The 115,343-nt window shown below is 68.1% G+C and carries 99 protein-coding genes, 8 tRNA genes and 1 pseudogene (2 of these 108 only partly in view); 20 read left to right on the top strand and 88 right to left on the bottom strand.

All coding sequences use genetic code 11. The features are described from left to right. The 7 genes from uvrC to polA form a co-directional block, all read right to left on the bottom strand. A protein-coding gene (gene uvrC, locus K2F54_RS00265) for an excinuclease ABC subunit UvrC (protein WP_220603854.1) crosses the window boundary here: on the bottom strand, positions 1-313 show its 5' end (the start). The gene continues 1,664 nt to the left of window position 1, outside the view; 313 of the gene's 1,977 nt are visible here — the first part of the coding sequence; its start codon is at positions 311-313; its stop codon lies beyond the left edge, outside the window. A 13-nt stretch (positions 314-326) separates the two neighbouring features. After that, the gene (gene uvrA, locus K2F54_RS00270; protein ID WP_308287430.1) at positions 327-3,194 is read right to left on the bottom strand and encodes an excinuclease ABC subunit UvrA; all 2,868 of its coding nucleotides are present in this window, start codon (positions 3,192-3,194) and stop codon (positions 327-329) included. 87 nt (positions 3,195-3,281) lie between these two features. Continuing rightward, entirely contained in the window at positions 3,282-5,345 is a 2,064-nt protein-coding gene (uvrB, locus tag K2F54_RS00275) for an excinuclease ABC subunit UvrB (protein ID WP_220603856.1), read from the bottom strand. 9 nt (positions 5,346-5,354) lie between these two features. Continuing rightward, positions 5,355-5,948: a dephospho-CoA kinase gene (gene coaE, locus K2F54_RS00280; protein ID WP_374107213.1), complete on the bottom strand. Its 594-nt coding sequence runs from the start codon at positions 5,946-5,948 to the stop codon at positions 5,355-5,357. A 151-nt stretch (positions 5,949-6,099) separates the two neighbouring features. Then, positions 6,100-7,557 carry a 30S ribosomal protein S1 gene (gene rpsA, locus K2F54_RS00285; RefSeq protein WP_220603858.1) on the bottom strand — a complete coding sequence of 486 codons (1,458 nt, stop codon included), beginning with the start codon at positions 7,555-7,557 and terminating at the stop codon, positions 6,100-6,102. A gap of 112 nt (positions 7,558-7,669) precedes the next feature. Beyond that, entirely contained in the window at positions 7,670-9,379 is a 1,710-nt protein-coding gene (locus K2F54_RS00290) for a DUF885 domain-containing protein (RefSeq protein WP_220603859.1), read from the bottom strand. 32 nt (positions 9,380-9,411) lie between these two features. Further along, a complete protein-coding gene (polA, locus tag K2F54_RS00295; RefSeq protein WP_220603860.1) occupies positions 9,412-12,099 on the bottom strand; it encodes a DNA polymerase I in 2,688 nt (895 codons plus the stop codon). 52 nt (positions 12,100-12,151) lie between these two features. On the opposite strand from polA, the gene K2F54_RS00300 reads away from it, so the two are divergent. Then, on the top strand, positions 12,152-12,592 hold the full coding sequence (locus K2F54_RS00300) for a hotdog fold thioesterase (protein ID WP_220604129.1): 441 nt from the start codon (positions 12,152-12,154) through the stop codon (positions 12,590-12,592). An 81-nt stretch (positions 12,593-12,673) separates the two neighbouring features. Here K2F54_RS00300 and K2F54_RS00305 read toward each other — a convergent pair whose 3' ends face one another. Further along, positions 12,674-13,279, bottom strand: coding sequence for an ANTAR domain-containing response regulator (locus K2F54_RS00305; RefSeq protein WP_110127353.1), 606 nt, complete (start codon positions 13,277-13,279; stop codon positions 12,674-12,676). 38 nt (positions 13,280-13,317) lie between these two features. Between K2F54_RS00305 and K2F54_RS00310 the strand changes: the two genes are divergently transcribed. Further along, a tRNA-Leu gene (locus K2F54_RS00310) sits at positions 13,318-13,403 on the top strand. A 237-nt stretch (positions 13,404-13,640) separates the two neighbouring features. Here the strand turns inward: K2F54_RS00310 and pyk are convergent. From pyk to pyrR, 29 genes are all read right to left on the bottom strand, one after another. Further along, a complete protein-coding gene (pyk, locus tag K2F54_RS00315) occupies positions 13,641-15,089 on the bottom strand; it encodes a pyruvate kinase (protein ID WP_220603861.1) in 1,449 nt (482 codons plus the stop codon). Positions 15,090-15,179: 90 nt separating this feature from the next. Beyond that, positions 15,180-16,637, bottom strand: coding sequence for a glutamate synthase subunit beta (locus tag K2F54_RS00320; protein ID WP_220603862.1), 1,458 nt, complete (start codon positions 16,635-16,637; stop codon positions 15,180-15,182). Continuing rightward, on the bottom strand, positions 16,630-21,207 hold the full coding sequence (gene gltB / locus K2F54_RS00325; protein WP_220603863.1) for a glutamate synthase large subunit: 4,578 nt from the start codon (positions 21,205-21,207) through the stop codon (positions 16,630-16,632). The genes K2F54_RS00320 and gltB overlap by 8 nt, the downstream gene beginning before the upstream one ends. Positions 21,208-21,317: 110 nt before the next feature. Then, complete coding sequence (gene lgt, locus K2F54_RS00330; protein ID WP_374107214.1) at positions 21,318-22,289, bottom strand: prolipoprotein diacylglyceryl transferase; 972 nt, start codon at positions 22,287-22,289, stop codon at positions 21,318-21,320. Positions 22,290-22,392: 103 nt separating this feature from the next. After that, positions 22,393-23,208 (bottom strand): tryptophan synthase subunit alpha, encoded by an 816-nt coding sequence (gene trpA / locus K2F54_RS00335; RefSeq protein ID WP_220603865.1) that lies wholly within the window; start codon positions 23,206-23,208, stop codon positions 22,393-22,395. After that, positions 23,205-24,425 (bottom strand): tryptophan synthase subunit beta, encoded by a 1,221-nt coding sequence (trpB, locus tag K2F54_RS00340; protein ID WP_220604130.1) that lies wholly within the window; start codon positions 24,423-24,425, stop codon positions 23,205-23,207. The genes trpA and trpB overlap by 4 nt, the downstream gene beginning before the upstream one ends. Positions 24,426-24,474: 49 nt before the next feature. Beyond that, entirely contained in the window at positions 24,475-25,245 is a 771-nt protein-coding gene (trpC, locus tag K2F54_RS00345) for an indole-3-glycerol phosphate synthase TrpC (protein WP_220604131.1), read from the bottom strand. A gap of 17 nt (positions 25,246-25,262) precedes the next feature. Next, entirely contained in the window at positions 25,263-25,484 is a 222-nt protein-coding gene (locus K2F54_RS00350; RefSeq protein WP_220603866.1) for a DUF6704 family protein, read from the bottom strand. An 84-nt stretch (positions 25,485-25,568) separates the two neighbouring features. Then, positions 25,569-26,192, bottom strand: a complete 624-nt coding sequence (locus K2F54_RS00355) for a Trp biosynthesis-associated membrane protein (protein WP_220603867.1) — start codon at positions 26,190-26,192, stop codon at positions 25,569-25,571. Further along, complete coding sequence (locus tag K2F54_RS00360) at positions 26,193-27,716, bottom strand: anthranilate synthase component I (RefSeq protein WP_220603868.1); 1,524 nt, start codon at positions 27,714-27,716, stop codon at positions 26,193-26,195. Then, positions 27,713-28,075: a phosphoribosyl-AMP cyclohydrolase gene (gene hisI, locus K2F54_RS00365; RefSeq protein WP_220603869.1), complete on the bottom strand. Its 363-nt coding sequence runs from the start codon at positions 28,073-28,075 to the stop codon at positions 27,713-27,715. The genes K2F54_RS00360 and hisI overlap by 4 nt, the downstream gene beginning before the upstream one ends. Then, positions 28,072-28,836: an imidazole glycerol phosphate synthase subunit HisF gene (gene hisF / locus K2F54_RS00370; RefSeq protein WP_220603870.1), complete on the bottom strand. Its 765-nt coding sequence runs from the start codon at positions 28,834-28,836 to the stop codon at positions 28,072-28,074. Before hisF ends, hisI begins: the two co-directional genes overlap by 4 nt. 2 nt (positions 28,837-28,838) lie before the next feature. Continuing rightward, positions 28,839-29,678 carry an ATP phosphoribosyltransferase gene (gene hisG, locus K2F54_RS00375; RefSeq protein WP_220603871.1) on the bottom strand — a complete coding sequence of 280 codons (840 nt, stop codon included), beginning with the start codon at positions 29,676-29,678 and terminating at the stop codon, positions 28,839-28,841. A gap of 75 nt (positions 29,679-29,753) precedes the next feature. Beyond that, positions 29,754-30,017 carry a phosphoribosyl-ATP diphosphatase gene (locus K2F54_RS00380; RefSeq protein ID WP_220603872.1) on the bottom strand — a complete coding sequence of 88 codons (264 nt, stop codon included), beginning with the start codon at positions 30,015-30,017 and terminating at the stop codon, positions 29,754-29,756. Between the two features lie 45 nt (positions 30,018-30,062). Then, entirely contained in the window at positions 30,063-30,728 is a 666-nt protein-coding gene (rpe, locus tag K2F54_RS00385; RefSeq protein WP_220603873.1) for a ribulose-phosphate 3-epimerase, read from the bottom strand. Between the two features lie 42 nt (positions 30,729-30,770). Continuing rightward, complete coding sequence (locus tag K2F54_RS00390) at positions 30,771-32,225, bottom strand: RsmB/NOP family class I SAM-dependent RNA methyltransferase (RefSeq protein ID WP_220603874.1); 1,455 nt, start codon at positions 32,223-32,225, stop codon at positions 30,771-30,773. Then, on the bottom strand, positions 32,222-33,139 hold the full coding sequence (fmt, locus tag K2F54_RS00395; protein ID WP_220603875.1) for a methionyl-tRNA formyltransferase: 918 nt from the start codon (positions 33,137-33,139) through the stop codon (positions 32,222-32,224). The genes K2F54_RS00390 and fmt overlap by 4 nt, the downstream gene beginning before the upstream one ends. Then, a complete protein-coding gene (locus tag K2F54_RS00400; protein WP_220603876.1) occupies positions 33,140-35,287 on the bottom strand; it encodes a primosomal protein N' family DNA-binding protein in 2,148 nt (715 codons plus the stop codon). Between the two features lie 61 nt (positions 35,288-35,348). After that, positions 35,349-36,542 (bottom strand): methionine adenosyltransferase, encoded by a 1,194-nt coding sequence (gene metK, locus K2F54_RS00405; protein ID WP_220603877.1) that lies wholly within the window; start codon positions 36,540-36,542, stop codon positions 35,349-35,351. 92 nt (positions 36,543-36,634) lie between these two features. Beyond that, a complete protein-coding gene (gene coaBC / locus K2F54_RS00410; RefSeq protein WP_220603878.1) occupies positions 36,635-37,927 on the bottom strand; it encodes a bifunctional phosphopantothenoylcysteine decarboxylase/phosphopantothenate--cysteine ligase CoaBC in 1,293 nt (430 codons plus the stop codon). A gap of 26 nt (positions 37,928-37,953) precedes the next feature. After that, positions 37,954-38,229 carry a DNA-directed RNA polymerase subunit omega gene (gene rpoZ / locus K2F54_RS00415; RefSeq protein WP_174776231.1) on the bottom strand — a complete coding sequence of 92 codons (276 nt, stop codon included), beginning with the start codon at positions 38,227-38,229 and terminating at the stop codon, positions 37,954-37,956. A gap of 120 nt (positions 38,230-38,349) precedes the next feature. Next, positions 38,350-39,270, bottom strand: a complete 921-nt coding sequence (gmk, locus tag K2F54_RS00420) for a guanylate kinase (protein ID WP_220603879.1) — start codon at positions 39,268-39,270, stop codon at positions 38,350-38,352. After that, entirely contained in the window at positions 39,263-40,198 is a 936-nt protein-coding gene (gene pyrF, locus K2F54_RS00425; protein WP_220603880.1) for an orotidine-5'-phosphate decarboxylase, read from the bottom strand. The genes gmk and pyrF overlap by 8 nt, the downstream gene beginning before the upstream one ends. Then, a complete protein-coding gene (gene carB / locus K2F54_RS00430; RefSeq protein ID WP_220603881.1) occupies positions 40,195-43,482 on the bottom strand; it encodes a carbamoyl-phosphate synthase large subunit in 3,288 nt (1,095 codons plus the stop codon). The genes pyrF and carB overlap by 4 nt, the downstream gene beginning before the upstream one ends. Beyond that, the gene (carA, locus tag K2F54_RS00435) at positions 43,482-44,651 is read right to left on the bottom strand and encodes a glutamine-hydrolyzing carbamoyl-phosphate synthase small subunit (RefSeq protein WP_308287433.1); all 1,170 of its coding nucleotides are present in this window, start codon (positions 44,649-44,651) and stop codon (positions 43,482-43,484) included. Before carA ends, carB begins: the two co-directional genes overlap by 1 nt. A 3-nt stretch (positions 44,652-44,654) precedes the next feature. Then, positions 44,655-45,248, bottom strand: coding sequence for a PH-like domain-containing protein (locus tag K2F54_RS00440; protein ID WP_220603882.1), 594 nt, complete (start codon positions 45,246-45,248; stop codon positions 44,655-44,657). Then, positions 45,241-46,578: a dihydroorotase gene (locus K2F54_RS00445; protein ID WP_220603883.1), complete on the bottom strand. Its 1,338-nt coding sequence runs from the start codon at positions 46,576-46,578 to the stop codon at positions 45,241-45,243. Before K2F54_RS00445 ends, K2F54_RS00440 begins: the two co-directional genes overlap by 8 nt. Further along, positions 46,579-47,529 carry an aspartate carbamoyltransferase catalytic subunit gene (locus tag K2F54_RS00450; protein ID WP_220603884.1) on the bottom strand — a complete coding sequence of 317 codons (951 nt, stop codon included), beginning with the start codon at positions 47,527-47,529 and terminating at the stop codon, positions 46,579-46,581. Continuing rightward, on the bottom strand, positions 47,526-48,071 hold the full coding sequence (pyrR, locus tag K2F54_RS00455; protein WP_220603885.1) for a bifunctional pyr operon transcriptional regulator/uracil phosphoribosyltransferase PyrR: 546 nt from the start codon (positions 48,069-48,071) through the stop codon (positions 47,526-47,528). Before pyrR ends, K2F54_RS00450 begins: the two co-directional genes overlap by 4 nt. Positions 48,072-48,464: 393 nt before the next feature. Between pyrR and K2F54_RS00460 the strand changes: the two genes are divergently transcribed. Both K2F54_RS00460 and K2F54_RS18970 read left to right on the top strand, forming a co-directional pair. After that, positions 48,465-49,931, top strand: coding sequence for an HNH endonuclease signature motif containing protein (locus K2F54_RS00460; protein ID WP_220603886.1), 1,467 nt, complete (start codon positions 48,465-48,467; stop codon positions 49,929-49,931). A 123-nt stretch (positions 49,932-50,054) separates the two neighbouring features. After that, the gene (locus tag K2F54_RS18970; RefSeq protein ID WP_255576538.1) at positions 50,055-50,180 is read left to right on the top strand and encodes a hypothetical protein; all 126 of its coding nucleotides are present in this window, start codon (positions 50,055-50,057) and stop codon (positions 50,178-50,180) included. Between the two features lie 221 nt (positions 50,181-50,401). Here the strand turns inward: K2F54_RS18970 and K2F54_RS00465 are convergent, their stop codons facing one another. From K2F54_RS00465 to aroQ, 4 genes are all read right to left on the bottom strand, one after another. Beyond that, entirely contained in the window at positions 50,402-51,334 is a 933-nt protein-coding gene (locus K2F54_RS00465) for a DUF4190 domain-containing protein (RefSeq protein ID WP_220603887.1), read from the bottom strand. A gap of 77 nt (positions 51,335-51,411) precedes the next feature. Further along, on the bottom strand, positions 51,412-51,831 hold the full coding sequence (gene nusB, locus K2F54_RS00470; protein WP_220603888.1) for a transcription antitermination factor NusB: 420 nt from the start codon (positions 51,829-51,831) through the stop codon (positions 51,412-51,414). Then, positions 51,831-52,391: an elongation factor P gene (efp, locus tag K2F54_RS00475; RefSeq protein WP_220603889.1), complete on the bottom strand. Its 561-nt coding sequence runs from the start codon at positions 52,389-52,391 to the stop codon at positions 51,831-51,833. Before efp ends, nusB begins: the two co-directional genes overlap by 1 nt. Positions 52,392-52,514: 123 nt before the next feature. After that, positions 52,515-52,952 carry a type II 3-dehydroquinate dehydratase gene (gene aroQ / locus K2F54_RS00480; protein ID WP_220603890.1) on the bottom strand — a complete coding sequence of 146 codons (438 nt, stop codon included), beginning with the start codon at positions 52,950-52,952 and terminating at the stop codon, positions 52,515-52,517. Between the two features lie 329 nt (positions 52,953-53,281). Between aroQ and K2F54_RS00485 the strand changes: the two genes are divergently transcribed. Beyond that, positions 53,282-53,779 carry a hypothetical protein gene (locus K2F54_RS00485; protein ID WP_220603891.1) on the top strand — a complete coding sequence of 166 codons (498 nt, stop codon included), beginning with the start codon at positions 53,282-53,284 and terminating at the stop codon, positions 53,777-53,779. 94 nt (positions 53,780-53,873) lie between these two features. On the opposite strand, the gene K2F54_RS00490 is transcribed toward K2F54_RS00485, so the two are convergent. From K2F54_RS00490 to exaC, 3 genes are all read right to left on the bottom strand, one after another. Then, positions 53,874-54,203, bottom strand: coding sequence for a hypothetical protein (locus tag K2F54_RS00490; RefSeq protein ID WP_220603892.1), 330 nt, complete (start codon positions 54,201-54,203; stop codon positions 53,874-53,876). A 99-nt stretch (positions 54,204-54,302) separates the two neighbouring features. Further along, complete coding sequence (locus K2F54_RS00495) at positions 54,303-54,746, bottom strand: DUF779 domain-containing protein (protein WP_220603893.1); 444 nt, start codon at positions 54,744-54,746, stop codon at positions 54,303-54,305. Between the two features lie 96 nt (positions 54,747-54,842). Next, positions 54,843-56,366, bottom strand: a complete 1,524-nt coding sequence (exaC, locus tag K2F54_RS00500; protein WP_220603894.1) for an acetaldehyde dehydrogenase ExaC — start codon at positions 56,364-56,366, stop codon at positions 54,843-54,845. Between the two features lie 196 nt (positions 56,367-56,562). On the opposite strand from exaC, the gene K2F54_RS00505 reads away from it, so the two are divergent. Beyond that, positions 56,563-57,237: a DUF6518 family protein gene (locus tag K2F54_RS00505; protein ID WP_220603895.1), complete on the top strand. Its 675-nt coding sequence runs from the start codon at positions 56,563-56,565 to the stop codon at positions 57,235-57,237. Positions 57,238-57,285: 48 nt separating this feature from the next. Here K2F54_RS00505 and K2F54_RS00510 read toward each other — a convergent pair whose 3' ends face one another. The 12 genes from K2F54_RS00510 to K2F54_RS00565 all read right to left on the bottom strand — a co-directional run bounded on the left by K2F54_RS00510 (position 57,286) and on the right by K2F54_RS00565 (position 70,375). Further along, positions 57,286-58,647 (bottom strand): sigma-54-dependent transcriptional regulator family protein, encoded by a 1,362-nt coding sequence (locus tag K2F54_RS00510; protein WP_220603896.1) that lies wholly within the window; start codon positions 58,645-58,647, stop codon positions 57,286-57,288. A gap of 90 nt (positions 58,648-58,737) precedes the next feature. Next, the gene (aroB, locus tag K2F54_RS00515; RefSeq protein ID WP_220604133.1) at positions 58,738-59,826 is read right to left on the bottom strand and encodes a 3-dehydroquinate synthase; all 1,089 of its coding nucleotides are present in this window, start codon (positions 59,824-59,826) and stop codon (positions 58,738-58,740) included. A gap of 5 nt (positions 59,827-59,831) precedes the next feature. Continuing rightward, a complete protein-coding gene (locus K2F54_RS00520) occupies positions 59,832-60,365 on the bottom strand; it encodes a shikimate kinase (protein ID WP_308287434.1) in 534 nt (177 codons plus the stop codon). A gap of 124 nt (positions 60,366-60,489) precedes the next feature. After that, on the bottom strand, positions 60,490-61,698 hold the full coding sequence (gene aroC / locus K2F54_RS00525) for a chorismate synthase (RefSeq protein ID WP_220603897.1): 1,209 nt from the start codon (positions 61,696-61,698) through the stop codon (positions 60,490-60,492). 5 nt (positions 61,699-61,703) lie between these two features. Continuing rightward, positions 61,704-62,612: a shikimate dehydrogenase gene (locus tag K2F54_RS00530; RefSeq protein WP_220603898.1), complete on the bottom strand. Its 909-nt coding sequence runs from the start codon at positions 62,610-62,612 to the stop codon at positions 61,704-61,706. Beyond that, positions 62,605-63,999 carry an endolytic transglycosylase MltG gene (gene mltG, locus K2F54_RS00535; RefSeq protein WP_255576539.1) on the bottom strand — a complete coding sequence of 465 codons (1,395 nt, stop codon included), beginning with the start codon at positions 63,997-63,999 and terminating at the stop codon, positions 62,605-62,607. Before mltG ends, K2F54_RS00530 begins: the two co-directional genes overlap by 8 nt. Positions 64,000-64,064: 65 nt before the next feature. Then, a complete protein-coding gene (gene ruvX, locus K2F54_RS00540) occupies positions 64,065-64,586 on the bottom strand; it encodes a Holliday junction resolvase RuvX (protein WP_220603900.1) in 522 nt (173 codons plus the stop codon). 3 nt (positions 64,587-64,589) lie between these two features. Next, positions 64,590-67,244, bottom strand: a complete 2,655-nt coding sequence (alaS, locus tag K2F54_RS00545; protein WP_220603901.1) for an alanine--tRNA ligase — start codon at positions 67,242-67,244, stop codon at positions 64,590-64,592. A gap of 92 nt (positions 67,245-67,336) precedes the next feature. Continuing rightward, the gene (locus K2F54_RS00550; RefSeq protein WP_220603902.1) at positions 67,337-67,558 is read right to left on the bottom strand and encodes a hypothetical protein; all 222 of its coding nucleotides are present in this window, start codon (positions 67,556-67,558) and stop codon (positions 67,337-67,339) included. Positions 67,559-67,670: 112 nt separating this feature from the next. Further along, positions 67,671-68,036 carry a DUF948 domain-containing protein gene (locus tag K2F54_RS00555; RefSeq protein ID WP_220603903.1) on the bottom strand — a complete coding sequence of 122 codons (366 nt, stop codon included), beginning with the start codon at positions 68,034-68,036 and terminating at the stop codon, positions 67,671-67,673. Positions 68,037-68,158: 122 nt separating this feature from the next. Then, positions 68,159-68,788: a 30S ribosomal protein S4 gene (rpsD, locus tag K2F54_RS00560; RefSeq protein ID WP_088456307.1), complete on the bottom strand. Its 630-nt coding sequence runs from the start codon at positions 68,786-68,788 to the stop codon at positions 68,159-68,161. A gap of 249 nt (positions 68,789-69,037) precedes the next feature. Then, entirely contained in the window at positions 69,038-70,375 is a 1,338-nt protein-coding gene (locus K2F54_RS00565) for a replication-associated recombination protein A (RefSeq protein ID WP_220603904.1), read from the bottom strand. Between the two features lie 188 nt (positions 70,376-70,563). Here K2F54_RS00565 and K2F54_RS00570 point away from each other — a divergent pair, with 188 nt between their 5' ends. The 3 genes from K2F54_RS00570 to K2F54_RS00580 all read left to right on the top strand — a co-directional run bounded on the left by K2F54_RS00570 (position 70,564) and on the right by K2F54_RS00580 (position 73,466). Beyond that, positions 70,564-71,361, top strand: a complete 798-nt coding sequence (locus K2F54_RS00570) for a peptidylprolyl isomerase (protein ID WP_220603905.1) — start codon at positions 70,564-70,566, stop codon at positions 71,359-71,361. Positions 71,362-71,560: 199 nt separating this feature from the next. Beyond that, entirely contained in the window at positions 71,561-72,793 is a 1,233-nt protein-coding gene (locus K2F54_RS00575) for a DUF349 domain-containing protein (protein WP_220603906.1), read from the top strand. Between the two features lie 115 nt (positions 72,794-72,908). Further along, a complete protein-coding gene (locus K2F54_RS00580) occupies positions 72,909-73,466 on the top strand; it encodes a hypothetical protein (protein ID WP_220603907.1) in 558 nt (185 codons plus the stop codon). On the opposite strand, the gene K2F54_RS00585 is transcribed toward K2F54_RS00580, so the two are convergent. From K2F54_RS00585 to K2F54_RS00685, 21 genes are all read right to left on the bottom strand, one after another. After that, the gene (locus tag K2F54_RS00585) at positions 73,463-75,715 is read right to left on the bottom strand and encodes a RelA/SpoT family protein (RefSeq protein WP_220603908.1); all 2,253 of its coding nucleotides are present in this window, start codon (positions 75,713-75,715) and stop codon (positions 73,463-73,465) included. The genes K2F54_RS00580 and K2F54_RS00585 overlap by 4 nt on opposite strands. Before the next feature lie 95 nt (positions 75,716-75,810). Next, positions 75,811-76,839, bottom strand: a complete 1,029-nt coding sequence (secF, locus tag K2F54_RS00590) for a protein translocase subunit SecF (protein WP_220603909.1) — start codon at positions 76,837-76,839, stop codon at positions 75,811-75,813. After that, positions 76,839-78,605 (bottom strand): protein translocase subunit SecD, encoded by a 1,767-nt coding sequence (secD, locus tag K2F54_RS00595; RefSeq protein WP_220603910.1) that lies wholly within the window; start codon positions 78,603-78,605, stop codon positions 76,839-76,841. Before secD ends, secF begins: the two co-directional genes overlap by 1 nt. 64 nt (positions 78,606-78,669) lie before the next feature. Beyond that, entirely contained in the window at positions 78,670-79,086 is a 417-nt protein-coding gene (gene yajC / locus K2F54_RS00600) for a preprotein translocase subunit YajC (RefSeq protein ID WP_220603911.1), read from the bottom strand. A gap of 102 nt (positions 79,087-79,188) precedes the next feature. After that, on the bottom strand, positions 79,189-80,223 hold the full coding sequence (gene ruvB / locus K2F54_RS00605; RefSeq protein ID WP_220603912.1) for a Holliday junction branch migration DNA helicase RuvB: 1,035 nt from the start codon (positions 80,221-80,223) through the stop codon (positions 79,189-79,191). Beyond that, entirely contained in the window at positions 80,220-80,873 is a 654-nt protein-coding gene (gene ruvA, locus K2F54_RS00610; RefSeq protein ID WP_220603913.1) for a Holliday junction branch migration protein RuvA, read from the bottom strand. Before ruvA ends, ruvB begins: the two co-directional genes overlap by 4 nt. Then, a complete protein-coding gene (gene ruvC, locus K2F54_RS00615; RefSeq protein ID WP_220603914.1) occupies positions 80,870-81,538 on the bottom strand; it encodes a crossover junction endodeoxyribonuclease RuvC in 669 nt (222 codons plus the stop codon). The genes ruvA and ruvC overlap by 4 nt, the downstream gene beginning before the upstream one ends. Positions 81,539-81,545: 7 nt before the next feature. Then, positions 81,546-82,310 carry a YebC/PmpR family DNA-binding transcriptional regulator gene (locus K2F54_RS00620; protein WP_220603915.1) on the bottom strand — a complete coding sequence of 255 codons (765 nt, stop codon included), beginning with the start codon at positions 82,308-82,310 and terminating at the stop codon, positions 81,546-81,548. Positions 82,311-82,452: 142 nt separating this feature from the next. After that, positions 82,453-82,986: a DUF1697 domain-containing protein gene (locus tag K2F54_RS00625; protein ID WP_220603916.1), complete on the bottom strand. Its 534-nt coding sequence runs from the start codon at positions 82,984-82,986 to the stop codon at positions 82,453-82,455. A gap of 23 nt (positions 82,987-83,009) precedes the next feature. Further along, complete coding sequence (pdxT, locus tag K2F54_RS00630) at positions 83,010-83,603, bottom strand: pyridoxal 5'-phosphate synthase glutaminase subunit PdxT (protein ID WP_220603917.1); 594 nt, start codon at positions 83,601-83,603, stop codon at positions 83,010-83,012. Positions 83,604-83,613: 10 nt separating this feature from the next. After that, positions 83,614-84,516 (bottom strand): pyridoxal 5'-phosphate synthase lyase subunit PdxS, encoded by a 903-nt coding sequence (gene pdxS / locus K2F54_RS00635; protein ID WP_220603918.1) that lies wholly within the window; start codon positions 84,514-84,516, stop codon positions 83,614-83,616. 85 nt (positions 84,517-84,601) lie between these two features. Next, complete coding sequence (locus K2F54_RS00640) at positions 84,602-85,246, bottom strand: HIT family protein (RefSeq protein WP_220603919.1); 645 nt, start codon at positions 85,244-85,246, stop codon at positions 84,602-84,604. Positions 85,247-85,248: 2 nt separating this feature from the next. Beyond that, a complete protein-coding gene (gene thrS, locus K2F54_RS00645) occupies positions 85,249-87,279 on the bottom strand; it encodes a threonine--tRNA ligase (RefSeq protein ID WP_374107215.1) in 2,031 nt (676 codons plus the stop codon). A gap of 70 nt (positions 87,280-87,349) precedes the next feature. Next, a complete protein-coding gene (locus K2F54_RS00650; protein ID WP_220603920.1) occupies positions 87,350-87,982 on the bottom strand; it encodes a hypothetical protein in 633 nt (210 codons plus the stop codon). Next, positions 87,969-88,673 carry an RNA polymerase sigma factor gene (locus tag K2F54_RS00655; RefSeq protein ID WP_220603921.1) on the bottom strand — a complete coding sequence of 235 codons (705 nt, stop codon included), beginning with the start codon at positions 88,671-88,673 and terminating at the stop codon, positions 87,969-87,971. Before K2F54_RS00655 ends, K2F54_RS00650 begins: the two co-directional genes overlap by 14 nt. A 148-nt stretch (positions 88,674-88,821) precedes the next feature. Continuing rightward, positions 88,822-88,893 (bottom strand) — tRNA-Val (locus K2F54_RS00660). A 25-nt stretch (positions 88,894-88,918) separates the two neighbouring features. Beyond that, positions 88,919-88,992 (bottom strand) — tRNA-Cys (locus K2F54_RS00665). 57 nt (positions 88,993-89,049) lie between these two features. Then, positions 89,050-89,121 (bottom strand) — tRNA-Gly (locus tag K2F54_RS00670). A gap of 182 nt (positions 89,122-89,303) precedes the next feature. Beyond that, positions 89,304-89,375 (bottom strand) — tRNA-Val (locus K2F54_RS00675). 39 nt (positions 89,376-89,414) lie between these two features. Beyond that, positions 89,415-89,488, bottom strand: a tRNA-Cys gene (locus tag K2F54_RS00680). A gap of 98 nt (positions 89,489-89,586) precedes the next feature. Next, positions 89,587-89,658 (bottom strand) — tRNA-Gly (locus tag K2F54_RS00685). 159 nt (positions 89,659-89,817) lie between these two features. Between K2F54_RS00685 and K2F54_RS00690 the strand changes: the two genes are divergently transcribed. Further along, positions 89,818-89,890, top strand: a tRNA-Val gene (locus K2F54_RS00690). 72 nt (positions 89,891-89,962) lie between these two features. Here the strand turns inward: K2F54_RS00690 and glpX are convergent. Further along, on the bottom strand, positions 89,963-90,865 hold the full coding sequence (gene glpX / locus K2F54_RS00695; protein WP_220603922.1) for a class II fructose-bisphosphatase: 903 nt from the start codon (positions 90,863-90,865) through the stop codon (positions 89,963-89,965). A gap of 54 nt (positions 90,866-90,919) precedes the next feature. On the opposite strand from glpX, the gene K2F54_RS00700 reads away from it, so the two are divergent. The 3 genes from K2F54_RS00700 to K2F54_RS00710 all read left to right on the top strand — a co-directional run bounded on the left by K2F54_RS00700 (position 90,920) and on the right by K2F54_RS00710 (position 94,082). Further along, the gene (locus K2F54_RS00700; RefSeq protein ID WP_220603923.1) at positions 90,920-91,210 is read left to right on the top strand and encodes an antibiotic biosynthesis monooxygenase family protein; all 291 of its coding nucleotides are present in this window, start codon (positions 90,920-90,922) and stop codon (positions 91,208-91,210) included. Positions 91,211-91,309: 99 nt separating this feature from the next. Continuing rightward, positions 91,310-92,815 (top strand): HNH endonuclease signature motif containing protein, encoded by a 1,506-nt coding sequence (locus K2F54_RS00705; protein ID WP_220603924.1) that lies wholly within the window; start codon positions 91,310-91,312, stop codon positions 92,813-92,815. A 97-nt stretch (positions 92,816-92,912) separates the two neighbouring features. Next, positions 92,913-94,082: an NAD(P)/FAD-dependent oxidoreductase gene (locus K2F54_RS00710; RefSeq protein ID WP_220603925.1), complete on the top strand. Its 1,170-nt coding sequence runs from the start codon at positions 92,913-92,915 to the stop codon at positions 94,080-94,082. Here the strand turns inward: K2F54_RS00710 and K2F54_RS00715 are convergent. The 7 genes from K2F54_RS00715 to zapE form a co-directional block, all read right to left on the bottom strand. After that, positions 94,079-94,807: a YqjF family protein gene (locus K2F54_RS00715; protein WP_220603926.1), complete on the bottom strand. Its 729-nt coding sequence runs from the start codon at positions 94,805-94,807 to the stop codon at positions 94,079-94,081. The two genes, K2F54_RS00710 and K2F54_RS00715, sit on opposite strands and share 4 nt — an antisense overlap. Before the next feature lie 7 nt (positions 94,808-94,814). Continuing rightward, on the bottom strand, positions 94,815-96,296 hold the full coding sequence (locus tag K2F54_RS00720; RefSeq protein ID WP_220603927.1) for a flotillin family protein: 1,482 nt from the start codon (positions 96,294-96,296) through the stop codon (positions 94,815-94,817). Positions 96,297-96,418: 122 nt separating this feature from the next. Continuing rightward, the gene (locus K2F54_RS00725) at positions 96,419-96,742 is read right to left on the bottom strand and encodes an SHOCT domain-containing protein (protein WP_255576540.1); all 324 of its coding nucleotides are present in this window, start codon (positions 96,740-96,742) and stop codon (positions 96,419-96,421) included. Positions 96,743-96,814: 72 nt separating this feature from the next. Next, positions 96,815-97,237: a DUF6325 family protein gene (locus tag K2F54_RS00730; protein ID WP_220603928.1), complete on the bottom strand. Its 423-nt coding sequence runs from the start codon at positions 97,235-97,237 to the stop codon at positions 96,815-96,817. A 144-nt stretch (positions 97,238-97,381) separates the two neighbouring features. Next, complete coding sequence (locus K2F54_RS00735) at positions 97,382-100,138, bottom strand: winged helix-turn-helix domain-containing protein (protein WP_220603929.1); 2,757 nt, start codon at positions 100,136-100,138, stop codon at positions 97,382-97,384. A gap of 147 nt (positions 100,139-100,285) precedes the next feature. Beyond that, a complete protein-coding gene (locus tag K2F54_RS00740; protein WP_220603930.1) occupies positions 100,286-100,849 on the bottom strand; it encodes a type II toxin-antitoxin system PemK/MazF family toxin in 564 nt (187 codons plus the stop codon). A 48-nt stretch (positions 100,850-100,897) separates the two neighbouring features. Continuing rightward, the gene (gene zapE / locus K2F54_RS00745) at positions 100,898-101,944 is read right to left on the bottom strand and encodes a cell division protein ZapE (protein ID WP_220604137.1); all 1,047 of its coding nucleotides are present in this window, start codon (positions 101,942-101,944) and stop codon (positions 100,898-100,900) included. 159 nt (positions 101,945-102,103) lie between these two features. Here zapE and K2F54_RS00750 point away from each other — a divergent pair, with 159 nt between their 5' ends. After that, positions 102,104-103,006 (top strand): sulfurtransferase, encoded by a 903-nt coding sequence (locus K2F54_RS00750; RefSeq protein WP_220603931.1) that lies wholly within the window; start codon positions 102,104-102,106, stop codon positions 103,004-103,006. A gap of 42 nt (positions 103,007-103,048) precedes the next feature. After that, the gene (locus K2F54_RS00755; protein ID WP_220603932.1) at positions 103,049-103,495 is read left to right on the top strand and encodes a SufE family protein; all 447 of its coding nucleotides are present in this window, start codon (positions 103,049-103,051) and stop codon (positions 103,493-103,495) included. 15 nt (positions 103,496-103,510) lie between these two features. Here the strand turns inward: K2F54_RS00755 and K2F54_RS00760 are convergent, their stop codons facing one another. Continuing rightward, positions 103,511-104,731: an alpha/beta hydrolase family protein gene (locus K2F54_RS00760; RefSeq protein WP_220603933.1), complete on the bottom strand. Its 1,221-nt coding sequence runs from the start codon at positions 104,729-104,731 to the stop codon at positions 103,511-103,513. A 64-nt stretch (positions 104,732-104,795) separates the two neighbouring features. Between K2F54_RS00760 and K2F54_RS18975 the strand changes: the two are divergent. The 5 genes and pseudogenes from K2F54_RS18975 to K2F54_RS00785 all read left to right on the top strand — a co-directional run. After that, positions 104,796-105,350: pseudogene (locus K2F54_RS18975) on the top strand (DUF3000 domain-containing protein); the annotation flags it as partial. A 571-nt stretch (positions 105,351-105,921) separates the two neighbouring features. Continuing rightward, positions 105,922-107,103, top strand: a complete 1,182-nt coding sequence (locus K2F54_RS00770; RefSeq protein WP_308287457.1) for an HRDC domain-containing protein — start codon at positions 105,922-105,924, stop codon at positions 107,101-107,103. Positions 107,104-107,180: 77 nt separating this feature from the next. Next, positions 107,181-108,386 carry a thiolase family protein gene (locus K2F54_RS00775; RefSeq protein ID WP_220603936.1) on the top strand — a complete coding sequence of 402 codons (1,206 nt, stop codon included), beginning with the start codon at positions 107,181-107,183 and terminating at the stop codon, positions 108,384-108,386. Further along, positions 108,383-110,548, top strand: a complete 2,166-nt coding sequence (locus K2F54_RS00780) for a 3-hydroxyacyl-CoA dehydrogenase NAD-binding domain-containing protein (RefSeq protein ID WP_220603937.1) — start codon at positions 108,383-108,385, stop codon at positions 110,546-110,548. The genes K2F54_RS00775 and K2F54_RS00780 overlap by 4 nt, the downstream gene beginning before the upstream one ends. A gap of 92 nt (positions 110,549-110,640) precedes the next feature. Then, positions 110,641-111,813: an IS30 family transposase gene (locus K2F54_RS00785; RefSeq protein ID WP_255576542.1), complete on the top strand. Its 1,173-nt coding sequence runs from the start codon at positions 110,641-110,643 to the stop codon at positions 111,811-111,813. A gap of 51 nt (positions 111,814-111,864) precedes the next feature. On the opposite strand, the gene dxs is transcribed toward K2F54_RS00785, so the two are convergent. Both dxs and acnA read right to left on the bottom strand, forming a co-directional pair. Then, positions 111,865-113,832 (bottom strand): 1-deoxy-D-xylulose-5-phosphate synthase, encoded by a 1,968-nt coding sequence (dxs, locus tag K2F54_RS00790; RefSeq protein ID WP_220603938.1) that lies wholly within the window; start codon positions 113,830-113,832, stop codon positions 111,865-111,867. A gap of 114 nt (positions 113,833-113,946) precedes the next feature. Next, positions 113,947-115,343: the final stretch of an aconitate hydratase AcnA gene (gene acnA, locus K2F54_RS00795; protein WP_308287436.1), read on the bottom strand. Its footprint extends 1,423 nt past the window's final position; only the last 1,397 of its 2,820 coding nucleotides appear in the window; its start codon lies beyond the right edge, outside the window; it ends in the stop codon at positions 113,947-113,949.

Here is a 115,343-nt window from a genome sequence, read left to right on the forward strand (position 1 = left end):
ACGGGTAGGACTTGTCGTCCTTGAACTGCACGTTGAACGGCGGATCGAACTCGTTGATCCAGGTCCACTCCAGCTGCAGAGCCTCGACCTCGGTGCCCACGGTCGTCCACTCGACGCTCGTCGCGGTGGTCACCATCCGTCTGGTGCGTTCGTGCAGGCTGCTCAGCGGGGCGAAGTAGTTGCTCAGCCGGGCACGGAGGTTCTTGGCCTTGCCTACGTACAGCACCCGGCCGGAGGGGTCCCTGAACCGGTAGACGCCGGGTTCGGTGGGGATCTCCCCCGCCTTCGGGCGGTAGCTCAACGCATCAGACATGTTCTTCCCCTGCCTAACCCGCGGCGAGGACCTCCTTCAGGAACATACCGGTGTGGCTCTTCTTGACGCTGGCAACGTGCTCGGGGGTGCCGGTGGCGAGTACCTTGCCGCCGCCGGAGCCGCCCTCTGGGCCGAGGTCGATGACCCAGTCTGCGGACTTGATCACGTCGAGGTTGTGCTCAATCACGATCACGGTGTTGCCCTTGTCGACGAGGCTGTTCAGCACCAGCAGAAGCTTCCGCACGTCCTCGAAGTGCAGACCGGTTGTCGGTTCGTCGAGAACGTAGACGCTGCGGCCGTTGGACCGGCGCTGCAGCTCGGTGGCGAGCTTGACCCGCTGAGCCTCACCGCCGGAGAGCGTGGTGGCGCTCTGACCCAGGCGCACATAGCCCAGGCCCACCTCGACGAGGGTCTTGAGGAACCGGTGGATCGACGAGATCGGTTCGAAGAACTCGGCCGCCTCGCTGATCGGCATGTCCAGGACCTCGGCGATGTTCTTGCCCTTGTAGTGCACGGTGAGGGTGTCGCGGTTGTACCGCGCTCCCCCGCAGACCTCGCAGGCCACGTACACATCGGGCAGGAAGTTCATCTCGATCTTGATCGTGCCGTCGCCGGAGCAGGCCTCACAACGCCCGCCCTTGACGTTGAAGCTGAACCGGCCGGGCAGGTAGCCGCGGGCCTTGGCTTCCATGGTTTCCGCGAACAGGGTGCGGATCTTGTCGAACACGCCGGTGTAGGTGGCCGGGTTGGACCGCGGGGTGCGCCCGATCGGGGCCTGGTCGACGTGGATGACCTTGTCCAGCTGGTCGAGGCCGGTGACCTTGGTGTGCCGGCCGGGCAGTTTGCGGGCGCCGTTGAGCCGGTTGGCGAGCACCCGGTAGAGCACGTCGTTGACCAGGGAGGACTTGCCGGATCCGCTGACGCCGGTGACGGCGGTGAAGACGCCGAGCGGGAACTTGACGGTGACCTTCTTGAGGTTGTTCGCCTCGGCCCCGACCACGGTGATTTCCCGTTCGGGGTCGAGGGCGCGCCGATCCGTCGGGGTCGCGATCGATTTGCGCCCCGACAGGTAGTCGCTGGTGAGCGAGTCGGTGTTGGTGAGCAGGTCGGCGTAGGACCCGGAGTGCACAACGTGCCCACCGTTGACGCCGGCGCCCGGTCCAATGTCGACCACCCAGTCGGCTGTCTTGATGGTGTCCTCGTCGTGTTCGACGACGATCAGGGTGTTGCCGAGGTCGCGGAGCGCCACCAGCGTCTGGATCAGGCGCCTGTTGTCACGCTGGTGCAGGCCGATGCTGGGCTCGTCGAGCACGTAGAGCACACCCGTCAGCCCTGAACCGATCTGGGTGGCCAGGCGGATGCGCTGCGCCTCACCGCCGGACAGGGTGCCCGCCGCCCTGGCCAGGCTGAGGTAGTTCAGGCCGACCTGGAGCAGGAAGTCCAGGCGCACCTTGATCTCGCGCAGCACCTGGGCGGCGATGGTCTTCTCGCGGTCGGTCAGCTCGAGCTTGTCCATGAACTGGCGCGCATCGGTGAGGCTGAGCCGGCAGATGTCGGCGATGCTCTTCTCGTGTACCAGAACGGCGAGCACCTCGGGCTTCAGCCGGGTGCCGTCGCAGACGGGGCAGTCCACCTCACGCAGGTATTCACCCCAGCGCTGACGCTGGGTGTCGGTCTCCGCCTGCAGGAACTGGCGCTCGATATATGGCACCACGCCCTCGAAGCCGGAGGTGTAGCTCATCTCCCGGCCGTACCGGTTCTTCCACTTGACCTTGACCTCGAAGTTGTCCCCGCGCATGACGGCCGTGCGCACCTCGTCGCTGAGCTTCTTCCACGGTGTGGTGAGCTTGAACTTGAGGTCGCGGGCGAGCCCGTCGAGCAGCTTCTCGTAGTACTGGAAGAGGCCCTTGCCCTGGGTGGTCCAGGGCAGCACGACACCCTCGGCGATGCTGAGGTCGGGGTCGCCGAGCAGCAGGTCTTCATCGACCGACATGCGGGTGCCGAGACCGGAGCACTCCGGGCAGGCGCCGAACGGGGCGTTGAACGAGAAGGTGCGCGGTTCGATCTCGGTCAGCTGCACCGGGTGGTTGTTCGGGCAGGAGAGCTTCTCGGAGTAGCTCTGCCAGGCCTCGTCGCCCTCGAGGTCGACGTAGTTGACCAGCACCAGCCCGTCGGTGAGCTTCAGCGCCGTCTCGAGCGAGTCGGTGAGGCGGCTGAGCAGGTCGGGGCCCGCCACGAGGCGGTCCACGACGACGGAGATGTCGTGCTTGACCTGCTTCTTGAGCGTGGGCGGTTCATTCAGCTGAATCTGGGTGCCATCGACCATGGCGCGGGAGTAGCCGGACGCGGCCAGTTCCTTGAACAGGTCGACGAACTCGCCCTTCTTCTGCGAGACGATCGGGCTGAGAATCTGGTACCGGACCCCGTCCTCCATCTCCATCAGCTGGTCGGCGATCTGCTGCACGGTCTGCGACTGGATGATCTCACCGCAGATGGCGCAGTGCGGCACGCCGATGCGGGCCCAGAGCAGGCGCATGTAGTCGTAGATCTCGGTGATGGTGCCCACCGTGGACCGCGGGTTGCGGTTGGTGGATTTCTGGTCGATCGAGACCGCGGGGCTGAGACCCTCGATGAAGTCGACGTCGGGTCGGTCGACCTGGCCGAGGAACTGCCGTGCGTACGCCGAGAGCGACTCGACGTAACGCCGCTGGCCCTCGGCGAAGATGGTATCGAAGGCGAGCGACGATTTTCCCGACCCGGACAAACCGGTGAACACCACGAGCGAATCGCGTGGGATGTCGAGGTTGACGTTGTGAAGATTGTGGACGCGAGCGCCGCGGACGCTGAGTTGAGAGCCGTGCTCTACCTCTGAAATTGACACCATTCGAGTCTATGCAGTGCCACCGACACTCCCGTGCCACCGACGTGCCCCTGACGGTCGCTGACAGCGAACGCCGGGGGCACGGCGCTAGTTCAGGTGGCCGGCCTTCTCCATCTGCCGCAGTTCCCGCTTGAGCTCGGCGACCTCGTCGCGCAGCCGCCCGGCCAGCTCGAACTTGAGTTCACCGGCGGCCTCGAGCATCTGGGCGTTGAGGTCGGCGATGATCGACTCGAGGTCATTCGCGCCGTTCGCCGCTAGGCCCTTGCGCACCGACGGGGTGGGGCTGCGCCGCCTGGCGTCCCGGCCGGCGAGCAGCTCGGCCGTGTCGGCCTCCTCGCGGGAGAGCGCGTCGGTGATGTCGGCGATGCGCTTGCGCAACGGGGTGGGGTCGATGCCGTGCAGGGTGTTGTACTCCACCTGCTTCTCCCGCCGCCGGTCGGTCTCATCGATGGCCCTGGCCATCGAGTCGGTGATCCGGTCGGCATACATGTGCACCTCACCGGACACGTTACGGGCGGCTCGACCAATGGTCTGGATGAGCGAGGTGGAGGAGCGCAGGAACCCTTCCTTGTCGGCGTCGAGGATGGCCACCAGGGACACCTCGGGCAGGTCGAGGCCCTCCCGGAGCAGGTTGATCCCCACCAGCACGTCGTACAGCCCCTGGCGCAGTTCGGTGAGCAGCTCCACCCGGCGCAGGGTGTCGACGTCGGAGTGCAGATAGCGCACCCGCACGCCGGCTTCGGTGAGGAAGTCGGTGAGCTCTTCCGCCATCTTCTTGGTGAGGGTGGTGACCAGCACCCGCTCGTTGCGCTCCACGCGCAGGCGGATCTGCTCGAGCAGGTCGTCGATCTGACCGGCAGACGGCTTGATGATGATCTGCGGGTCGACCAGACCGGTCGGGCGGATGATCTGCTCGACGATGCCGTCGGCGATTCCCATCTCGTACTTGCCCGGCGTGGCGGACAGGTAGACGGTCTGGCCGACCCTGCCCTTGAACTCGTTCCACTTCAGCGGACGGTTGTCCAGGGCGCTGGGCAGTCGGAAGCCGTGCTCGACCAGGGTGCGCTTGCGGGACGAGTCGCCCTCGAACATGGCGCCGATCTGGGGCACGGTCACGTGCGACTCGTCGATGACGACGAGGAAGTCGTCGGGGAAATAGTCCAGCAGGCAGTGCCCGGGCTCCCCGGCGCTGCGTCCGTCGATGTGCCGGGAGTAGTTCTCGATGCCGGAGCAGAAGCCGATCTGTTCCATCATCTCCAGGTCGAAGTTGGTGCGCATCCGCAGACGCTGGGCTTCGAGCAGTTTGCCCTCGCGTTCGAGCTGGCCGAGGCGCTCGGCGAGTTCTTCCTGGATGGTGACCATCGCCCGTTGCATGACGTCGGTGGAGGCCACGTAGTGCGAGCCGGGGAACACCGAGACGGCGTCGAGCTTCTTCACCACGTCGCCGGTGAGCGGATGCAGGCTGTACAGCGCCTCGATCTCGTCGCCGAACATCTCGATCCGGATGGCGAGTTCCTCGTACATCGGAATGATCTCGATGGTGTCCCCGCGCACCCTGAAGTGCCCGCGGGAGAAGTCGATGTCGTTGCGCTGGTACTGCATGGCCACGAATCGGCGGATCAGGGCGTCCCTGTCGACCTTCTGGCCGACCTGCAGCGCCACCATCGCCTCGAGGTAGCCCTCGGGGGTGCCGAGGCCGTAGATGCACGACACCGTGGAGACGACGATGACGTCCCGGCGACTGAGCAGCGAGTTCGTGGTGGAGTGCCGCAGCCGCTCCACCTCCTCGTTGATCGAGGAGTCCTTCTCGATGAAGGTGTCGGTCTGGGGTACGTACGCTTCAGGCTGGTAGTAGTCGTAGTAGGAGACGAAATACTCGACCGCGTTGTGCGGCATCAGTTCGCGGAACTCATTGACGAGCTGCGCGGCCAGGGTCTTGTTGTGGGCGAGCACCAGGGTGGGCCGCTGGACCTGCTCGATCAGCCAGGCCGTGGTGGCCGATTTACCGGTGCCGGTGGCACCGAGCAGCACGATGTCGGTCTCGCCGGCGTTGATACGGCCGGTGAGCTCGGCGATCGCGGCCGGCTGGTCACCGCTGGGGGTGTACTCGCTCACGACCTCGAAGGGGTGAACGGCGCGGGTGGGTTCCATGCTTCCAGTCTAAGGAGCGCCACCGACACCGGCGTCGGAGTGCGTGCTCCGCAGCCCCCGCAGGCGTTCATCCCAGAGCCGGTCGACCTGGTCGATGGTGTGCTCGAGGGAGCCCATCGAGTCGATCACGACGTCCGCGACCGCGAGCCGGTCCACATCGGCCGCCTGGGCGTTGATCCGGCTGCGGGCGTCCGCCTCGGCCATCCCGCGGAGTTCGATCATGCGCTGCACCCGCGTGTCCGCGTCGGCGTGCACGACAACGATCAGGTCGAACGGGTGCCCCACGGAGGCCTCCACCAGCAGCGGCACGTCGTAGACGATGACCACGTCGGGGTCGGCCCGTTCGGCGTCGGCGATCGCCGCGGTGGAGAGCAGCCGCACGGCGGGGTGGACGACCTTGTTGAGCACGCTGAGGGCCGCCGGGTTGTCGAAGACGATGGCGCCCAGGCGCGCCCGGTTGAGGCTGCCGTCCTCGGCGATGACCTCGGGGCCGAAGATGTCCGCGATGTGCGCCAGAGCATCAGTGCCAGGCGCGACCGCGGCCCTGGCCAGCTGATCGGCATCGATGATCACGGCCCCGTGCTCGGCGAATCTCTTCGCCACGGTGCTCTTTCCCGATGCGATCCCGCCGGTCAACCCAATCAAGTACACCGCCCCATGCTAACGGAGGGGCGTTGGTGAACCGGAACAGGCCGGACCCCGAAGGGTCCGGCCTGTGGGCACCGGCCGAAGCCGGTGCGGGATGGTGCTCGTACTAGTTGGAGCTGCTGAGCTTCTCGCGCAGTGCGGCAAGCGCCTCGTCGTCGGCGAGGGTGCCGGCTCCGGCAGCCTCACTGGTGAACGAGTTGCCCGCTGCGGACGCGACATCGCCGGGGGCGATGATCTCGTCGTTCGCGGATGCGACCTGCTTCTTGTGTGCTTCCCAGCGAGCCTGGGCTGCAGCGTAGTCCTGCTCCCACTTCTCGCGCTGGGTCTCGAAGCCTTCGCGCCACTCGTTGGTCTCCGGGTCGAAGCCCTCGGGGTACTTGTAGTTGCCCTGGTCGTCGTACTCGGTGAGCATTCCGTAGAGTGCCGGGTCGAACTCGGTGCCCTCGGGGTCGACACCGTCGTTGGCCTGCTTGAGGCTCAGCGAGATGCGGCGACGCTCCAGGTCGATGTCGATGACCTTGACGAACACCTCGTCGCCGACCGAGACAACCTGCTCGGCGAGTTCGACGTGCTTGCCGGAGAGCTCGGAGATGTGCACCAGGCCCTCGATGCCCTCTGCGACGCGAACGAACGCGCCGAAGGGGACGAGCTTGGTGACCTTACCCGGTGCAACCTGGCCGATGGCGTGGGTGCGGGCGAAGACCTGCCACGGGTCTTCCTGCGTGGCCTTGAGCGACAGGGAAACGCGCTCGCGGTCCAGGTCGACCTCGAGGATCTCGACGGTGACTTCCTGACCGACCTCGACGACCTCGCTGGCGTGCTCGATGTGCTTCCAGCTGAGCTCGGAGACGTGAACCAGACCGTCAACGCCACCCAGGTCGACGAACGCACCGAAGTTGACGATCGACGAGACAACGCCCTTGCGGACCTGTCCCTTCTGGAGGTTGTTGAGGAAGGTGGTGCGGCTCTCGGACTGAGTCTGCTCGAGCAGTGCACGGCGCGACAGAACGACGTTGTTGCGGTTCTTGTCGAGTTCGAGGATCTTGGCCTCGATCTCCTGGCCCAGGTACGGGGTCAGGTCGCGAACACGGCGCAGCTCGATCAGCGATGCCGGCAGGAAGCCGCGCAGGCCGATGTCGACGATGAGCCCGCCCTTGACGACCTCGATGACCGAACCGGTGACAACGCCATCGGATTCCTTGATCTTCTCGACGTCGCCCCATGCACGCTCGTACTGAGCGCGCTTCTTCGACAGGATCAGACGGCCTTCTTTGTCTTCCTTCTGCAGAACGAGCGCCTCGACCAGGTCGCCGACCTTGACAACCTCGGAGGGGTCAACGTCGTGCTTGATGGAAAGTTCGCGGGAGGGGATGACACCCTCGGTCTTGTAGCCGACGTCGAGGAGAACCTCGTCGCGGTCGATCTTCACAACGGTGCCCTCGATGAGGTCGCCGTCGTTGAAGAATTTCAGAGTCTTTTCGACCGCGGCAAGGAAGTCTTCAGCAGATCCGATGTCGTTGATGGCGACCTGCTTGGGTGCCCGTTCGGTCGTTGCGATTGTCATGTAGTAGTTGCTCCAGGATGGACATATTCGGGCCAGAAGGGAAGGACGTACGATTTATGTTGATGATCCGCGACTGGCAGCGGCTAATTCGTCACAAGCGTGACAGTAAAGCTTAGCTGTTTCCGGGCCTCTCGGGCAACCCGGTATCAGCCTGCAATGCGCTCCTCAGGGTGTCCAGGCCGACCCCGCCGAGGTCGAGGGCGCGGCGGTGGAACTCCTTGATGTTGAACGCCTCTCCCTCCCTGGCCTGGGCCTCGTCCCGCAGCTGCTCCCAGATCCGCTGGCCCACCTTGTAGGACGGGGCCTGGCCCGGCCAGCCGAGGTACCGGTTGACCTCGAACCGGACGAAGCCGTCGTTCATGTTCACGTTCCGGGCGAGGAAGTCGAATGCGTAGTCCGCCGTCCAGGTCTGGGACCCGTCCGGCACGGTCTTCCCGAGGTGCACACCGATGTCGAGCACGACCCGGGCCGCACGCATCCGCTGCCCGTCGAGCATGCCCAGGCGGTCGGCCGGGTCGTCGAGGTAGCCCAGCTGCTCCATCAGCCGTTCGGCGTAGAGCGCCCAGCCTTCGGCGTGACCGGAGGTGCCGGCGAGCTGGCGGCGCCAGGTGTTCAGCTTGGCCCGGTTGTAGACGGCCTGGCCGATCTGCAGGTGGTGCCCGGGAATACCCTCGTGGTACACGGTGGTCAGTTCCCGCCAGGTATCGAACTCGGTCACCCCGACGGGCACCGACCACCACATCCGGCCGGGCCGGGAGAAGTCGTCGGTGGGTCCGGTGTAGTAGATGCCGCCCTCCTGGGTCGGCGCGATCAGGCATTCCAGCCGGCGGATCTCCTCCGGGATGTCGAACTGGGTCTCCCCGAGCTCGGCGACGGCCCTGTCGCTGGTTTCCTGCATCCAGCGCTGCAACGCGTCGGTGCCGTGCAGCTTCCTGGCCGGGTCGCCGTCGAGGAACTCGATGGCCTCCAGCACGGTGGCGCCGGGTTTGATCTGCCGGGCGACACTCTCCTGCTCGTCCACCATGCGGGCGAGCTCCTGGATTCCCCACTCGTAGGTTTCGTCGAGATCGATGGTGGCGCCGAGGAATCGGCGGGAGCTGAGCGCGTACAGCTCGCGGCCGACGGCATCCTGTTCGGTGGCCTGTGGGGCGAGGTCGTCGGCGAGGAACGCGGCGAGGGTGTCGTAGGCCGTCGCAGCGGTGCGCGCGCCCGCGCCGAGGTCGGTGGCCAGCGAGGCCGGCAGCGAACCGTTCTCCAGCCCGGCGTCTGCGACGAAGTGGGCGAAGAAGCCGTCATTGGCTGCGTTGCGTCTGGCCTGGCCGAGCACCTCGAGAACCTGCCGGCGAGCGGGAGTGATGCCGCGTTCGATGCCCAGGCGGAGGGTCTGGATGTAGCCGTCGATGGCGGCGGGGACGGCGGCGAGCCTGGCGGAGATGTCCTGCCAGTCCTCGACGGTGCCGGTGGGCATGAGGTCGAAGACCTCACGGATGGCCTGGGCCGGGGAGGCGATGACGTTGAGGTCGCGCAGCTGCAGCGCCGCGTCGGTGCTCTCCAGGTCCAACGCGAGGGTGCTGCGCAGATCGGTGCGGGTGACCCGGTCGATGTCGTCGACCACGGCGGTGGCATCCAGGTCCCGGATGGTGTCTGTGGCCGCCTGGATGTAGCGGGCGTGCCCCTCCGGCGAGTAGTCCGCGAACCCCGAACCATCGGCCGGCCGGCCGATGTAGGTGCCCACCGTCGGGTCGAGCGCGACCAGGCGGTCAACCCACTGCTCGGCGATCTGGTCGACCGGGGTGGGGGTGCGCTGTTCGTTGCGTGTCATCCCCCGAGCCTAGAACACCGCCCCGCCGGCTGTCAGTGCGCGGCGGCGTCCCAGTTGGCGCCGCGGCCGACCTGCACGTCCAGTGGAACCAGCAGGTCGGCCGCCGTTTCCATCCGGTGGGTGACCACGGCCCGCAGCGCATCCCACTCGCCCGGTGCGACCTCGAAGATCAATTCGTCGTGCACCTGCAGCATCATCCGGCTGGCCAGGTCCTGCTCGCGCAGGTCTGCGGCGATGTTGTTCATGGCGATCTTCATCAGGTCGGCGGCGGAGCCCTGGATCGGGGCGTTCAGCGCGGCCCGCTCGGCGTTGTCGCGCAGCACCCGGTTCGGGCTGTTCAGCTCGGGGAACGGCCGGCGGCGGCCGAAGATGGTGGTGGTGTGGCCGTCTACCTTCGCCTGCTCCACCACCCGGCGCAGGTAGTCGCGCACGGCACCGAACCTGGCGAAGTAGTCGGTGATGAGCTGCTTGGCCTCGCGGGACTCGATGCGCAGCTGCTTGGACAACCCGAACGCGCTGAGCCCGTAGGCCAGGCCGTAGGACATGGCCTTGACCTTGTTGCGCATCTCCCCCGTCACGTCCTCGGGGGCGACCCCGAACACCCGGGCGCCCACGAACCGGTGCAGGTCCTCCCCCGCGTTGAACGCCTCGATCAGGCCGGCGTCTTCGGACAGGTGCGCCATGATGCGCATTTCGATCTGCGAGTAGTCGGCGGTGAGCAGGCACTCGCTGCCGGCCCCGGCGTGGAACGCGGCCCGGATGCGGCGGCCCTCCTGCGTGCGCACGGGGATGTTCTGCAGGTTGGGGTCGTTCGAGGAGATCCGCCCGGTGGCCGTGCCGATCTGCACGTAGGTGGTGTGGATGCGGCCGGTGTCGTCGATCGCCTTGTCGAGGGTTTCCACGATCTGGCGGAGTTTGGTGGCGTCCCTGTGCTTGAGCAGCAGGTCGAGGAACGGGTGCGGGTTGCTGGCCTGGAGGTCGGCGAGGGCGCCGGCATCCGTGGTGAAACCGGTCTTGTTGGCGCGGGTGCGGGGCATGCCGAGCTGATCGAACAGCACCTCCTGCAACTGCTTGGGCGAGCCCAGGTTCACCTCCCGGCCGATCTGGGCGTATGCGCCAGCGGCCAGTTCGGCTGCGGTGGTCGCCAGTTCGGTGGACAGGGCCGCAAGTTCGTCGTGCGACACGGCCACCCCGGCCAGTTCCATGCCGGCGAGGGTCATCAGGGTGGGCATCTCGAGCTCGGACAGCACGCCGAGCGAACCGGGGTCGAGCAGGCCGGTCAGCGTTGCGGCGAGCCGCACGGTGTACCAGGAGTCCACGGCCACGCCGCCGGCCAGGCTCTCATCTGGCACGAGCTGGTTGGGGTCGGCGACGGGCAGGGTCTCGTCCAGGTACCGCTTGACGAGGTCGGCCAGGGTCTTGTCCGGGCCGCCCGGGCGCAGCAGCCAACCGGCCACCAGTGTGTCGATGGCGAGCCCGTCCAGGGTGAGCCCGGCGCGCAGCAGCGCCTTCACCTGGGGTTTCGCGTCGTGCATGACCTTCGGGCTCGGTCCGGCCAGCCATTCCTCGAGCGGCAGGTAGTCGGCGCGGTGGGGCTGCCAGGCGACGGTCGCTGTCTCCGTCGCGGTGGCAAGGCCGAATCCGATCGGCAGGCCGTCGAGCAGCTCCACCGTCACGGCCAGCGGTGTGCCTGCGCCGGTGACCCGGTCCAGCCAGGTCGCGAGTTCCTCGTCGAGGAGCTCCCGCCGCACGGGGGCCGTGACCGCCTCGGCGACCTCGGCGACCGGGGCAGCAGAGCCGGAGCCGTTGCCGGCGCCGGCACCGTTCGCGAGGCCTTCCAGCTTGATCACCCGGTCGAGCAGGGTGCGGAATTCCAGCCGGCCGAAAACGGCCCGCACGGCCTCCTCGTCGATGGGGCCACGGACGAGGTCGCCGAGTTCGACCGGAAGGTCCAGGTCGGTCACGAGCCGGTTGAGCCGGCGGTTCCGGATCGCGTTCTCCTTCTGCTCACGCAGGTTGGCCCCGACGACGCCCGTGATCTCGTCGGCGTGCTCGAGGATCGCGTCCAGGCTGCCGAACCGATCCAGCCACTTCACGGCCGTCTTCTCCCCGACCTTGCTGATGCCGATGAGGTTGTCGCTGGTTTCGCCGACGAGCGCGGCGATGTCGGGATACTGCTCTGGCGCGATGCCGTACTTCTCCCGCACCTTGGCCGGGTCGTACCTGGTCAGCGCCGACACCCCCTGGCTGGCCGGGTAGAGCAGCGTCACGGTGTTGTTGACCAGCTGGATGGTGTCCCGGTCGCCGGAGACGACGAAGACGTCGAAACCCTCGGCGGTGCCGCGCACCGACAGGGTCGCGAGGATGTCGTCTGCCTCGTAGTCGTCCTTGGTCAGGGTGGTGATGTTCAGCGCCTTGAGGGCCTCCTGCAGCAGCGGGATCTGGCCCTTGAACTCCGAGGGTGTCACCGCGCGGGTGCCCTTGTATTCGGGGTAGTCGCGGGTGCGGAAGGAGAACCGGGAGATGTCGAAGGCCACGGCGATGTGGCTGGGGTTCTCGGTGCGCAGCAGGCTCAGCAGCATCGACAGGAACCCGTGGATGGCGTTGGTGTGCTGCCCGTCCTGGGTCTGGAAACTGTCGACGGGGAGGGCGTGGAACGCCCGATATGCCAGCGAGTGGCCATCGATGATCATCAGGGTAGGCTTCTTGGATTCCGACACAGACCCAGCCTACAAGCCGCATCCGGTGGGGCAGGGCAAACCGAAGGTGACCATGACCGAGCAGGACGCGCCCGCACCCGAGACCGACTTCCTGGCCTGGACCAAGGCGCGCGGCGCCGGCGACCTGGCCGACAAGATGGGGATCGAATTCACCGAGTTCAGTCTCGAGCGGGCGGTGGCACGGATGCCGGTAGCGGGCAATACCCAGCCCGCGATGCTGCTGCACGGAGGCGCATACGTGGTGATGGGTGAGTCGCTCGGGTCGATGTCGGCGAATCTGCATGCGGGACCGGGCAAGCTCGCCGTCGGCATCGAGATCAATGCCAGCCACACCGGCTCGGCCACCTCCGGTTATGTCACCGCGGTGTGCACGCCGATCCACCTCGGCCGCACCCTCACCACCCACGAGATCGTGGTCACCGACGACACCGGTCGGCGCTGTTCCACGATCCGGATCACCAACCTGATCCTGGACCGGCCGGCCGGCGCCTGACCGGCGCCGGAGCGCGCTCCCCCAGACACGAAAAAGCGGGCCCGACCGGGCCCGCTTTTCTCGTGACGGCGCAGTGGCCTGCTATTTCTTGGCGGACAGCTGCTCGATGATGGCCTGGGCGACGTCGTGCATGGTCAGGCGGCGGTCCATCGACGCCTTCTGGATCCAGCGGAACGCCTCCGGCTCGGTGAGGCCCATCTTCTCGTTGAGCAGGCCCTTGGCCCGGTCGACGAGCTTGCGGGTCTCGAAGCGCTCGACCAGGTCGGCGACCTCGGCCTCGAGCGTGATGATCTGGCTGTACCGGGAGAGAGCGATCTCGATCGCCGGCAGCAGGTCGTTCGGCGTGAACGGCTTGACCACGTAGGCCAGGGCGCCTGCCTCGCTCGCCCGCTCGACGAGCTCCTTCTGGCTGAAGGCGGTCAGCAGCACGACCGGGGCGATGTGGGCCTTGGTGATGCGCTCCGCGGCGGAGATCCCGTCGAGGTGGGGCATCTTCACGTCCATGATCACGAGGTCGGGCCGGAGCTCGGTGGCGAGGGCCACGGCGGTCTCGCCGTCGCCGGCTTCGCCCACCACTTCGAATCCGTTGTCTCGGAGGATCTCGACGATGTCGAGCCTGATGAGGGATTCATCCTCCGCTACGACGACGCGGCGGGGGGGTGCTGGAGTAGTCTCTTGGTCGGTCACAGCCAAAAGCCTACGGTATTCTGGTGCAGGTGTTGTGAGCCGGTGTGGCGGAATGGCAGACGCGGAGCACTCAAAATGCTTTGTTCGCAAGGACGTGTGGGTTCGAGTCCCACCACCGGTACCACCTCACCGCAGCCCGTCGCCCGGAATAACTCCCGCGACGGGCTGCGGTGTCTCCCCCACTCAGCGGCCGTACACGCCGCTCTCAGCCTTCACCCATGGCTCGAGGCAGCGGATGTCGGTGCGCGCCTGCACAGGCGCCCATCGCCGGTGCACGGGCGCTCAGGACCGGCTGAGGCCTGCCGGGAACGACAACGACCCCGCGGAAGTCTCCGCGGGGCCGTTGTGGTGCTGCCGGTGGTTACGGCTGAGCCGCGTACGCCGGAGCGACACCGTTGTGTGCGTCACCGATGCGGTGAACCCGGATGTCGTTGGTGGAACCGGCGATTCCGGGAGGGGATCCGGAGATCACCACGACCTTGTCGCCGATCTCGGCCAGACCCTGGCCGAGCAGGATGTCGTCGACCTGACCGAACATGGAGTCGGTGTGGGTCACCCGGTCGACCAGGTACGTCTGCACGCCCCAGGTCAGCGCGAGGCGACGGCGGATGGCGGGTTCGACCGTGAAGGCCAGCATCGGGATCGAGGACCGCAGGCGTGACATCCGGCGAGCGGAGTCACCGGACTCGGTGAAGATGCAGAGGAATTTGGCCTCGACGAACTCGGCGACCTCGATGGCGGCCAGCGTGATGGCGCCGCCCTGGGTGCGCGGCTTGTTGGTGAGCGGTGCGATCCGCTCCAGGCCGTGCTCCTCGGTGGAGGCGACGATCCGAGCCATGGTCTGAACGGTGACCACGGGGTACTCGCCGACGCTGGTCTCGCCGCTGAGCATGACCGCATCGGCGCCGTCGAGAACGGCGTTGGCGACGTCGGACGTCTCCGCGCGCGTCGGGACGGGGCTGTGGATCATCGACTCGAGCATCTGCGTCGCCACGATGACCGGCTTCGCCATGCGGCGGGCCAGCTCGACGGCATGCTTCTGCACGATCGGCACGGCTTCGAGCGGGAGCTCGACGCCGAGGTCACCACGGGCGACCATGATCGCGTCGAACGCGTCCACGATGCCTTCGAGGGCCTCGACGGCCTGCGGCTTCTCGATCTTGGCGATGACGGGAACCTTGCGGCCCTCTTCGGCCATGATCTCGTGCACCCGGTCGATGTCGGCCGCATTGCGCACGAAGGACAGGGCGATCAGGTCCGTGCCGAGGCGCAGGCCCCAACGCAGGTCAGCTTCGTCCTTTTCGCTCAGGGCGGGCACGTTGACGGCGACACCGGGCAGGTTGATGCCCTTGTTGTTCGACACCGGGCCGGCGACGATGACGCGGGTGGTCACGACGGTGCCGTCGGTCTCGACGACCTCGACCTTGACCTTGCCGTCATCGATCAGCAGGAAGTCGCCCGGCTTGACGTCGTTGGGCAGGCCCTTGTACGTCGTGCCGGAGAGTTCCTTGGTGCCGAGGATGTCCTCGGTGGTGATCTTGAAGATGTCGCCGACAGCGAGGTCGTACGGGCCGCCCTCGAACTTTCCGAGGCGGATCTTCGGGCCCTGCAGGTCGACCATCACGGCGACGGCGCGGCCGGAGTCGTTCGCGGCCTTGCGGACGTTGGCGTAGACGCCCTCGTGCACGGTGTAGTCACCGTGGCTCAGGTTCATGCGGCAGACATCTACGCCGGCGTCGATAATGGCGCGGATCTGCTCGTAGCTTGATGCTGCCGGCCCGAGGGTGGCGACGATTTTCGCGCGTCTCATTCTGGTGGATCTCCGGTTTCCGCGCCGGTGTGGCGCATTGGTGCTTTCGGTTGAGGTGGAGAAATGGGCAGCGGAATTCAGTTCGTTCGCTCAGATGGCAAACGAGTGATCCGTCGGCTTCACCGGGGCGGGCAGTTGAGTCTCGCCTTCGAGAAACCGATCGACGGCTGCCGCGGCAGCGCGTCCTTCGGCGATCGCCCATACGATGAGCGACTGACCTCGGCCCGCATCTCCGGCGACGAATACACCCTCGTGGCTGGTCTGGTAATCACTATCACGCACGACATTACTCCGGTCGTCGAGCGGTACGTGCAGCTGATGGGTCAGCTCGGTGCTGTCCGGACCCGTGAAACCCAGTGCCAGCAAGACCAGATCGGCGGGAATTTCCCTTTCCGTTCCTGCCTTGGGGACGCGCCGACCGTCGAGGTATTCGGTTTCGGCGACGCGGATGGCGCGCACCTCGCCGGCGTCGTTGGCCAGGAATTCGATGGTGGAGGCGAGGTACTGCCGGGTGCCGCCCTCTTCGTGGGCGCTGGACACCTCGAACAGGGTCGGGGACATCGGCCAGGGCTGGTGCTCCGGCCGGCTGTCGCCCGGCTGCTTGCCGATGGCGAGGTTGGTCACCGACGCGGCGAGCTGACGGTGGGCGGTGCCGATGCAGTCGGCGCCGGTGTCGCCGCCGCCGAGGACCATGACGTGCTTGCCCTCGGCCAGGATCTGGTTGTCGACGGTGTCGCCCGCACCCACCTTGTTCTGCTGCACGAGGTATTCCATGGCGAAGTGCACGCCGGGCAGGTCGCGTCCGGGGATGGGCAGGTCGCGGGGAACCATGGCGCCGGTGGCGACGATCACGGCGTCGTAGCGAGCGCGGAGGTCGCTCCAGCTGATGTCCACACCGATGGTGACGCCGGCGCGGAACCGGGTTCCCTCCGCGGTCATCTGGGCCAGGCGGCCGTCGAGGTGCTTCTTTTCCATCTTGAAGTCGGGGATGCCGTAGCGCAGGAGCCCGCCGATGCGGTCGTCCCGTTCGAACACCGCCACGGTGTGGCCGGCCCGGGTCAGCTGCTGGGCCGCGGCGAGGCCGGCGGGTCCGGAGCCGACGACGGCGACGGTCTTGCCGGTCAGGCGGCCTGGCGGCTGCGGGGTGACCCAGCCCTCGGCGAAGGCCTGGTCGATGATGGACACCTCGACCTGCTTGATCGTCACTGCGGGCTGGTTGATGCCCAGCACGCAGGCGGCCTCGCACGGGGCGGGGCAGAGCCGCCCGGTGAACTCGGGGAAGTTGTTGGTCGCGTGCAGGCGTTCGATGGCCTGCCGGCCCTCATCCCGCCAGGTCAGGTCGTTCCACTCCGGAATCAGGTTGCCGAGCGGGCAGCCCTGGTGGCAGAACGGCACGCCGCAGTCCATGCATCGGCCGGCCTGGCGCTTGAGCACGGCGGAGTCGCCGGCCTCGTAGACCTCTTTCCAGTCCATCAAGCGGATGGATACCGGTCGCCGCGGCGGGAGTTCCCGTTCCGTGGTCTTCAGGAATCCTTTCGGGTCAGCCATTGGTTACCTCCAAGATGCGGTTCCAGACCACGTCGCCGTCGGGGTCGAGCCCCTCGGCGACAGCACTCTGCCTGGTCGCCAGGACCGCAGCGTAGTCACGCGGCAGTACCTTGACGAAGTTCTTCATTGTCGTGTCCCGGTCGGCGAGCATGCGCCGGGCCAGGTCGGAATCGGTCTGGGCGAGGTGCTGTTCGAGCAGGTCGCCGACGATCTCGATGTCGGCACTGCCGAGCGGCAGGAGCGACAGCTCACCGGACTCGAGCGAGTCCCGGTTGACCAGGTCGCGGGACAGCCCGTAGACGTACGCCGTTCCCCCGGACATGCCCGCGCCCAGGTTCCGGCCGGTGCTGCCCAGGATCACGGCGAGTCCACCCGTCATGTATTCGAGGGCGTGGTCGCCCACGCCTTCCACGACGGCGGTGGCGCCGGAGTTGCGCACCAGGAAGCGTTCACCGACGATGCCGCGGATGAACATGCTGCCGAGCGTGGCACCGTAGCCGATGACATTGCCGGCGATCACGTTGTCCTCGGCGGCGAAACTGCTGCTCCGGTCGGGGCGGACGGTGATCTGCCCGCCGGACAGGCCCTTGCCGACGTAGTCGTTCGAGTCCCCCTCGAGCCGCAGGGTGATGCCGCTCGGCAGGAACGCTCCGAAGGACTGCCCGGCGGATCCGGTGAGGGTGACGTCGATGGAACCGGCCGGCAGACCGTTCTCACCGTGGCGCAGGGTCACCTCGTGGCCGAGCATGGTGCCGACGGCGCGTTCGGTGTTGCGGATGGTGCGGCTGATGCTGACCTGACCGCCGTGTTCGAGCACGCTGGCGCTCTCGCGGATCAGGTCGTTGTCGAAGTGCAGGTCGAGCTCGTGCTCCTGCTCCCGGCGGGAGTGGCGGGGCTCTCCGGCCGAGAAGTCGGGGCCGACCAGGATGGGCGCCAGGTCGAGACCGGATGCCTTCCAGTGGTTGAGGGCGCCGTTGATGTTCAACAGTTCCTTACGACCGGTGACCTCTTCGAGGCTGCGGAAGCCGAGCTCGGCAAGGTACTCCCGCACCTCCTGCGCGATGAACTCGAAGAAGTTCACCACGTAGTCGGCCTTGCCGGAGAAGCGCTTGCGCAGCTCAGGGTTCTGGGTGGCGACGCCGACCGGGCAGGTGTCGAGGTGGCAGACACGCATCATGATGCAGCCCTCGACGATCAGCGGTGCGGTGGCGAAACCGAACTCCTCTGCCCCGAGCAGGGCGCCGATGATGACGTCACGGCCGGTCTTGAGCTGACCGTCCACCTGCAGCACGACGCGGTCGCGCATGCCGTTGAGCATCAGGGTCTGCTGGGTCTCGGCCAGGCCGAGTTCCCAGGGGGTGCCGGCGTGCTTGAGCGAGTTGAGCGGGCTGGCGCCGGTTCCGCCGTCGTGGCCGGAGATCAGGATCACGTCGGAGAGCGCCTTGGCGACGCCGGCCGCGACGGCGCCGATGCCGGACTGGCTGACCAGTTTGGTGTGGATGCGCGCACTCGGGTTGGCCCGTTTGAGGTCGAAGATCAACTGCTTGAGGTCTTCGATCGAGTAGATGTCGTGGTGCGGGGGCGGTGAGATCAGACCCACGCCCGCGGTGGCGTGCCGGGTGCGGGCCACCCACGGGTACACCTTGGTGGGCGGCAACTGGCCGCCCTCCCCCGGCTTGGCACCCTGGGCGAGCTTGATCTGGATGTCGTCGGCGTGGGTGAGGTACATGCTCGTCACGCCGAACCGACCGGATGCGACCTGCTTGACGGCGCTGCGCCTGGTCGGGTCGAGGAGCCGGTCGAGGTCCTCGCCGCCCTCACCGGTGTTGGACTTGCCGCCCAACCGGTTCATGGCGATGGCGAGGGTCTCGTGCGCCTCCTGGGAGATCGACCCGTAGCTCATCGCGCCGGTGGAGAACTTCTTGACGATGGACGCCACCGACTCGACCTCGTCGATCGGCACGGGCTTGCGCTGCCCCACGTTGAACGCGAACATGCCGCGCAGGGTCATCAGGCTCTCCGACTGGTCGTCGACGAGCTTGGTGTACTCCTTGAAGATGTCGTAGCGGCGGGTGCGCGTGGAGTGCTGCAACCGGAAGATGGTCTCCGGGTTGAACAGGTGCGGGGACCCGTCGCGGCGCCACTGGTATTCGCCGCCCGTGGCGAGTCGCTCGTGCGCGGTGACCGCGGCATCCGGCGGGTATGCGCCGATGTGCCGTTCCAGGTTCTCCGCGGCGATCACGTCGATGCCGACGCCGCCGAGCTTGCTGGTGGTGCCGGTGAAGTACCGGTCGATGAAGGCCTGGTCGAGGCCGACGGCCTCGAAGGTCTGGGCGCCGGCGTAGGACGACACCGTCGAGATGCCCATCTTGGACATGATCTTGAGCACACCCTTGCCGAGCGCCTTGATGACGTTCTTCACGGCCTTCTCCGGCGTGACCGTGGTGATGAATCCGCTGCGGACCAGGTCCTCACAGGTTTCCATGGCCAGGTACGGGTTCACGGCGCTGGCGCCGTAGCCGATCAAAAGGGCCACATGGTGCACCTCGCGCACGTCACCGGCCTCCACGACGATCCCGACCTTGAGGCGGTTCTCGGTGCGGATGAGGTGGTGGTGGACGGCCGCGATCATCAGCAGCGACGGGATCGGCGCGAGGTCCTTGGTGCTGTCGCGGTCGGAGAGCACGATGAACAGCGCGCCGGCCTCGATGGCCGCGTCGACCTCGTGGCACATCTCCTCGATGCGGCTGGACAGGGCGCCAGGACCGTCGTCGAAGCGGTACAGCCCGCGCACCGTCGTGGTGGTACGGCTGCCGGGCGAGGTATCGATGTGCTGGATCTTGGCCAGCTCGTCGTTGTCGATCACCGGGAAGTCGAGCACCACCTGGCGGGCGTGCTCCGGACCGGCGGCCAGCAGGTTGAGCTCGGGGCCGAGGCCGAGTTGGAGGCTGGTGACAACCTCTTCCCTGATCGAGTCCAGCGGCGGGTTGGTCACCTGCGCGAACTGCTGGGTGAAGTAGTCGAAGAGTAGCCGGGGTCGTTCGCTGAGCACGGCGATGGGCGTGTCGCTGCCCATCGCGCCCAACGGCTCCGCACCGTTCCTGGCCATCGGGGCGAGCAGGATGCGCACCTCTTCTTCGGTGTAACCGAAGGTGCGTTGGCGTCGAACGACGGATGCGGGCGGGTGCACGATGTGCTCCCGGTCCGGCAGGTCCTTGAGGTTGATCCGGCCGGCGTCCAGCCAGGATCCCCAGGGCTGGCTGGCGGCGAGGGAGCCCTTGATCTCTTCATCCTCGATGATCCGACCGGCTTCGGTGTCGACGAGGAACATCTTGCCCGGCTGCAGGCGGCCCTTGCGCACGACGCGCGCGGGGTCGACGTCGAGCACGCCGATCTCGCTGGCGAGCACGACCAGGCCGTCGTCGGTGATGACGTAGCGGCCGGGGCGCAGACCGTTCCGGTCCAGGGTCGCGCCGACGAGGGTGCCGTCGGTGAAGACGATGGCGGCGGGGCCGTCCCACGGTTCCATCAGCATGGAGTGGTACTCGTAGAACGCGCGCCGGTCACGGTCCAGACCCGGCTGGTTCTCCCAGGCCTCTGGCACCATCATCATGACGGCGTGCGGCAGCGACCGGCCGGACAGGCTGAGCAGCTCGACGACCTCGTCGAAGGAGGCGGAGTCGCTGGCGCCGGGGGTGACGATCGGGAACAGCGGTCCGAGGTCGCCGAGCAGCTCGGACTCCAGCTGGGACTGGCGCGCGCGCATCCAGTTGCGGTTGCCCTGCACGGTGTTGATCTCGCCGTTGTGGGCGATCATGCGGAACGGCTGGGCGAGCGGCCAGGACGGGAAGGTGTTGGTGGAGTACCGCGAGTGCACCAGGGCGAGCTTGGAGGTGAACCGCTCGTCGGAGAGGTCGGGGTAGAACGGTTCCAGCTGCAGCGTGGTGACCATGCCCTTGTACACGATGGTGCGGCAGGACAGCGACGCGAAGTAGGTGTCCAGTTCACGTTCGGCGCGCTTGCGCAACCGCACGGCCTGGCGGTCGAGCCGGATGCCGGTCAACGGGAGTCCGTCTTCGTCGACCCGGCTGCTCGACACGTAGAGCTGCTGGATCGCGGGCATCGCGGCCCTGGCGAGGTTGCCGACCTCGTCTGGCCGCACGGGAACCTCACGCCAGCCGAGGACGACCAGGCTCTCCTCGCGGGCGATCCTCTCGATGGCGCCCTTGACCGCACTGCGACCGGTGGGGTCCGTGGGCAGGAAGACGTTGCCGACGGCGTAACCGCCGGCCGCCGGCAGAGCGAAGGTCGACTCGGCGCGGAAGAACTCGTCCGGAATCTGGGTGACGATTCCGGCGCCGTCCCCGGTGCCGGCGTCCGATCCGACGGCCCCACGGTGCTCGAGGTTGCGTAGGGCGTCCAGAGCACGGGTGATGATGTCGTGTCCGGCCGTCCCGCGCAGGGTGGCGACCATGGCGAGGCCGCAGGCGTCGCGCTCGTCGTGGGGGTTGTACAGACCCTGGGCCTCGGGAACACTGCTGAACCGCGAGAAGAGTGGTTGCTGGGTCATAAGACCGTCCTCACAAAATAACTGGCAGGTGGGGACGACGTCGGCCCGCTGGAAGAGATACCGGCCGCCCGTTAGTGAGGGCGGAAACCGTGGACCGGGGCAAACCCCGGCTAGGGGCGGGTGTCGGTGGTGCTTGTGGCGTCGACCTCGCGTGATTCAACGGGTTCAGCAGCCTCATTGCCGTGATCCTCGAGTGTGGAATCGGTTTCACCAGATTCTACCTCAGCAGAAAGCGGCTTCCACTCGCGACCGGGCAGGTACGGGCTCAATTCCACCCCGGTGTGGCGTCGGCTCTGCACCAGAATGATGACCAGGCCCAGGACGACAGCGAACAGCGCCGCCCAGACGTTGGTGCGCAGACCGAAGAAGATCTCGCTCGGGTCGACGCGGATCGACTCGAAAACGCTGCGGCCCACGCCGTACCAGATCAGGTAGACACCGAAGGCACTGCCCCAGCGCAGCCGGAACTTGCGCTCCAGGACGAGAAGGACGGCGACACCGACGAGGTTCCAGACGATCTCGTAGAGGAAGGTGGGGTGGAACAGGGTGCCGGCGGGCAGGCCGACCGGGTAGGCCGCGTTCGTGGACTCGATCTCAAGGCCCCACGGCAGGGTGGTGGGCAGTCCGTACAGTTCGTGGTTGAACCAGTTGCCCAGCCGACCCATGGCCTGGGCGATCAGCATGGCCGGTGCCAGCGCATCCGCGAAGGACCAGAACCGGATGCCGGCGCGACGGCAGCCGATGTACGCGCCGACGGCGCCGCCCAGAAGGGCCCCGAAGATGGCGATGCCGCCGTTCCAGACCGCGAAGACCTCGAGAAGGTTCTTCCCGTCGCCGAAGTAGTCATTCGGGTGGGTGAGCACGTGGAAGATCCGTGCCCCGACGATGCCGAGCGGCACGGCCCAGAGGATGATGTCGAGCACCACGCCCGGCTCCGCTCCTCGTTTGGTCAGTCGGCGGCTGGTCACGGCCGTGGCAAGGAAGATGCCGATCAGGATGCAGATCGCGTACGCGTGGATGCGGAAGGGACCGAGGTCGAAGAAGCTCCACTCCGGGCTCGGAATGCTCAAGGGAAACGACACCACAACAACCTTTCATCGCGGCGCGTACGCCACTCACGAGCCGGTCGGTCGACCGCCTCGGACAATTTACCCTATTGGGCAGGACGAGATCTTCGAGAGAGGGCTAACCGGCCGCGCGGATGTCGCGCGCGCCGGCGGCGAGTTCGGCGGCGAGGGTCGCGACGGCGGCGACTCCACCGTCGGCGAGGGCCTTGACCAGCGCAGAGCCGACGATGGCGCCGTCGGCGTACTGCAACACTTCGCGCACCTGGGCGGGTGTGGAGATGCCCAGGCCGACACAGGCACTGGTGGAACCGGCCTCGCGCAGGCGGGTGACGAGCACCCGGGCGGCGGAGTCCACGTCGCTCCTGGCACCGGTGATGCCCATGGTGGAGACGGCGTAGACGAAGCCGCGGCTCTGGGTGACGGCCTGGACGAGCCGTTCGTCGGATGACGACGGCGCGGCGAGGAAGACCCGGTCAAGCCCGGCGCGTTCACTCGCGGCCAGCCAGGCGTCGGCATCGTCGGGGATGAGGTCGGGCGTGATCAGTCCGGCTCCGCCCGCGGCGGCCAGGTCATCGGCGAACCGGTCGACGCCGTACTGCAGCACGGGGTTCCAGTAGGTCATGATCAGCACGGGGGTGTCCACCTGAGCGGTGATCGCGGCGACGGCCTCGAAGCCGTGCCGCAGGCGGAACCCGTTGGCCAGGGCCTGCTGGGTGGCGGCCTGGATGACCGGACCGTCCATGACGGGGTCGGAGTACGGCAGGCCGAGCTCGAGCACGTCCACACCGTTCTGGGCGATCGCGACGGCGGCGTCGATGCTCTCGCTGAGGGTGGGGAACCCTACCGGCAGGTAGCCGACCAGGGCACCGCCGCCGGCGGCACGCCTGGCGGCGATGGTCGCTTCGACCGGGCTGGTGACGGGGGTGGTGCTCACAGCTGCTCCGCTCCGGCATCGAGGAGGTCGAAGTACCGACCGGCGGTTTCCATGTCCTTGTCGCCGCGTCCGGACAGGTTGACCAGGATGACGGCGTCAGGGCCGAGCTGCTTGCCGAGTTCGAGCGTGCCGGCCAGCGCGTGCGCGGACTCGATGGCGGGAATGATCCCCTCGGTGCGGCTGAGCAGGCGCAGTGCGTCCATGGCTTCGGCGTCCGTGACCGGCAGGTAGGTGGCGCGGCCGATGCTGGCCAGCCAGGCGTGTTCCGGTCCGACGCCCGGGTAGTCCAGCCCGGCAGAGATGGAGTGCGACTCGACGGTCTGGCCGTCCTCGTCCTGCAGCATCATGCTGCGGGCGCCGTGCAGCACTCCCGGCCGGCCCTTGGTGAGGGTGGCGGCGTGGCGGAGCCCGGTGATGCCCTCTCCCCCGGCCTCGTAGCCGTACAGAGCCACCTCGGGGTCGTCGAGGAAGGCGTGGAAGATGCCCATCGCGTTGGAACCGCCGCCGACACAGGCGGTGACGGCGTCGGGGAGCCGGCCGGTGAGATCGAGGACCTGCTGGCGGGCTTCCTCACCGATGATCTTCTGGAAGTCACGCACCATGGCCGGGAACGGGTGCGGGCCCGCGACGGTGCCGAAGACGTAGTTGGTGGTCTCGACGTTCGTCACCCAGTCGCGCATCGCATCGTTGATGGCGTCCTTCAGGGTGCGCGACCCGGTCGTGACCGAGATCACCTCTGCGCCGAGCAGGCGCATCCTGGCCACGTTCAGGGCCTGACGTTCGGTGTCGACCTCGCCCATGTAGATGACGCAGTCGAGCCCGAAGAGCGCAGCGGCGGTCGCCGTGGCCACGCCGTGCTGGCCTGCACCGGTTTCGGCGATGACCCGCTTCTTGCCGATGCGCTTGGTGAGCAGCACCTGGCCGAGAACGTTGTTGATCTTGTGCGAGCCGGTGTGGTTGAGGTCTTCCCGCTTGAGGATGATCCGGGCGCCGCCGCCGTGGGCGGCGAAGCGCGGCACCTCGGTGATCAGGGACGGCCGACCGGAATAGCTGCGGTGCAGCTCGGTCAGCTCGGCGGCGAACGCCGGGTCGGCCTTGGCGAGGGCGTATTCCGCGGAGAGCTCGTCGAGCGCTGCGACGAGGGACTCCGGCACGAATCGGCCGCCGAAGTCGCCGAAGTACGGGCCGCTCTGCGCCCGCAGGGAATCAGCGTGCAGGGCATCGCTGACGGGTGAATCGGCGTGGGGATGCGTTCCAGTGGACAATCTATACCGCCAAGAATTCGGTGAGGGTGAGGATGGGATCGCTGGTGACGAGGGCTTCTCCGACCAGGACGACGTCGGCGCCGGCTGAGCGGTAGTGGGCCACGTCTGTGGCGTTTTTGACCGCTGATTCCGCGACCCGCACGACACCGGACGGGATCCGGTCGGCCAGGCTCGCGAACAGGTTCTGGTCGAGTTCGAAGGTGCTGAGGTTCCTGGCGTTGACGCCGACCAGGTTGGCGCCCACATCCAGGGCCCGGTCGACCTCGTCTGCGCTGTGCGTCTCCACCAGGGGGGTCATGCCGAGCTCGAGCACCCGGCTGTGCAGGGATGCGAGGGTGGCCTGGTCGAGGGCGGCGACGATGAGCAGAACCAGGTCGGCGCCGGCGGCCCTGGCTTCGAGAACCTGGTAGTCGTTGCCGATGAAGTCCTTGCGCAGCACCGGGATCGACACCGCAGACCTGACCTGTTCCAGGTCGTCGAGCGAACCGAGGAACCGGCGGCCTTCGGTGAGGACGCTGATGGCGCTGGCGCCGCCGAATTCGTAGGACACGGCCAGGGCGGCCGGGTCGACGATGTCGGCCAGCGGCCCGCGGGACGGGCTGGCGCGCTTCACCTCGGCGATGACCTTGACGCGATCGGCCGGCGCGAGGGCGTGCAGCGCGTCGAGCGCGGGGACCTGCGCGAGAGCGTCGGCTTCAACCGCGGCGAACGGCCGGTGCACCCGTCGGGCTTCGGCGTCGGCCAGCGAACCGGCGAGGAGTTCTGTGAGCAGGTCGCTGGTCACTTGCGTCAGTGACTTCCGTCGACCGACGCCGCGCCGTACCCGGCCTTGGCCATGATCCAGCCGATCGCCAGGCCGGCGAGCAGCAGGGCAGCGGATGCCCAGACGAGCCAGACGACCTCGAAGAAGAAGGCGACGGTGCCGATGGTGAATGCGATCAGCATGATGGTGACTGCGGTCCAGGCCGCCGTCGAGTGGCCGTGGCCGGGGTCTGCCGACTCGAAGCTCATGGTTCTCCTAAGGTCAATGGGCGTGCGGGTCAATTCTAGCTTGCCGGGGATCAGGCCCGGCTCCGCCGGGTGTCTGCCCGTTGCTCAGACGGTCGGGTCGTTGCCCTTGGTGAGGCCGTCCCAGTCGTCGACGGCGTCGCGGGGGCGGGTCTGACCGGTCGTGGCATCCGTCACGGGTTCGAAGCGGGTGCTGTCGTACCGGGAGGTGGGACCGGGCCACCGGGTGGCCGTGATGACGATGAGCAGCCCGATGAGCAGCATCAGCACGCCGGCGACCAGGGCCAGGTAGGGCCAGAACGTCAGTGCGGTGCTGTCGACGGCGGCCCGGGTGGAGTCCACGCCGGCGATTCCGGTGGCGGTGGTCACCGCGGCCGCTGCCACACCGGCGGGGTCGGCGACGGCCAGGGTCGCGGAGAGGATCACGCTGGCTCCGAGGAGCACCTCGAGCAGGCCGAGGATGATGCGGATCACGGCGCCGGCGATGGTGAGCGCACCGGCCAGCGCGAGGCCGGCCAGGGCCAGGGCGGTCAGGCCGGGCGCGGCGACGCTGCCGGTGACGTCGAGCACCTGCTGGCTGGTGCCGTCCGCGGCCAGCCGAACGGTCAGCCAGACCTGGGTCCAGGCCAGCAGGGCGATGCCGCTGGCGATGATCACGGCCAGGATCAGCATCGGCTTCAGCCGCTTGGTCGTGCGCGTCGCCGGGGACATTCAGTACACCCGGGTCATCGAGTTGGCCACGGCGACGGCCCGGAGCGGAGCGGCGGCCTTGTTCTGCGACTCCTGGTATTCGCTGGCGGGGTCGGAGTCGGCGACGAGGCCGCCTCCGGCCTGCACGTGCGCGACGCCGTTCATGATCGTGGCGGTGCGGATGGCGATGGCGAGGTCCGCGTCGCCGGCGAAACCGAAGTAGCCCACCACTCCGCCGTAGACGCCGCGCTGGGCCGGTTCCAGAGCGTCGATGATCTCCAGTGCCCGCGGTTTGGGCGCTCCGGAGAGCGTGCCGGCGGGGAAGGTGGCCCTGAACACGTCGATCGCGGTCATCTCCGGCAGCAGGTCGCCCTCGACGGAGGAGACCAGGTGCATGATGTGGCTGAACCGTTCGATGCGCATGAACTCGGTCACCTCGACAGAGCCGGCGCGGCAGACCTTGAGCAGGTCGTTGCGGGCCAGGTCGACGAGCATGAGGTGCTCCGCGCGTTCCTTCGGGTCTCCGGCCAGTTCGGTCTCGAAATCGGCGTCGGCCTCCGGGGTCGCGCCACGGGGCTTCGACCCGGCGATGGGGTGGGTGAAGACGCGCGTGTCGGCCACCTTCACCAGGGCCTCCGGCGAGGAGCCGACGATCCAGTACGGCTCCCCCGCGGTGGATTCGAGGCTGAGCAGGTACATGTACGGGCTCGGGTTGAGGCTGCGGAGCACCCGGTAGACGTCGATGGCGTCCGCGAAACAGTCCTGGTCGAACCGCTGCGAGATGACGACCTGGAAGATGTCGCCGTCGACGATGTGCTGTTTGGACGTGTGCACGGCGGCGAGGAAGTCGTCCCGGTCGGTGCGGTTCACCGGTGTGGCAGGCGCGGAGAGGTCGACCTCGGAGACGAAGGCCTCTGCCGGTTGGGTCAGCCGGGACTGCAGGGCGTCCAGGCGCGCCTGGGCGGCCGGCCAGAGCGCATCCGTGGCGTCGACGCCGTCGTTGAGCACGTTGACGATCAGCTGCACGGTGCCCAGCTTGTGGTCGATGACGACGAGGTCTGCCACAAAGCTGAACGCCTGGCCCGGCACGTCGTAGTCGGCCGGCGGCCGGTTCGGCAGCCGTTCGATCTGGCGGATGGCCTCCCAGCCGATGAACCCGACCAGGCCGCCGGTCAGCGGCGGGTGCTCGGCCAGCCGGGGGGTCTGCCAGCGCTCGTAGAGGTAGGCGAGTGCCGCGAGCGGCGGAAGGTCGACGACCCCGCCGAAGGCGCGCTCGGCCGACACGCCGTAGTCGATCCAGGCGGTGTCGTCGCCGGTCTGGGTGAGCACACCGAAGGAGGACACCCCGACGAACGAGAACCGGGACCAGATCCCGCCCTGCTCGGCGGATTCCAGCAGGAAGCTGCCGGGTTTGCCGTCGGCGAGCTTGCGGTAGATGCCCACGGGCGTCTCGCCGTCGGCGAAGAGTTCACGGATGACCGGGATCACCCGGTGTTCGGCGAGCAGGCCGGCAAACTGTTCCGGCGTGGTCGACCCGGCGCTCATCGCTCGTCCTCCGGCAGAAGACCGGTGACATCGATGCCGCGACCGTCGAAGCAGGTGTGGCTGCCGGTGTGGCAGGCCGCGCCGATCTGTTCGACCTGAACGACGAGGGTGTCGGCGTCGCAGTCCAGGGCCGCCGAGCGCACGAACTGGGCGTGCCCGGAGGTATCACCCTTGCGCCAGTATTCCTGCCGGCTTCGCGACCAGAAGGTGACCCGGCCCTCGGTGAGGGTCCGGCGGAGGGCCTCCCGGTCCATCCAACCGAGCATCAGCACCTCGTGGCTGTCCCACTGCTGGATCACGGCGGGCAGCAGCCCGTTGCTGTCGAAACGGGCGCTATCCAGAGCGGCGTCGACGTTCATCGGCGCACCACCATTCCGGCGTCGGCAAGCTCGCGCTTGACGTCGCCAATCGTCAGGCCTCCGCTGTGGAAGACGGAGGCGGCCAGTACGGCGTCGGCGCCGGCGCTGATCGCCGGCGGGAAGTCCTGCACCCGACCGGCTCCCCCGGAGGCGATCACCGGCACGGTGCTGAGTTCGCGCATGATGGTGATCATTTCCAGGTCGAAGCCGGCCTTGGTGCCGTCGGCGTCGATGCTGTTCACCAGTAGCTCGCCCGCGCCGAGCTCGATCGCCTGACGAGCCCAGGCGAGGGCGTCGAGGTCGGTCTCTGTGCGGCCGCCGTGCGTGGTGACGACGAAGCCGGATGCGGTGCGTTCACTCCGTTTGACGTCGAGGGAGAGCACCAGCACCTGTGCGCCGTACCGGTCCGCGATCTCGGAGATCAGGGCGGGCCTGGCGATGGCGGCGCTGTTCACGCCCACCTTGTCCGCTCCGCTGGCCTGCAGCCTGGAGACATCGTCGACGCTGCGGATACCGCCGCCGACGGTGAGCGGGATGAAGACCTGCTCCGCCGTCGCGCGCACGACGTCGTAGGTGGTGGAGCGGTCATCCACCGTGGCGGTGACGTCGAGGAAGGTGAGTTCGTCAGCGCCCTGCTCGTAATAGCGCTTGGCGAGTTCGACCGGGTCGCCGGCGTCGCGCAGGTTCTGGAAGTTGACGCCCTTGACCACGCGGCCGTTGGCCACGTCGAGGCACGGGATCACGCGAACGGCGAGGCTCATGGTTACAACCGGGCGTTGTGGATCGAGGTGACCAGGATGGCGCGGGCACCGAGCTCGTAGAGCTGGTCCATCACGCGGTTGGTGTCGACCCGGGGGATCATCACCCGCACGGCCACCCAGTTCGGGTCGCGCAGCGACGAGATCGTCGGCGACTCGATCCCGGAGGCGGCCTGGCAGGCGGCGTCGAGGTTGTCCACGTGCACGTCGTAGTCGACGAGCACGTACTGGCGGGCGACCAGCACACCCTGCAGGCGGCGCAGCAGGGTGTTGATGCCGGGGTGTTCGTTCTCGGAGGTGATCAGCACCGCGGTGGATTCGAGGATGACCGGGCCGAAAATCTGCAGGCCGGCCTTGCGCAGCGTCGATCCGGTGGAGACGACGTCGGCGACGGCATCCGCGACGCCGAGCTGCACGGCGGACTCGACGGCGCCGTCGAGGGTGACGAGGTGGACCGTGACGCCGTGGCCGGCCAGGAAGGCGCCGACCAGGCCGGGGTAGCTCGTGGCGACGCGCAGGCCCTCGAGGTCGGACAGCTCGGTGAACCGGCCGGCGGGACCGGCGAATCTGAAGGTGGAGTCGCCGAAGTCGAGGCTGGCGATCTCACCGGCAGTGGAGCGGGAGTCCAGGAGCAGGTCACGGCCGGTGATGCCGACGTCCAGAGCGCCGCTCCCGACGTAGGTGGCGATGTCGCGGGGACGCAGGTAGAAGAACTCCACGTCGTTGTGCGGGTCGGCGACGACCAGGTCGCGGGGGTCGCGACGGCCGTTGTAGCCGGCCTCGGCGAGCATCTGGGCGGCGGTCTCAGCGAGCGAGCCCTTGTTGGGCACAGCGATTCTCAACATGTCATTCTTTCCAAGAGGAGGGATTTCCCGGGTGGGGAGGCGGAGTCTGAGGGTCGGCATCGGGGATGCCGGGTCTCACAGATGTCGGTAGACGTCCTCGGGGGAAAGCCCCTTCGCCACCATGAGGACCTGCAGGTGGTAGATCAACTGCGAGATCTCCTCGGCGGTTTCGGTGTCGCTCTGGTATTCGGCGGCCATCCAGACCTCTGCGGCCTCTTCGACGATTTTCTTGCCGATGGCGTGGACGCCGGCGTCGAGCTCGCGGACGGTGCCTGAGCCCTCCGGCCGGTCTTTGGCCTTCTGGCTCAGCTCAGCGAACAGGTCGTCGAAAGTTTTCACCTCTACAGGGTACCGGTCCCAGGGGTGTGCGCGGCGCGGGCGGGGTCAGTGGGCGTGCGCGTGCAGCTCCGCGGCCGAACGGAGCCGGGCGATCGCCCCGGCCGGGTCGCCGTTGAAGACGCTCGAACCGGCGACGAAGGTGTTCGCGCCGGCCTGGGCGGCCTGGGCAATGGTGTCCTCGGTGATGCCGCCGTCGACCTGAAGCCACACGTCGAGACCGCTCGTGCGCACGGCGTCGGCGAGCAGGCTGAGCTTGGGCATCGTCGACGCCATGAAGCTCTGGCCGCCGAAACCCGGCTCGACGGTCATGACCAGCACCTGGTCGAACTCGTCGAGCAGGTCGAGGTATGGCCCCGCGGGGGTGTCAGGCTTGAGCGCGATGCCCGCCCTGGCGCCGATAGCGCGCAGGCGCCTGGCCAGGCCGACGGCATCCGTGGCGGCCTCGGCGTGGAACGTGACCGAGTACGCGCCGGCCTCGGCGTAGGCCGGAGCCCAGCGGTCGGGATCGTCGATCATCAGGTGCAGGTCCAGCGGGATCGGCGACACCTCGAGCAGCCGTTCGACCACGGGCAGGCCGAGGGTGAGGTTCGGTACGAAGTGGTTGTCCATCACGTCGACATGGGCGAGGTCGGCGGTGCTGATCCGGCCGAATTCCCGCTCCAGGTTGGCGAAGTCTGCGGCCAGAATGCTCGGGTTGATCCGGGTAACCATGCCGTCAGCCTACCGAACCCGCGTGGCACCGGTCGGGCCGGCTCAGTCGGCCTGGCGCTGCAGCAGGGTGATGAACATGGCGTCTGTGCCGTGCCGGTGCGGCCAGAGTTGCACGCTGCCGGCGTCTCCGGCCAGGTCGAGCGGATGCTCAGCCAGGTCCTGGAGCACCGCGGCGGTGTCGAGCGGTGTCACCTTCTCACCCCAGGCCTTGCGGGCCGTCGCCACGATCCCCCTGGTCTCCGCGATGTGCGGTGAGCAGGTCACGTAGGCGAGGATGCCGCCGGGCTTGAGCGCGCCGAGTGCGGCGTGGATCAGCGCGGACTGCAGGTCGGAGAGTTCGGCCACGTCCTTGGGCTGTTTCCGCCAGCGGGCTTCCGGCCGGCGGCGCAGGGCGCCGAGGCCGGTGCACGGCGCGTCGAGCAGGATTCGGTCGAAGGCCTCCGGCTGGTCCTCGCCCACCCAGGTGCCGTCCATCTCCCAGACCGGCACGTCGGCGGGCACGGCGGCCAGCGCCGCCCGCACCAGCTGGGCGCGGGCCGGCACGACCTCGTTCGCGACCAGGGTGGCGCCACCGTTCAACGCCTCGGCGGCGAGCAGGGCGGCCTTGCCGCCTGGGCCGGCGCAGAGGTCGAGCCAGCGCTCACCCTCCACGATCGGCCTGGCCCGGCTCAACGCCAGGGCGGCGAGTTGGGAGCCCTCGTCCTGCACGCGCAGGCGCCCGCCACTGTCTTTCATCAGGTGGTGCGGGTCTCCCCCGGCCAGCACGAAACCGGTGGGCGAGAAGGTGTTGGCCTCGCCCAGCTCGCTCGTGGCCTCGGCCAGACCGGGCAGCGCCACCATGTTCACCCGGGGCGCGGCGTTGTCGGCGGCGAGGAGCTCTTCCAGTTCGTTCTCGCGGCCCTCCTGACGCAGGGACTGCCGGAACGCCCGCACGACCCACACCGGGTGGGAGTACAGCGCGGCGAGGGCGTCGTCTGGGGTGCTGGTGTCGGCGAGGATACGCTCACGCCACTCGTCGGCGCTCACCCTGGCGATGGCCCGCAGCACGCCGTTGGTGAAGCCGGTCGCTGACCGTGAGCCGACCTGGCGGGCCAGTTCGACGGATTCGTTGACGGCGGCGTGGGTGGCCACCCTGGTGGCGAGCAGCTGGTGCGCGCCGAGCCGGAGCACGTCCAGGATCGCAGGGTCGATGGCCGTGACCGGCCGGCCGGCGGCCTCGGCGATCACCCGGTCGTAGAAGCCCTGCATCCGCAGGGTGCCGTAGGTCAGCTCGGTGGCCAGGGCGGCATCCGCGGTGTTGAGGGCGGCACGCTGGATGCGGGTGGGCAGCAGCAGATTGGCGTAGGCGTCGGATTCACGCACCGCCTCGATCACCTCGTAGGCCACCCGGCGGGCCGGCTGCACAACGTAGCTGGGCCGGTTCTCGGTGCGCGCACCCTGGCGCGGTGCCCGGGCCCCCGGGGTGTTCCGCTCCGTGCGGTCGCCGCCGCCGCTCATGAGGCGATCACCTCGGTTGCTGCCACGCCACGCCACCAGTCGATTGCTTTCATTGCGGTTTTCCCTGCCGGTTGTACGGTGATGAGTTCGAGCGGCTCCGTGCCGGTTCCGATCAGAACTCTCTTGTCGATTTCACTGATGTGGCCGGCGGGCAGGCCGGACTGGCCGTGTGCGGGGGCCACATCGTGCAGTTTGAGCCTGGCGCCGTCGATCTCGGTGAACGCTCCGGGCTCAGGGGTGACGCCACGGATGATGGCGTGGATCCTCTCGCCGGGCAGGCGCCAGTCCACCCGGGCGTCGTCGAGGGTCAGTTTGGGGGCGAGGGTCACGTCGCCGCTCTGTTCGACCGCGCGGATGCTGCCGGTCGCAAGGTCGTCGACCACGCCCTGCAGCAGCTCGGCGCCGCTCCGGCTCAGATTCTCCAGCAGGGCGCCCGCCGTGGTGTGTCGTCCGATGGGTGTGCTCAGCTGGGCGAAGACGGCGCCGGCGTCGAGCTCGGCGACGAGCTGGAACACGGCTGCGCCGGTTTCGGTGTCGCCGGCCATGATTGCGCGCTGCACGGGGGCGGCGCCACGCCACCGCGGCAGCAGGGAGAAGTGCAGGTTGATCCACCCGAGCCTGGGGGCGGACAACAGCGGTTCGCGAACCAGGCCGCCGTAGGCCACGATCACGCCGAGGTCGGCGCCCAGGGCGGTGATGGCGTCGGTAGCCGCGGCGTCGAGCCGGTTGGCCTTGATGACGGGCAGGCCGAGCTCGGCAGCGGCGACGGCGACCGGTGAGGGCGTGAGCACGCGCTTCCGGCCGAGCGGGGCATCCGTGCGGGTGACGACGGCGACGATCTCATGCTCTGACGCGGCCAGGGCGGTCAGGCTGGGCACGGCGACCTGAGGGGTCCCGGCGAAGACGAGTTTCATTTACAGCAGCTCCGGGTCGTCGAATCGTACTCTGAGTGTAGGCGCAGGGCGCCAGGAGGCGCCCTTGGGCTTGCGGCGGTTGGCGGCGTTGCGCACGATGGCGGCCTTGAGGGTGCGGGCGACCTCGTCGCCGAGCGGGTAGCCGAACCGCACGATGGCGCGCACGAGCGCGGGGCCGCCGGGCTTCTGGCCCGGTCCGGCCTGGTCGTGGTCGACCGGTCCGAGGATGTCGAGTCCGGGCAGATCGGCCAGCGACTCCAGCGCCGTGCCCACCTCGGCGCTGGTGCCGGTGACGGAGGCCACCCGCACCGCCGGGGGGAAGCGTAGCTGCCGGCGGTCGGCGAGTTCGGCGGCGGCGTATGGGCCGGGTTGCCAGGTGTTCAGGGCGTGGGCGAGCGCGCCGCCGACCCCGGCGAGCATTACAGGGGCGCCGGGGGCGGCGAGGGCGGCGGCGTTGGCCCACCAGCGCAGGCAGTCCTCCCCCACTCGCAGGGATTCCCGCGCCAGCATCCGTTCGCCGTCGAGCAGCAGGATCGCGGCGTAGCCGTGTCGGGGAATCGGTTCGGCGCCGCGGGTGGCGATCACCAGGGCGGGTTCGGGGCCGATGGTCTGCACGGTGTGGTCGCCGTCGGCGACGATGACCCGGGAACCGGGGAAGGCCCGGCCGAGCTCCTCCGCGGTGCGGCCGGTGCCGACCGTGACCACGCGCAGGGCGGTGCCCTCGCAATGCGAGCAGTGCCAGCCGGCGGCGAGGTGTCCGCACCACCGGCAGGCGGGCGTGGCGTTGGCGTTGGCGAGGGCGAGCGGGCCCTGGCACTGGGTGCAGCGGGCGGACTGGCCGCAGGACCGGCAGGCCAGCATCGGGGCGTAGCCGGGGCTGGCGACCTGCACCAACACGGGTCCGGTTCGCACGGCCTCCTTGGCGGCGAGCCAGGCCGCGGAGGGGATGCGCGCGGCGCGGGCCTGCGCGTCCGGCTCGGACTGGAAGGTGGTGGGGATCACCCGCGGGTGGCTGTCACGGGCGGGGTGCACGGCGTGGAGCCAACCGATCTCGATCAGACGCTCGGTCTCGACGCTGCGGGAGTGGCCGAGGAAGACCAGGGCGCAGTCCGCGGCCTCGCGGCGGATGAGGGCGGCGTCCCTGGCATGCACGTAGGGGCTGAGCTGCTCGCCGTAGAGCGGGTCGCCGTCGTCGAAGAGCGCGATCAGGCCGAGGTTGTGCGCCGGCGCGTACACGGCCGACCGGTTGCCGACGATGATGCGCGGCCGGCCCTCGAGCAGGCTGAGGAAGCCCCGGTAGCGGTCGGGGTTGCTCTGCCTGGCGTCGACCCGCACGATGTCTGCGGCGGGTGCGAGCATCGCCAGCGCCGCCTGCAGCTGATCCTGGTCGCGGAAGTCGGGGACCACCAGGATGCTGCTCTTCTGCAGCCGGAGTGCCGAGACCGCGAGCTCGGCCAGGGTGATCGCCCAGGTGCCGACGGTGTTGCCGTCGTTTCTGCCACCGGTGCTGCCTGCCGTTCCGCTGTCCGTGCGGGTGGTGTCCGGCAGAAGCACCAGGCGCGGCACCGCGGCGATGGCGACCCGCCTCCGCTCGGCCACGACGGTGCCGAGGGTTTCCGGCGGGTATTCGGCGAAGCCGGGTTCGGCCAGGTCGGCTCGTGCGTCGTGCGCACCGGCCCCGGCGGCGGCCGGAGTGTCGGCAGCGACGGCGCGCTCGGCCAGCCAGGCCTTCTCCACCCGCACGGCCCGAGGCGGCACGGCGAGCCGCACGATGTCGCTCGCGTTGCCGGCCGCGCGGTCGGCCAGCCGCCGGGCGAGCTGCCAGACCGCCGGCGTGAGCACGGGCACGGCGGACACGATCGAGTCGACCGGGCTGAGCGCGCCGCTGTATCCGGTCTCCGCGCCGATCCCGTCCAGCGTCGCCGCAGCCGTCGCATCCGCTGCCGAGGCCCGCACCTGCTGCGGGTCGATCAGCTCGACCACATAGCCGTCGGCGACCCGGTTCGCCGAGCGCAGCGGCACCCGCACACGCACGCCGACCTGGGCGAGGGGCGCGAGCTCCTCGGGGATGGCGTAGTCGAAGAGGTGGTCGAGCTGCGGCAGGGGTGAATCGATCAGCACCCGTGCGATGAGGCCGGTGCGAGTCATCTGCGGCCTCCCTGCGTCGGCGTCTGGTGCGGGGTGTTCGGGTGGCTCTCTGTGATATCGGTCAGAGTCTGGCGGCGCTGCGCAGGTCGTCGACCCGGTCGAGTCGTTCCCAGGTGAAGTCGGGCAGCTCACGGCCGAAGTGACCGTAAGCGGCGGTCTGGGCGTAGATCGGGCGCAGCAGGTCGAGGTCGTTGATGATCGCGGCCGGGCGCAGGTCGAAGACCTCGCGGATGGCCGCGGTGATGTCCTTCTCCGGCAGCGCCCCGGTGCCGAAGGTCTCCACGTAGAGTCCCACCGGTGAGGCGGTGCCGATGGCGTACGCCACCTGGATTTCGAGGCGGTCGGCCAGGCCGGCCGCGACGGCGTTCTTGGCGACCCAGCGCATGGCGTATGCGGCCGAACGGTCGACCTTGGACGGGTCCTTGCCGCTGAATGCCCCGCCGCCGTGCCGGCTGGAGCCGCCGTAGGTGTCGATGATGATCTTGCGGCCGGTGAGGCCCGCGTCGCCCTGCGGGCCGCCGATCTCGAACCGGCCGGTGGGGTTGACCAGGGTGCGCAGGTTGCTCGCGTCGAGGTCGACCCGCTCGAGCACGGGCTTGATCACGAGTTCGGCGATCTCGGCGCGCAGCTGTTCGGTGCGTACCGACGGGGAGTGCTGGGTGGAGAGCACGACGGTTTCGACGGTGCGCGGCACGATGCCGTCGTAGCCGATGGTGACCTGGGTCTTGCCGTCGGGCCGGAGGTAGCTCAGCTCACCGGACTTGCGCACCTCGGCGAGGCGTTCGGCCATGCGGTGGGCGATCCAGATCGGGATCGGCATCAGCTCGGGGGTCTCGCGGGTGGCGTAACCGAACATGATGCCCTGGTCGCCGGCGCCCTGGCGGTCGTAGTCGTCGAGGCTGTCCTGTTCCCGGCTCTCATAGGCGTCGTCGACGCCCTGGGCGATGTCGGGCGATTGGCCGCCGATGGAGATCTCCACGCCGCAGGACCGGCCGTCGAACCAGACGTCGGACGAGTCGTAGCCGATGTCGGTGATGCACTTGCGCACGATCGAGGGGATCTCGACATAGCCGGCCGTGGTGACCTCACCGGCCACGTGCACCAGGCCCGTGGTCACGAGGGTCTCGACGGCGACCCGGCTGTGCGGGTCTTCGGTGAGGAGGGCGTCGAGGATGGTGTCCGAGATCTGGTCGCAGATCTTGTCCGGGTGGCCTTCGGTGACCGACTCCGAGGTGAAGAGGCGAAGATCGCTCATCGGGGCGTCTCAATTCTGTGAGTGAATGTGCTGCGGTTGACTGTCAAAAACGGATGCGCGCATGCTCGATCGCGGATCGACCCGGCGCCGTTTCAGGCGACGGGGGTGTCCTGACGAAGGCCGTTCAGGCCGGAATCGAGGATGCTGTCGAGAATACGGTGGGCCACCGACAACTTCGTTCCGGAGGCCTCCATCACTATATCTCCGGCACGGTCGAGCACCTCGATCGTGTTACCCACGGTGGCGAAACCCTCGGTCCAGCCGACGCGGTTGAGCACCAGCAGGTCACAGCCCTTGCGCTGGATCTTGGTGCGACCGAGGTCACGGCGGAGGGCGTCGTCCGGTTCGGTTTCGGCGGCGAAACCGACGATCACCTGGCCGGGGCGGCGGTGATCGACCAGTCCGGCGAGCACGTCGGGGTTCTGCACCAGGTCGAGGGAGACCCGGTCGCCCGCGACGTTCTTCTTGATCTTGCCGGCCTGCACCTCTGCCGGGCGGTAGTCGGCGACGGCGGCGGCCATGATGATGATGTCGGCCGCGAAGGCCGCGGCCTGGAGGTCCCGCTGCAGTTCGAGGGCGGTGCTGACGTTGTGTACGGTGACGCCGGCGGGTTCGGGAACCTCGAGGTGCGCTGCCACCAGGGTCACGGTCGCGCCCCTGGCGATCGCGGCTTCGGCCAGGGCGACGCCCTGCCGGCCGCTGGAGCGGTTGCCCAGGAAGCGTACGGGGTCAAGTGGCTCACGAGTGCCGCCGGCGCTGATCAGCACCTGACGGCCGGCGAGATCCTGACCGGCGAGGTTGTGAGTGGCGCGGTCCTGAATGGCGCCGTCCTGGACGGGCGGGTCCTGGCCGTCCAGCACGGCCAGGGCTGCGGCCACGATGGTGTCGGGTTCCTCCATCCGGCCGGGGCCGGAGTCCGCCCCGGTGAGCCGCCCGATGCCGGGGCCCACGATCGTCACGCCCCTGGCGCGGAGGGTGGCGACGTTGGCCTGCGTTGCGGGGTTGTTCCACATCTCGGTGTGCATGGCAGGGGCGATCACGAGCGGCGCCGTGCTGGCCAGGATGGTGTTGCCGAGCAGGTCGTCGGCGAGGCCGAGCGCGATTTTCGCGATGCTGTTGGCGGTCGCAGGGGCGATCACGATGAGGTCGGCGGACTGGCCGATGGCCACGTGACGTACCTCGGCGACGCCCTCGTACAGATCCGTGTGCACGGGGTTGCGCGAGATGGCCTCGAGCGTGGGCCTCCCCACGAATCTGAGCGCAGCCTCGGTGGCGACGACGTGCACGTCGTCGCCGAGCAACACAAAAGCGCGCACCACGTTGACGGCCTTATAGGCAGCGATTCCGCCGGTTATCCCGACGACGATCCTGCGACCAGTCGACATTGTGCGCGCTTGAGGTGTCGAGGGTGTTACTCGACGATGGGCTTCGAGGTGAGCTTGTCCTCGTTGATCTCGCGCAGGGCAACGGAGAGCGGCTTGTCGTCGACGGTGGAGTCGACGAGGGGTCCGACGTTGTCGAACAGGCTGCCCTCGTGCAGGTCGGCGTAGTAGTCGTTGATCTGGCGGGCGCGCTTGGACGCGAAGATCACCAGGGCGTACTTGGAATCGACCTTGGTCAGCAGGTCGTCGATGGGCGGGTCAATGATGCCAGTGGGCTTGTTGGGCACGCTGTCACACTCCTTCATGCAGTTCAAGCAAAATGTACGGGCTGCGCGGTGTCACGCCGCGGGTTTCCGTGGCCGGAAACCGGGCGTTAACCACGATGATGCGCCTATTCGACGCGAGGAATTCAAGTACGGCGGGCGCTACGACGGCGTCGCTGTCTTGCGAATCTGCATCAAGTCTACGACTTCTTCGGCCGCTTCGGCCACGTCGGTGTTCACGACACGGTAATCGAACTCGCCCTGAGCGGCCAATTCGAGCTTGGCGGTCTCCAACCGGCGGGCCTGTTCGGCCGAATCCTCGGTGCCCCGACCGACCAGCCGGCGCACGAGTTCGTCCCAGCTGGGCGGCAGCAGGAAGACCAGACGGGCCTCCGGCATGGCCCGGCGCACGGCACGGGCGCCCTGGATGTCGATCTCGAGCAGCACGCTGTTGCCGCCGGCGATCGCGGCGTCGACCGGGCCGCGCGGAGTGCCGTAGCGGTAGGCGTTGTGCACGGTGGCGTACTCGAGCAACTCGCCAGCGTCGATCATGCGGTCGAACTCGGCGTCGGACACGAAGAAGTAGCTGACCCCCTCCACCTCGCCGGCGCGGGGCGCGCGGGTGGTGGCGGAGACGGACAGGTGCACCTCGGGGTGGTGTTCCCGGATGTAGCCGGCGACAGTGCCCTTGCCGACGGCGGTGGGCCCGGCGAGGACGACAAGTCGGGAGTCCGGCGCCCCACGGCGGGCCGGTGGCCTGGCCGCGAGGAAGTCCCGCAGCCGGTCACGCTGGTGCTTGCCCAGCCCGCCCAGCCGTTTCGACGGCGAGATCTCGAGTCTGGTCATGATGCGTTGCATCTTGGTGACGCCGATCGCCGGGATGCTCACGAGCAGCTCGGTGACCCGCAGCCGGCCCTCGACACCGTTGGGGTCCTTGACGGCGGCCGCGAGCACGTCGAGCGAGGTACGCTCGCCGGCCGCGACCTGAGCCTTCACGGCGGCGCGGGCGCGTCGGGCCGCGACGGCGGCGCGGGACGCGGCCACACGGTCGACGTCGGGTGGGGTAGGGCGATTGTCAGCCACGGGTCGCTCCAGCTTCGGTTACTCGGCGTGCTATCTGATTTGCCAGCTGGTCTGGACCTGCCGACAACACGCTGCGCGATTCACTCACGATAACGCCTTGAGCGTATCCACCAAACAAACTCGTCAGATCGGTGGGATTGGCGCCCTGGTGGCCGAAGCCGGGAGCGAGCACCGGAGTGAGCACGGCGGGCGCCGGCGCGGCGATGTCGATGCCGAAATCACCGAGTGCGAGAGTGGCGCCGAGCACGACGCCGACGGCTCCCAGGCCGGCGGATCCCAGGCCGGCGGCGGCCGGGTCAGCGGCGGCCGCCGCAGCGTTGATCTCGGCGACCTGGCTGAGCACGGCTGCCGCGACGGTCTGGCCGGCCTGCGCTCCCCCGGCCAACACGGCCTGCTGCAGTGCCGCGGCCTCGGGGTTGGACGTGGCGGCGAGCAGGAAGGTGCCCTTGCTGTGCCGTGCGGCCAGCTCGATGGTGCTGGAGAGCGATCCGACACCCATGTAGGGGTTCACGGTGATGGCGTCGACCTCCAGCGGGGAGCCAGGGCTGAGCCAGGCCTGAGCGTATGCGTCCACGCTGGTGCCCAGGTCGCCCCGTTTGACGTCGGCGATGATCAGGAGCCCGGCGGCGCGGGCGTCGGCCAGCACCCGCTCCAGAGCGACGTATCCGGCCGAGCCGAACCTCTCGTAGAACGCGACCTGGGGTTTCACGATGCCCACCAGGCCGGCGGATGCCTCGACCACCCGGCGGCCGAAGTCCTCGGCCCCCCGGGCGGTGTCTGGCAGGTTCCACTCGGTGAGCAGCCAGGAGTGCGGGTCGATTCCGACACAGAGCCGGCCGAAGCGGTCGAACGCGTCCTGGAGGCGTTCGCCGAAGGGAGCGGTTGCCCTGACCGATTCGGCAGTACTGACGGTGCCGGCTGGACTCACAGTGCCGCCGCCCGGGTCGCCGCGTACTCCTGCAGGCTGGTGACCTCGAAACCGGTGCGGATCGAGTCGATGGACGCGACCGCGGCGGAGAGCTCGGCGATGGTCGTGAACAGCGGCAGGTCGCCGGCGACGGCCGCGGCGCGGATCTCGTAACCATCCGCCCTGGCCGTTCGGCCGTTGGGTGTGTTGATCACGATGTGCACCTCCTCGCGGCGGATCAGGTCGACGACGGTGTCCACGGACTCATCGGCCTTTTCGCTGAACTTTGCCACCACTGTGGCCCCGATTCCGTTTCGCTGCAAAACTTCGGCGGTTCCCTCGGTGGCCATGATCGTGTAGCCCAGCTGCGAGAGGCGCAGCATCGGCAGGATCACGGCCCGCTTGTCGCGGTCGGACACCGACACGAACACGGTTCCGGTGAGCGGGATTCCGCCGTAGGCGGCGAGCTGGCTCTTGGCGAAGGCCCGGGGGAAGTCCCGGTCGATGCCCATGACCTCACCGGTGGAGCGCATCTCCGGGCCGAGCACGGAGTCGACGATCAGGCCCTCGTGGGTGCGGAACCGGTTGAACGGCAGCACGGCTTCCTTCACCGCGACCGGCGAGTCCATCGGCACCCGGGAGCCGTCGATCTCGGGCAGCTTTCCTGCCGCCTTGAGCTCGGCGATGGTGGTGCCAACCATGATCAGCGACGCGGCCTTGGCGAGCGTGATGCCGAGGGCCTTGGCGACGAACGGCACCGTGCGGGAAGCCCGCGGGTTGGCTTCGAGCACGTAGAGCACGCCGGCGCCGATGGCGAACTGCACGTTGAGGAGTCCGCGCACGCCGATGCCCTGCGCGATGGCCAGGGTCGCGTCGCGCACCCGGTCGATCTCGGCGCGGCCCAGCGTGACCGGAGGCAGGGTGCAGCTGGAGTCACCGGAGTGCACGCCGGCTTCTTCGATGTGCTCCATGACGCCGCCGATGTACAGCTCGTGGCCGTCGTAGATGGCGTCGACGTCGATCTCGATGGCGTCGTCGAGGAACCGGTCCACCAGCAGCGGGTGCGACGGGCCGATGATGCCCTGGCCCTGCATGCGGGTGAAGTAGTCGGCCAGGGATGCACTGTCGTAGATGATCTCCATGCCGCGGCCGCCGAGCACGTAGCTGGGGCGCACGAGCACCGGGTAGCCGATCTCCTCGGCGACGACGACGGCACCGGCGTAGTCGGTCGCCGTGCCGTTGCGCGGGGCGAGCAGGCCGGCATCGGCCAGGATGCCGCTGAACAGGCCGCGTTCCTCTGCCAGGTCGATGGCGGACGGCGAGGTGCCCAGGATCGGGATGCCGGCGGCCTCGAGGCCCTTGGCCAGGCCGAGGGCGGTCTGACCGCCGAGCTGCACGACGACGCCGACGAGTTCGCCGCTCTGGCTTTCCGCGTGGATGATCTCCAGCACGTCTTCCAGGGTGAGCGGCTCGAAGTAGAGCCGGTCGCTGGTGTCGTAGTCGGTGGAGACCGTCTCCGGGTTGCAGTTGATCATGATCGTCTCGTACCCGGCCTCTGACAGGGCGAACGAGGCGTGCACGCAGGAGTAGTCGAACTCGACGCCCTGGCCGATGCGGTTCGGGCCGGAGCCCAGGATGACGACCTTCCTGCGGTCGGAGGGGATGACCTCGGTCTCCTGGTCGTAGCTCGAGTAGTGGTACGGGGTGAGGGCGGGGAACTCGCCGGCGCAGGTGTCCACGGTCTTGAAGACCGGGCGTACGCCGAGGATGTGCCGGACCTTGCGTACATCAGCTTCGCCGAAGCCGCGCAGCTCGCCGATCTGGGCGTCGGAGAAGCCGTGGTCCTTGGCGGTGCGGAGGATCTCGGTGTCGAGGGTGTCCGAGGCGGCGACGGTGTCGGCGATCTCGTTGATGAGCACGATCTGATCGAGGAACCACGGGTCGATCTTGGTGGCTTCGAAGAGCTGCTCGATGGTGGCGCCCTTGCGGAGCGCCTGCTGCACCGTGACGATGCGGCCGTCTGTGGGCACCTCGGCGACGGCGAGGAGTTCCTCGACGGTGCGGTCCTCTGCACCCCAGTGGAACGAGGAGCCGCGCTTCTCGAGCGAGCGCAGGGCCTTCTGCAGGGCGGAGGCGTAGTTGCGGCCGATGGCCATGGCCTCGCCCACGGACTTCATGGTGGTGGTCAGGCGTGCATCCGCCTTGGGGAACTTCTCGAACGCGAACCGGGGCACCTTGACCACGACGTAGTCGAGCGTGGGTTCGAAGCTGGCCGGGGTGACCTTGGTGATGTCGTTGGGGATCTCGTCGAGCCGGTAGCCGAGGGCGAGCTTCGCCGCGATCTTGGCGATCGGGAAGCCTGTGGCCTTGCTGGCCAGGGCGGACGAGCGGGAGACCCTGGGGTTCATTTCGATCACGATGATGCGGCCGTTGGCCGGGTCGATGGCGAACTGGATGTTGCAGCCGCCGGTGTCGACGCCGACGGCGCGGATGATGTCGATGCCGATGTCGCGCAGCTTCTGGTACTCGCGGTCGGTGAGGGTGAGGGCGGGGGCGACCGTGATGGAGTCCCCGGTGTGCACCCCGACGGGGTCGACGTTCTCGATCGAGCAGACCACCACGGTGTTGTCGGCGGTGTCGCGCATCATCTCGAGCTCGTATTCCTTCCAGCCGAGAATGGACTCCTCCAGGAGCACCTCGGTGGTCGGGCTCTGGTGCAGGCCGTCGCCGACGATGCGGCGGAGCTCGGCTTCGGTGTAGGCGAAGCCTGAGCCCAGGCCGCCCATGGTGAACGACGGGCGCACCACCAGCGGGTAGCCGAGGTCCTCGGCGAAGCCGACGGCCTCTTCCACGGTGTGGGCGATGTAGGACTTGGCCACGTCAGCGCCGGCGTCGAGCACCAACTGCTTGAAGATCTGGCGGTCCTCACCCTTCTGGATGGCCTCGAACTTCGCGCCGATCAGCTCGACGTTGTACTTGGTGAGGATGCCACGCTCGTGCAGGGCGATGGCCGCGTTGAGGGCCGTCTGGCCGCCCAGGGTCGGCAGGATCGCATCCGGACGTTCCTTGGCGATGATCGTTTCGAGGATCTCTGGCGTGATCGGCTCGATGTAGGTCGCGTCGGCGAAGTCCGGGTCGGTCATGATGGTGGCCGGGTTGGAGTTGACCAGGATGACCCTGACGCCCTCTTCGCGGAGAACCCGGCACGCCTGGGTGCCGGAGTAGTCGAACTCGCAGGCCTGGCCGATGACGATCGGACCGGATCCGATGACGAGGACGCTGTTGATATCGTCGCGCTTGGGCATTACTTGGTGTCTCCTGCTCCGGTGGTGGCCGCGTGCGCGAGCACCACATCCCTGAACCTGTCGAAAAGATAGTTGGCGTCGTGCGGGCCAGAGGCCGACTCCGGGTGGTACTGCACCGAGAATGCCGGGATGTCCAGGCACCGGATGCCCTCGACGACGTGGTCGTTGAGGCTGTAGTGGCTCACCTCGACCTTGCCGAAGCCGGTGGAGGACTCGTGCACGCCCTCGATCGGCATGTCCACGGCGAAGCCGTGGTTCTGCGAGGTGATCTCCACCCGGCCGGTGGCCTTGTCGAGCACCGGCTGGTTGATCCCGCGGTGTCCGAACGGCAGCTTGTAGGTGCCGAAGCCGAGGGCCCGGCCAAGCAGCTGGTTGCCGAAGCAGATGCCGAAGTACGGCACCCCTGCCCGCAGCACCTCCTGCAGGAGGGTGACGTGGGCGTCGCTGGCGGCGGGGTCGCCCGGACCGTTCGAGAAGAACAGCGCGGACGGGTTCAGCGAGAGCACGTGCTCCGCGGTGACGGACTGCGGCAGCACGAAGACCTCGAAGCCACGCTCGGCGAGGTAGTTGAGGGTGGAGGTCTTCACGCCGAGGTCGAGCACCGCGACCGAGCCGATCCTCTCGCCCTGGGCGGGGAGGGAGTACGGCTCGACGGTGGAGACGTCGTCGGAGAGGTTGCGGCCGCGCATGCTAGCGCCGCCGCGCACGAGCTCGAGCTGCTCGCTCTCGGAGATGTCGTAGCGCTCACCAGAGAAGATGCCGCTGCGCATGGCGCCGAGCGAGCGGATGTGCCGGGTGATGGCCCGGGTGTCGATGCCGCTGATACCCACGATGTCGTGGGACTCCAGCTCGGAGTCGAGGGTGCGCTGGGAGCGGAAGTTCGACGGCGTCCTGGCGGGTTCGCGCACGACGAAGCCGGCGACCCAGATGCGGGACGATTCCATGTCCTCGTCGTTGGCGCCGGTGTTACCGATGTGCGGGGCGGTCATGAGCACGATCTGGCCGGCGTATGACGGGTCGGTCAGGGTCTCCTGGTAGCCGGTCATGCCGGTGGCGAAGACGATCTCGCCGAGGGTCTGTCCACGGCTTCCGTAGGCACGTCCCACGTAGCGGGTGCCGTCTTCGAGGACGAGCACGGCCGGAGCCGGTGTGGATGTTGGGTAGCTCACGGGCTACACCTCACTTTCTTCGGTGCCGAATTCTGTTGTGCCGGATGCGGTGCCGCCCGACTGGCTCGGGGCGGTCACTGCGAGAGATCTGATGGCCTCGCCGATCGATCGGCGATCGGCGGGGTCACTGAAACGGAAGTAGCTGTCCACGCTGGCCGGGGCGTCCTGTGCCGCGGTGGCGGGCCCGGTGGCCGGGGCGAGCCGCCAGCCGATCAGCATCAGGCCGCCGGGCTCTACGGCCCTGTCGATGGCCCAGGTGGCGTCGGTGACCCGCTCCACGGCATCCGCCGGGATGAACAGCGCGGGCGAGCCAGCCAGTTCGAGCAGCACGCCCGCCGCGGTGACGGTGACGCCGCCGCGGGCGCGGAAGCCGAGGCCGGTGATCGCGAGTCGCTCGAGCGGCTGGTCCCTGGGCGTGGTGGCGACATAGAGGGCGGCTGCCGAGGCGAGTGGCCGGCCGAGGTCGGCCGGCTGCGGGTAGCCGGCGGTCAACGCGGCATCCCGCGCCGTGCGCCTGCGCCAGGAGCGCAGCATCAGCAGGAGCACACCGACCAGCACCACGACGATGATGATCGTGGCGACGGTGCGGCTACTCATGGCTGCCGTTCGTGCGGGCGGCCGCGATCTGCGCGGTGCTCTGCAGCACACCGTCGAGCACGGTGGCGTAGCCGCGGTGGAACGTGGCCAGCACCTGCCCTGGCAGGGTCATCTGCAGGTACGGCGAGTTGACACCCTTGCCGACGAGGTTCTGTCGACCGAACTCGCGGCGCACGTTCGGGTCGTAGAGGGTGAGTTCTGCTGGCGCACCGACGGCGAGGGCCTGGCCCTGGCTCTGGATGCGGCCGATGCGGGCGGGGACCCTGGACAGGACCCGCTCGATGTCGGCCCAGGTGAGGTGTCCGGTCTCGACCAGCGCGGCGTGAGCCACCGACAGGGCGGATTCGAGCCCGACCATGCCGTTCGCGGCGGCGCCCCACTCGCAGTCCTTGGCCTCGACGGGGTGCGGGGCGTGGTCGGTGGCGATGATGTCGATGGTGCCGTCGGCCAGCCCCTGGCGCAGCGCCTCGACGTCTTCGCGGCGGCGCAGCGGCGGGTTGACCTTGTAACGCGCGTCGTAGCCGGCCACCAGGTCCTCGGTGAGCAGCAGGTGGTGCGGGGTGACCTCCGCGGTCACGTTGATGCCGCGGGCCTTGGCCCAGCGCACCACGTCGACGGCTCCGGCTGTGGAGAGGTGGCAGACGTGCAGGCGGGAGCCCACGTGTTCGGCCAGCAGCACGTCGCGGGCGATGATCGACTCCTCGGCCACGGCGGGCCAGCCGGTGAGGCCGAGCTCACCGGAGAGCGCGCCCTCGTTCATCTGGGCGCCAACCGTGAGGCGGGGCTCCTGGGAGTGCTGGGCGACGACTCCGTCGAAGGCCTTGACGTACTCGAGGGCGCGGCGCATCAGCAGCGGGTCGGAGACGCAGAAGCCGTCGTCGGAGAAGACCCGCACGTTGGCGCGGCTGGTGGCCATGGCGCCCAGTTCGGCGAGGCGTTCGCCCGCCAACCCCACGGTGACGGCACCGATCGGCTGAACGGTGACGTAGCCGGCACTCTCCCCCAGGGCGAGCACCTGCTCGACGACCCCGGCGGTGTCCTGCACCGGCGAGGTGTTGGCCATGGCGAACACCGTGGTGAACCCGCCGATCGCGGCCGCCTGGCTGCCGGTGAGCACGGTCTCGCTCTGCTCATAGCCCGGTTCGCGCAGGTGCGTGTGCAGGTCGACCAGGCCGGGCAGGGCGATCAGGCCGGCCGCGTCGATCACGGTGGCTCCGACATCCGTGAGCCCCGTGCCCATGTCGGTGATGCGGCCGTCGCCGAGGAGGAGGTCGGAGGTGGTGCCGTCGCTGAGCTGGGCTCCGCGGATGAGAAAGCGTTCGGTCGACATTCAGTGGTCCTCTCGGTCGCCGGAAAGCAACAGGTACAACGCCGCCATTCGGACGGAGACCCCGTTCGCGACCTGTTCGCGCACGGTGGACCGGTCAGAGTCGGCTGCGGCGGAGGAAATCTCCAGGCCGCGATTCATCGGTCCGGGGTGCATGACAATGCTATGCGACGACAGCCGGGCGAAACGCTCATCGTCCAGGCCCCAGCGCCGGGAGTACTCCCGGCTGTTGGGGAAGAATGCGGCGTTCATCCGCTCGGCCTGGATGCGCAGCATCATCACGACGTCCGGGCCGGAGTCGATGGCCGTGTCGAGGTCGTATCCGATCGTGGCCGGCCAGCCGGAGGTGTCGGAGGGCAGCAGTGTGGGCGGAGCGATGAGGGTGACGTGCGCGCCCAGGGTGTGGAGCAGCCAGAGGTTGGAACGGGCGACCCTGGAGTGCAGGATGTCGCCGACGATGGTGACCGTGACGCCGTCCAGGTCTCGGCCACGGGAGGCCGCGCCGTGCAGGCGGCGGCGAATCGTGAAGGCGTCGAGCAGGGCCTGGGTGGGGTGTTCGTGGGTGCCGTCGCCGGCGTTGATGATGCCGGCGTCGATCCAGCCGCTACCGGCGAGGACCTGCGGGGCGCCGGAGGCGGGGTGGCGGATGACGACGCCGTCGGCGCCCATTGCGGCGAGGGTCTGCGCGGTGTCTTTCAGGCTCTCGCCCTTGGAGACGCTGGAGCCCTTGGCGCTGAAGTTGATCACGTCGGCGCTGAGGCGCTTCGCGGCGGCTTCGAACGAGATCCGGGTGCGGGTGGAGTCCTCGAAGAAGAGGTTGACCACGGTCTTGCCGCGCAGGGTTGGAAGCTTCTTGACCTCGCGATTGGCGACATCCGCCATGTCTTCGGCGATGTCGAGCAGGGTGATGGCCTCGTCGCGGCTGAGCGCCTTGGTGGTGAGCAGGTGCCTCACGATTCGGTCCCTCCCTCGATGCTGACGAACTCGTCACCGTCGACCTCGATGACGTGCACGTTGATGCGTTCGTGGCTGGCGCTGGGCAGGTTCTTGCCCACAAAGTCGGCCCGGATCGGCAGCTCGCGGTGGCCGCGGTCGACCAGAACGGCCAGGCGCACGACGCTGGGGCGGCCGTGGTCGCCGAGCGCGTCGAGCGCCGAGCGGATGGTGCGGCCCGAGTAGAGCACGTCGTCGACGAGCACCACGGTGGCACCGTCGATGCTGCCGGGCACCTGGGTGGGCGCGGGGGTGCGGGTGCGGGTGTGCGCGAGGTCGTCGCGGTACATCGTCACGTCGAGGGAGCCGACGCGCACGGCGGCGGAGTCCGGCTCGATGCGCTGGATGATGTCGGCGATGCGCTGGGCGAGGGCCACTCCCCTGGTGGGAATGCCCAGGATCACCAGGTTCGCGCTTCCTCGATTGGACTCCAGGATCTCGTGTGAGATCCGAGTCAACGCTCGGGTGATGTCAGCCTGGGTGAGCACGGTGCGCTCTGTCAAACCAACCTCCTTTCCCGTCTCACAGGACGGCGCTTAAAGTAGGTCACGGTACCCCTGAACCCTACCATCCCCGATGAGCCTGCCCGTTCGGCGAATCGTGCGCGGGAGCCGTGAAAAGTCTCGTCTTTCGGGGCTTTTTCGTTGCAGACGGATGGCTGCCGCCGGGGGGCGTTCCAGCCGAGCGTCAATGTCGGTGGTAGCTGAGATGATCTCAGTATGAGTAGCCCAGACCAGGCACCACCGCCAGTTCCGGATGATGACGACTACTCTCCGGAACCCGTTCCACCCGGATCCACCCCCGAAAACCCGACCGAGCCCGCGCAAGCAGCATCTGCCCCACCCGACCCGGTGCTGTCCGAACCTGCGCCACCCGACCCGGTGCATGAACGATATGTGCCCGACCCGACGATGGACGAGCTGGTGCGCACGGAGTTGGTGCGGCGCACCGAGTTGATCGCGGCCGAGCACCGGGCCATCGCCCAAGCGCAAGCTCGGCAGGCCGAACGGCTGGTCGAGCTGCAGCTCTGGAGCGAGGACCCCCAGGTGGCGTCCCGGCTGCAGGGCAACCTGGAAGCCATTCACCTGGCCGACCGGAACGCCGCCACGCTCACCGCGTGTCAGGCCCGGGCGGTCGCGTTCGGCCGGTGGGAGGACCGGGAGGTCGCGAGGCGCACGATCGTGAGCGAGACGGCGTGCTTGCTGAATCTGCACGAACGCACCGTGGAGCGTCTGCTGGACGAGTCGCTCTGGCTGTACTCCACCCCGGCGACGTTCGAAGCTTTGACGGCCGGGGAGATCAGTTACCCGCACGCCAAAGCGTTGATCGATCAGATGCGCACCCTGCCCGACGAGCACCAGGCCGCGTTCGAGGAAGCTCTGCTGCCGCACGCGAAAACCCTGCCGGTGGGCCGGTTCACCAACCGGGCCCACCGGCTGCGGGAGAGACAGCACCCGGAGTCGATCGTGACCCGCACGACGAACGCCCTCGCCGACCGGCACACCCGGTGGGAACCCGCCGCCGACGGCATGGGCTGGTTGCACTGGTACGGCACCGCTCACGACACCAAATCCGCCTTCGATCGCATCGATACGACCGCGAAGGCCTTGAAACCGCACGGCGACGCAGGCGCGGGCTCAGCGGCAGAGCGAGCCGAGGCCGAGCAGCAGCGCAAGCGCGGCCTCGCCCAGCTCCGGGCGGACATCACCCGGGCCCTGCTGCTGGACGGTGTCACCCCCGACGGCCTCGGTGCCGGCATCCGCGGCACGGTGATGATCACGGTGCCGGTGCTCACGCTGCTGGGCCAGAGCGATGAACCGGCCACCTTAGAGGGGTACGGGCCGATCTCACCGGAGACCGCCAGGGAGATCGCCGCCGGCGCACCCAGCTTCACCCGGCTGCTCACCCACCCGGAAACCGGCGTGGTGCTTTCCCTGGGCAAGACCCAGTACAAGAACACCAAAGCCATGAAGAAATGGCTGCGGATGCGCGATGAGACCTGCCGGTTCCCCGGCTGCAACCGGCCGGCGGTGAAATCCGACGTGGATCACACCAACGACTGGGCCAACGGCGGAAAAACCGACTGCGACAACCTCGCCCACCTCTGCGAAGCCCACCACCGGCTCAAACACCTCTCCCAGTGGCAGGTCGTGCAGGAGCCGGGCGGGGTGCTGCTCTGGACCTCACCCGGCAAGCGCAGCTACCGCACCGACCCCGCCAACCCGGTCGCACCACCACGACCCAGACCCCCGGTGGTGACGCCCAAGAAACGCAAACGACCGGCCACGGCGAGCTACCTGATGGCCGAACACCAGCCGACGCGTCGTCCGTCACCCCCGGTGCCCGAGAATCCGCCGTTCTGATGCCCGCAGGGCCGCTGCGCCTCGCCAAACCCTGTCGCCGCGACTAGCCTGAACCGCAAATCAGTCACGTGTGAACGACAGGCACCGTGAACCTCCGGTGCCTGGCGCGAAGAAGGTGAGGCAATGAGCCCTGCCCAGTCAGGACCAGACACACCGGGCACCCACCAGCAGAACCGACGGGAACACACCGAGGTCGAGGCGACCTCCCGCTCAGAGCGCAGGGCGCCGTCGCCCGTCGAGTCGGATTAAACATCGGCTTCGCTGGCACAGGAGTCGCCCTCGTTCCCCGTGCGAGCCTCTCCTCGGTCACCGCACGGGCCGACATTGAACTCGTCGCCGAGAGCCGGTGGTGGTTCCGACCGGCCGGACCGATCGGCCACGCCACCTTCGCCTACCGGGGCACCGCGTACATCGCCGGATGGGAGATCGATCCGGTCACCGGAGCCTGGGACCTGGAAGTCGGATCCGGGTCAGGTCGCCGAGCCGAGGATGAACTCGGTGAGCGCCACGTTGTCGTTGATCGCACCGGGGTACGGGCTGCCGTCAACGAGCAGGGTCGGGGTGCCCTGGATCGCCGGGATCTCGGCGCCGTCGATCGGACCGGTGAGCGCATCCTGGGTGTTCTGCTGCGACCAGGCCAGGTACTCGCCGTCGTTCACACAGTCGGCAATGGACGCGCCACCGGTCGACAGCGCAACCAACTCGTCATCCGACAGGCCCGTTGTGCCTTCGACCGGCTGGTCAGCGAACAGTGCGGCCAGGTAGTCCAGGGTCGACTCCGGGTTGATCGCGGCCTCGCAGGTGAGCGCGGCCGAGGCGCGGGACGAGTACTCGGATCCCTGCGACGCGTTGTCAAGAAAGGTGAGGGAGTGCACGCGCAGCGTGATCACGTCGTCGTCGACCAGCGCGGCCAACGTGTAGCCATTCGCGTCATCGAACTGGCCGCAATACGGGCACATCGGGTCGATGTACAGGTCAACGACGGTGCGTCCGGTGCCCACCTGCAGGTAGCCCTCGTCGAGGTGGGCCGCGCCGATCTGCCCGGACACCATCGCGGGCGGTGTCACCGACCCGGTGGTGTTCGCGACCGTGGCGAGGAACGAGGCGATGGTCGCCGCGAAGAGGATGGCGAGAGTCACCGCGACCGCCGTGGCCGCGATGCCCAGGTAGCCGAGAACGAGGCCCGCGATGGCCAGACCCTTGCCGTTCTCGCCGGTGCGCTTGATCTGGGCCATCGCGAGATGCCCGGTGATCACCGCAGCGATGGCGCAGAAGAACCCGGTGACCAGGGACACGATCGCGAGGGTATTGGTGCGCGGTACGACCGGACCGCCCTGCGGGTAGGGCGCCGGCTGAGTGGGTGGCAGGTATCCGGTGCCGGTGCCGTGGCTGTCTGCAGTCATGTTCTCCCCCTCAGTCGTGCCGTCCGGCTGCACAGGCAAACCGGACGGCACTCGACGTGCGCGTTACTCGTGCTGGCTCAGGCGGATGGCGCGGTCTGCGCGATCCGGCCGAGCAGACCGTTCACGAATCCGGCGGAGTCATCCGTCGAGAGCACCTTCGCGGCCTCGACGGCCTCGTCGATCGCGACGGCGTGCGGCACGGCGTCGTTGTACAGGATTTCCCAAATGCCGATCCGCAGGATTGCCCGGTCGATCGTGGGCATCCGCGACAGCGTCCAGCCCTGCGAGTAGGTCTCGATGAGTTCATCGATCTCGTCGCGGTGATCGACGACGCCGTCCACGATGTCGCGGGCGTACAACCAGGACGCCATGCGGGCCGGCTCATTGGCGGCTCGTTCGGCCTCCATGGCCAGCGACTGCTCGATCGTAGTCTGGCGAACGTCGGCGGCGTACAGGATATCGATGGCGCGCTTACGCGCCTTGGTACGAGCGCTCACTAGTTGACGCGGCCGAGGTAGTCACCGTTGCGGGTGTCGACCTTGACCTTGGTGCCCTGCTCGAGGAAGAGCGGCACCTGAATCTGAAAGCCGGTTTCCACCGTCGCGGGCTTGGTGCCACCGGTCGAGCGGTCACCCTGCAGGCCGGGCTCGGTGTAGGTGATTTCGAGCACGACGGATGCCGGCAGTTCGACGTACAGCGGGTTGCCGTCGTGCAGAGCCACGGTGACGGCCTGGTTCTCCAGCATGAAGTTGGCGGCATCGCCGACGACGGTGGAGGACACGGTGAGCTGGTCGTAGTCGGCGACGTCCATGAAGACGTAAGAATCGCCATCCGCGTACAGGTACTGGAAGTCGCGGCGGTCGACGTTCTCGGTTTCGATCTTCGCGCCGGCGTTGAAGGTACGGTCGACGGTCTTGCCCGTGACGACGTTCTTCAGCTTGGTGCGCACGAAGGCGCCACCCTTGCCGGGCTTGACGTGCTGGAACTCGATGACGGCCCACAGCTGCTTGTCGATGTTGAGGACGACGCCATTACGAATGTCGGCGGTAGATGCCATGAAAAGGTGTTCCGTTCGATTCAATTGGTAAGGTGCGCGGCCGTGAGGCCTCAGACGAGTGTAGCCGACACGCCCCGCCGGATCGATTCCGGCGGCCGAGGAGTGCCGGTGGGCGCGCTTTCGTTAGTTCAACCGCACAATGTGGTCGAGGGCCAAACGGTAGGAATCGAAACCGAACCCCGCGATGACGCCCGTGGCAACGGCGCTGACCACGCTGGTGTGCCGGAAGGTCTCGCGGGCGTGCGGATTGGAGATGTGCACCTCCACGAGCGGGATGCCGGCCTTGGTGACGAGAGCGGCGGCGTCGCGCAGGGCATAGCTGTAGTGCGTGAACGCGGCCGGGTTGAGCACCACGGGGGTGTTGGCGTCCACGGCCTCGTAGAGCCAGTGGATGAGCTCGGCCTCGTCGTCGGTCTGGCGCACATCGACGGTGACGTCGGTCGGTGCCACCTCGGTGAGGAGCACGCGCAGGTCGTCCAGGTTCGCGGATCCGTAGACATCCGGCTCGCGGCTGCCGAGACGCCCCAGGTTCGGGCCGTTGAGAACGAGAACTGTGCGCATGCCCCCAGCCTAGGCCCGGGCGGGAGTTCCATCCGTTCGGGGGCGCGAAGAACGACAGGCGGTGGGGCACTGGTACGTTGAGGACGAATCAGGGGGAACAGATGGGGTTCGGTAGGAAAATCGGAGTTGTGGTGCTCGGCGCTGTCCTGCTGAGCGGCTGTTCGTCCGCGTCGACCGAGGGGGCCGCCTCTCCGGCACAGAGCCCGTCAGCTTCGAGCCCCGCAGCGCCAAGCCCGACGGCTCCAAGCCCATCCCCGTCGGCCCCCGCCACCACTCCCACCGCGGAGCCCGCGCCCGCGCCGGAGCCGGCGGCCGAACCAGCGCGCCTCGTGATCTCCACGATGCAGCTCCAGGTGCTCAGCGACAGCGGGGACGTCCTCGACGAGATCGGCATCTTCGACTCGATCGACCCGGCCGTCGCCATCCTCACCGATCTCTTCGAAGCTGCGCCGGTCGTGACCGCGTATGAGGGCACGTCAGCCGCCGACTACGAGTGGGACGGCTTCATCATCGGCACCGACGGTCCCGCGAACCCGCCGACCGGCGCGGAGGTGCACGTTCGGGCGATGACGGCCGAGCTGAACGGCATCGGTATCGAGACCGTCGGCGGGTTCGCGGTGGGTGACTCATTGGTACCCATTTCCGAAGCCTCGCCGGAGGACTCCCGCACCTGGGACAACCGGGGTGTGCTGGAATTGGTCGTGAACGTCGATGAGGTTCCGGTCGAGGGCGACGACATCGACCGGGCTCTGCACACCGAGCTCAGCGCGCATCCGGCCGACGGCCCGATCAGCCAGATCTCGGCACCGGCGAAGAACTTCGATTAGCACCCCGCCAGCGCTGGTCGTCAGCCGCCGAATACCAGCACTCGCGGATCGACGAGCCCCGCATCCACGACCAGCCGCCCGCCCACGGGCTCGGTCAGGATGACGGTGAACCCTGCAGTTCGATCGCCGGAACGGTCAGGTCGCCGAGGTTCACCGTGAGTGCGCACGGGCCGCTCATCGACACGTACCAGCCGGGCGTCACGTTGGGGGCGTCGACCCATTCGACGGTGCGCACCTCACGGTCGGCCGGGATGACCCCACTCTCCGGATCGACCACCGAGTCCACGTCGAGAATGACGCTGATCACGTCGTGCGTCGTCGCGACGACGTACCAGCCGTCCTGGGCTGGGAAGTCAACCGGGCTGGCGTCGTCCCAGGTTGCCGCTGACAGTGCAGCGCGCCCGTGGCCTCTCCAAACCCACACCACGAACTGGTGCGTGTACTAGGGAGTGTGCGGTCGGAGCAGACCGACGTCTCACCCTCGCCCGTCTCACCCTCGCCGGTCACGGCCGCGGGTCGCGCCCTACGCGCTGAACGAATCCATCAGCTCCGAGCGGATGATGAACCGCACGCCGCGCGGTGCCTCGGCCGAGAACCCGCCGCCTCGGCCCTTGACGGTGTCGATGAGCAGCGCCGTGTGGCTCCAGTACTCGAACTGTTCGGCGGAAATCCAGAAGTCGATCAGCTGCGCGGGCTCCCCCGCCGGGGCGATGTCGAGCCGGCCGAGCAGCACGTCCTGGTCGGAGGTGATGAACTCTCCCGCCGGAAAGCACATCGGCGAACTCCCGTCGCAGCATCCGCCGGACTGGTGGAACATCAGTGGGCCGTGCTCCTCCCACAGGCTCCGCAGCAGGTCCACGGAGCTCTGCGCCAGTGCAACTCTGGACCGGGTCTCTCCCGGGATGGTGATGGTCGCCTCCACAGCGGGGCCGATGGCATCCGGTGGTGGTGTGATCAGATCGGTCATGGGTGCCTCCTCTTGGAGCGGATGGAGCATTTGGAGAGGCGGTGCCGGCCGCACGGCCTTGGGGGCGTCGCCCGGCCGGCACCGCCTGTTCGCGGGTTAGAAGAAGCCCAACGCGTCTTCGGAGTAGGACACCAGCAGGTTCTTGGTCTGCTGGTAGTGGCCGAGCGCGAGCTTGTTGTTCTCCCGGCCGATACCCGAGCTCTTGTAGCCGCCGAAAGCCGCTCCAGCCGGGTAGTTGTGATAGTTGTTCACCCAGACGCGTCCGGCGTGCAGGTCACGGCCGGCGCGGTATGCGGTGGTGCCGTTGCGCGACCAGACCCCGGCCCCGAGCCCGTAGAGGGTGTCGTTGGCGATCGAGATGGCGTCGTCGTAGTCGTCGAAGCTGGTCACGGCCACGACGGGTCCGAAGATCTCCTCCTGGAAGATGCGCATCTTGTTCTGGCCCTCGAAGATGGTCGGCTGCACGTAGTAGCCGCCGCTGAGGTCGCCGCCCAGGTCGACCTGCTCGCCGCCGAGCAGCAGCTTGGCGCCCTCCTTCTTGCCGATGTCGATGTAGGAGAGGATTTTCTCGAGCTGGTCGTTGCTGGCCTGGGCACCGACCTGGGTGTCGGTGTCGAGCGGGTTGCCCTGCTTGGCCAGTTTGGTGCGCTCGATGGCGCCGCCGAGGAAGCTGTCGTAGATGGGCTTGTGCAGCAGCGCGCGGCTGGGGCAGGTGCAGACCTCACCCTGATTGAAGGCGAAGAGCACGAAGCCTTCCTGCGCCTTGTCGTAGTAGCTGTCGTTCTTCTGCGCGACGTCGTCGAAGAAGATGTTGGCGCTCTTGCCACCCAGCTCCACGGTCGACGGGATGATGTTGGCGCTGGCATACTGCAGGATCAGCCGGCCGGTGGTGGTCTCGCCCGTGAAGGCGATCTTGCGGATACGGTTCGACGAGGCCAGCGGCTTGCCCGCTTCGATACCGAAGCCGTTGACGATGTTGAGCACCCCGGGCGGCAGGATGTCGCCGATCAGTTCGATCAGCACCAGGATCGACGCGGGGGTTTGCTCGGCGGGCTTGAGCACGACGGCGTTGCCGGCGGCGAGGGCCGGTGCGAGCTTCCAGACCGCCATCAGGATCGGGAAGTTCCAGGGGATGATCTGGCCGACCACGCCGAGGGGCTCGTGGAACTGGTAGGACATGGTGTCGTTGTCGAGTTCGGCATGATCGCCGTCCTGGGCGCGGATGGCGGAGGCGAAGTACCTGAAGTGGTCCGCGGCCAGCGGCAGGTCCGCGTTCAGCGGCTCTCGGATGGGCTTGCCGTTGTCCCAGCTTTCGGCGACCGCGAGCAGCTCTCGGTTCGCGTCGATGACATCCGCGATCTTGTTCAGCACCGCGGCCCGGTGTGTGGCCGTGCTCTTGCCCCAGGCCGGTGCGGCCTTGTGGGCGGCGTCGAGGGCCAGGTCGATGTCTTCGTGAGTGCTGCGGGCGACCTCGGTGAACGGTTTGCCGTTGACCGGGGAGATGTCTTCGAAGTACTGGCCCTTGACCGGCGGCACCCATTCGCCTCCGATCCAGTTCTCGTAGCGGGGCTTGAAGGTGACTTTCGCATCCGGTGTGCCGGGGGCGGCGTAAACGGTCATTTCACTCCTTGTTCGACGGCTCTGTCGATGGTTTCCGCGTCGTTGCGGTCCATGGGGTGAGCCTACGAAGGCAGAGGTTGCGAAACGTTGCGGTCGCTCCCCGGTCCGGTCCGGTGGTCGAGGTCATCCTCCGGTTTGATCCGGTCACCCTGCAGACGGATGCCGGGCCGGGACCGGTTTGCCTAGCGTTGAGGGCATGGAAACCCTGGAGAGTTCGCGCATCGTCAGGTCCACGCCCTCGAGCGGCGGCTGGTGGCACGCCGATACCCGCTCGTCGGCGCTGCGGGCGGCAACGGTGGTCGTCGGCGGCGCGGTCCTGATCGGCGGGCTGACCAGTTTCGCGCAGCTGTACCTGCCGCCCTGGGTCAATTCACTCAGCAACTCGGCCGGCGGCTGGACGATGTTCAGCTTCCTGCTCGTCTGGCTCAGCCGGGCCCGGCCGGTGCTCGCTGGGGTGCTCGGCATCGTGGCCTTCCAGCTTCTCGTCGAGTCGTACAGCGTGGTGTCCGAGTGGCGCGGGTTCGACGACGGCGATCCGTTCAGCTCGATCTGGACCGTTGTCGGTCTCGCCGCTGGGCCGCTGCTTGGCGTTGCCGCCGGTCTGGTGCGCCATGCCCCACCGCTGTGGCGCGCGTTGGCGGTCACGCCGCTGAGCGCTGTGCTGCTGGGTGAGGGGATCTGGGCGCTCAACACCATTGCCGACACCACGAGCCCGGTCTACTGGACCCTCGAGATCGTGCTGTCGGCCGCCTTCCTGCTCGCGGCGGTCCTGCACGGCCGGCTCGTCCCCCGGGCCATCTCGCTGGTGACCAGCGCGTGGCTGGTGGGCACGCTCGCCTTCGTGGGTGTGCTGGTGTTCGTCCTGAACTGAGCGCTGATCCTTCCCGGCTGACCCTTCCCGACTGACCCTGCCTGGCTGCTACGCGCGAAGCTCGGTCTCGATCCGGGCGAGACGTGCCGCCACGGCGGCTCGCTGCGGGGACCGGGCGGGCAGGAGCTCGAGGCAGGCCCGCCACACCTCGCTGTCCCAGGCGGCCTCCTCGGTGCGGGCGTAGTCGAGCAGCACCTCCACCGAGGCGTCGCTGAGCAGGGTCTGGCGCAGGCGCCCGCTCACCTCCGCGCGGATTTCGGCGACACCCGGTGACGTGGAGCCCGGCAGCACCGTTCCCCGGTAGGCGGCCAGGGCCATCCGGTGGGCGCCGCGGGCGAGGAGGCGGAGGACCCGGGCGGCATCCGTGTCGACGCTGGTCTCTAGGCGGTACGGGCGTGAGCCGACCCGCAGCTGAGGATGGCTGACCGCGAGTACCCGGCGCAACCGCACCATCTCGGCGCGCAGGTTCTCGACGGCGTGCGGCTGTTCGTCGCTGAGGAGGCCGGCGAGCCGGTCGGCGGACAGGCCCTGCCTGTGCCAGGTGAGCAGGAGCACGATCTCGGCGTGCCGGGGGCTGAGGTCCACGCTGTGTTTGTCGACGCTGTCTTTCTCAACGCTGTGCTCACCGCCGTGGGAGCCGTGCAGTGCGCCGTGTTCGGTGCCCAGCACGCTGAGCAGCAGGCCGGGGGCGGTGAAGCCCGACGGGCGTGCCGGTGCCGGCCGCGGGGCGCTGAGGCTCTGGATGCGCAGTTCAGCTTCGAGCGCCGCGACGGCGGCCTCCACCAGCGGCAGGGTCTGCGGCGCCACGGCGGCGTCTCCCCCGGTGATGTCGATGACGCCGAGCACCATTCCGCTGACAGGGTCGTGAATGGGCACCGCGGTGCAGCTGAACGGATGGGCGAGCTGGTTGAAGTGCTCGGCGCGTTGGATCTGGATGCCGTGGTCGAGTGCCAGCGCGGTGCCGGGCGCGCTCGTGCCGACCCGGGCCTCCGACCAGTCGGCGCCGACCACGAAGTGCATGTCTTCGGCCAGGGTGCGCACAGCGCTGTCGCCGTCGATCCAGAGCAGTCGGCCGGCCTCGTCGGCCACCGCCACGATCAGCCCGAATTCGGCCGCGTGTCGTACCAGGAGGGTGTTGATCACCGGCAGCACAGCGGCGAGCGGGTTCCGTGCCCGCAGCCGCCCGAGTTCGTCGGCGCTCAACGTCGGTGCGGCCTGCGCCGTCAACGGGTCCAGTCGCAGGGAGATCGACCGCTGCCAGGATTCCCGCACCAGTCGCCGCACCCCGGTCTGGACGGCACCGGAGCGAAGGTCCGTGCGGTCGCCGATCGCGGCCTCATGCAGGCGTTCCTGCCGGGAGAAGGTGACCAGGGGCGAATCGGCGGCCGTTACCGTCCACGGGCTGCTCACTACACCTCCGATCAACGCTGGTCGTAGGCGACCTGCGCGTTCCGGCCGGTCGGGTGCTTCATTGTAGGCACAGTCAGCGAAAAAGGGGTGTTAGGACCCGATCTCCTGGTACGCGGCGAACAGCAGGGAGGCATCCGGCGCTTCGAGCACGGTGGGCTTGCCGATGTCGTCGAGCACGATGAAGCGCAACATGCCGCTGCGGGTCTTCTTGTCGCGCTGCATCGTGGCCAGCAGCGTGGGCCACCGGCCGACGGGGTAGCTGATCGGCAGGGTGAGCGACTCCAGGATGCGGCGGTGCCGGTCGACGGCCTCATCGGAGAGCCGGCCGCTGAGGCGGGCGAGCTCCGCGGCGAACATCATGCCGACGGCGACAGCGGCGCCGTGGCGCCAGCCGTAGCGTTCGGCGTGCTCGACGGCGTGGCCGAGGGTGTGCCCGTAGTTGAGGATCTCGCGGAGGCCGGCCTCCTTGAAGTCCGCGCCGACGACACGGGCCTTCATGTCGATGGCCAGCTCGAGCACTCGGCGGAATTCGGCGGTGGTGGGGTCGGTGACGGCGGCGACGTCGGCCTCGACGATGTCGAGGATCTCCGGCACCTGGATGAAACCGGCCTTCACAATCTCGGCGAAGCCGGCGAGGATCTCGTTGCGGGGCAGGTCGGCGAGAATGTCGAGGTCGCAGACCACGGCGGCCGGTGCGTAGAAGGTGCCGACGAGGTTCTTGCCCTCTGCGGTGTTGATGCCGTTCTTGCCGCCGACGGCGGCGTCGACCATACCGAGCACACTGGTGGGGATCTGCACGAGCTTGACCCCGCGCAGCCAAGTCGCGGCCACGAAGCCGGCGAGGTCGGTGACGGCGCCGCCGCCGAAGCCGATCACGGCGTCGGTGCGGGTGAAGTCGGCCTGCCCCATCACCTGCCAGCAGAACGCGGCTACCTCCACCCGTTTGGCGGGCTCGGCGTCTGGTACCTCGGCGATGAGCACCTCGTACCGGCCGAGCAGGCTCTCGCGCAGCGCCACAGCCCTCGCACCCAGGTGCGAGGTGTGCACGATCAGGACCTTCTTGACGGTGTCGCCCAGTTGCTCGGCGACGTCGGCGACGATGCCACGGTCGATCAGCACCGGGTAGCTGTCGACACCGGTCACGGTAATGGTGGTGGTACCGGATTCTGCGGGGATCATGTCTGTCACGAGTGCTTCTTTACCCATTTCACAATATCGGCGGCGATGGCGTCGACCGGCCTGGTCGACGTGTCGAAGTGGATGCTGGCCAGCGCCTCGTACAGCGGGCGGCGCTCGTCGTAGATCTGTTGCCAGGCGTCCGGCCCCGCGGCGAGCAGGGGCCGTTTGGCGTTCTTGGTGCGCTTTCGCACGGCATCAGCGGTGGTGCTGAGCGAGATCACGGTCGCGCGGCGCAGGTCCGCCTGGGTGGCGGGGTCGAGCACCGCTCCCCCGCCCAGGGAGACGACGGCCCGTTGCTGTTGCAGAGCGTGGGCGACGGCGGCGCGTTCGAGCGCCCGGAAATGGGGCTCGCCGTGCCGGGCGAAGATCTCGGTGATCGGGCCGTGCTCGGCCTCGATGTCGGTGTCGGTGTCGATGAACGGCACCCGCAGGCTACGTGCCACCCTGCGTCCGATCTTGGACTTCCCCGACGCCATCGGTCCGATGAACACGAGCGGGTACAGCGGAGTGTCCCGGTCGTGGCGGGACTCCGCGGTCACGGGCCGGGCGTCGCCCGCGTCCGCGTCCGAATGCTCTCGGTCTGCCCGAGCGGCGGGAGCCGACGTCGGCGCCGCTGGCCAGCCCTCGGCCGGGCGGGACGCATCCGGGCTCAGGAACAGCACGTCAGACAGAGGCGTCGCTGGTCGAGCCGGTGCGCAGGTTCGCCGGGATGCTCGCGAGGTAGGCGTCGAGGTTGCGTCGCGTCTCGCTGAGCGAGTCGCCACCGAACTTCTCCAGCATCGAGTTCGCCAGTACGAGCGCGACCATGGCCTCGGCGACGACCCCGGCCGCCGGAACCGCACAGACGTCGGAACGCTGGTGGTGCGCGGGCGCGGCCTCGCTGGTGGTGATGTCAACGGTGCGCAGCGCACGAGGAATCGTCGCGATGGGCTTCATGCCGGCGCGGACCCGCAGCACCGTGCCGGTGCTCATGCCGCCCTCGGTTCCGCCGGCCTTGTCGCTGGAGCGGATGATACGGTCGTCGACCTGCACGAGTTCGTCGTGCGCGTCCGAGCCGCGGCGGGTGGTGGTGAGGAAGCCGTCGCCGACCTCGACACCCTTGATCGCCTGGATGCCCATCAGGGCCGCGGCCAGCTGCGAGTCGAGCCTGCGGTCCCAGTGCACGAACGAGCCGAGCCCGGGGGGCAGGTTGTAGGCGAGCACCTCGACGATGCCGCCGAGGGTGTCACCGTCCTTGTGGGCGGCGTCCACCTCCGCGACCATCAGGGCGCTGGTCGTGGGGTCGAAGCAGCGCAGCGGGTCGGCGTCGAGGGCGTCGACATCGTTCGGGAGCGGGAGGGGCGAGCCCTCTGGCACACGAACGGGGCCGATGGAGAGGGTGTGGCTGACCAGCTCGATGCCGAGCCCGGCCAGGAACGCTCTGGCAACGGCGCCGAGGGCGACCCTGGCGGCCGTCTCCCTGGCGCTGGCACGCTCGAGTACGGGCCGGGCCTCGTCGAAGTCGTACTTCTGCATGCCGACCAGATCGGCGTGGCCGGGGCGCGGGCGCACGAGCGGAGCACCACGACCGCGGCTGAGCTTGTCTGCATCCACGGGTTCGGGGCTCATCACGTCGACCCACTTGGGCCATTCGGTGTTGCCGATCCGCAGGGCCACAGGGCCGCCGAGGGTGAGGCCGTGGCGCACACCGCCGGAGATGTTCAGCTCGTCCTGTTCGAACTTCATGCGGGCGCCTCGGCCGTAGCCGAGTTTGCGGCGCGCAAGATCGAGGCGGATGTCATCAAGGGTGATCGGGATCCCTGCGGGCAAACCCTCGACAATGGCGAGGAGTTCGGGGCCGTGGGATTCTCCGGCGGTGAGCCAACGAAGCATGGGTTCTATCCTTCCACAGCGCGATCGGTTACAGCGCCGTCGGTTACAGCGCCGTCGGGTACAGCGCCGTCGGGCAGGGCAGCCCGCATCGCCTGCAGCACGGCCTCTTCATCGGGCAGCGGCAGGAACGGGTCGTTTCCGACGAAGATCCGGATCTGGATCAGAGCCTGGTGCAGCAGCATGGTGCGCCCGGAGCTGGCTCGACCGCCTGCGGCCGTCCAGGAACCGGCCAGGGCCGTGGGCCACGGGGAATATCCCACATCGAACAGTGGTGCGGCGGCCCGCACGGACGCGGGGAACTCGACCGGCAGGGCAGCGTCGCCCGGCATGGTGCTGATCACCAGATCGCTGACGCGGTCGGTGTCCGCGATGGTCGACAGGCCACGCACCGTGGCCACGAGACCCAGCTGTCGGGCCAGGGCAGTAAGCGGCTCGGCGCGTTCGGGGGTGCGGGCGATGATCTCGACGCTTTCGGCGCCCAGCTCAGCGGCCGCGGCGACGGCGGATGCGGCGGTGGCGCCCGCTCCCAGCACGGTCACGTGCGTGGCCTGGTCGATGCCGACTTCGGCGAGAGCCCGAACCAGGCCGGGCACATCCGTGTTGTAGCCGGTCACGGTGCGGGAGCCGTCGGGGAGTGCGGTGAATCGCACGGTGTTGACGGACCCGGTGAGCACCGCGATGCGGTCCACGTCGTCCAGCCGCGGCTGCACCTCGTGCTTGAGTGGCATGGTCAATGACAGGCCCAACCACTCCGGGGTGAGGCCGTCGAGGAAGGTGTTCAGTTCGCCCTCGGCCACCTCGACAGCGGTGTACTCCCAGTCCAGGCCCATGGCGCTGTACGCGGCGGCGTGCAGCGCCGGCGACAGGGAGTGCGCGATCGGCGAGCCGAGCACGGCCAGACGGTGCTCAACCATATTCGGGGTGCTCGCTCATCCAGTCGAGCCACTTGGCCACACCGGCGTCGTGTTCATCCACCGTGGTGGAGAAGATGGTCTCCCCGGTGTCGAGGTTCCAGGTCACGAAGAACAGCCAACTGCCCTCGGCGGGGTTCAGGGCGGCGTCGATGGCCAGGTCACCGGGGTTGCTGATCGGTCCGACCGGCAGCCCGGGGTGCACGTAGGTGTTGTAGGCGTTGTTGGCGTCGCCTCGTTCGGCGTCGGTCGTGGTCACCAGGTGTACATTGCCCGTGCCGTAGGCGACGGTGGCGTCGGACTGCAGGAGTCCGCTGTCCCACTGGGCAGGGTCGAGACGGTTGTAGAACACCCGGGCAACCTTGTAGTAGTCGTCCCGCAGTCCGGCTTCGCGCTGGATCAGCGACGCCATGACAATGGTGGTCCACCGGTCCGCGGGTGCGACGCCGGCCTCGTCGAGAGCCTGGAACTGACGGTCGACGAGGGTCTTGATCGCCTCTTGCGCCGTGGTGCCGGGCTGGAACGTGTACGTCGCCGGGAACAGGAAGCCCTCGAGGGTGGTGGCCTCGGCCGGAAGTCCGTATGCGGACGGGTCGGCGGCGGCGGCCTGCAGGTCGGCGAGCGGAATGTCGGTGCCCTCAGACACCGAGGCCAGAACGTCCACCGCTGCGGTGCCCTCTGGGATCACCACGGTGAGCTCCTGCCGGGCCTCTGGGTCCTGCAGAGCTTCGAGAGCGGCCTGTGCGCTCATCTGGGAGGCCAGTTGGTACGCCCCTGGCTGGAAGACGGGATCGGCGGCCTGTGCGAGCAGCAGGTCGTAGAACGCGTCGTAGCTCTTCACCACGTCCTGCTCGAGCAGGGTGTCGGCGATGTCAGAGCCGGTGTCACCGTCATGGATCATGACCAGCACTTCGCCGCTGCCGGCGCCCTCGTAGTCCTCGGGACCCTGGGTGGAACTGATCAGCTGCGTGATCGGCCCCTGCAGGGCGAAGGCAGCCCCTGCCATGAGTCCGAGAAGGACCAGGACGACGATCAGGCAGCCCCAACCGCCCCTGCGCGACTTCTTCGCCGCCGGCAACCGGTCGGCCAGCTGGTTGGAGACCTGCGTGCGCCGGTCCGTCCGCGAGTGCGGCGGGGTGTCGGTGGGCACGCGATCCGCGGGCGCAGCGGTCTGGCTGGCGGGTACGGATGTGGCGGCGGTCACGGGATCCATCCCGAAGCCGAGCCCGGCGAACGGATTGTCCCGCACGGGCTCCGGTGCAACACCGGCCGGCTGCGCACCGTCCGGCTGAGCGCCGCCGGGTGTTGCCGTGCCCGAGGGGTTCTGCCTGGCAGCCTCGGCGGCCTCGGCGGCCCTGGCGGACTCGCGCATGGATCGTCGAGAGGGCATCGATGGTTCGCCCATGCTGCCCGACGGCGTTGCGTCGGGAGATTCCGGCGGACTTTTCGCCACGGTTACGGCCTTCCGGTTCGTTCTACGGGCGCCCCAGCCGGCTGGCCGGATGCTCGTTCGGTGTCGAGTGCGTGCTGCAAGATAATAGTCGCGGCCACCTGATCGACCACTGGACGCTGGGTGCGGGTGCTCCGCCCAACGGTGCGCAGGGCCGCCTGGGCGGACACTGTGGAGAGTCGCTCGTCGACGAGGCGCACCGGCACAGGCACGACCGCCGCCAATGCCTCGGCGAACCGCAGGGCGTCCTCGGTGGAGGCGGTCTGACGGCCGGACAGCGCCAGCGGCAATCCCACGATCACCTCGACGGCGTCGAGCTCGGCGATGATGCCAGAGATCCGAGACAGGTCGGCGGGGAGCACGGCTTCTGTGCGCACCGCGGTGGTGCCGGTGGAGCCCTTCTGACGCGGCGGGGCGCCCCGCTGCACGGTCTCGACGGGGGTGGCGAGCATGCCGTGGAAGTCGCTGCGGGCAACCCCGATGCGCACGGTTCCGACATCGATCCCCACCCGCACGCCAGTCCGCATGGGTTAGCGGGCCACGAGGGTGCGCAGGGTGCTGAGCGCTTCGGGAATCAGTTCGACCTTGGTGCCGCCGCCCTGCGCGAGATCGTCCTTGCCGCCGCCGCCGCCGCCGAGGATCCCGGCGAGCTGCTTGGCCAAGGCACCGGCCTTCTGGCCGGAGTCGCGGGCCGCGGCATTGGTCGCCACGATCACGACGGGCTTGTCGCCCACGATGGCGGCCAGCGCCACCACGCTCGGGTCGGAGCCGAGGCGTTCACGGGTGCCGGTCACGAGCATCCGCACCTCATCGGCCGAGTTCAGCGTGCCGAGGTCTTCGGCGACAACGGTGAGGTCGCCGACGCGGCCGGCCTGCGCCACGAGGGTGGGAACCCGGTCGCTCAGGGCGCGGGCCTCGAACGATGCGATCTTCTTCTCCGCGGCCTTGAGGCTCTGCATCAGGTCCATGATCTTGGCCGGCAGCTGCTCACGCGGCGTCTTGAGGTTGCTGGTGAGCTGCGAGACGATGGCCCGCTCGGCGGCGAGGTCGCGGAACGCCTCGAGTCCGACGAGGGACTCGACCCGGCGGTTGGTCGAGCCGACCGACGCTTCGCTGACGAGGTTGATCATGCCGATTTCGGCGCTGGAGGACACGTGAGTGCCCGCGCAGAGTTCACGCGACCAGGGTCCGCCGATGTCGACGACGCGCACGGTCTCACCGTACTTCTCGCCGAACAGAGCCATCGCGCCGAGCGCCTTGGCTTCGGCGAGCGGCAGCTCACGGGTGCTGACCTCGAGGTTGTCGCGGATGGCGTTGTTGGAGATCTCTTCGATCTCGCTGCGCGTCGCTGGCGACAACGCCTGGTTCCAGGAGAAGTCCAGACGGAAGAATCCGGCCTTGTTGTACGAGCCGGACTGGTGCGCGTTCGGGCCGAGGACCTGGCGGAGCGCCGCGTGCAGGATGTGCGTGCCGGAGTGCGCCTGACGGGCGCCGCGGCGCCAATTCGGGTCGACGACGCTCGTGGCGGAGTCCCCCACGCCCACCTCACCGCTGGAGACCTGAACCTTGTGGCTGATCAGCCCCTTGACGGGCCTCTGCACGTCGAGAACCTCGAGCTCGTAGCCGGGGCCAACGATGAGGCCCGCGTCGGCCTCCTGGCCGCCGGACTCGGCGTACAGCGCGGTCTCGGCGAGGATGACCTCGGCGATGTCGCCGGCGACGGCACGGTTCACCGAGGCGCCGCCGACGATCAGGCCCAGGATGCTGGACTCGGTCTGCAGCATGTCGTAACCGGTGAAGACGGTCTCGCCGTACGCGCGGAAGGCGCTGTACACGGAGAGGTCGGCCAGGTGGGTCTTCTTGGCCTTGGCGTCGGCCTTGGCCATAGCGCGCTGCTTCGCCATGAGGGTGTCGAACGCCTCACGGTTGACGCTGAGGCCGGCTTCCTCGGCCATTTCGAGGGTGATCTCGATGGGGAAACCGTAAGTGTCGTGCAGGAGGAACGCGGTGTCACCCGGCAGTTCGCTCTTCTGGGCCGTCTTGGTCTTCGCGACGGCGAGGTCCAGCACGCTGGAGCCGCTGGCGAGGGTGCGCAGGAAGGTCTCTTCCTCGGCGTACGCGGCCTGGCTGATCCGGTCGAAGTCGGTGGCGACCTCGGGGTAGGCCGCGCTCATGGCGTCGCGGGAGGCCGGGAACAGTTCGGTGAACGAGGCGGCGTCGACGCCGAGCAGGCGCATGGCTCGCACACTGCGGCGCATCAGCCGGCGCAGGATGTAACCGCGCCCCTCATTGGACGGCATGACGCCGTCGCTCATCAGCATCAGGGAGGAGCGCACGTGGTCGGCGACGATGCGCATCCGCACGTCGTCGTCGTGGTCGGCGCCGTAGCGGCGGCCGGAGAGCGCCGCGGCGCGGTCGAGGACCGGGCGCACCTGGTCGATCTCGTACATGTTCTCAACGCCCTGCTTGAGGAACGCGACGCGCTCAAGCCCCATGCCGGTGTCGATGTTCTTCTTGGGCAGGTCGCCGAGGATCTGGAAGTCGTTCTTGCCGGTTCCCTCGCCGCGCAGGTACTGCATGAAGACCAGGTTCCAGATTTCCACGTACCGGTCGTCGTCGGTGGCAGGTCCCCCGTCGATGCCGTAGGCGGGGCCACGGTCGAAGAAGATCTCGCTGCAGGGACCGGCCGGTCCCGGCTGGCCGGTGGACCAGTAGTTGGTGTCCATGCCGAGACGCTGGATACGGTGCTCAGGCAGGCCAAGCGCGCGCCAGTAGCCGAAGGCTTCGTCGTCGTTCTCGTACACGGTGACCCAGAGGTCTTTCTCGGCGAAGCCGTAGCCGCCGTCGGCCTCACTGTTGGTGAGCAGCTCCCAGGCGTAACTGATGGCCTGCTCCTTGAAGTAGTCGCCGAAGGAGAAGTTGCCGTTCATCTGGAAGAACGTGCCGTGGCGCGGGGTCTTGCCCACCTCTTCGATGTCGTTGGTGCGAATGCACTTCTGCACGCTCGTGGCGCGAGGGTACGGCGCAGGCACCAGACCGGTGAGGTAGGGCACGAACGGCACCATGCCGGCCACCGTGAAGAGGAGGGAGGGGTCGTCGCTCACGAGCGACGCCGACGGGACAACGGTGTGTCCGCGGTCGGCGAAGAAGTCGAGCCAGCGCCCGCGGATGTCGGCAGTCTGCATGGGGTCCGTACTGTGCTGGGTTCGGTGAGACCGAACCGGGGAAATCGGTGGGGGTGAATCGTGGGAGCGAATCTCAGGGACGCTCCGGGAGATCAGGGCTTGGAGAGCTCTTCGATGGTGTCTTCGGCCTCGCCGAGGGCGGCGTGCAATTCGGCCTCGCGCTTGCGGTAGCCCTCGGAGATGGCCTCACCGAACTCGCGGGTCTTGGCATCCAGGTCGGTGAAGAAACGCTTGCCCTGCTGGGTCTTGTTGACCTCGTGAGCGACGACGAATCCGAGCCCAACGCCGACGACCAACCAGATGAAGTTCTTCATGGAATGCTCTCCCTGTTGTGTGTGGGTGGTGTGTGGAACGGGTGACTGTCTGCCGGCGAGCTGCAGTGTGGGCAGCTGACGGGCCGGGCAATCAGGTTTCCAGCGTAGTGGACTACTTCCGGCCGCGCCGGGGGTTGGAGACCCGGAGCGCGGCGCGCACCGCTGCGGAGAACCCCGCGAGCTTGATCAGCGGCCCGCCGACAGTGGCGGCGAAGAGCGCGATCAGAGCGGAGACGTTCCCGGTGACCTCGGCCACGTTGGTGGTGATCGTGTCGATGGTGGCCAGCTGGTGGTTCGTCTGGGCCACGGTGCTCGTCGTCTCTTCGAGCAGCGGCGTCACGTTCTGGCTGAGGTCGCGGATGGCCGACGTGGTTTCGTCGAAAACCCGGCCCAGCTTGATCAGCGGGATGGCGAGGAACGCCACCAGAACCGCGAACACGCCAGCGGCGATGAGGCCGGCAATATCTCCACCAGTCATAGGACACCATCCATTTCAGGTCGACCGAATCTCGACATCGAAAACGCAAAAGGGCGGATCACCTAGGTGATCCGCCCTCCAGCGTAGTTCAGTTCCCGTGCGGCTGGCCGCGCAGGAGGTGACTAGCGTGCTGCGTAGTACTCGACGACGAGCTGAACTTCACAGGTCACGGGGATCTCGATGCGCTTCGGGGCGCGCACGAGGCGGGCCTGCAGCTTGTCGAGCTCAACCTCGAGGTACGGCGGGAGCTTGGGCAGCAGGTCGACGTGACCGCCGGCCGCGGCAACCTGGAAGGGCTCGGTGCCCTCGCTCTTGGCCTTGACGTGGATGAGCTGACCCGGCTTCACGCGGAAGGAGGGACGGTCGACCAGCTGGCCGTCGACGAGGATGTGACGGTGCACAACCATCTGACGGGCCTGGGCGGTGGTGCGGGCGATGGCCGAACGCACCAGAAGGGCGTCGAGGCGGGTCTCGAGGATCTCAACCAGGTTTTCACCGGTCAGGCCCTGGCGACGGCGCGCTTCTTCGAAGGCGATCTTGAGCTGGGCTTCGCGGATGCCGTACTGGGCGCGCAAGCGCTGCTTTTCGCGCAGACGAACGGCGTAGTCCGAGTCGGTCTTGCGCTTGGTGCGGCCGTGCTCGCCCGGAGCGTACGGACGCTTCTCGAGGTACTTGGCGGCCTTCGGGGTGAGGGCGATGCCCAGGGCCCGCGAGAGGCGGGTCTTGCTGCGGGTACGTGACTTGGTAGACACAGTGTCCTTCCGGATGGATCTGAAAAATGGATACCAGGGCGACGGTGCCGGCAGCGAGAAGCCGCGAGCAACGAGCGTCATGGGAGATCAGAGGGGTGGGTGCCACGGGCCGCCCGGCTACAGGGCGAATCCACTCCAACACAGGCGATGTACGCAGCCGCATGACATAACCGGTTGTAGGCAGGGTCAAGGTTAGCACACGGGTGCCGTGTGGGGCCGATTCTCGCGGGCCTGCGTGGCGGGACGGGACTACTGTCCCCGGATGATCTTGCGCAGCTTGGCCAGGCGGGCGGAGACATCCCGTTCGTTGCCGTGTTCGGTGGGTTGGTAGTACTGCGTGCGGCGCAGTTCGGTGGGCAGATAGTCCTGCTGCAGAACGCCCAGTGCGTCGTCGTGCGGGTACTTGTAGCCCTTGCCGTGTCCGAGCCGCTTGGCGCCGGGGTAGTGCGCGTCGCGCAGGTGCTTGGGCACCCGACCGGTGTTGCCGTTGCGCACGTCGGCGATGGCCGCGTCCAGGGCGGTGTATGCCGCGTTCGATTTCGGGGCGCAGGCCAGGTGCACCACGGCCTGGGCCAGGGGGATGCGCCCTTCCGGCATACCGATGTACTGCACGGCATCCGCCGCCGCGATGGCGATGACCAGGGACTGGGGATCTGCCATGCCGATGTCTTCCGACGCGAGCACGATGATGCGCCGGCAGATGAAGCGGGGGTCCTCCCCTGCCTCGATCATGCGGGCCAGGTAGTGCAGGGCGGCGTCGACGTCCGAGCCGCGTACGGACTTGATGAACGCGCTGATCACGTCGTAGTGTTCGTCGCCGTTGCGGTCGTACCGCAGCAGCGCCCTGTCGACGGCGAGGGAGACGATCTCGGTGGTGATGACCGGCTTCTCATCCTCGGCGACGTCGGTGGTCGCGGCAGAGACCGACGCGGCCTCGAGTGCGGTGAGGGCACGCCGGGCGTCGCCGGAGGCGAGCCGGATGATGGCACCGCGAGCCTCTGGATCGAGCACGAACTTGTCAGCCAGGCCACGGGAGTCGGTGACCGCACGGTCCACCACCGTGCCCAGGTCGTCGTCGCTGAGCGTCTCGAGCGTGAGCAGGAGGGACCTGGACAGCAACGGGGAGATCACCGAGAACGACGGGTTCTCCGTGGTGGCCGCCACGAGGATGATGATCCCGTTCTCCACCCCTGGCAGCAGGGCGTCCTGTTGGGCCTTGCTGAACCGGTGGATCTCATCGAGGAAGAGCACGGTCGACAGCCCGTAGAGATCGCGGCTGGTTCTGGCGTCTTCCATCACCTGACGCACGTCCCTCACCCCGGCGGACACGGCGGACAGTTCGACGAAGCGGCGACCGGAGCTGTGCGCGATCGTCTGGGCCAGGGTGGTCTTGCCTGTGCCTGGCGGGCCCCACAGGATCACCGACACCGACCCCTGTTCCCCCGTCTTGTCGTTGGCGAGACTCACCAGGGGCGAGCCGGGTGTCAGCAGGTGGCGCTGGCCGGCCACCTCGGCGAGGCTCTTGGGGCGCATGCGCACCGCAAGCGGAGTCGCGCCGGTGCGGAGACCTGGCTGGGCAGAAGACATGGTTCCAGCGTAGTTTGTGCCGCCGACACGGTATTCCGCCACGCACCCGGCATTCCGTCACCAGGCGAGAACGACCGGCCCGCGCCGGTTTTCGCCGTCGGCCACGGATGCGTAGAGTTCAGGGTGTCCGGGAACCGTACTGCCCGGAGGCTGAGACGAGCGCCGTTGGCGGCACCTGGAGGATTCCCGTGGCACCGAACACCAAGCAGGAACGTGAGGCCAGAGGTCGCGTTCGCGCCTACCAGGCCCGCAAGGCCGTGAACGAACACCAGCAGAAACGACGCAGGCGCGACAACATCCTGGCCGGCGGGGTTCTCGTTCTGGTGCTCGTTGTGCTGGTCGGCGCCCAACTGTTCTACTTCAACGGCGGCCCTGGCACCGCAGAGCCCACCGCGTCCGCCACCCCGTCTGCGACCCCCACCGACGCCGGTGTGGTTCCCACCCCGGGGGCGAACGCGGGCGAGGTCCCCTCCAGCGACCTGGCCGAGAGCCGCACCTGGACCGGCACACTGACGCTCAACGACATCCCGTTGGGAATCGAGCTCGACGGCGCCCTCGCACCGCAGGCCGTGTCGTCCACGATCGCGCTGGCACAGTCCGGTTTCTACGACGACCTCAGCTGTCATCGGCTCACCAATGGTGGCTTCTCGGTGCTGCAGTGCGGTGACCCGATCGGCGACGGCACCGGCGGCCCCGACTACTACTACGGCCCGGTCGAGAACGCCCCGGCCGACGATGTCTACCCGGCCGGCACCCTCGCCATGGCCAGGGCTGCGGATGCATACAGCCAGGGCAGCCAGTTCTTCATCGTGTACGACGACACCACCATCCCCGCCAGCGAGGCGGGCGGCTACACCGTGATCGGTCGGGTCACCAGCGGACTGGATCAGCTCATCACCGGTGTCGTGGATGCCGGCATCGAGGATGGTTCCACCGACGGCGCTCCGGCGATTCCGACCACCATCACCGGCTTCACCGTGCAGTGAATTTCACCGCGCGGCAATACCGGGCGTCCGGCCCTGCTGGCCCATCGGCGGTAACAGTTCGGTCGTTTCCGCTGACCGGGGCGCACGCTTGCAATAGGCTTGTGCGGGTATTGGCGTGTGTCAGTACTGGCTTGTCCAGGGATTCACCCGCAGAAGGCTTACTTCGTGGGGAATCAACCAAATCATTAAGGTGAGGCTCTTGACTACGACAGATCAGCAACCATGGGGTCGCGTAGACGAAACCGGCACTGTCTACGTGCGCGAAGCAGACGGGGAACGCGCCGTCGGGCAGTACCCGGATGCGACTCCGGAGGAGGCTCTGGCCTACTTCGAGCGTAAGTACGTCGAGCTGAACGGGCAGGTCACCCTGCTCGAGCAGCGTGCGAAGGGCGGCGCTCCCGCCGCGGACATCGCCAAGTCGGTCGCGAACCTGTCGAAGTCGGTCGCGTCCGCGAACGCCGTCGGCAACCTGGCCGCACTGGCCGAGCGCCTCGGTGCGCTCGGCGGAGCCGTCACCGAGCTCACCGAGCAGCAGAGCGTCGAGGCCAAGGCCGCCGGCGCCGCCGCCGTGGCCGAACGGGCCGCCATCGTCGAGGAGGCGGAACGCCTCGCCGCCGAAGACCCGGCCAAGACGCAGTGGAAGCAGACCAGCGCCGCTCTGGACGCCCTCTTCGCCAAGTGGCAGGCGCACCAGCACGATGCCCCGCGCATCCCGAAGGGTGAGGCCAACGAGCTCTGGAAGCGATTCCGGGCCGCCCGCACCACCATCGAGCAGAACCGCAAGGCATTCTTCGCCGAACTGGACAGCGCCCACAAGGACGTTCGCAACCGCAAGCAGCAGCTCATCGAGAAGGCGGAGGCCCTCGCACCCCAGGGTGCCGACGGCATCCCGGCCTACCGCAACCTGCTCGAGGACTGGAAGGCCGCCGGCCGCTCAGGCAAGAAGCAGGATGACGCCATGTGGGCCAAGTTCAAGGCCGCAGGCGACGTGCTCTACTCGGTCAAGAGCGAGATCGACGCTGCGGACAACGAGGAGTTCTCCGCGAACCTCGTGGTCAAGCTCGAGCTCCTCACGGAGGCCGAAGCCCTGCTGACCGAGACCGACCGGGTCAAGGCCCGCGAGGCGCTCAGCTCGATCCAGCGCCGCTGGGACGAAGCCGGCAAGGTGCCCCGCGACCAGGTCAAGCCCGTCGAAGACCGCATGCGCAAGGTCGAGGCGGCCGTTCGCAAGCTCGACGACGACCACTGGAAGCGAAACAACCCCGAGACCAAGGCGCGCGCAGAGGGCCTCGCCGGTCAGCTGCACGATGCGATCGCCAAGCTGGAGGCCGAACTGGCCGCGGCTGAGGAGACCAAGGACGCCCGCAAGATCAAGGACGCCACCGAGGCCCTGGAAACCCGCAAGGCCTGGTTGAAGGCTATCGGCCAGTAGTCAGTCGCCGGTTCCTGGGCCGGGAACCCGGCACTCACAGAACGGGATTCGTGAATCTGTCCACAGATTCGCGGGTCCCGTTTGTGCGCGCCCGGGCGGAGGGCACGCTGGTGCGATGCCTCCTCTCCTCCCCAGCGCTCTGACGGAAACCGACCTGCCACTGGCGGAGCTGAGCTGTGCCCGGTTGGACGGCGAGCTGTTTCCCCTGGGCGGTTCCTGGTGCCCGGTCGATGCCCTGGCGGGGCCAGAGACCCGGGCCGCCGCCATCCAACCGAGTGCACCCCGCCGGGCCGCGGCGGAACGCCTGACCGCCGCCTGGATCTACGGGCTCTGCCCTGAGCCCGCCCAACACCAGTTCTGCGTCGATGTGCGGGCCAGGACGCACAAGGCAGCGGATGACGCCGTGCAGCTACGAGAGGTGCGTCTCGCCGCCGACGATACCCTGCTCCTCGCTCGCCTGCGGGTCACGACCCCCATGCGCACGGCCGTTGACTTGACCAGGTGGGGTGTGTCCACCGGGCACAGGGCCGAGACCCCGCTGATCGCCGCGTTACTGGAGCGCGCCGGTGCCGGGCGCCCCGCTCTGCGCGGCATCTCCTTCAGCCGGATCGCCCAGGCGCAGCTCAGGGACGCGTTCGATCTCCTCGGTGCCGCGCCGCCCGACGATGGTTAGCCGTCGCTGACCCGGTAGACGTCGTAAACGGCGTCGATGCGGCGTACGGCGTTGAGCACCCGGTCGAGGTGGGTGGTGTCGCCCATCTCGAAGACGAACCGACTGATCGCCAACCGGTCGCTGGAGGTGTGCACCGTGGCGGAGAGGATGTTGACGTGGTGTTCGGACAACACCCTCGTCACGTCGGACAGCAGACCAGACCGGTCGAGCGCCTCGATCTGGATCTGCACCAGGAACAGGCTCTTGGAGGTGGGCGCCCAATCGACGTCGATCATCCGCTCGGGTTCCTTGAGCAGCTCCTGAACGTTGTGACAATCGGACTGGTGAACGGACACACCGGAGCCGCGAGTGATGAAGCCCACGATCTTGTCGCCGGGAACCGGGGTGCAGCAGCGGGCCAGCTTGACCAGGATGTCAGGCGCTCCGCGCACGAGGATGCCGGAGTCGTTGTTCCGCAGCGTCTGGGTGCGCCCATGCGGGGCGAACGGCAGGTCGGTCGCGTCGCTCTCCTCCACGCTCTGCAGCGTGGCGACGACCTTCTCCAGCACGGATTGGGTGGAGACATGTCCCTCGCCGACGGCGGCGTAGAGCGCTGAGACGTCTTCGTAGCGCATGACCGCGGCGACCTCGGCGAAGGAGTCCTGGTTCATGAGCTTCTGCAGCGGCAGGTTCTGCTTGCGCATCGCCCTGGCGATGGCGTCTCGGCCCTGTTCGATGGCCTCGTCGCGGCGTTCCTTGGTGAACCACTGGCGGATCTTGTTGCGGGCCCTGGGGCTCTTGACGAAGTTCAGCCAATCCTGGCTGGGTCCTGAGTCGGGGTTCTTCGACGTGAAAACCTCAACGACGTCACCTGTGGTCAGCGAACTCTCCAGCGGCACCAGTCGTCCGTTGACCTTCGCACCCATGGTGCGGTGGCCAACTTCGGTGTGCACAGCGTAGGCGAAGTCCACAGGGGTGGCGTCCGCCGGCAGGCCGATCACCCGCCCCTTGGGGGTGAAGACGTACACCTCCTTAGCGCCGATCTCGTAGCGCAGCGAGTCGAGGAACTCGTTCGGGTCGGCCGTTTCGGCCTGCCAGTCGGAGATATGCGCGAGCCACGCCATGTCGGTGTCGCTCTGCGGGCCGGGGCCTGAGCTCTTGCCGTTGACCTGTTCCTTGTACTTCCAGTGCGAGGCGACACCGAACTCGGCGCGCTCGTGCATCTCCTGGGTACGGATCTGAATCTCCACCGGGCGGCCGCTCGGGCCGAGAACGGTGGTGTGCAGGGACTGGTACAGGTTGAACTTGGGGGTGGCGATGTAGTCCTTGAACCGGCCGGGCAGAGGCGTCCACCGCGCGTGGATGGCGCCAAGCACCGCGTAGCAGTCCCGAACCGAGTTCACCAGAACGCGGATGCCGACGAGGTCGTAGATCTCGTCGAACTCCCGGCCGCGCACCACCATCTTCTGGTAGATGGAGTAGTACTGCTTGGGCCGGCCGGCCACCTTTCCGCGAATGCGGGCGGCCTTGAGGTCGTCGTTGATCGCGTCGATCACGTACTGCACGAACTCTTCACGCTGCGGGGTGCGCTGCTTGACCAGGCTCTCGATCTCGGCGTACAGCTTGGGGTACAGCACGCCGAAGGACAGGTCTTCCAGCTCCCACTTGATGGTCTGGATGCCGAGCCGGTGCGCCAGCGGCGCGTAGATCTCGAGGGTCTCCGTGGCCTTGCGGGTGGCGGATTCCGCGGGCACGAACCCCCAGGTACGGGCGTTGTGCAGCCGGTCGGCGAGCTTGATGATCAGCACCCGGATGTCCTTGGACATCGCGACGATCATCTTGCGCACGGTCTCGGCCTGGGTCGAGTCGCCGTACTTGACCTTGTCCAGCTTGGTGACGCCGTCGACCAGCATGGTGATCTCGTCGCCGAAGTCGGCACGCAACTGGTCGAGGGTGTAGTCGGTGTCCTCGACGGTATCGTGCAGCAGCGCGGCGGCGACGGTCTTGGGTCCGATGCCGAGGTCGGCCAGGATCTGCGCGACGGCGACGGGATGCGTGATGTACGGCTCGCCGCTCCGACGCTTCTGGCCCTCGTGCGCACGCTCCGCCGCCGTGTAGGCCCGTTCGATGATCGAGAGGTCCACCTTGGGGTGGTGGGTGCGCACGGTCTTGAGCAGCGTGTCGACCGCTCCGACGGGCTGCGCCCGCGAAAAGATCCGCGGCACCAGGCGACGCAGAGACGCTGTGGATGTCGTGGTGGTCTCAGTCATCTCGGTACCTCATTCCCTGGCGCAATTATCCCTGTACTAGCGGATAAACGTGAAACCGGCGACCCGGGCCGGGTATTCCCCGGCCGTGACTCGGCTCACGCGGGAACGTCCGCGCCTGTGCCGGTGGTCGCAACGGAAGTCTCGGTCGCCTTGGCCTTGAGGGCGAGGGCCTTCTTGTCGCGCTTGCGGATCTCGGGTTCGTTCTCCCGCAGGTGGGCGTACAGCGGCGCGGCGATGAAGATCGTCGAGTACGTTCCCACGATCATGCCGATCAGCAGCGCCAGCGAGATGTCCCGCAGGGTGCCTGCACCGAGTACGAATGCGCCGATGACAAGAATGGATGCCACCGGCAGGACGGCCACGACTGAGGTGTTGATCGAACGCACCAGGGTCTGGTTCACGGCGAGGTTGACCGAGTCGGCGAACGTCCGGCGAGACTCAGGTCCGTCTTCGCTGGTGTTCTCCCTGATCTTGTCGAACACCACCACGGTGTCGTACAGCGAGTAACCCAGAATCGTCAGGAAGCCGATCACGGCGGCCGGGGTGATCTCGAAGCCGGTGATGCCGTAGATGCCGGCGGTGATGACGAGGTCGTGCAGGAGCGCCACCATCGCGGCGACGGCCATCTTCCAGGTGCGGAAGTACAGTGCCATGACCGTTCCGGCCAGCACCAGGAAGGTGAGGAGCGCGCGGATCGCGGAGCCGGTGATGTCCTGGCCCCAGGACGGGCCGATGAACGAGGACGTCACCTGGGCCGGGTCGACACTGAATGCCGATGCCAGGGAGGCGCGCACTTCGCGGCTCTCGGTGTCCGTGAGCTGGTCCGTCTGCACCCTGATGCTGTCGGTTCCGACGACGGAGACCTTGGGAACGGCTTCGGGGACGACGTCGTTGACCGCCGTCGTGGCCAGGTCCTGCTCCTCGGTGGAGACCTCGGACAGGACGAATTGGGATCCGCCGGTGAACTCGATACCGAAGGTGAAACCGCCGCGCAGCACTGGACCGAGAATGGCGATCAGGATCATGACGCCGGCGACGGCGTACCAGACCTTGCGGCGTCCGACGATGTCGTAGGAGAGCTTGCCGGTGTGCAGGTCATTGCCGAACTGGTTGAAGCTGGCCATTAGGAATCCTTCCCGTCGGTCGACTTACTCGAGCCGGTGCCGATGAGTTCAGCCGCCTTGCGTTCGGCGATGGTCTGCCGCTTCGCGGCCTCCTTGCTGGAGGTCCCGCCCTTGCGCGACGCTACCGGTGCGGGCGTCTCGAACCGGGCCCGGCCACGGTAGACCGCTCCGAGGGCGCGGGGGTCGAGGCCGCTCAGCTTGTGCCCGTCGCCGAAGAACTTGGTGCGGGCCAGCAGCTGCAGCGTCGGGTGGGTGAACAGGGCCACGACGAGCAGGTCGACGAGGGTGGTCAGTCCGAGAGTGAGCGCGAAACCGCGCACGTTTCCGACGGCCAGAACGAACAATACCGCCGCGGCGAGGAAGTTGACGGTGTCAGAGGCGATGATGGTGCGGATGGCGCGGCGCCAGCCGGCCTCGACAGAGGACACCAGTCCTCGACCGTCGCGCAGTTCGTCTCGCACGCGTTCGAAATAGACGATGAACGAGTCAGCGGTGATACCGATCGCCACGATCAGACCGGCCACACCGGCCAGGGAGAGCCGGTAGCCCTCCCGCCAGGAGAGCAGGGTGATCAGGAAGTAGGTGATCACACCGGCCACGATCAGCGACGCGACCGTGACGAGCCCCAGCAGGCGGTACTGCACCAGGGAGTACAGCACCACGAGGATCAGGCCGATGAGGCCGGCGATCAGGCCGCTCTGCAGCTGGGTGGAGCCGAGGGTGGCCGAGATGGTGTCCTGGCTCTGCACGGCGAAGCTGATCGGCAGCGCGCCGAACTTGAGCTGGTCGGCCAGGGCCTTGGAGGTGTCCTGGTCGAACGAGCCGGTGATCTGCGGCTTGCCGTCGGTGATCACCGCGAGGGTCTGCGGTGCGGAGATGACACTGCCGTCCAGCACGATGGCGAACTGGTTCTGGGCGCCGGTGAGTCCGCTGAGGCGGGTGGTCACATCGGCGAAGGCCTCTGTGCCGGTGCCGTCGAAGACGATGTTCACGGCCCACTCGCCCGTGGTGGCGCCGCTCTGGGTAGTGACCTGGCCGTTGGTGGCGTCCGAGATGTTCTCGCCGCTGACCTCGACCGGGCCGAGGATGTACTTGACCGATCCGTCTGCCTCGCACGTGATCAGGGGCTCATCGGCCGGTGCGACGACGGTGGTGTCGATGTCGCTGCACTGGAAGGAGTCGAACTGTTCCTGCAGGGCCGGCGTGATGTTGTTGATGTCGCTGGCGTCGGTCGGGGCGACGCTCGGTGTGGCCTCTTCCGCCGCTGCCGCCTCGTCGGTGGCCGTGTCGGTGGCACCCTCCGCGGCCGGGTCCGTGGCGCCGTCGGTCGGCTCCGCGGTGCTGTCGTCGGTACCGACGCTGTCTGCTGACGGCGCTGAGGCGACGATGACGGGGCGGAACTCGAGCTTGGCCGAAGACTGGATGCGGTTCAGGGTGGCGTCATCGGGGGTACCGGGGATGGAGATGACGATGTTTTGTCCACCCTGGGTGTTGATCTCCGACTCGGAGACCCCCGCGGAGTCGATGCGTTGACGGATGATCGACACGGCCTGGCTCAGCTGCTCGTTCGACACCGTCTGACCGGACTCGAGCTTCGGCGCCAGGATGATCTGCGTGCCGCCCTCGAGGTCGAGGGCGAGCTTGGGCGTCCACGACCCTCCCCCGGACAACACTCCGGCGCCGTTGAGGGCGATGAGACCGACGATGATCACGCCAAGCCAGGTCAGCGAACGCCAGGCCTTCTTGGTCGGAGACGACTTAGCCACCTATTGAACTCAGCTTTCTTTGCTCGTGCCCGCGCCACAGGGCGCGGGCACGGAGAGGGGTTTGTTACGCGTCGCCCTTTTTGGGTTCGGTGTCGTTCTCGGCCTGGCCGGCGGTCGGCTTGAAGTCGTTGCGCTGGCCGAAGTCGGGCTCGCCGAGGACGGACGGGGTGCCGGCGTCGTCGCCGACGGTCTCATCGAGGACGACGTCGTCACCGACGACGGTCGGCTCGACGACGCGGGCGATCGTCTGACGGTGGATCTGAACGACGGTGCCAGGAGCGATCTCGAGGGCAACCTTGTTTTCTTCCTCGTCGATCGAGACAATGGTGCCGTACAGACCGAAGTTGGTCATAACGTCGGCGCCGGCGACCATCTTGGACTGCAGCGCCAGGGTGTCCTTCTGGCGCTTGCGGCCATTGCGGAACATGAAGAAGACGAGCAGCGCCAGTACGGCGAGCATGACAAGTGTCAACGGATCCATAGAACTGTGAAACCTTCCCGCGAGCGATTCAAGACCGCAGCAGTGTAGTGGTGCAGGGTTTGTGGGGGGATCGGGCACGACAAAATCGCGGACCAAACTGAATTATAGGACATCCAAGGTGAGCGCAGCCTGAGGATTGTTCAGTCCGAAGTGCCGCCATGCTGCCGGTGTCGCCACGCGTCCTCGCGGCGTGCGGGTGAGGAAGCCGATCCTGACCAGGAATGGCTCCACGACGGACTCGATGGTCTCCGGCTCTTCGCCCACCGAGACGGCGAGCGTATTGAGCCCGACCGGCCCGCCGGCGAACCGGGTGAGGACGATGTTCATGACCTCACGGTCCAACCGGTCCAGGCCGATTTCGTCGACGTCGTACAGTTCCAGGGCGGCGTGGACGGCCGTGAGGTCGGCCTCCCCGCCGTGCACCAGAGCGTAGTCGCGCACCCGGCGAAGCAGCCGGTTCGCGATCCGCGGTGTTCCCCGGCACCGGCCGGCGATCTCGGCGATGGCCGCACGCTCGATGTCCAGGCCGAGCAGCGCGGCGGCCCTCACGAGAACCAGTTCCAGCTCAGCATCGGCGTAGAACTCGAGGTGCGCGGTGAATCCGAACCGGTCGCGCAGCGGGTTGGGCAGCATGCCGGAGCGCGTGGTTGCCCCCACGAGAGTGAACGGCGCCAGCTCGAGCGGCACCGAGGTCGCACCGGCGCCCTTGCCGACCATGATGTCGATTCGGAAGTCTTCCATCGCGAGGTAGAGCATTTCTTCCGCCGACCGCGCCATGCGGTGGATCTCGTCGATGAAGAGCACCTCGCCGGGCACAAGCGATGACAGCACGGCCGCCAGGTCGCCGGCATGCTGGATGGCCGGACCGCTGGACATCCGCAGCGGCCGGTTGCCCTCGTACGCGATGATCATCGCCAGCGTGGTCTTGCCGAGCCCTGGGGGACCGGCCAGCAGGATGTGGTCCGGGGTGCGCTGCTGCATGGCGGCGGCGGTGAGCAACAGCTGCAGCTGGCCGCGAACCTTCTGCTGACCGACAAACTCCTCCAGGCTCTGCGGGCGCAATGCTCCCTCGAAAGCCAGTTCGGCGTCGCCGTTGACGGCCGGGTTGGTCAGCTCGACGCCGGGATCCTGGCTCATGAGCGACGCTCCGCTGCAGCGGTCTTTCCCGCGTGCTGGGCCGGGCCGAGCCGGGCGAGCGCCAGCCGCAGCACCGTGGCCACACCAGCGTCCTCCGCGTCGAATTCGGCGGTGCTGCCGGCGAGGATCTCATCGACGGCCTGGCCCGCGACGCGTTCAGACCAGCCCAGACCGATCAGGGCGGCCTGCACGGTGGCGCTGACCGTGGCCGTGGCGACTCCGCCACGTCCTGACGTCGCTGCGGGCGCGGTCACGGCAACCTTGCCGACGAGGGAGAGCACGATGAGTTTCGCGGTCTTCGGGCCGACACCGCTCACCTTCCGGAAGGCGGCATCGTCGTCGGCCGCGACCGCGTGCGCGATCTGGTTCGGGGTCATCACGGCCAGAACACCAAGGGCCGACTTGGGACCGACGCCGGTCACCCCGACGAGCAGTTCGAACACCGACAGTTCCTCGATGCTGGGAAAACCGTACAGCGTCAGCGAGTCCTCGCGAACGATCAGGGTCGTCGACAGCCGGGTCTCGGTGCCGGCGCGGGCGGCGAGGGCCGTGGACGGGGTGACCTGCACGGCCAGCCCCACTCCCCCGACCTCGATCACCACGGTTGAGCCCAGGGCGGAAAGGACTGGGCCACGCACAGAAGAGATCACCTATTCAGCCTACGGGGCCCCGCCGACGTTGACGCCGCCGGGTCCGGCGCGTTGCCCCGAACAACGCCGCCCCGTTCGGCATCGCGCCAGGCCTTCTGCGCCGGTGTGAGCGCGCCGGGGTTGAGCGACGGTGTGGAGCGTTTGCCAGCGGCCACGGTTCCGCTTGTGGGGAGCACCCCGCCGGCGGCGCCCGTGCGCCAGGCGTGGCAGATCGCCAAGGCGAGGGCATCAGCGGCGTCGGCCGGTTTGGGTATCTCGGCCAGCCCCAGCACCCGGGCGACCATGGTGCCCACCTGCTTCTTGTCCGCGGAACCATAGCCGGTGATGGCCGCCTTGACCTCGCTCGGGGTGTGCAGAGTCACCGTGAGGCCGCGCTTGGCGGCGAGCATCAGGGCCACGCCGCTGATCTGGGCCGTGCCCATGACCGTGCTGACGTTCTGCTGAGCGAAGACCCGCTCGATGGCCACAAAGGCGGGTTTGTGCTTGTCTAAGAGCTCTTCGAGCCCTTCGCTGATCAGCAACAGCCGACGCTCGAGGGACAGGTCGGGAGAGCTGCGCAGCACCTGCACGTCGACCAGGGTCGCCGTGCGGTTGGCTGCGACGTCGACGATGCCGACGCCGCAGCGGGTCAGGCCGGGGTCGATGCCCAGCACCCTGACCGTCATCGGTGGATTAGTCGCTCTCGGCTTCGAGCTCGGCCTGGACCTCTGCGGACAGGTCGTAGTTGCTGTAGATGTTCTGCACGTCGTCGAGCTCCTCGAGCGCGTCGATCAGGTGGAAGACCTTGCGGGCGGTGGCCGCATCGACCTCGATCTTGAGCTGCGGGACGAAGGCGATGTCGGCGGAGTCGTAGTCGATGCCAGCGGTCTGCAGAGCAGTACGGGTGGCGACGAGGTCCTGGGCCTCGCTGAAGACCTCGAACTTCTCCCCGTCGTCGATCACTTCTTCGGCTCCGGCGTCGAGAACGGCGGCGAGCACGTCGTCTTCGGTGACATCGTTGCCCTTCGGCACGACGACGATGCCCTTGCGGTGGAAGTTGTAGGCGACGCTGCCAGGATCGGCCATGTTGCCGCCGTTACGGCTGACCGTGGTGCGCACCTCGGCGGCGGCACGGTTCTTGTTGTCGGTGAGGCACTCGATCATGATGGCGACGCCGTTCGCGGCGTAGCCCTCGTACATGATCGTGGTGTAGTCGACGACCTCACCGGTGAGGCCGGCGCCGCGCTTGACGGCGCGGTCGATGTTGTCGTTGGGTACCGAGGTCTTCTTGGCCTTCTGGATGGCGTCGACGAGGGTGGGGTTACCCGACAGGTCGGCGCCGCCCATGCGGGAGGCGACCTCGATGTTCTTGATCAGCTTGGCGAACGCCTTGGCCCGACGTGAGTCGGTGACGGCCTTCTGGTGCTTGGTGGTTGCCCACTTGGAATGCCCGGACATGAATCTCCCGTGTGTCGCTTGCTCGTGCGACGCGCTTGATGCGTCGTCTGCTGGCACCGCGATCGTGCTGACCGGTCAGTGCCCTGCCAGTCTAGCCCGGCAGCCCCAGTGCCGACCCGCGCCGCTCCGGAGCACGGCTGGCTCACCCCGGCAGGTCGAGGATCTTGCGCAGGGTGCGCAGATTGCGGTTGGTGGTGCTCGCCTTGTAGCGGGTCTTGGCGGAGAGACTGCTGAAGGGGCTCTTGATGCCCACCTCCCGGCGGACCTGCCAGTACACCACGCCGTCGCCCGGCACGACGCGGTCGTCGGCCGGGTCGAGGGTGGGGGCGGCCGTGAGCAGCTCGTCCAGCATGGCGGGATCCGAGCCGAACAAGACATAGGAGTGCCAGCCGTCCAGGTCGTCGAACGGATAGTCCTCCACCGCTGCCGCGAGGGCATCCCGGGTGAGCAGGACCACCCAGGCCTCGTAGCCGAAGGTGTCGGAGAGCAAGCGTTCGAGGCCGGACTTGAGGGTGGCCGCATCCGTCTCGTCGCTGTCGAAGACGAGGTTGCCGCTGGCGAGCACTGTCTTGACCCCGGTGTGGCCGAGGGAGCGCACGGTGTCGGCCAGGTCGGCCATCGTGATGGTGATGCCGCCGACGTTGATGCCCCGCAGCAGGGCGACGTAGTGAGTCATCCGACCAGTGTGGCGGAGGGAGGCTAACCGCGGAAGGCGGCGCTCCTCACCTTCCGCAGGAAGTACTCGTGGAAGCGGTACTCCCCCGTGATCTCGGGGTGGAACGACGTGCCGAGCAGGTTGCCCTGCTCCACGGCCACGCAGCGGCCGTCGGCGACGGTGGCGAGCGACGTGGCCAGTGGGCCGACGCTCTCGACCACGGGCGCGCGAATGAACACAGCGTGCACCGGCGTCTCGCCGAGCACGGGGATGTCGAGGTCGGTCTCGAACGACGCCGTCTGTGACCCGAAAGCGTTGCGGCGCACGCTGATGTCCAACCCGCCGATGCTCTGCTGGCCGCGGATGCCGTCGAGCACGGTGTCCGCGAGCATGATCAGGCCCGCGCAGGTGCCGTAGACGGGCAGACCGGCCGCCACCGCGACGCGCAGTGGCTCCGCCAGCCCGAACAAGCGGGTGAGCTTGTCCATCACACTGGACTCGCCGCCCGGAATGACCAGGCCGGTGACACCGGCCAGCTCCTCCGGGCGGCGCACGAGGGTGACCTCGCTGCCGAGCGAGCGCAGCACGGTGGCGTGCTCGCGAAAATCGCCCTGTAGGGCGAGTACTCCAACGGACATGAAGCGGGTGTTACCAGCCGCGCTCGGAAAGACGGTGCGGGGCGGGCAGGTCGGACACGTTGATGCCGACCATGGCCTCGCCGAGGCCGCGCGAGACATCCGCAATGATCTTGGCGTCGTCGTAGAACGCGACGGCCTTGACGATCGCGTTCGCGCGCTCCTGCGGGTTGCCGGACTTGAAGATGCCCGAGCCCACGAAGACGCCATCGGCGCCGAGCTGCATCATCATGGCCGCATCGGCCGGGGTGGCCACGCCGCCCGCGGTGAACAGTACGACGGGCAGCTTGCCGGTGGAGGCGATCTCGGCGACCAGTTCGTACGGTGCCTGCAGTTCCTTGGCGGCCACGTAGAGCTCGTCCTTCGTCAGCGACGAGAGGCGGGCGATCTCACCCTTGATGGTGCGGATGTGCTTGGTCGCCTCGGAGACGTCGCCGGTGCCGGCCTCGCCCTTGGAGCGGATCATGGCGGCACCCTCGGTGATGCGGCGCAGCGCCTCACCCAGGTTCGTCGCGCCACACACGAAGGGGATCGTGAAGTTCCACTTGTCGATGTGGTTGACGTAGTCGGCCGGGCTGAGCACCTCGGACTCGTCGATGTAGTCGACCTCGAGGGCCTGCAGCACCTGGGCTTCGACGAAGTGGCCGATACGGGCCTTGGCCATCACCGGGATGGAGACCTCGGCGCGGATGCTGTCGATCAGGTCGGGATCGCTCATGCGGGCGACCCCACCCTGCGAGCGGATGTCGGCCGGAACACGCTCGAGGGCCATGACGGCGACGGCGCCGGCGTCTTCGGCGATCCGGGCCTGCTCGGCGGTGACGACGTCCATGATGACGCCGCCCTTCAGCATCTCAGCGAGTCCGCGCTTGACGCGGCTCGAGCCGAACTGCTCAGGTGTTGTGGTGTCAGTCATAACTACGATTCTATTCCTTGCGTCTGGTGCCGCCCCGGCGGGGTCGTGGCACTGGTGATGGGAAGAGCAACAAACGTGCCGCGGGTCAGGAGCCCCCGGCGGGCCAACCGTCTGCGACAGCGCGACGCACGTCGCCCAGCAGCTGCGGGATCGCCTTGGTGCCGGCGATGATCGGGAAGAAGTTCGAGTCCAGCGCCCAGCGCGGAACGATGTGCTGGTGCAGGTGCTCGGCGATCCCGGCACCGGCGATTCGGCCCTGGTTCATACCGAGGTTGAACCCGTCGCATCCGGATGTGGCTTTGAGCACGCGCATGGCCGTCTGGGTCAGGCTACCGATCTCGGCGACTTCCTCCGGGGTGGCCTCGTCATACGTCGCAACATGCCGGTACGGGCACACGAGCAGGTGGCCGCTGTTGTACGGAAACAGGTTCAGCAGCACGTACGCGTACCTGCCGCGCGCCACGATGAGTGCCTTCTCGTCGTCCATCGACGGCGCGATGCAGAACGGGCAGTCATCGGGATGCGGCTGCTGGCCGCCCTGAATGTAGACCATGCGATGCGGGGTCCACAGACGCTGGAAGGCATCCGGAACGGCGGCGAAGTCGCCGGAGTTCTCGACCTGCACGCCCTCGGTCACGTCCTGCGGGGTGCCGGACAGGCGATCCCACGGGCTGTCACGCGGACTGTCGCCCTCGGTGTCTCGCGGCGCTGCCGGAGTCGGGTCGGTCATCGTCAGGCCAGGTCCATGCCGGCCGGGACGACCTCTGCGGGTGCTGCGGCGCCCTCGGCGAAGTCCGCGGCGCCGAGCACCTGCGCGCGCGTGCCGATAGCCGCGATGATCCGGCGGATGGCGTCGGCGACGGGGACCCCGTTCTCCTGGGTGCCGTCGCGGAACCGGAAGCTGACCGCACCGTTGGCGCGGTCGTCCTCGCCGACGATCAGCTGGAACGGGATCCGCTGCAGGGTGGCGTTGCGGATCTTCTTCTGCATCCGGTCGCTGGAGGAGTCCAGTTCCACGCGCACGCCCGCGGTCTTGAGTGTGGTGAGGACCTCCCAGAGGTAGTCCTCGTACTGCTCGGAGACGGGGATTCCGATGACCTGCACCGGGGAGAGCCAGACCGGGAAGGCACCGGCGTAGTGCTCGAGCAGGATTGCGAAGAAGCGTTCGATCGAACCGAGCAGTGCGCGGTGGATCATGACCGGCTGCTGCCGGGTGCCGTCCGGTGCGGTGTATTCGAGGTTGAACAGTTCCGGCTGGTTGAAGTCGAGCTGCACGGTGGACAGCTGCCAGGTGCGGCCGATCGCGTCGCGGGCCTGCACAGAGATCTTCGGACCGTAGAACGCCGCTCCGCCCGGGTCGGCGACGAGTTCGAGACCGGAGTCCAGTCCCACCTGCCGCAGGGTGTCCGTCGCCGCATCCCACTGCTCGTCGGTGCCGACGGACTTGGCGGGGTCACGGGTCGACAGTTCCAGGTAGAAGTCGGTGAGGCCATAGCCACGCAGGGTTTCGAAGACGAACTCGAGCTGGCTTGCCACCTCGGCGCGCACCTGGTCCTGCGTCACGTAGATGTGCGCGTCGTCCTGGGTGAGGCCACGCACGCGGGTGAGGCCCTGCAGGGTGCCGCTCTTCTCGTACCGGTAGACGGTGCCGAACTCCGCCAGACGCAGTGGGAGCTCACGGTAGCTGCGTCCGCGGGCCTTGAAGATGAGGTTGTGCATCGGGCAGTTCATCGGCTTGAGGTAGTAGTCCTGGCCCTGGCGGGTGACGTTCCCCTCTGCGTCGACTTCCTCATCGAGGTGCATGGGCGGGAACATTCCGTCGCGGTACCAGTTCAGGTGCTGGCTGGTCTCGAACAGGTGACCCTTGGTGATGTGCGGGGTGTTCACGAGGTCGTACCCGTTGGCGAGCAGGCGCTCGCGCATGTAGTTCTCGATCTCGGACCGGATGATTCCGCCCTTGGGGTGGAACACGGCGAGGCCGGAGCCGATCTCCTCCGGGAAGGAGAACAGATCCAGTTCCGCACCGAGCTTGCGGTGGTCGCGCTTGGCGGCTTCGGCCAGGCGGGCCTGGTAGGCGCGGAGTTCGTCCTTGCTGGGCCAGGCGGTGCCGTAGACCCGCTGCAGCTGCGGGTTCTTCTCCGACCCGCGCCAGTATGCGGCGGCGAGACGGGTGAGGGAATAGCCGTTGCCGATCATGCGGGTGTTGGGCAGGTGCGGGCCGCGGCAGAGGTCCTTCCACACGGTCTCGCCGGTCTTCGGGTCGACGTTGTCGTAGATGGTCAGCTCGGCGCCGCCCACCTCGACGGATTCATTGTCCCCATCGTTGGTCGAGCCTGTCGAGACCCCCTTGATGCCGATGAGCTCGAGTTTGTAGGGCTCCGCGGCGAGTTCAGCGCGGGCCTCGTCATCGGTCACCACGCGGCGCACAAAACGCTGGCCCTGGCGGATGATGCGGTCCATGGCCTTTTCGAGCGACTTGATGTCCTCGGGGGTGAACGGCTCCGCGACGTCGAAGTCGTAGTAGAACCCGTCGGTGACGGGCGGGCCGATGCCCAGGCGGGCGGCGGGGTTCACCGTCTGCACGGCCTGGGCGAGCACGTGGGCGGCCGAGTGGCGCAGGATGCTGAGGCCGTCGGGCGAGTCGATGGTCACCGGGGTGACGTCATCGGTCTCGGTCACCGGGGTGGCGAGGTCCCTGAGCTCGCCGTTGACGCGCATGGCGACAACGGATCGGTCGGTGAATAGCTCAAAACCGTCAACCACGTGTATAGCTCCCTTGAATTACGAATCACTCAACTTTAGCGGGCGCCGGTGGGCGCGGTGACGGCGCTGATCAGGGAGCGAATGGGGGCTGCAGGCCCACGGTGGCGCAGAACCCGTCCGGGTCGTCGGCCTGCGCGGTTTCCGGGTTCCACTCGTCCGCCACTACGGGAAACACCGAGTAGACGCCGTCGGGGCGCAGGCAGGCCTGCAGACGAGGTGCTGCGGGTACAGGGGCGCCGGTCGCCGGGTCCGCCAGAGCATCGGACAATGGTGCGGTGGTGGCGGCCGCGGCGGAATCGTCCAGCGGCGAATCACCGCCGTTCCCCACGATGCCGAACAGGTCGATCGCCCACACCGCAGCGCAGTTCGTGATGGCAGCGCTGGACGGGTCGACCACCGGTGCCAGCGAGGTCACGGTGCCGTCAGGGGCGACCTGGTCGGTGGGGCTGCCGACCTGGGTGACATCGGCATCGGTGTTCGCCTCGGCGTAGCAGTACGTCGACAGGGACTGGAGTTCGGGTGTTGCCAGAGTGACCCAGGCCGTTGCGCCTGCACCGGCGAGAAGGAGCGCCGTCGCGGCCGCCAGCACGGTGCGGTGACGTCGCCTCCGCTGGGTCTGTCGGGTCGCCACGGTGTCGAGAAGGCGCTCTTCGAACCGAACGAAGTCGTCGTTCGTCGGCGGGAGCAGGTTACTGGGCAGCATGATTCGGTCCTCCTTTCAAGAGCGTGAGTTCGTCGCGGAGACGGCCCTTCAGGCGCGAGAGGCGGTTGCGCACCGTGGCGTGGGTGATACCCAGGCGTCCGGCGGCCTGTTCGTAGCTGAGGTCGTCGACGAGGCAGAGCGCGAAGATGCGTTGGTCCACCTCCGGCAGGGTGGCCATGATGGCGTGGATGTTACGCATGGCCTCGTTCGCGATGGCCACGCTTTCCGGCGACGGGAGGTCGGCGGCCAGGTCGAGGCCCTCGTCGAGGCTGTCCCTGGGGCGGCGGACCTCGGCACGCCGCCGGTTCAGGGCCAGGTATCTGGCCGTCGTGACGAGCCAGGGCGCCATCGACTCCCCCACCAGGTCAATGCCGGCACGTTTGGTCCACAGGGTCAGGAAGGCATCCTGCAGCACCTCTTCGGCATCCGGGCGAGAGTGCGTGACCGCGAACGCGGCCCAGTAGACCGTGCGTTGGTGCTCGCGGAAGAGAGCGCGGAAGGCCTGGCGGTCGCCGGCCCGCACCCTCGCGAACAGTTCGAGGTCGGTCGGGACCGGGGCTGCAGCATCCGCGGTGGCGAGGTGCGGTGCGGCGGCATCCGCCGAGGCGGCGTCGGGAATCGACACCGGCCGCTGCAGAGCCTCCCCCATCGTCGCCTCCCCCATTGCCTCCCCCATTGACTGCGATCCCACGGAAGCACCGCCCCTGTCACCGATAAGTGTTCGGCACGAGTCATATCGTCTCAGAGTGCCTCGGAGGGCGTGGGGACAACCGCGCGGCCGAAGCCAGAGGGGCGGGTCCTGGAGCGAGCCGGAGCGCGCTCGGTGGGGAATATCTGTGTGGGCGATACTGGGATCGAACCAGTGACCTCTTCCGTGTCAGGGAAGCGCGCTACCGCTGCGCCAATCGCCCAAGGCCGCGACGTGAATCGCGGAACTGGAGGTGGATACGGGATTCGAACCCGTGTAGACGGCTTTGCAGGCCGTTGCCTCGCCTCTCGGCCAATCCACCGTGTTCCATCAAACGTGTGCACCCAAAGAAAAACGGCCTCTCGGCCGAGTTTCTTCGAGCGGATGACGAGATTCGAACTCGCGACCCTCACCTTGGCAAGGTGATGCGCTACCACTGCGCCACATCCGCAACTGCTCGCATTTCTGCGTGCTTGGAAGACTCTACTCGATCCTGGGGGCGCCGTGTGCACACGACGCGCCTCAGGCGCCCAGTCCGGCGCGAAATTGCCCGTTTAGCCGCGGAATCCCGGGGCAAAACAAAAAACCCCCGGGTTTACCGGGGGTTTTTGATCCTGCCTTGGTGTTTCTCTGTGGGCGATACTGGGATCGAACCAGTGACCTCTTCCGTGTCAGGGAAGCGCGCTACCGCTGCGCCAATCGCCCAGATCCTGTGATGTACGCGACTCTCAGTACGTCTCAGGCTGGAGGTGGATACGGGATTCGAACCCGTGTATACGGCTTTGCAGGCCGCTGCCTCGCCTCTCGGCCAATCCACCGTGCTTGTTTATGCCGTAACTTCCAAAGCCGTGCTCTCCCCGAAGAGAATGCCGTGCCGTTCCAACAAAGAGAACGGCCTTTCGGCCGATTTCTTTCGAGCGGATGACGAGATTCGAACTCGCGACCCTCACCTTGGCAAGGTGATGCGCTACCACTGCGCCACATCCGCAACTGCCCGCATCTCTGCGTGCTTTGAAGACTCTAGCCGATAGTGCGGCGCATATTCAAACCGAGCGATCACCGCGTGTCGCGGGCTCTCGATGTGCGCTCGGGCCCCGGTCTGGTCTAGTATCAAATGTCGCAGTCGAGAGGTTTTCGAATGTGGTTCGGGCGATTGGCGCAGCTGGTAGCGCGCTTCCTTCACACGGAAGAGGTCGTGGGTTCGAGTCCCGCATCGCCCACAGAAAAACCCCCGGTGAACCCGGGGGTTTTCTTGTTCCTACTGCTCGGCAGCCGGCTCAGGCGAGGTCGGCTCAGCCGATAGCCGTGCACGCGAACAGCACCCGGTCGCTGGAGACCAGGTCGTCCAGGGTCAGCACCCGGTCCAGGTCGTGGCCCGCCGCCACCGCCGCACGCATTTGGGCGTCGCCCTGAGGCGCAAGTCGCCCCTCCATGAACCCGCCCAGCGCCCGCACGGCGCAGGCGGTGAGAACGCCCTCCGGTGTGCCGCCGATACCCATCACCACGTCGATATCGCCGCCGGGGGTTGCCGCGGCGACCGCGGTCGACACGTCGCCCTCCCCCGCCAGCGCGACCCGGGCACCGATCGCCCTGAGTTCCGCGACCAGGCCGTGGTGCCGCGGCTTGTCGAGCACGGCCACCGTGATCTCCTGCACGGGCTTGTCCAGCGCCACGGCCAGGCGCCGAACGTTCTCGGTCGGAGTCGCCCGCAGGTCGAGCGCTCCCCTGGCGGGGGCGGAGGAGATCAGCTTGTCCATGTAGAACACGTCGGTGGGGTCGAACAGGCTGCCGCGCGGGGCGAGGGCGATGACGCTCACCGATCCGGGCAAGCCCTCCTGCACGAGCCGGGTGCCGTCGAGGGGGTCGACGGCGATGTCGCACGCCGGACCGGTGCCGCTTCCGAGCTCTTCCCCGTTGGCCAGCATCGGCGCCTCATCCTTCTCCCCCTCCCCGATCACCACGTAACCGGCGAACGGCGCGGGCAGCAGCTCGGCGCGCATCGCGGCGACTGCCGCCGCATCCGCCGCGTTCTTGTCACCGCGGCCGAACCAGGCGCCCGCGGCGATCGCGGCGGCGCTCGTGGCTGCCCGCACGGCCTCGACCAGGGCGGCGGAGTAGTGTTCGGCGCCGATCACCGTGGTCTGCGCAGGCGTCAGGAGGCTCGTGCTGTCTTCGGGTGCGGTGTGGCTGCTCATGGGAGTCGATGGTACTCGCCGCCCCGCTCCGCCCCGCTGGGTTACTCTCGTCACGTGATCAGAGAACACGCCGTCCTGCCCGTCCGCCCCGGGAGCGAGGACGACTTCCTGGCGGCTTTTCGTGTTGCCAGGCCGCTCATCGAGTCGATGCCCGGGTTCCGTGGACTGAGCCTGTTGCGCTCGCTTGAGGCGCCCTCCTCGTTCCTGCTGCTGGTGGACTGGGACCGCCTCGAGGACCACACCGAGGGCTTCAGGGGCTCCCCCGAATACGCTCGGTGGAAGGCCATGCTGCACCCGTTCTACGAGCCCTTCCCCGACGTTCAGCACTTCGTCGACGTCATCTGATCCGGTCAGGCCCTCCTCCACAACCCGCCGGTCAGAGGACCTTTCCACAACTGATCATTCAGGGCCTGGAGTGTCGGTGGTGGGTGCAACTATGGGGGTATGAGCAGCCCAGCAGAGCAGTTCTCAGACGACCCGGACGACCGGCCCGGCGACCCGAACGCGGGTGCCCGGGAGCAGGGGCACCGGCGGCGGCGATCGCTGCAGGAGCAGGCGCGGTCCACGCTGGCGAAGAAGATGGCCAGGGTCGCGAAGTCGCATCGCCGGATCGCGAAGGCGACCGCGCAACGTGCCCGGGACCTCGAGGACCTGCGGGAGTGGAGCGCGGACCCGGTCACCGCCAAGCTCCTGAATCCCGACTACGCCCGCGCCGGTGCGGCCGGGCCGGTGCTGACGGATGCCGACGCGAGCCCACGGAAGATCGCGGCGTGGGAAAACCAGGAGATCGCCCGGCGCACGGTCATCAGCGAGGTTGCCTGCACCTTGCGCCTGGCCGAGCGCACCGCGGAGGGCCTGATCGGTGAGGCGGCCATGTTTGCCGGGCCGATGAAGGCGACGTTGACGGCGATGAGTCGCGGGGAGATCAGTTACCGGCACGGCCAGGTCCTGATGGAGCAACTCAGCTTCCTACCGCTGGAGGAAGTCGCGGAACTGGAAGCCCAGCTGCTGTCGGTGGCGACGGACCTCACCGTGGGCAAGCTTGCGGGCAGGGCCCGCCGAATGCGGGAACGGGCGCACCCGGAGACCATCACCACACGCGCCACCGAGGCGGTGAAAGAGCGCGGCGTCTGGTGGGAGGGCCGGCCCGACGGCATGGGCACCCTGACCTGGTACGGCACCGCGCAACAGACCCAGGCCGCGCACGACCGATTGACCAGCATCGCCGAAGCCACCCGCAACCGTGACTTCCAGGACGAGGCCATTCCCGAGGATCGGCGGCGCACGATCGGTCAGATCTGCGCCGATGCGGCCGGGGACCTGCTGCTGGACGGGGTCACCCCGACCGGGACCGGCGGCGGCATCCGCGGCAGCGTGATGATCACCGTCCCGGTACTCACCGCCATGGGAGAAAGCGACGCCCCCGGGTTTCTGGAGGGCTACGGGCCGATCCCGGCCGACGCCGCCCGGGAGATCGCCGCCGGGGCGCCGAGTTTCACCCGGCTGCTCACCCACCCGGAAACCGGCACCGTGCTCTCGGTCGGGAAAGACCACTACACAGTCCCCGCCGACCTCCGCCGGTGGCTGCGGTTGCGAGACGGCACCTGCCGGTTCCCCGGCTGCACCCGGCCGGCCTCCCGCAGCGACATCGACCACACCCGGCCCTGGGAGCACGGCGGACCCACCGACTACGACAACCTCGCCCACCTCTGCCGCGCGCACCACCGATTGAAACACCAATCCCTCTGGTCCGTGACGCAGGAACCGGGCGGCGTGCTCGTCTGGACCTCCCCGGCCGGAGCGACCCACCGCACCTACCCGGAAACCGCCCTCGGCCCGCCACCGACACTGCCGCCGACTCCGTCCCCCACCCCGTCACCGGATACCGACACCACCTCGGCACCGGGTGAGTTCCGGGCGCGCGAGCTTCCCGAGGAGCCCCCCTTCTAGCAAAACCCAACCACGGCGTCGCCCACGCGGACCAACAGGACTTGCTACATCGGCAAGCGTAGTTGTCAGATTGAAGCGGTCGCTTCACGATGGTCACATGACCTCCCCACGCACCCCGTCGAACAGCCCTGATACGTCCGCCTCCGGCTCTGCCGCTCCTCTGGACGGTCCCTCCTCAGCGTCGCCCAGCCCATCCATCCCAGCGGTATACGACGTTGTCATCATCGGCGGCGGCGCCGCCGGTCTCAGCGCGGCCGTGGTCCTCGGGCGCGCCCGCCGTTCCGTGATCGTGGTCGATGGTGGGCAGCCGCGCAACGCCCCGGCCGCAGGAGTGCACAGCTTCCTCACCCGGGACGGGATCAGCCCTGCGGAGTTGCTGCGGCTCGGACGGGAGGAGGCTCGCTCGTATGGAGCGGTTCTGGTTGACGGCCTCGCGGTCGACACGCGGCGCTCGGCTGACGGTTTCGTGGTGGTCCTGGCGGACGGCATGACGATCACCGGTCGCCGCCTGATCATCGCTACCGGGCTGGTGGATGAGCTTCCCGACGTGGCCGGCCTGGCCGGCAGATGGGGCCGCGACGTGCTGCACTGCCCGTACTGCCACGGCTGGGAAGTGCGGGACCAGGCGATCGGCGTTCTCGGCACCGGACCGATGTCGGTGCACCAGGCGTTGCTGTTCCGCCAGTGGAGCAGCGACGTCACCCTGTTCCTGCAGCACGGCATGCTCGACCCCGACGGCGCCCTCTCCGAGGAGAACGGACCCACGCCGGCCGAGTGGGAACAGCTCGCTGCCCGCGGCATCGGCGTCGTGATCGGCCCGGTCGAATCTCTCGAGGTGCGAGACGATGCCCTGGTCGGCGCCCGACTGGCCAGCGGTCACCTGATCCCCCTGACCGCAATGGTCGTCGCCCCCACCTTCACTGCCCGCACGGGATTCCTTGAAGGTCTGGGCGTGGCTCCGGTGCCGCATCCGATGGGCGTCGGCCAGCACCTCGACACCGACGAGACCGGCCGGGTACGCCCCGACGGCGTCTCGGTTCCCGGCGTGTGGGCGGCGGGAAACTCGACCAACCTGATGGCCCAGGTCGTCGTGTCCGCCGCGGCCGGCCTCGGCGTGGCCACCGCGGTCAACGCCGACCTGATCATGGAAGAGATCAATACCGCCGTGGCCGCGTACCGCACGCCGTTCTCGGCCGCCGCCGAAGCCGCACAGAGCGTCACGGTGCTCGGCGACCGCCGGCACGGCCTCTCCCAGCCGCTCGGCTAGCCTCTGGTGCCGAACCAGGTGGTGACTCCGGGCGAATAGAGCACCGAATCCGGCGGGCGTTCCCCGGCAAGACCGGGGAACCCTGCGGCGGCCAGCAGCGTGTCGTCGAGTGTGACCAGGTCTGCCGCGAACAGCCCCCACGGCTCGTGGTGGTTACGCAGGTGCACGGTGCGCCCACGCACCCGGGTGAACAGTGCCCACCGCGCCGTCAGGAAGTCGGCCAGAGGATCCGCCACGACCGCACGAGTCGTGGGCCGCACCACGATCTGGCTGCGGGCGCCGGCGGCGAAGTGCCGGCTCGAGCTGTAGCGCAGCTCCCCCGCGGTCACCTCCAAGGTGGTGCGCGACCACATGTATGGGAGCGAGAACAACGCCCTGGCTGCCAGGACAGCGGCCAGGCGGGACGCCTCGAGCGAGACGAACACCACACCTCGACGCCCCCGGGCATCCACCGCATACAGCCGCACGTTCACCTCGACGAAGTTGCCGAAGTATGGAACCGGTGGACTGCCGAATACGGTCGCCCGATCCAGGACGAACGGGATCAAGCCGACCCAGCTGGAGCCGTCGAAGACGTCGGGCCGCAGCCCGGCCGGTAGCAACGGTGCGACCCGCTCTGCGTCGACCCGCCAGTGCAGGAAAACGAGCTCGGACCAGCGCTGACTGGCCGTCGCCCGCCCGACCAGGGGCGGAGCGACGGCCGTGATCGGCCAGGCGTCTGACACCGCCGGGTTAGATGTCGTTGTCGACGGCTACCGGGCGCCCGGTGGCCTCGGAGTGGGCTGAGGCGGAGTGGGCTGACGCGGAGTGGGCTGACGCGGAGTGGACCGGCACCACACCGTCGGCCTGGGCCTTCGCGAGGGCGCTGCCCGCAGCGGTGCCGCCGATCAGGCCGCCGAGCAGGTCCTTGATGCCCACGCCCATGGTGGAGCTGAGCACGGCATCGACCTCGGAAAAGCCGGAGGCGACGTTCTTGCTCAACTGGCTCGCGCCATCGGTCGAGATGACGGTGAGCTGGTCGATGTTGCCCATGGGCGCCGCAAGCTCGTGCGCGATCTTGGGCAGCATCTCCACGAGCCGCAGCTGGATCAGGGCTTCGGACTGTTCGGCGACGGCCTGGGCGCTGAGGCGCGTGGCCTCGGCCTCGGCCGAACCGCGAGCCAGGATGGCGTCGGCGTTGGCCTGGCCCTCCGCGCGGATGGCCTCTGCGGTCGCGACTCGGCTGTCACGATCGGCGTTGGCCGCCGCGACCCTCGCCTCTGCGGCCGCAGCGGCGGAAACCCGAACACGGTAGGCATCGGCATCCGCCACGGCGTTGACCTCGGAGTCGAGCTCGGCCTTGCGCAGGCTGGCACGACGTTTGGCGGTCAGCTCCTGCTCCTGCACGATGTTCTGCTGCGCCTTGGCTTCGGCCAGCGGCTTGGCCGCCGCGGCCTCGGCGGATGCCTTGTCGGTGTCGAGCTGGAGGGCCGCTTTGCGCAGCGCCAGGGTGTTCTGCGCTTCGGCCACGGCCTGCTCGGCGATGATCGACGCCTCCTGCGCCTCCCGGTTGGCCTGGTGCTCGGCCACCTCGGCCTGACGGCGCACCTTGGCCTGCTCCGCACGACCGAGGTCGCGGATGTAGTCGTTCTCGTCCGTGATGCCCTTGATCTCGAACGAGTCGACGTCGACTCCCTGGTTGGCGAGGGATTCCCGTGCGGTGGCGAGCACAGACGAACCCAGCTCGTCACGCTTCTGGATGATCGTCATGACGTCGGTGGCACCGATCGATGACCGCAGGGAACCACTCAGGACCTCCTGCGCGAAGTTGTCGATGTTCTTGTCCTGGCCGAGGAATCGCTGGGCGGCGGCGCGGATCGCGGCCGGGTCATCCCCGACCTTGACGATGGCGACGGCCTCGACCGTGAGGGTGATGCCGTTGCGGTCCTGGGCGATGGCCGTGATCTCGATGGCGCGGCTACGCAGGCTGATCTTGAACGCCTTCTGGAAGAACGGGGTGATGAACACACCCTGGCCGTGCACGACGCGCTGGCCGGACTCCTCGAGGGTGGCACCGTCGACGATGGTCTTCTTCGACTTCTTTCCGGTGATGACGAGGGCCTCGTCCGGTCCGGCGTTCTTGTAGATGGTGCGAGCGTAGATCAGTACGACGACACCTATGACAATGACCAGCAGGACCGTGCCGATGACGGGGATGCTGAGGAGTTCAAACATGTGTTCCTTCCGGTCCGCGCCAGGCGAACATGACGTCGCGCAGCCAGACGGGCCCCGCTCCCTCCACGTAGGCTAGCGGTCCGGCGCCCCGGCGTGGGGTGTCTGAAGGAGCAGTTGTCTACTCAGGCCAGCAATTTTGCTTTCGCCGCCGTGAACTCGGTGTCGCTGAGCACCCCGACGTTGTGCAGCTGGGAGAGCTGGTTCAGCTGGTCGAGCAGGGCGGAATCCGGTGCGGCAGGCGGAGCGGCCGGTGGCGCGGCCGCCTGTTGTTGGGCCTCGTACTGGGCCTGCTGGGCCTCGGCATCGGCCTGCGCCTGGGCGTCCTGGGCGCGCGACTGCTGCCGGCGTTGGACATTGCCGCTCACCGCGGTGGCGGTACCGGCGACAACGGCGGTCCTGGCCGCCATACCCAGGAGCCCTGGGCGCCCCATTCGACGAGGTGACATGATCCGGTCCTCACTTTTCTTCCGGTGCTGTTGGTGGCTGATTCAGGTCCTGGCTGGTGGCGGCTGCGGGCATCAGCGGGCGGCCTCGAGCACCTCGTTGACGACCGCGGCGGGGATGCGCTCCTGGTAGAGCACGGCGCCGCCGGATGCCGCCAGCACGGATGCGAAATTCCGGGCCCAGGCCAGTTCCACCACGAGGACCGCCGCGGACGTGCCCGGCAGGAGCTCTGCCGCGAGTTCTTCGACGTCGTCCATGCCGGCCAGGCCCAGCTCGCCCAGGTTCAGCTCGGGCAGTTGTGCCTTCTCCGGCAGGTCATCGGCCTCGACGATGCGTAGGTCGCCATCCATGCTGCGGGAGACGAAGAGCAGGTCGAGCAGCGTGATGGTTTTCTCCCTGATGAGCTCGCGCAGGGCGTCGGCCAGAGCGGGACCCGGCCGGTCTCCGTCGAAGGAGATCAGGAGAATTTCCACCGGTCCGTACTTGAAGTCCACCATCGGTCATCCCTTCGTCGCAGCTGTCGTCGCAGCTGTCGTTGCACATAACGTCGTGCGTGTCGGCGGACACCGCAGCCCCGTCCGCGGTCAGTGTCGCCGCGCTCCTGATCGGTCGAGTCACCCGTACAGGGTGATTCTTGTCAGTCAGAGCAGGCCGAGGTCCTGGGCTCTGGCCACCGCGTCGGCCCGGTCTGCCGCCTCGAGCTTCTGGTAGATGTTGCGCAGATGGGTTTTCACGGTGTTCGGGCTCACATTCCGTTTCCGAGCGATATCGGCCACGGACTGGTGGAACGGCAGCTCGCGCAGCACATCGCGTTCCCTGGGAGTCAGGACGGAACCCGATGGGCGGTCCTGGGCCTGTGCTCCCTCATCGGTGGAGAGGTCGGTGGCGGCGGCGAGCACCTGCCTGGCGAAGTCGTCCAGGTCCCCGAGCCGTCCGATCCGGGCGCGAATCAACGCCACGCCCTGGCCGCTCCCGGAAATGAACGCACGCTCACAGCCGATCCGACTGCCGAGCCGCAGCGCCCTCAGCAGGCGGGTGTCTGACTCGACGTGCCGACCGGCGACATCCGCCGCGTGCGCCAGGGCGATCCACGCGCTGACGATGGTCGCGCCCCGCCACGCCGTGCCCTCGTCCAGCGCTGCCGCGCGCAAGCGCTCCTCGGCCGGATGACCGGAGCGGCTCGGCGGCACCAGGAGGAACTGGCCAAGCAGCGCCTCCAGGGAATTCTCCCCCAGCGCCCGTTCGATCAGCCGAACGAACAGGGTGTTCTCTGCGCGGCCGTCCAGCGCGCCACTCACCTCGATCACGGGCACGCAGCACAGGCTCAGGGCACGCGGATGGTCGACGCCCATCTCGCGCATGAGCAGCATCAACCTATCGAGACTCTGGCGCGTGTGTGCCGGGTGCTCCAGTTCGGCCAGCAGCAGCAGAACTTCCGCGGGCACGCACACTCCGGCGTCGCCGCCAGTGGCCAGCTCCCGCAACAGGGCAAGGTCTACGGGCCGGCACCGATCGTAGCGGCGGATCATCGCGTACAGCAGCGCCCGGCTGGTGGCGTTGGTGACCGGAGGCGCCGGATCGGCCGGCACTCTGTGGGCCGGCACAGCACCAATTGGCACAGTACCGACAGCACCAATTGGCACAGCACCGGTCGACGCCGCACCCGTCGACGCAGCATCCGTCTGGGCCGCCTCCGTCAGTACCGCCGCGGCCAGTTGCCCTTCCAGCCTGGCGACGTGAAGCCAGTTCCCGGCATGACCTGCCGCGGTCGCCGCCAGGTCGGTGGCCTGCAGGAACAGCCAGTGGAGGCCGGTTTCGCCGGCTGTCTCCGCGACCTCCCTGAGGATGTCCTCGGCCGCAGCCGACTGACCGAGACGGTCGAGGCAGCGGCCCTCCGCCATGGCCGCCAACAGGTCGACGGCCGGGTCCAACCGCGCCACGGCGCCGGTCTGATCGTGCAGGGCCCGCAGGGCCTCCTCCACCTGGGCCCGCTCGGTCACGTGCAGCGCACGCAGGATGGCGAGGACGAAACGCCAGGCCACCGGCGGATAGGCGGTCCGGCCCGCATCACCGCCGGCCTGGATCACCGCGCCTGCGGCCTCGAAGAGCTGCTGTGTGCGGCGCCGGGCCGGGCCCTCGAGCGGCTCAAGCGCGAGGCGTAGACATTCGGCGGCCGGGGACACCACACGCCCCTCGACCTCGCCGAGGGCCCGACTGACCACCTCGGCCTGACCCGTCAACACCAGCCCCAGCCCGAATCGGTCGAGCAGCTCGGCGCACAGGTGCGGTTCGTGCGTCAACAGCGCCTGCTCCAGCGCTGCCGTTCCGTCGGACCTGGCGGAGTACCAGCGGCTGGCCAGCAGATGCCGACCAGTCGCGGCGCCGGCGTCGTGGCGTTGAGCCTCTGCCTGCAGGTAGGACAGCAGCAGGGGGTGGTAGCGGTAGGCAGTGGGGCCATGGACGTCGTGTTCGCGAGTGATCAGGGTTCGGCGGCGGGCCAGCCGCTCGAGGACCGCGCCGGCATCTGCCCGCTGCGACACGGCGACAGCCAGCTCGAGGGGCACCACATCTCCGAGCGCGGACTGCAGCAGGACCTCGCGGTCCCCCGGCACGAGTCCGGCCACGACCTCCGTGGCGAGATAGTCCGCCACGGCCGGGTTGTCGCCGTCGAAGTGCTCCAGGTCACCGGCCTCACCCTCGTTTCGTCGCCAGGTGAGGGCGAGCGCCACGCCCGTCGCCCAGCCACCGGTATGCCGCCAGAGCACGGCGGCGTCCTGGGCGGGGAGGTTGATCTGGTGGTGCTCGGCCAGCTGGAGGGTCTCCGGCAGGGTGAAAGCGAGAGCGTCATCGGCACACGCGATCAGTGCCCCAGACGCCTCGAGGGCCGCCAGGCCGACGCCCGGACGGTGACGGCCGGAGACCACCAGGCGCACGCCGGCCGGCGAGCCGGCCAGGGCGCTGAACAGACCGGCGAGGTTCCCGATGTCGCTGGGCAGGTCATCGACGAACACGAACTCCGGCCCGTCCGCCGCATCCGCAACGGCAACGAGGCTGAGCAGACGTCGCCGGATCTCGGCGGGCCCGGTCAGCGTGCGCGGGTCTGCTGCCGCGAGCCAGGTCACACGTCGGTTGGCCGCCACCAGGTTGCGCGCCCACCCCGCCATGGCGGTGGTCTTCCCCGCTCCGGCGGTATCCCACAGCGCCAGGATCCGGGCGTCGGGATCCGCGAGGCGTTCCAGGAGGGAATCCAGGCGCGCACGATGCAGATACCACGCCGGTTCGTCCGCGACCCCGGCCGGCAGCGTATAGTCCGCCTGATCAGGCCACAGGCTCGACCGCAGCGCCGAGGGCTGGGGTTCGGGAGCGGGAGGGGGTGCCGGGGCGACAGGTGGGGCCATCGGGAAACGTCCTCGATTTGCAGTGACCCCGTCAGGGTCCCGGGTGGCCGGGACCCTGACGGAGTTTCTCGCGGCGTTCGGGTCACCGCCAGTGAGGTGATACTGCCGCACCCGCTGAGCCCGGTCAAGGGGCGATGAGCCGCCGGGTCAGTTCCAGCCGTAGCGGCTGCGCAGCGCGCGCTCCACCCGCGTGTACCCTGCCCGGTCCACGAAGGCCCCCTCGCGGCGCACTCCCCCGTCGCTCACCATGAACACCCTGTCCAAACCCGCCCAGCTCGGCCGTCGTTCCCTGTCCCACGGCCCGACGCCGAGCGGAACGAAGTCCGCGTCGTCGCCGTGGTCGGTGCTGGTCAGCGCCACGGCGAGCATCCTCTGACCGGCCGACGCGGCCATGATGATCACGGGGCGGTCCTTGCCCCGCCCGTCCCGTTCCTCGTAGGGAACCCAGGTCCAGACGATCTCGCCGGGGTCGAGCACGCCATTCGGCGCCGGCGCGTATCCCCACCGGGGGCTGCCCAGCGTGGCCGGATCAATCTCGACCGTGGCGTCGGAACCGGACCCGCCCGGGGAAGGGTTGCGGGTCTCTGGCCGCGCCTGGCCCGATACAGTTGCCGGACGAGTGGGTGCCGGCCCGGCGGGCGCCCGCCTGCGTGGCGCCACGCGTTCGATCGCGGAACGAAGGGCGGTGAGGATGCTGCGGCTGCCGATCACACCCGAACCCTACTCCGGTGGTGATTCCGAGCCGACTGTCTCGCCGCCTCACTCCGCGTGCGGCGGCAGTTCTCCCGTGCTCAGCGCGACCATCCGCGACTGGGACCGCTGGTACTTCTTTCGGTAGCCACCATTCAGCATGTCCGCGTCGAACACATCGTGCAGGGGTATCCCCGTGGCGATCACCGGGATCTCCGCGTCGTAGACCCGGTCGATGAACGCGACCAGGCGCAACGCATCCGTCTGGTCGGTGAGCAGGAACACGTTGCGCAGCGCGATCACGTCGATCTCGGCGATCATTTTGATGTACTTCGACGGATGCACGGTGCTGAGATGCCGCATCAACGCGCCGAAGTCATCTATGGTGACCCGGGAACCCCGAGCGGCCAGGGCCGCGGTCATCGAGTCGAGCTCTTCTGGCTGCACCGTCTCGGCCTGGCCGGAGGCGTCCCGGCGGCGGTAGTCGAGGCCGTCGATGCGCACGGTCTCGAAGTTCGCAGACATCGCCTGGATCTCGCGCAAGAAGTCCGCCGCGGCGAACCGGCCTTCGCCCAGCGAGTTCGGCGGGGTGTTCGATGTGGCCGCAACCCGTGTCCCCGAGGCGATGAGCTCACCGAGCAGCCGGGTCATGAGCATGGTGTCGCCCGGATCGTCCAGCTCGAACTCGTCGATGCAGATGAGCTTGGCACCCGTCAGTTCTTTCACGGTTTCGGCGTAGCCGAGGGCGCCGACGAGGGCCGTGTACTCGATGAACGTACCGAAGTACTTGGGGCCGGGCGCCCCGTGCCAGAGAGCGGCCAGGAGGTGGGTCTTGCCCACACCGAACCCGCCGTCGAGGTAGATCCCGGGCAGCTCGGCCTTCACCCGCCTGGATCGGGAGAAGAATCCCCCCGGCCGGGCCCACCAGGCGGCGAAGGTGTTCAGGCGTTCAACGGCATCCAGCTGGGACGGGTAGTCGAGGTCGGGGCGGTAGGACTCGAATGAGGCGTGTTCGAACTGCGGCGGTGGCACCAGCTCGGCCACGATCTCCGCTCCCGTGATCGACGGTGAGCGATCAACCAGTCTGAGGGGCAGCTGGCGAGTCGTGCCGACCATGTCTGGCATCCGGTTCCTGTCTGTGCGACCGGCATCCTGGCGGAATATCGGTGGGGGCTTCATCCTTGTAAGCCTTGAGAAGATGTCCACCAGCCTAAATGCTGGTTCAGCAGTGCCGGAACGCCGTTCGCGTTCGCCGGCCCACCGGGAGGAAACACCGTGAGCGTTCAAACCGATCCGTCCCCAGCTTTCGCCGAGTACGCGCATCCGGAGCGTCTCGTGTCGACCGACTGGCTGCAGGAGCACCTGGGCACCCCCGGCCTGGTGGTGGTCGAGTCCGATGAGGACGTGATCCTGTACGAGACCGGACACATTCCCGGCTCGGTCAAGATCGACTGGCACACCGACCTCAACGACCCCGTCGAGCGCGACTACATCGACGGTACGGCCTTCGCCGCGCTGCTGGGCCGCAAGGGCATCAGCAGGGACAGCACCGTGGTGATCTACGGCGACAAGAGCAACTGGTGGGCGGCTTACGCGCTCTGGGTATTCACCCTGTTCGGCCACGACGATGTTCGGTTGCTCGACGGCGGGCGCCAGAAGTGGCTGGCAGAGGGCCGGGAGGTCACGACCGCACCGGAGTCCGCCGATCCGACCGAGTACCCCGTGGTGGAGAGGGTCGACGCGCCCATCCGGGCCTTCAAGGAAGACGTGCTCGCGCACCTCGGCCATCCGCTGATCGACGTCAGGTCGGCAGAGGAATACACCGGTGAACGCACCACTGCCCCTGCGTACCCCGAGGAGGGTGCCCTCAGGGCCGGGCACATCCCCTCCGCGGTTTCCGTGCCGTGGGCGCGGGCGGCGGCCGAGGACGCCACCTTCCGCTCGCGCTCCGAGCTGGACGCCATCTACCGCGGCGAGGTCGGCCTCACCGATGAGGCGCCCGTGATCGCCTACTGCCGCATCGGCGAACGCTCCAGCCACACCTGGTTTGTGCTCACCCATCTGCTGGGAATCCCCCAGGTGCGAAACTACGACGGCTCTTGGACAGAGTGGGGCAGCGCCGTACGGGTGCCGATCGTGCAGGGCGCAGATGCCGGTGCCGCTCCGGCACCCCGATGACCCGATTCCAGCCGTGCCCGAGACCGTGGGAGGATCGTACCGATGACAACGCCTGACCTTCCCGACCAGCTCGCCGAGATCCGCGAGGACTTCCTGGCCCTCGAGCAACCGGACCGGCTGCAACTGCTGCTGGAATTCTCCAACGAGCTGCCCGGTCTGCCCGAGCGCTACCGCGACCATCCTGACCTCTTCGAGCGGGTCGTGGAGTGCCAATCACCCGTATTCATCTTCGTCGAGGTCGATTCGGACGCTCTCGTGCACCTGTATGCCACGGCACCGGCGGAGTCCCCCACCACGCGTGGATTTGCGTCGATCCTGGCCCAGGGGCTCGACGGGCTCACCGTCGACGCCGTGCTGGCCGTCCCGGATGACTTCCCGCAGACCATCGGCCTCACCCAAGCGGTCTCGCCGCTGCGGCTGCGCGGTATGACGGCGATGTTGGGTCGCACCAAACGCCAGCTGCGGGAGCGCACGGCCGCCTCGGCCTGACCGAGACAGCGTTCGTCAGTTCCCCGGTCCGAGCGCCGGGCGAGCCGAGTCCAGCTCGGTCAGCCAGGTCAGGATTGCCCGGTTCCACGCGGCGGGATCGTAATTCCAGAGTTTGGTGTGTCTGGCCACGGAGAACGGCACCAGGGTGACGATGTCCGGGCGGCGTTCCGCCAGCCGCCTGGACGGCGTCGACGGCACGAACCCGTCATCGTCGCTGTGCAGGATGAGGATCGGCAGGCTGAGGTCGTCGGCCCTGGCGACGAAATCGAGCCGGGGGAAGTCGATCGGCAGGTGCAGGCCAGTGACGACCCGGCCCCAGCGACGACCCATCACCGTCAGTGCGCCGCGCACAACCAGTGCCGGGAGCCGTAACAGCACGGCCTGATAGGCCACGACATCCGCCCAATCGATCACGGGTGATTCCAGCACGATGCCCAGCAGGCGCCCGTCATGGACGGCCCTGGTCGCGGCCTGCAGGGAGATCGCTCCTCCCATCGACCAGCCCATCAGGACGATCCCGGTGGCACCGTGGCGCACGGCGAAGTCGATGGCCGCCTCCACGTCACGCCATTCCGTGTCTCCCAGGCCGAATCGGCGGTCGGCGCTGGGTGGGGCCTCGCCGTCGTTGCGGTAGGAGATCAGCAGCGAGGTGTAGCCGGCTGCGTGGAACACCGGCAGCGCACGCAGAGTCTCGTGGCGACGCACCCCGCGCCCGTGCACCTGGATCACCCAACGGCCGGAGGGCGAGTCGGACGGGATGAGCCACGCCGGAGCGTCACCACGATCGGTGCTCACGGTGACGTTCTCGAAGTCCAGCCCCAGGTCCCACGGCCCCAGGAACGAATATCCGCCCAGACGACCAGCGGACGCGCTGACGAGATCACCGAAATCGACATTCATGATGCGGCGGGTGACCCTGGTGGCGGTACTGTGCAGGATTGCGCCCAGCCGGGCGTGCCCGGCATCCCGTGCGAACCAGAAACTGTAGTCGCCAGGCAGCACCGAGTCCGCCGTGGCGGCGAGGGTGATCGTGCCGTTCTCGAGGTCGACAGCGTGCACCCTGGTGTCGTCGGCGCGCGAGGTGGGCGGGGTCACGATGCGGCGGGCCATGACACCGGCCAATACCCCCACGGCGACCGTTCCGGCCGCGGCCACGGCGGCCATCGCACCGATGAGCACCAGCCCGGCTGACGCCAGCGATGGGGCGCCCTGTGGTGCTGGCTCGTTCCGGCCCATGCCTACCTCCGCACTGTTCGGCGTGCCTCGCACCAGCGCACGGAAAAAACTCTAGTCTGCAGACGTGCCCGATACAGAGGATGAGCCCCACCGCCCTGCGCCGTTCGCCGCAGCGCTCGACGCCATCCGGCACGCGCGGCCGCGCGCCGAGCTGGTTGTCACCGAGATTTCGGCACCAGGAAACCTCGCCCCGTACGCCGTCGCGCTGTCGGCAGACGTCGCACCGGTACGGCACGGCAGCGATTCTGATTTCGGCACGGGACGGTTCATTCTGCTCTACGACCCCGACGAACCCGACAGCTGGGGCGGACCGTTCCGGGTGGTGTGCTTCGCCCAGGCTCCGCTGGAGACCGATATCGGTGTTGACCCCTTCCTCGCCGAGGTCGCCTGGGCCTGGCTCGTCGACGCCCTGGACAGCCGCGGCGCCGTGTACACCGCCGCCTCAGGCACCGCCACCAAGATCCTCTCCTCCGGGTTCGGGGAACTCGCCCGTCAGGGCGACGGCGCCCAGATCGAACTGCGCGCGTCCTGGAGCCCATTGGACAGCGACCTCGCCACCCATGTCGAGGGCTGGGGTGAGTTGCTCTGCATGCTCGCCGGACTGCCGCCGGCGGGAGAGATGCCTCAGCCGCCGCGCGGCACCCATCCCGCCGGTTCCGACGCACCGCGACCAGACGACGACCAGAGGAAGGGAATCGATCTCGGACCGCGAGGCCGAATCGGGCCGACCTCAGAGGGAGGGCGGCGAAACGGGCCGGGAATGCATACGCTGGAAGTGGTCGCCACCGGCCCCGAACCCGATGGCATGGAATTGGTCGGTGTCGACAGCACCGATCTCGATACGCGCGGCGCCGACAGCGCCGGCAGGGAGACCGTGGGAATGAACGCCGTGGGACTGAACACCGTGGGAATTGAAGCCGTGGGACTTGGCGCCGTGGGACTGGACGCCGTGGGACTGGGCGCCCAGGCAGCACGCATCGGCGGTGGCGGTCCCGCCGGACCCGTCGCGGGCGGCAACGGCTTCGTCGACCACGAGGGGATTGCAGCCGTATCACTCCACGCGGCGGCACCGGCCACATCGGGCGTTGCGGATCTCTCGGCACGCCGTGCAGCCCGTGGCTGATGACACGGTTCCGGCCCGAACGAGCGCTGCCGGCACCGTCGCTGCCCACACCGCCGCCGGACACCAGGTGATCGATACCCGGTCCGGGTACCTGGCGGCCGTCGACGCACTCCTGGCCGGCTCAGGCCCCGTCGGCATCGACGCCGAACGTGCCTCGGGCTTCACCTACTCCCAGCGGGCATATCTGATTCAGGTCTACCGGCGGGACGCCGGCACCTTCCTCTTCGACCCGCCCGCAATCGGCGACTTCACGGAGCTCAACACGGCCCTGGCGGCCGAGGAGTGGATCCTGCACGCGGCCAGCCAGGACCTCGCCTGCCTGCGCGAGGTGGGCCTGGACCCGAGTCGGATCTTCGACACCGAACTCGCCGCACGGCTGCTGGGTCTCCCCAGGGTCGGGCTCGGCACCGTCGTGGACGAGCTCCTCGGCATCCACCTGGCCAAGGAGCATTCGGCCGCCAACTGGTCGACCCGCCCGCTCCCGGAGAGCTGGTTGGTCTACGCCGCGCTTGACGTCGAGCTCCTGCCCGACCTCCGCGACCGCATGGTCGAACTCCTCGTCGAATCCGACAAGACCGGCATCGCCGACCAGGAATTCGCCGCGGTCCTGGCCAAGGAGGCCAAACCCGCCAGAGCCGAACCGTGGCGCCGGCTGTCCGGCCTGCACTCGGTGCGTGGCCAACGCAATCTGGCCGTCGCTCGCGAACTCTGGGTCGCCAGGGACGCGTTGGCGCAGGACCTCGACGTCTCCCCCGGCCGACTGGTCCCCGACGCCTCCCTGGTAGCTGCCGCCCGGCTGCTCCCGGCAACGCGCAGCGCCCTCGCCGAGCTGCGTGAGTTCAACGGTCGCGCCAGTAGAACCGAACTCGACCGTTGGTGGGCCGCTATCCAGCGCGGCCTCGCCAGCGCAGACCTGCCGTCGATGAAGGCCAACGGCGATACCCTGCCGCCGCCCCGTGCCTGGGCGGACCGGAATCCGGACGCCGACCTACGGTTCAAGGCCGCCAGAGCGGCGTTGACCTCGATCTCCGAAGACCGGGCGGTGCCGCTGGAGAACCTGCTCACCCCCGAGCATCTTCGCCGTGTGGCCTGGCAGCCGCCGAACCCCGCGGACGCGGAGGCACTCGGAGACGCGCTCGCCGCCCTGGGCGCTCGCCCGTGGCAGATTGAGGCGACTGCACAACTAATCGCGGATGCCTTTGTGGAAGTCCACCAAAGCGGCGACGTGCCTCCCGAGCCGGTTTCGTAGGAAGAGTCAAAGGATTCCCTCCGGTTAATCCGTCACCCTAGGATCGTGCGATACCTGTTTTGAGTGATGGAGGCAAAGTGGCCGAGAGAACTGAAGTCGTCTTCGTGGACGGTGTTCGTACCCCGTTCGGTCGGGCTGGCGAGAAGGGTATGTACTGGAATACCCGCGCCGACGACCTGATCGTGAAGGCGATCACCGGATTGATGGAACGCAACCCGAATGTGCCGGGTGAACGCATTGACGATGTCGCGATCGCCGCGACCACCCAGACCGGAGACCAGGGCCTGACCCTGGGCCGCACCGCGGCGCTGCTCGCCGGGTTGCCGGTCTCTGTGCCTGGCTTCGCGATTGATCGGATGTGCGCGGGAGCGATGACCTCGGTGACCACCATGGGCGCCGCAATCGGCTTCGGCGCGTACGACCTGGCCATCGCCGGCGGTGTGGAGCACATGGGGCGGCACCCGATGGGTGCCGGCGTTGATCCCAACCCCCGGTTCCTGAGCGAACGACTGGTCAGCGAGGACGCGCTCAACATGGGTGCCACCGCCGAGCGGATCCACGACAGGTTCCCCGCGTATACCAAGGAACGCTCAGACCGTTTCGCGCTGCGCAGCCAGCAGAAGGTCGCTGCGGCCTACGCGGCCGGAAAGATCCAGCCCGACCTGATTCCCGTCGCGACCCGCAGCGAGAGCGGTTGGGGCCTGGCAACCCGCGATGAGGCCCCGCGACCGGAGACGACCCTGGCCGGCCTCGCGGGCCTGAAGACCCCGTTCCGGCCGCACGGTCGCATCACCGCCGGCAACGCCTCCGGCCTCAACGACGGCGCAACGGCGTGCCTGCTGGCCAGCGGCGCCACCGCCAAGGAACTGGGCCTCAGCGTCAAGATGAAGCTGGTCAGCTTCGCCTTCGCCGGCGTAGAGCCGGAGGTCATGGGTCTGGGGCCCGTGCCCTCCACCGAGAAGGCCCTGCGCAAAGCCGGCCTCTCGATCACCGACATCGGCCTCTTCGAGCTCAACGAGGCCTTCGCCGTTCAGGTGATCTCCTTCCTCGACCACTTCGGCATCGACGACGACGACCCCAGGGTCAACGAGTACGGCGGTGCGATCGCCATCGGGCATCCGCTCGCCTCATCGGGCGTGCGCCTGATGAACCAACTCGCCCACCAGTTCGCCGAGCACCCCGAGGTGCGTTACGGCCTGACGGCCATGTGCATCGGCCTCGGCCAGGGCGGCACCGTCATCTGGGAAAACCCGCACTTCAACAAGAAGGCAGCCAAGCGATGACCGACACGACCTCCACCGACTACGCCGCGCTCGACTTCGGACCGCTCGTCGTGCTCTCCGACGACGAAGTCGTCACCCGCTCCCTCGTCCGCGACGTGCCACTCTCCGGGGGCCGCACCCTGGCCCTCGTGACGCTGGACAACGGCCGCGACCACACCAGGCCCAACACGCTGGGCCCGGTCACCCTGCTCGAATTCAGCGCCGTCATGGACGAGCTCACCGCCCGCGCTGCACGGGGCGAGATCCACGGCGTGGCCGTGACCGGCAAGCCGTTCATCCTCGCGGCCGGCGCCGACCTGAGCAAGGTCAGCGAGATCCCGTCCCGCGAGGTGGGCAAGTTGCTCGCCCAGCTCGGTCACTTCGCCCTGGGCAAGCTCGGTACGCTCGGTGTGCCGTCGTTCGTGTTCATCAACGGCCTCGCCCTCGGTGGCGGCCTCGAGGTGGCCCTGAACGCCGATTACCGCACCGTCGACGAGACCGTGCCGGCCATCGCACTGCCGGAGGTCTTCCTCGGGCTGATCCCCGGTTGGGGCGGGTCATACCTGCTGCCCAACCTGGTCGGCATCGAGAACGCCCTCAAGGTGATCATCGAGAACCCGCTCAAGAACAACCGCACCCTGACCGGAGCTGACGCTCTCAAGCTGGGCATTGCCGACAGAATGTTCCGGTCGGTGACCTTCCTCGAAGACTCGATCCGATGGGCCGACGGTGTCATCGCCGGCCGGGAGAAGGTGTCGAGGCCCAACGCCCCCGGCAAGGTCGAGCGCCTGGTCAAGTGGGATGCGGCCGTCGGTATCGCGCGCAAGATGCTCGAGTCCCGCATCGGAACCGTCGCAGCATCCCCGTATGCGGCCCTTGACCTGATCAAGGCCGCCAAGTCAGGTACCAAGGCCGAGGCCTTCGCCCGGGAGGACGATGCCCTCGCCGACCTCATCTCCGGCGACCAGCTGCCCGCCAGCATCTACGCCTTCAACCTCGTGCAGAAGCGTGCGAAGCGGCCAGCCGGCGCCCCTGACAAGGCGCTGGCCCGCCCGATCGGCAAGGTCGGCGTGATCGGGGCCGGCCTGATGGCCAGCCAGTTCGCCCTCCTCTTCGTGCGTCGGCTCCGGGTCCCAGTCGTCATCACCGACTTGGACCAGGCCAGGGTCGACAAGGGCGTGGCGTACATCCACGGCGAGATCGCCACGCTGCAGGACAAGGGCCGAATCACCTCAGACGAAGCCAACCGTCTGCGCGCCCTGGTGACCGGCACCACCGACAAGGCCGACTTCGCGGATGCCGACTGGGTCATCGAGGCCGTCTTCGAAGAACTCGGCGTGAAGCAGGATGTCTTCGCCGAGATCGAGAAGCACATCTCCCCCACCGCCATTCTTGCGACGAACACGTCGTCACTGTCGGTGGAGCAGATCGGTGCGAAGCTGGCCCACCCGGAACGGCTGGTCGGTTTCCACTTCTTCAACCCGGTGGCCGTGATGCCGCTGATCGAGGTCGTGAACACGCCGGCCACCGATGAGGTGACCCTGTCCACGGCCATGGTGATCGCGGCCAAGCTGCGTAAGAACGCCGTCATCACCCGCGACACCCCCGGGTTCGTGGTGAACCGGGTACTGGCCAAACTGCTCGGCGAGGCCATGCACGCGGTGGACACCGGCACCCCGTTCGAGGTCGTCAACGGGGCACTGGCGCCGTTCGGGTTGCCGATGACCCCGTTCGAGCTGCTTGAGCTCGTCGGCCTCAAGGTGGGCGCACACGTGCTGGACACCCACCACCTTGCGTTCCCCGACCGGTTCTTCGAGAGCACCAACCTGCACAGGCTCGCCGAGCACGGCACCATCCTTGACCGCAACGCCAAGGGCGTGGTGACCGGATTCGACAGAGGCGCGGTGAAGATCGTGGCCGGCGGAAAAGACCCGATGACCGCCGAGCAGATTCTGCGCCGGGTGGAGGACGGCCTGGCCGACGAGATCAAGCGGATGCTGGACGACGACGTGGTGCACGCGCCGGAGGACATCGACCTCTGCATGTTGCTCGGCGCCGGCTGGCCGTTCCAGATGGGCGGGGTCACCCCGTACCTCGACCGGGTCGGCGCGAGTGAGCGGGTCTTCGGTGGGACGTTCCACACCCCGATGATTCGGGGCGTCGGCGCCGCGGTGCCCGCCTAGCTTCACCCGCACGAACTGCTCCTTTAACGGACAATTGCACCCCTTGGGTTCAAGGGGTCGTTGCAACACCTGAGTGATTTGAGGTGTTGGCCATGGGTGGTCGTTTGGGATTTCCGCGTGAGGTGCGCCGCCGGTTCTGGGAGGAACTCAGAGCCGGCGGCACGGTGACGGATGAGGCCGCTAGGGCGGGCGTGAATCGGTCGACGGCGGCGAACTGGGTCAGCCAAGCTGGCGGGGTGATCCCGCCGCGCGTGAGCCCCTCGAACCGTTTGACGTTCCTCGATCGGGAGGAGATCTGGTTCGGGCAGTCTAAGGGCGAGAGTATGCGTTCGATCGCGACCCGTCTGGGTCGGGCGCCGTCAACGATCAGCCGAGAGCTGCGCGGCGGGATGACTGGGCGTGGGTATCGACCGTCGTTCGCTGAGCAGAGTTCGCGGGATCGAGCGCGCAGACCTCGTGGCGGGAAACTGGCCCAGAACGACCGGTTGCGTGACTACGTGCAGACTGGGTTGAGCGCCGAACACAGCCCGGAACAGATCAGTCTGCGGTTGCGGCGGGACTTTCCCGATGAGCTGGAGATGCGGGTGTCGCACGAGACGATCTACCAGGCCCTGTATGTTCAGGGTCGCGGCCAGCTGCGCCGTGAGCTAGCGACGGCGCTGCGCACTGGCCGAACGCTCCGCAAGTCTCAGGGACGGCAGCAACCAGGGTCACGCATCCGCGACATGGTAATGATCGCCGACCGGCCCGAAGAAGTCGAAGATCGCGCGGTGCCCGGCCACTGGGAAGGGGACCTCATCACGGGCGCCGGGAACGCGTCAGCGATCGGCACCCTGGTCGAGCGGGCGACGGGGTACTTGATGCTGCTGCACCTGCCCGAAAAGCACGGCGCGATCGAGGTTCGCGACCAGATGATCCTCGCGATCGAGAGGATGCCCGCCGAGTTGCGCAAGACGGTGACCTGGGATCAAGGCATCGAGATGGCCAAGCACAAAGAAATCAGCATCGCTACCGGCATCGACATCTATTTCTGCGACCCGCACTCGCCCTGGCAGCGCGGCTCGAACGAGAACACCAACGGGTTGCTCCGGCAGTACTTTCCCAAAGGCACCGACCTCTCCGGCTACCACCCCGAGTACCTCGAATTCGTCGCCGACAAGCTCAACGACCGACCTCGCAAACGACTCGACGCGGCCACCCCGAGAGAAGCCCTCCATCAGCTACTCTCGGACCTAGAAACCGGCAGTGTTGCATCGACCGGTTGAATCCACCCCCGGTGTACCGGGTGCAATTGTCCGTTTCGGTAACAGCTGTGGTCAGTCGCGGGGGGCGCGCTGCAGCGGGACGGTGCCCGTGTCGGAGCGGGCCGCTTGGGCGTCGGCCGGCAGTGCGCGGGCGTGCGGCAGCTTGCTGCCCAGCACCATCGCCACGACATCGCGGGCGATGTGCTGCGGGGTGAGGCCGACCTGCTCGAGGATCTCGGCGCGGGTGCCGTGGTCGAGGAACTCGTCGGGCAGGCCCAGCTCGGTCACCGCCGTATCGACGCCGGCTTCACGCAGGTCCTGGCGGATGCGGGTTCCGATTCCGCCGACCCGGATGCCGTCCTCGATGCTCACGACGATGCGGTGCTGGGCGGCCAACTCGATGATGCTCTTCGGCACGGGAACGACCCAGCGCGGGTCGACGACCGTGGCACCGATTCCCTGGGCGGCGAGACGCTCGGCCACCTCGAGACCCATGCCGGCCATCGGTCCGACCGTGACGATCAGCACATCCTGCTGGCTGCTGCGCAGGAGCACATCCACGCCGTCGGACAGGCGTTCGAGGGCGTCGAACTCGACGCCAGTGCTGCCCTTGGGAAAGCGCAGCACGGTGGGGCCGTCGTCGACGAGAACGGCCTCGCCGAGCTCCTCACGGAGGCGCGTGGAGTCCCGCGGCGCTGCGAGACGGATGTTCGGTATGACCTGGAGGATGGCGAGGTCCCACATGCCGTGGTGGCTGGGGCCATCCGGTCCGGTGACTCCGGCCCGGTCCAGAACGAAGGTGACGCCGGCGCGGTGCAGGGCGACATCCATCAGCACCTGGTCGAAGGCACGGTTGATGAAGGTGGCGTACAGGGCCACCACCGGATGCAGGCCGCCGAACGCGAGGCCGGCGGCGCTCGTCACGGCGTGCTGCTCTGCGATGCCGACATCGTGCACCCGGTCGGGGAATCTCTCGGCCATCTTGTGCAGCCCGGTGGGCCGCAGCATGGCCGCGGTGATCGCGACCAGCTTGGGGTCGGCGGTGGCCAGATCCAGCAGTTCGTCGGCGAAGACGGAGGTCCACGACGGGGCACCGGCTGACTCCGTCGGCTCCCCGGTCTCCGGGTCGATCACGCCGACGGCGTGGAACTGGTCGGCGACGTCCTGCATGGCAGGGTCGTAACCCTTGCCCTTCTGGGTGATGGTGTGCACGATCACGGGAGCGCCGTAGTCCTTGGCCTGGCTGAGCGCCTCGAGCATGGCTTCCATGTCGTGACCGTCGACGGGGCCGATGTATTTGATGTCGAGGTTGGAGTAGAGCGCCTCGTTGTTGCTGAACCGGCTGAGGAACCCGTGCAGACCACCGCGGACGCCGCGGAAGACCGCCCGTCCGGGAGCTCCCATGTGGTCGAAGGCCTCCCGGCTGGTGAGGTAGGCGGCCTTGTAGCTGCGGCGGAGGCGCACGGTGTTGAGGAACCGGGCCATGCCACCGATGGTGGGCGCGTATGAGCGACCGTTGTCGTTGACGACGATGATCAGTCGACGGTTGTTGTCGTCGCTGATGTTGTTCAGGGCTTCCCAGGTCATGCCGCCGGTGAGGGATCCGTCCCCGACGACCGCGATGACGTGCCGGTCGCTCTGGCCGGTCATCTCGAACGCCCTGGAGATGCCGTCCGCCCAGGACAGCGAGCTCGACGCGTGCGAGGACTCGACGATGTCGTGCTCGGACTCCCGGCGCTGCGGGTAGCCCGCCAGGCCGCCCCGTTGGCGCATCCGGCTGAAGTCCTGTCGGCCGGTGAGCATCTTGTGCACGTAGGACTGGTGACCGGTGTCGAAGACGATGGCGTCGCGCGGCGAATCGAACAGCCGGTGGATGGCGATGGTCATTTCCACCACGCCGAGGTTGGGACCCAGGTGACCGCCGGTCTTGGAGACCTCCGCAACGAGGAAGGCACGAACCTCGGCGGCGAGTTCCACCAGCTGGTCCTTCGTGAGTCCGTCAAGGTCCCTCGGACCGTGGATCGTCTCCAGAAGGGTCATGGGCACTACCTTTCGCGTGTGATGCAACGAACGACTCACCGGACGCAAAACTGGCGCGCAGTTCGGATTCCCCGAGTCTACGCGCCAGTTTGCGGCGTATCTGCGAATTCCCGGTTAGACGACGAGAGAGCGCAGAACGTACTGCAGGATGCCGCCGTTGCGGTAGTAATCCGCCTCACCGGGGGTATCGATACGCACGACCGCGTCGAATTCGACGGTGGCCTTGCCGGGGGCGGAGTGCTCGGTCGGCGTAGCGACGACGCGCACGGTCTTGGGCGTGCGGCCCTCGTTGAGCTCCTCGATGCCCGAGATGCTCACGGACTCCGTGCCGTCCAGGCCGAGCGAGGCCCAGCTCTGTCCGGCGGGGAACTGCAGCGGAACCACGCCCATGCCGATGAGGTTGGACCGGTGGATGCGTTCGAAGCTCTCGGTGATGACGGCCTTGACGCCCAGCAGGCTGGTGCCCTTGGCCGCCCAGTCGCGCGACGAACCCGAGCCGTACTCCTTGCCACCGAAGATCACCAGCGGGGTTCCCGCAGCCTGGTAGTTCTGGCTGGCGTCGTAGATGAACGACTGCGGCGCATCCGGCTTGGTGAAGTCGAGGGTGTAGCCGCCCTCGACGCCGTCCAGCAGCTGGTTGCGCAGCCGGATGTTGGCGAAGGTGCCACGGATCATGATCTCGTGGTTACCGCGCCGGGAGCCGTAGGAGTTGAAGTCGCTTCGGTCGACGCCGTGCTCCATCAGGTAGGCACCGGCCGGGCTGTCGGCCTTGATGTTGCCGGCCGGGCTGATGTGGTCGGTGGTGACGGAGTCGCCGAGCTTGGCGAGCACGCGGGCGCCGCTGATATCGGTGACCGGGCTGGTTTCCAGGGTCATGCCGTCGAAGTACGGGGGCTTCCGCACGTAGGTGGACTGCGGGTCCCACTCGAAGACCTCGCTGTCCGGCGTGGGCAGTGCGCGCCAGCGCTCGTCGCCCTCGAAGACCTCGCCGTACTCCTTGGTGAACATGGCGGTGTCGATCGAGCTGTCGATGGTGGCCTGCACCTCGGCGGAGTCCGGCCAGATGTCCTTGAGGAACACCTCGGCGCCGTCGCTGCCGATGCCCAGGGCGTCGGTCTCGAAGTCGAAGTTCATCGATCCGGCCAGCGCGTAGGCGATGACCAGCGGCGGGCTGGCGAGGTAGTTCATCTTCACGTCCGGGCTGATCCGGCCCTCGAAGTTGCGGTTGCCAGAGAGCACAGCGGTGACGGCGAGGTCGTTGTCGTTGATCGCGGCGGACACCTCGTCGATCAGCGGACCGGTGTTGCCGATGCAGACCGTGCAGCCGTAGCCGACGGTGTAGAAACCGAGGGCCTCGAGGTCGTCGGTGAGGCCGGCCTTGGCGTAGTAGTCGGTGACGACCTTGGAGCCAGGCGCCAGGGTGGTCTTGACCCAGGGCTTGGACTTCAGGCCCTTCTTGACCGCGTTGCGAGCCAGCAGGCCTGCCGCCAGCATCACGGACGGGTTGGAGG

The organism is Cryobacterium inferilacus (assembly GCF_019599185.1).
GTDB classification, from domain to species: Bacteria; Actinomycetota; Actinomycetes; order Actinomycetales; family Microbacteriaceae; genus Cryobacterium; species Cryobacterium inferilacus.

Coding starts and splice junctions, on each gene's coding strand:
- K2F54_RS00445 (WP_220603883.1), bottom strand. CDS start 46,578: ATGTCGACCGAACGCTTTCTCATCCGCGGAGCCCAGCTCAGCGACGGC.
- hisI (WP_220603869.1), bottom strand. CDS start 28,075: ATGAACGTCGACGCCGCTCTGGATAGCGCCCGTTTCGACAGCAACGGG.
- K2F54_RS00725 (WP_255576540.1), bottom strand. CDS start 96,742: ATGTCACCTCGTCGAATGGGGCGCCCAGGGCTCCTGGGTATGGCGGCC.
- coaBC (WP_220603878.1), bottom strand. CDS start 37,927: ATGTCGACTGGTCGCAGGATCGTCGTCGGGATAACCGGCGGAATCGCT.
- ruvC (WP_220603914.1), bottom strand. CDS start 81,538: ATGACGGTCAGGGTGCTGGGCATCGACCCCGGCCTGACCCGCTGCGGC.
- gltB (WP_220603863.1), bottom strand. CDS start 21,207: ATGACCCAGCAACCACTCTTCTCGCGGTTCAGCAGTGTTCCCGAGGCC.
- pdxS (WP_220603918.1), bottom strand. CDS start 84,516: ATGACTGACACCACAACACCTGAGCAGTTCGGCTCGAGCCGCGTCAAG.
- K2F54_RS00585 (WP_220603908.1), bottom strand. CDS start 75,715: ATGACTGAGACCACCACGACATCCACAGCGTCTCTGCGTCGCCTGGTG.
- hisG (WP_220603871.1), bottom strand. CDS start 29,678: ATGTTGAGAATCGCTGTGCCCAACAAGGGCTCGCTCGCTGAGACCGCC.
- pdxT (WP_220603917.1), bottom strand. CDS start 83,603: ATGTCCGTTGGAGTACTCGCCCTACAGGGCGATTTTCGCGAGCACGCC.
- efp (WP_220603889.1), bottom strand. CDS start 52,391: ATGGCATCTACCGCCGACATTCGTAATGGCGTCGTCCTCAACATCGAC.
- K2F54_RS00355 (WP_220603867.1), bottom strand. CDS start 26,192: ATGTCCCCGGCGACGCGCACGACCAAGCGGCTGAAGCCGATGCTGATC.
- K2F54_RS00465 (WP_220603887.1), bottom strand. CDS start 51,334: ATGACTGCAGACAGCCACGGCACCGGCACCGGATACCTGCCACCCACT.
- K2F54_RS00530 (WP_220603898.1), bottom strand. CDS start 62,612: ATGGTTGAGCACCGTCTGGCCGTGCTCGGCTCGCCGATCGCGCACTCC.
- alaS (WP_220603901.1), bottom strand. CDS start 67,244: ATGCAGACTGCCGACATCCGCGGGCGCTGGCTCGACTTCTTCGCCGAC.
- K2F54_RS00440 (WP_220603882.1), bottom strand. CDS start 45,248: ATGAGTAGCCGCACCGTCGCCACGATCATCATCGTCGTGGTGCTGGTC.
- exaC (WP_220603894.1), bottom strand. CDS start 56,366: ATGACCGTTTACGCCGCCCCCGGCACACCGGATGCGAAAGTCACCTTC.
- K2F54_RS00555 (WP_220603903.1), bottom strand. CDS start 68,036: ATGACTGGTGGAGATATTGCCGGCCTCATCGCCGCTGGCGTGTTCGCG.
- K2F54_RS00390 (WP_220603874.1), bottom strand. CDS start 32,225: ATGAGCGGCGGCGGCGACCGCACGGAGCGGAACACCCCGGGGGCCCGG.
- K2F54_RS00350 (WP_220603866.1), bottom strand. CDS start 25,484: ATGAGCTTCGAGTCGGCAGACCCCGGCCACGGCCACTCGACGGCGGCC.
- K2F54_RS00300 (WP_220604129.1), top strand. CDS start 12,152: ATGACCGAGCAGGACGCGCCCGCACCCGAGACCGACTTCCTGGCCTGG.
- K2F54_RS00755 (WP_220603932.1), top strand. CDS start 103,049: ATGACAACGCCTGACCTTCCCGACCAGCTCGCCGAGATCCGCGAGGAC.
- K2F54_RS00550 (WP_220603902.1), bottom strand. CDS start 67,558: ATGAAGAACTTCATCTGGTTGGTCGTCGGCGTTGGGCTCGGATTCGTC.
- K2F54_RS00785 (WP_255576542.1), top strand. CDS start 110,641: ATGGGTGGTCGTTTGGGATTTCCGCGTGAGGTGCGCCGCCGGTTCTGG.
- ruvX (WP_220603900.1), bottom strand. CDS start 64,586: ATGCGGACTGGCGTGCGGGTGGGGATCGATGTCGGAACCGTGCGCATC.
- ruvB (WP_220603912.1), bottom strand. CDS start 80,223: ATGAGCCAGGATCCCGGCGTCGAGCTGACCAACCCGGCCGTCAACGGC.
- K2F54_RS00650 (WP_220603920.1), bottom strand. CDS start 87,982: ATGCTGCCCAGTAACCTGCTCCCGCCGACGAACGACGACTTCGTTCGG.
- yajC (WP_220603911.1), bottom strand. CDS start 79,086: ATGGATCCGTTGACACTTGTCATGCTCGCCGTACTGGCGCTGCTCGTC.
- K2F54_RS00360 (WP_220603868.1), bottom strand. CDS start 27,716: ATGAGCGCCGGGTCGACCACGCCGGAACAGTTTGCCGGCCTGCTCGCC.
- K2F54_RS00760 (WP_220603933.1), bottom strand. CDS start 104,731: ATGGGCCGGAACGAGCCAGCACCACAGGGCGCCCCATCGCTGGCGTCA.
- aroB (WP_220604133.1), bottom strand. CDS start 59,826: ATGATCCCCGCAGAATCCGGTACCACCACCATTACCGTGACCGGTGTC.
- K2F54_RS00290 (WP_220603859.1), bottom strand. CDS start 9,379: ATGACACGCAACGAACAGCGCACCCCCACCCCGGTCGACCAGATCGCC.
- pyk (WP_220603861.1), bottom strand. CDS start 15,089: ATGAGACGCGCGAAAATCGTCGCCACCCTCGGGCCGGCAGCATCAAGC.
- hisF (WP_220603870.1), bottom strand. CDS start 28,836: ATGAGCCTCGCCGTTCGCGTGATCCCGTGCCTCGACGTGGCCAACGGC.
- K2F54_RS00580 (WP_220603907.1), top strand. CDS start 72,909: ATGCCTCCTCTCCTCCCCAGCGCTCTGACGGAAACCGACCTGCCACTG.
- zapE (WP_220604137.1), bottom strand. CDS start 101,944: ATGGTCGGCACGACTCGCCAGCTGCCCCTCAGACTGGTTGATCGCTCA.
- K2F54_RS00735 (WP_220603929.1), bottom strand. CDS start 100,138: ATGGCCCCACCTGTCGCCCCGGCACCCCCTCCCGCTCCCGAACCCCAG.
- K2F54_RS00710 (WP_220603925.1), top strand. CDS start 92,913: ATGACCTCCCCACGCACCCCGTCGAACAGCCCTGATACGTCCGCCTCC.
- fmt (WP_220603875.1), bottom strand. CDS start 33,139: ATGAAACTCGTCTTCGCCGGGACCCCTCAGGTCGCCGTGCCCAGCCTG.
- K2F54_RS00720 (WP_220603927.1), bottom strand. CDS start 96,296: ATGTTTGAACTCCTCAGCATCCCCGTCATCGGCACGGTCCTGCTGGTC.
- K2F54_RS00320 (WP_220603862.1), bottom strand. CDS start 16,637: ATGGCTGACCCGAAAGGATTCCTGAAGACCACGGAACGGGAACTCCCG.
- rpoZ (WP_174776231.1), bottom strand. CDS start 38,229: ATGAAGGAGTGTGACAGCGTGCCCAACAAGCCCACTGGCATCATTGAC.
- K2F54_RS00495 (WP_220603893.1), bottom strand. CDS start 54,746: ATGACCGATCTGATCACACCACCACCGGATGCCATCGGCCCCGCTGTG.
- K2F54_RS00705 (WP_220603924.1), top strand. CDS start 91,310: ATGAGCAGCCCAGCAGAGCAGTTCTCAGACGACCCGGACGACCGGCCC.
- K2F54_RS00505 (WP_220603895.1), top strand. CDS start 56,563: ATGGAAACCCTGGAGAGTTCGCGCATCGTCAGGTCCACGCCCTCGAGC.
- uvrB (WP_220603856.1), bottom strand. CDS start 5,345: ATGGAACCCACCCGCGCCGTTCACCCCTTCGAGGTCGTGAGCGAGTAC.
- glpX (WP_220603922.1), bottom strand. CDS start 90,865: ATGAGCAGCCACACCGCACCCGAAGACAGCACGAGCCTCCTGACGCCT.
- K2F54_RS00400 (WP_220603876.1), bottom strand. CDS start 35,287: ATGACTCGCACCGGCCTCATCGCACGGGTGCTGATCGATTCACCCCTG.
- dxs (WP_220603938.1), bottom strand. CDS start 113,832: ATGACCCTTCTGGAGACGATCCACGGTCCGAGGGACCTTGACGGACTC.
- mltG (WP_255576539.1), bottom strand. CDS start 63,999: ATGCCCTCTCGACGATCCATGCGCGAGTCCGCCAGGGCCGCCGAGGCC.
- K2F54_RS00730 (WP_220603928.1), bottom strand. CDS start 97,237: ATGGTGGACTTCAAGTACGGACCGGTGGAAATTCTCCTGATCTCCTTC.
- aroQ (WP_220603890.1), bottom strand. CDS start 52,952: ATGCGCACAGTTCTCGTTCTCAACGGCCCGAACCTGGGGCGTCTCGGC.
- rpsA (WP_220603858.1), bottom strand. CDS start 7,557: ATGACAATCGCAACGACCGAACGGGCACCCAAGCAGGTCGCCATCAAC.
- metK (WP_220603877.1), bottom strand. CDS start 36,542: ATGAGCGATCTTCGCCTCTTCACCTCGGAGTCGGTCACCGAAGGCCAC.
- secF (WP_220603909.1), bottom strand. CDS start 76,839: ATGGCCAGCTTCAACCAGTTCGGCAATGACCTGCACACCGGCAAGCTC.
- K2F54_RS00780 (WP_220603937.1), top strand. CDS start 108,383: ATGACCGACACGACCTCCACCGACTACGCCGCGCTCGACTTCGGACCG.
- K2F54_RS00625 (WP_220603916.1), bottom strand. CDS start 82,986: ATGACTCACTACGTCGCCCTGCTGCGGGGCATCAACGTCGGCGGCATC.
- K2F54_RS00640 (WP_220603919.1), bottom strand. CDS start 85,246: ATGACCGACCCGACTCCGGCAGCGCCGCGAGACACCGAGGGCGACAGT.
- carB (WP_220603881.1), bottom strand. CDS start 43,482: ATGCCCAAGCGCGACGATATCAACAGCGTCCTCGTCATCGGATCCGGT.
- rpe (WP_220603873.1), bottom strand. CDS start 30,728: ATGGTTACCCGGATCAACCCGAGCATTCTGGCCGCAGACTTCGCCAAC.
- K2F54_RS00565 (WP_220603904.1), bottom strand. CDS start 70,375: ATGTCTTCTGCCCAGCCAGGTCTCCGCACCGGCGCGACTCCGCTTGCG.
- K2F54_RS18970 (WP_255576538.1), top strand. CDS start 50,055: ATGAGCCCTGCCCAGTCAGGACCAGACACACCGGGCACCCACCAGCAG.
- K2F54_RS00620 (WP_220603915.1), bottom strand. CDS start 82,310: ATGTCCGGGCATTCCAAGTGGGCAACCACCAAGCACCAGAAGGCCGTC.
- aroC (WP_220603897.1), bottom strand. CDS start 61,698: ATGCTTCGTTGGCTCACCGCCGGAGAATCCCACGGCCCCGAACTCCTC.